Source organism: Micromonospora sp. NPDC127501, assembly GCF_040302185.1.
Classification (GTDB): domain Bacteria; phylum Actinomycetota; class Actinomycetes; order Mycobacteriales; family Micromonosporaceae; genus Micromonospora.
Window position 1 is genome coordinate 171,777 of sequence record NZ_JBEORJ010000006.1, and the last position, 113,312, is coordinate 285,088.

Here is a 113,312-nt window from a genome sequence, read left to right on the forward strand (position 1 = left end):
CCACATCACGATCCGCCCCGACTCGGGGAGCGGCGAATGAGCAGCGAGCCGCTGCTGAGCGTGCGCGGTGTACACCGGCGCTTCCGCACCGGGCCGACAGTCGTACACGCCCTGAACGGGGTGTCGTTCGACGTGGCCGCCGGCTCGATGGTGGCGCTCGTCGGCCGGTCCGGCTCGGGCAAGACCACCCTGCTCAACGTCATCGGCGGTCTGGACCGCCCGGACGCCGGCACCGTGCACGTCGACGGCACCGACGTCACCGCGCTCGACGAGGACGGCCTGTCCCGGCTGCGGCGCGAGAAGGTGTCGTACGTCTTCCAGAGCTTCGGGTTGATCCCGGTGCTCTCGGCCGCGGAGAACGTCGCGGCCCCACTGCGGATGGCCCGCGTCGCCCCGACCGAGCGCGAGCGGCGGGTCGAGTTGCTGCTGGAGCTGATCGGCCTGGCCGACCACGCCCGGCAGCGGCCGGCCGAGCTGTCCGGCGGCCAGCAGCAACGGGTGGCGATCGCCCGCGCGCTGGCCGCCTCGCCCCAGCTTCTGCTCGCCGACGAGCCCACCGGGCAACTGGACGCCGAGACCGGCCTGTCGGTGATGGCCCTGCTGCGCGGGATAGTGGAATCCGAAGGCGTCACCGTACTGGTCTCGACGCACGACGCGGTGATGATGGCCCTGGCCGACCGGGTGATCCGCATCCACGACGGACACCTCGACGAACAGGCGGCCGAGCAGCCGTACGCGCCGGTGCCGGACGCCGGGTGACGCGACGATGAGGCTGGTCAGCCGGCGCGCCCGCGCGCAGTGGCCGTTGCTGGCAGCCCTGCTCGGGGTCGTCACGATCGGCGCGACAGTGCTGGGTACCTGCACCCTGCTGACCACCCGCACCGCCGAGCGGGCGCTGGAGGTCGCCATGGCCCGTGCCGCCCCCGCCGCCGTCGACGTGACCGTCTACACCGGCACCGTCGAGGGCCGGGACACCCCGTCCGTCGCCGCCGACACCCGCGCCGTGGTGGCCTCCACGCTCGCACCGTTCCCGGTGACGACGACCGCGCGGGCGTCGACGGTGCTGCGGGCCCTGCCGCCCACACTCGCCAAGGGCACCACCGTCGGCGCCCAGGCGTACCTGTCGGGGCTGGACGACCTGCCGACCCGAGGCGAGCTGGTCACCGGGCGCTGGCCACAGCACCCCGGCGACGCGGTGCTGCTGGAGTCCACCGCACAACTGCTCGGTCTCACCCCCGGTCACCGGGTACGCCTCGGCGCCGAGCTGGCCCACGCGCCCGTCCCGGCCATCGACGTGGTCGTCGTCGGTGTGGTACGCCCGCTGCCGGGACGCGGCTGGGACCGCGACCCGCTGGCCGCGGCCGGCTCCGCCACCGGCTACCGGGACGGCCGCTTCCAGCAGCCGGTCAACGCCTACGGTCCGTTCCTCGTCGACCTCGCCGACCTGGTCACCACCGGGGCCACCATCGACCGGCTGGAGGTCACCGCCCATCCGGACCTGTCCCGCAGCAACCGCCACGACCTGGAGACCGCGGCCGCGGCCGTCGACAGTGCCGACGGCCGGCTGGCGGGCCGCCTCGGCGATCGCGTCCGGCTCGCACGTGTCGCCTCCGAACTGCCGCTGACCCTGCGGGCCGCCGACGACCAACGACACGTCACCGCCGCCGTCGTGCTCGCCATCGCCGTCCTCGGCGGTGTCCTGGCCGCGACGGCACTCGTCCTCGCCGGCCGACTGACCACGGGCATACGCGCCGACGAGACCGCCCTGCGATCCGCCCTGGGCACCAGCCGTCGACAACTCGCCGCCACCGCCACACTCGAGGCCGGGCTCGTCGCCGCCGTCGCCGCCGCGCTCGCGATACCGGCCTCGTCGGCCCTGCACGCCGGCCTGACCCATCTGCCACCGCTGGACGGCGCCGGCCTGACCGTCCGGCCGGCCATCGCCGGTGCCCAGGTCCTCGCGGTCGCCGGCGGCGCGCTGGTGCTCGCCGCCGTACTCATCGTCCTGGCGATCCGACCCGTCCCGGCAGCCGGCGACCAGCGCACCCGCCGCGAACTGCTGGCCCGCTCCGGCGCCGACCTGATGCTCGCGGTATTCGCCGCCGCCGGATGGTGGCAGCTGTACGCGCAGCCCGCCGCCGCCAGCCCCCGCGCCGACGCGGTCCGAGTGCTCGCGCCGGCGCTGCTGCTCACCGCAGGCGTCGCCCTGGCGCTCCGGGTGGTCCTGCCCGCCCTTCGCGGCGCCGACCGGCTGGCGCACCGCGCCCGCGGGCTGGCGCTCCCGCTGGCGGTCTCCGAGGCCGCCCGCCGGCCACGAGCGGTCGCCGCCGGGCTGCTCGTCGGACTGGCCTGCGCGGCCGGAACCTTCGGTCTCGCCTTCGACGACACGTGGCACCAGTCGCAGCGCGACCAGGCCGCGCTCGCCGTCGGCACCGACCTGGCACTCACCCTCAGCACGGCGCCGGTGGCCGGAGACGGCGCGGTCGTCAGCGCGGCCACCTCGGGGGCCGTGAGTCCGGCCCTCGACCGAGGTACCGCCGTCGGTCAGTGGCTCGGCAGCGCCGGCGACGCGCCGCGCCTGGTCGCCGTCGACACCACCCGCGCCGACGCGCTGCTGCGCGGACGGCTGGACGACGACCGCGGATGGGCGGACGTGGGCGCCACGCTGGCACCACGCACCCGGGTCACCGGCCTCGCCATTCCGACCGGAGCCCCGCTCGTCCTGAGCGGGACCGCCGCCGGCGACACCCCGCTCGCCGTGACGCCCCGGTTGATGCTGCAGGACGCCACCGGCCTCCGCACGTCGTGCACCGGTCCGGCCGTACCGCTCGACGGCAGGGAGTTTCGGCTGCCCGCCTGCGCGACGGCCGACGGGCTGCGCCTCGTCGCGGTCGTCCTGCCGGTCACCGCCGACTCCGTCGGCGGACGCGTCGCCGTAGCCGTCACACTCACCGTGCCGCCAGCCGGGGCGGCGGAGAAGCCCACTGGCGGATCGGATTGGACCGCCACGTCCGCGCCGCCGGTCCCGAGCAGGTTGAGCGATCCGACCGTCAGGGTGTCCACCACCCCGACGGGAACCGCGCTGCGGATGGCCGCGACCGTCGACCTCGGCGGCGCCGAGGACGCCGCCCGGACCCTCGTCGCCACCGCGTTCCCGGACCCCGGCCCGGTGCCCGTGGCCGTCTCCGCCCGCTTTGCCGGCGAGGTCGGTGCCGAGAGCGGCAGTCAGCTCAGCGTCACGGTCGGCATCACGCCTGTCCCGGTCGTCGTCACCGAGGTCCTGCCGACCGTACCGTCCGCCCCCGGCGCCGTCGCCGTCCTGGCCGACCTGGACACGCTGTCCCGCGCACGTGCCGTCACCGGCGACCTGACGTTCCCGGTCGACGCCTGGTGGGTCGGCCACCCAGCCGGCCCCGGTGCCGTCGAGCGGACCACCGCCCTGCACCTGGGCACCGTCGCGACCCGCGAGGCGGAGACCGCCCGCCTCACCGGCGGCCCGCTGCACGCCGGGCTGCCGGCCGCGCTCCGCCTCCTCGTCCCGGCCGCGGCCCTGCTGCTGCTCGCCGGCGTCGTCCTGCACGTCACCTGTGATCTCCACGTCCGCGCCGTCGAGGTGACGCGGCTGCGCGGCCTCGGGATGTCCCGGCGCGACATCCGGGCCGTGCTGCTCGGCCAGCACGCCGGCGTTCTGCTGCCCCTGCTCGCGGCGGGCGCGGCCGTCGGCGCGCTCGCCACCCGCGTCGTCGCTCCGCTGCTCGTGCGCTCCGAGACCGGCGCCGCGCCCGTCCCGGCCACCCAGCCACACTGGCCGTGGCCGGCCGAGGCCGCACTGCTCGCCGTACTACTGGCCGGATGCATGCTGGCGGTCGCCGCTGTGGTCACCGTCCAGGTCCGCCGGGCCGACGCCGCGCACCTGCGGGTGGCCCCGTGAACCGGTGGCTGACCCGCCGGTGGCCGGCGCTGCACTGGCCCAGCATCCGCGGCCGTGGCCGTACCGACGCCGGAGCGCTGCTGCTCACCGCCGCCGTCATCGCGGCCGTCGCGCTGCTCGCCGGGGCCGCACCGGCGCTGCTCCGCGCCGCCGCCGACAACGCCGTCCAGGACACGGTCCGCCGCGCCGGCAACGACGCGAACGTTCTCGTACACGCCAACTGGGAACGCGACGACGGGCCGACCGGCGGGCGGGTCCGGATGCCCAGCCTCGCCGAGGACCTCGACAACTTCCGCGCCCGGGCGACATCGGCGCTCGGGCCCGACCTGGACGCCGCGCTGCTCCCGCCCGTCGCCGCCGTCAACGGCCCGATCCTCAGCATCACCGGCGGCAACGTGCCGCGTACCTTCCAGTTCACCTACCTGGCCGATGACCTCGGCGGCCCGGACGTGACCTGGGTCGCCGGCAGCCCGCCGGGCTCCGCCGTCTCCGACCAGTACGTCGAGACCCCCTACGACGGACCACCCTGGCCGGTGCAGGTCGGTCTCTCCGAGGCGGACGCCGCCGCACTCAACCTCGGCCCCGGCGATCGAATCCCGGTGCGGGACGGCGACGGTCGCGACAAGGACGTCCGGATCAGCGGGATCTACCGCCCCGCGGACAGCGCCGACCCAGCCTGGCGACTCGCCCCGGCGCTACTGCGCCCCGTGCCCGGCGCCGACGGCGTGGGGACCACCCGGTTCGCCGGGATCCTGTCGCGTGAGTCGTTACCGGACGCCCGGCTCGCCGTCGACGAGGACCAACTGCGGCGCACCGTCCACTTCGCACCCGTTCCCGACGCGCTCACCTGGGATGCCACAGCGGCGCTCGCCAGCCGGGTGGTCAAGCTCAAGGCGACCTCCGGCTCATCGAGCGACCGTGAGCAATCTTTGAAGTGGGAATCGCAGCTCGACACCGCCCTGCGTGACGCCCGTGCCCGGAACAGCGCCGCTTCCACACAGGCCGCCGTCCTGCTCGCCGGGGTACTGACCGCCACGGTGCTGGTCCTGCTGCTCGCCGCCGACCTGCTGGTCCGCCGCCGTACCCCGGTGCTGAGCGCCGCCCGGCGACGCGGGGCGGCGCTACCCGACCTCGGTGCGGAACTGATCATCGAGTCCACGGTGGTGTCCCTGTCGGCCGCCGCCGTCGGGCTCGCGCTCGCGCGCGCGGCCGCTCCGGGCGTCTCCTGGACCTGGGCCGTTCCCGTGGTCCTGGCCGGTGCCGTCGCCGGGCCGGCGTTCGGCACCCTCGCCGCCGCCCGCGCCAGCCGTGACCGGCGCCAACCCGCCAACCCGGCCGCTCGGCGCTGGATCCGGGCCACCGGCCAGTTGCGCCGCGCCGCCGTGGAGGCCGCTGTCCTGATCGCCGCGGTCGCCGCCTTCGTCACACTGCACCAGCGCGGGCTCCTGCCCGTCGCCTCCGACGGCGACACCGGTGAGCTGACCGGCGATCTCATCCTGCCGGTCAGCGCCCTCGCTCTGGGCGCGCTCGTCGGCGCGCTCGTCCTGCTCCGGCTCCTGCCCCTCGGGGCGCGGTTCGCGCTCCGACAGGCCCTGCGCTCGCGCCGCCCGCTGGCCGTGTTCGGTGCAGCCCAGGCGGCCACAACGGCCGGGCGCGCGCTGCCGCTGCTGGTTCTGGTCAGCACCACGGCGCTCGCGTCGTTCGCGCTCATCCTCGGCGCCACCGTCACCCGGGGTCTGACCGACGGCGCGTGGAGCACCGTCGGTGCCGACGCGCGTCTCGACGTCGGCGGCGACGCCGAGGCCGCCACGCCCGCACTCGCCGAGCGCATCGCCGCCGCACCCGGGGTGGAGCAGGTGGTCGTCGCGCAGGTGACCGACTCGGCACGCGTCTTCACCGACTCGACACTGCTCACCCCACGCCTGGTCATCGTGGACACCGCCGCGTTCCAGCGCCTGCTGGCCACCACCCCGCTGCCCGACGCGCCGGCGCTGACCCGACTCACCGCACCCGGTCCCGGCCCCGGGGAGGTCCCGGCGCTGGTCCGCTCGAGTGACGGCGATCTGCGGACCGGCACGCGGCTGCAGCTACCCCGGGACGACGCCCCGGCGATCCGTCTCGCCGCTGTCGGTACCGCTCCCCCCATCGGCGGCACCGACGACGTCGTCATCGTGGACGCCGCGGCCCTCGCCCACGCCGGGCTGCCCGCCGTCCCGAATACCGTCTGGGTGACCGGCCCAGGTGCGGGGCGGGCCGTGTCGAACACCGGAGTCGCCTCCGACGTCGTGCTGCGTGCGGACGTCCTGCGGGCGCAGCGGGTGGCGCCCCTGACGGCAGGGCTGGTACGGCTGGCGTGGACGGCCGCCGCGGTGCTGCTGGCGCTGGGACTGCTCGGCCTCACGCTCGCCGCCGCCGCCGGTGCGTCGGAGCGGTGGCAGACCCTGACCCGGCTGCGGACCCTCGGCCTGCGGCCACGCGACGCCCGCTGGGTGGCCGCCGGAGAGCTGCTGCCGCCGGTCGTGGTCACGGCGGTGTGCGGCCCGCTACTCGGGGCCCTGCTGGCGCGCCTGACGCTCGGCCCGCTCGACCTGCGGCTGCTCACCGGCCAGGCCGCCGACCCGGTGGCGGTCGTGCCCTGGTGGCTGCTGGGCCTGGTGAGCGTGGCGCTGCTGGCGACGGCCGCCACTGTCGTACCTGTCGAGTCGGCGCTGCGGAGACGTGACCGGCTGAGCGAGGTACTCCGCGCGGGCGAGTGACCGATGGTCTCCCCGTGCCGGAGGCAGAAACGACGAGACCCGTTACCGGATATCCGGTAACGGGTCAGCTGATCCCGCTGGTATAGATGGTGGGCGATACTGGGTTTGAACCAGTGACCTCTTCCGTGTCAAGGAAGCGCGCTCCCACTGCGCCAATCGCCCGTGGCGGCCCCGTGGGGCGCATCGCGAGCGGACGACGGGATTCGAACCCGCGACCCTCACCTTGGCAAGGTGATGCGCTACCAGCTGCGCTACGTCCGCACGTCCCCGGCAAGCGCCGGCGACAGGTGAACTCTACCCGATGCCAAGATCGCTTGGCACGGCACCCTGGCCCGTCGCGGTTGCGCTGGTCCCGGCCGGGGTACTGAAGCTCTCGACAGCGCACCACACCCCCTTAAGGAGGCTGTCGTGGGTATCGGCACCAGCATCTTCCTGATCGCGCTCGGCGCGATCCTCACCTTCGCACTGGACGCGAGCGTCGGCGGCATCAACCTCGACGTGGTCGGCTGGATCCTGATGGGCGCCGGCGTGCTCGGCCTGATCATGACCACGCTGATCTGGGGTCGCCGCCGCCAGGTCGTCACCACCACCGAGCAGCCGGTGGAGTACCGCCAGGTCGAGGAGCGGCGGGACATCGCGCCGCCGCTGTGACCGACCAGCTCCATCGCTGGCGCAGCCGCCAGCTCACCGTGGTTCCGGACCGGCCGGCCGCCTCATCGAAGGCGGCCGGCCAGTCCGCAAACACGATCGGTGGCAGCGCAGGAGGGACACGCGCGGCGTGTCGAGTGACGGAACTGCCAGCGTTCAAGAACGCGGGACACGCTAGCCCAGGCAGGCGAGCGCGACCTCGGCGTAACGCGTCAGCGCCGCCCGGTCCGGGTTGATGGCACCCATCACCCGCAGGCCCTGAAGGCTGGTGACCAGAAAGCCGGCCAGGTCGGTGGCGCTGCGGTCGGTGGTGATCTGACCGCGCAACTGCGCCTCGGCGAGCAGGTCGTAGAGCGCCAACTCCAGGGACTGGGTGGTCGAGCGAAGCCGCTCGGCGACCCGCACATCCTGGTGCGCCCGTTCCATCGACGCCCCGACGATGAGGCAGGAGAGGTGGCGGCCGTCGCCGGTGATGTCGTCCACCGCGCCGATGAACACCTCACGGATGACCGCCCGCGCGTCGTTGCCCGAGCGCAGCAGATCGACCATCGGTGTGGCGTAGCGCTGCCGGTACAGGTCGAGCACCGCCAGGTAGAGGCCGTCCTTGCTGCCGAACGCCGCGTAGATCGAGCCGCTGCCCAGGCCTGTCGCCTCGGAGAGGTCCCGCATGGAGGTGCCCTCGTAGCCCTTGCTCCGGAACACGTCCATGGCAGCGTCGACCGCGGCGTCGAGGTCGAACTCACGGGTGCGGGCCATGGCTGAACGCTACCCGCTATCTGGAACGATCGACAAAGTACCGCCGGTCACAGCCGCCGATCCGAGCCGTTTCCGCTGGCCGAGAGGTGTGCAGACCCCGCGTTACGATCCAGATCATGGAGTCTCTCGACACGGTGCTGGCCGCGCACCGGGCGTACCTGCTCGGTTGGAACATCGGTGTCGCCGGAGGGCCGGACCTCCCGACCTACCGCAGTGACGTGCCGCACGCACCCCTCAACGGCGTGCTGCGAGTGCTCGGGCGCACACCGCAGGACGCGCTCACCGAGGCCCGGAAGCGCCTGCACGGCGTACCCCGCATCTGGTGGGTCGGCCCGGACAGCGACGCCGGCACGGCGGACGGCCTGGCCTCCCTCGGCGCGGCGCAGGTCGCCCGCATGCCGATCATGACGGTGGGGATCGGGGCGGTTGCCGAGGTGCCGACTCCGGCCGGCGTGCAGATCGCCGAGACCACCGACCTCGCCATGTTTGTCCCGGCCTATGCCCGGGTGTCCGGGATACCGGCGGACGGTGTGGCGGCGACGATCGAAAGGGAGAAGGCGTTCACCGGCGACGGCACCGTGCTCCGGTTGGCCGGCCGCCTCGATGACGGCCGGATCGTCGCGACTGCCGTCGCCTGGATCAGCCACGGTCTGGTCACCCTCTACTTCGTCGGCACCCAGCCGGAGCAGCGCCGCAGGGGCATCGGCGCGGCCATGACCAGGGCCGCCATCGAGCTGGCTGGCGAGCGGGGTGCCCGCACCGCCGCCCTCACCTCGTCGGCAGTCGGCGAGTCGGTCTACCGCGGCCTCGGCTTCCGGCCGGTGGGCGAGTTCCGCCTGTTGACCTTCTGAAGGCGAGCGCCCGAGCTGGCGAGCCCGAGTGGATCACGGGCTGGCCGCCCACCGGAAACCATTGACTACGGGGTTCAGACAGCGTTGTCTTTTACTGGCGCCTGGGGAGGTACGACAGTGATCGACGATGTGTCCCTCGTGTTCTGCGTGACCGCCGACGTGTCGGTGCGCGAGCGGATGGTGCGGCGCCTGGACGGACTGGGCACCCTGGTGATCTGCACCGACCTCGCGGAGTTGCAGGCGATGATCGGCGGGCCGGTCATCAGCGGGCCGGAGCGGCTCCCCACCCCCACGGCGTCCGCCCACGCTCCAGCCGCCGGCGTGGCCGGGCAGATCAAGTTCGGTGACCTCACCATCGACCCGCTCGACCATCGGGTGACGTGGCGCGGAGAACCGCTGGCCCTGACCCGGCTCGAGCGCAACCTGCTCACCCAACTCGCCACCGCACCGGTCGGAGTCTGGACGTACCAGAGGCTCTTCGAATCGGTCTGGGGCTGCGCGTTCCTCGGCGACACGTCGATCCTGCACTCGGCCGTGAAGCGGTTACGTCGCAAACTGCACGCCGTCGACGATGCCCTGCGCGTGCACACCGTGCGGGGTATCGGCTACCGGCTCAGCGTCGACTGACGACGTGGCGCCACAAGCGAAACGGCTCGTCACCGGGTCTTCCGGTAACGAGCCGTTCTCCTCTGGTGGGCGATACTGGGTTTGAACCAGTGACCTCTTCCGTGTCAAGGAAGCGCGCTCCCACTGCGCCAATCGCCCGTGCTTGTTGCCGAGGTGGGGACGGGATTTGAACCCGCGTACACGGCTTTGCAGGCCGTTGCCTCGCCTCTCGGCCACCCCACCGAGGTTGCCCCCGTCATGCGTGGCGGCAGCTCCGAGCGGACGACGGGATTCGAACCCGCGACCCTCACCTTGGCAAGGTGATGCGCTACCAGCTGCGCTACGTCCGCACGCCCCCGGACGTTCCCGGGTGACGGATGAGAACTTTAGCCGAGTGGGTGTTTGACTGCCAACTCGGGGTCGCCTCGGCGCGTCCCGGGTGGCCGGGGCTGGAGCGGAGTCACCGTCGGCGGGCTTCCTAGGGGGCTGGCCTGGTGCCCGAATCCAGCACGGACCGTCACACTCCGACATTCCTCGGCAATGATCGTCATCATCGCGTCGTATGCCCGATCATCGACGTCTCCGGGACTCGACACGGGGCGGCGGACCTCGGTGAACACTCCCCCTTGGAACGACCGACGACACCCGAAAGAAGTGTCCGGCTTCCGACTGTCACCGCGTCGATCGGCGCGCGGTGGTAACTGTTCGTGTTCAGTCGGATGGGCTACGGTAACGGTCGTGACGAGACGTGCGGCCGAGATCCGCCTGGATGCCCTGCTGCGCACCGCCTGCGACGTGATCGTGGAGCGCGGTCTGGCCAACACCCGGACGGCGGACGTGGCGAATGCCGCGGGCGTGAGTCAGGCGTTGGTCTTCTACCACTTTGCCACCAAGGAACGGCTGCTCGCGCAGGCCTTCGCGTACGCGGTCGAGCAGGATCTGGCCCGGCTCGACGCGGTGACCCGCTCGTCGGCCGCACCGCTGACCAAGCTCCGCCGGATCCTCAAGCTCTACACGCCGGCCGGGCGGGCGACCTCCTGGTCGATGTGGATCGACGGCTGGTCCGAGTCGCTGCGTACCCCCGAGTTGGAGAAGGTCTCCCGGCGGCTCGACCTGCGCTGGCGGCAGGACCTGGCCGCGGTGATCACCGCCGGGGTGGCCGACGGCACCTTCCAGTGCGCCGACCCCGACGGGGCCGCCTGGCGGATCAGCGCGGTGATGGACGGCCTCGCCGTCCAACTCGCCGTGCACGACCGGGTGATCTCCCGCCGCCAGTTCGGCGAGTGGGTCCGACTGGTCACCTCCCGAGAGCTCGGCCTGGACCCGGCCGACCTGGACTGAGCTGGGAAGCCAGCACCGATCCCCCGCACCGGGCCGGGCAAAACGCGCTCGGTCCGCCCCGTCGACCGGAACAATCGGCAGCATGGACCTCCTGGAGGCGTACCGCCGGAGCCTGGCCGAATTCATCGACCGGGTGGATCAGATCGAGCCCGGCCAGTGGTCCGACCCGACGCCCTGCTCGGACTGGGACGTCCGCACGCTCGTCAACCACGTGGTGACCGAGGACCGGTGGAGCGTTCCGCTGCTCGCCGGCCGGACCATCGACGAGGTCGGCGACCGGCTCGACGGTGACCAACTCGGCGCCGACCCGATCGCGGCGGCTCGGGAGGCCGCCGCGCAGGCCGAGGTCGCCGCCACCCACCCCGGCACCATCGATCGCACAGTGCACCTCTCCGGCGGCGACACCCCGGCCAGGGAGTACCTCCGGCAACTCCTCGCCGAGCACCTCGTGCACGGCTGGGACGTGGCCGTGGCGATCGGCGCGCAGCCACGGCTCGACCCGGACGCGGTGCACGCCGCCGCCCAGTGGTTCGCCGGCCAGATCGACACCTACCGGCGCAACAACCTGGTCCACACCGGCGTCCAGGTGCCCAACGACGCCGACGAGCAGGACCACCTGCTGGCCGCGTTCGGCCGCGACCCCGACTGGGCGCCGAGCGACTGAGCAAATCTCGATCTGTTCGTGCGACAGCGGCTCGGGACCTTGCCGTGACCTCGGGAGACTGATATCCACAGATGCGCATGCGTTACCGCGCATCTGTGGTCGGCGACTGGCCGACCATCTCGCTCCCACGAGGAGGTCCCGTGCCACAACCGGAGTGGTCACCCCCGATGAGCCGGCGTCGACGCCGGCTCATCGCCATCCTGGCGACGACGGCGACGGTCGCCGCGCTGCTCCCCACCGGCGTGAGCACCGCGGCCCCCACCGGCGGCGCGGCGTCCGCCGAGCGCCGGTCCGGGCCGTTCGCCGAGGGACACACGCCCGCCGACGCCGACAACCGCACCGGTACGGCGGCACCCGACGCCCGCCAACGCGGGCTGGCCCGCGCCGTCGACCCCGATGTCCGGTGGAACCGACTCGGCACCCCGCAGGCGCTCGGCCCCGGCCGCACCCCGCTGGCCAGCGGGCTGCCCACCGACCCGGAGGCCGCCGCCCGCGCCTACCTGGCCGCCAACCACGACCTGTTCGGCATGGACGCCGCCACGGTGGCCAGCATGGAACGGGTGCTGGTCCGACCAATCGGCAGCGGCACCGTGGTCACCCTCCGGCAACGCTTCGGCGACCTGCCCGCCGGGCCGGACGGCCTCGTCACCCTCGCGGTCGCCGACGGCGCGGTGCTCTCGGTCAGCTCCTCGCTGGCCCGCAACACCGGCACGCCGGCGCCGGCCACCCGCACGGCCGAGCAGGCGTACGCCGCCGCGCTCGCCGACGCCAAGCTGACCGCCGACGCGGTGGCCAGCCACACCATCCGGTCGGTGGCCGTTCCCACCCCGCTGGACGGGCCACGGGCCGCCTACGAGGTGACCATGATCGGCGCGGACACCGAGCACCCGGCCGCGTTCACCAGCTACGTGGACGGCGGCACCGGGCAGGTGCTGGTCCGCGAGGACCTCGTCGACTTCGACTCCGACAACCCGAGCTGGGCGGTCTTCCCGGCCACCCCGCCCCGCGACCTCGGCCCCGGGCAGGACCCCCGGGTGCGCTGGTGCGGCGACCCGGCCCCCGGCTGCCAGGCCGCCTTCCGGGACCCGGCCACCGGTCAACCCTGGGACGTCGACGCGGCCACCGGCACGCCGACCTTCACCTCGCGCGGCAACTCGGCCAACACGGTGTTGTCCTGGGGTGCGAACACGCCGGTCGTGCCGGCCCCCACCAGCCCGGAACGCCGCTACGAGTACCCCTTCACCGACCAGTGGCACCAGGCTCGGTGCAACCCGGCGGTGTTCACCTCCGCACAGCGCAACGACGCGGACGCGTCGATCGCCAACCTCTTCGCCATGCACAACCGGATGCACGACTGGTCGTACCAGCTGGGCTTCACCGAGTCGGCGTGGAACCTCCAGGCGGTCAACCTCACCCCGTCCGGGCTGGGCGGTGACGCCGAGCAGGGCCGCGCCCAGCAGGGCGCGCTGAGCGGCAACCGGAACAACGCCAACCAGGGCACCCCGCGCGACGGGCTGCCGCCGACCACCAACATGTACCTCTGGCAGCCACAGGCCGGCGGGCCCTACCCGCCGTGCGTGGACGGCGACTACGACATGACGGTGATCGGTCACGAGTACACCCACGCGATCACCAACCGGATGATCGCCGGCCCGGACAGCGGGATCAGCGGCCACCAGGGCGGGTCGATGGGTGAGTCCTGGGGCGACCTGCTCGCCGCCGAGTACCTCTTCCAGCACGGGCTGCGCGCGCCCGGCGAGACGCCGTTCATCACCGGCGGCTACGTCACGGGCAACCTGGTCAGTGGCATCCGCAACTACGACCTGAGCCGCAGCCCGCTCAACTACTCCGACATCGGCTACAACACCGCCGGCCCGGCCGTGCACGCCGACGGGGAGATCTGGGGTGCCACCAACTTCCGAGTCCGCTCCGCCCTGGTGAAGCGGTACGGCCTCGGCACCCCGCAACGGCAGCTCGACTGCGCGCTGGGCAAGGTCGCGGCAGATCAGTGCCCGGGCAACCGGCGCTGGTCACAGCTGGTCTTCGACTCGTTCCTGCTCCAGGCCGCCAGCCAGGTCAGCATGCTCGACATGCGCGACAACATGCTCACCGCCGACCTGCTCCGCTTCGGCGGCGCGAACCAGGACCTGATCTGGGCCGAGTTCGCGCGCTCCGGGATGGGCCGGGACGCCGCCACCAACGGTGCCGGCGACACCGACCCGACGCCGAGTTTCGCCTCACCGCGCGGTGGCAACGCGACGCTCACCCTGCGTCCGCGCGGGGACAGCGCCGAAGCGCCGATCCGGGTGTACGTGGGGGCGTACGAGGCGCGGGCCGTGCCGGTGGCCGACACCGACCCGGCGACGCCGATCCCGGACACCGTGGAGATGGTGGCCGGCACGTACGACCTGCTCGCCGTGGCCCCCGGGTTCGGGCACCAGCGGCTCAGCGTGGTCGCCAAGGCCGGTCAGGACGGGTACATCGATCTGCGGATGAGCCGCAACCTCGCCTCCACGGCGTCCGGCGCCACCGTCACCGGCGACGGGGTCAACCTGGACCGGGTCGTCGACGACACCGAGGCGACGAACTGGGCCTCCCTGGACGGGGTCGCCGGCCGGCAGCTCACCGTGGCGCTGCCGGGCGACGCCCCGCAGACGGTCAAGCGGGTGAACGTCAGCGCGATGCTGCGCCCGGCGATCACCGGCGACGCCGACACCGGCGCCCAGAACGCGCTCACCGCCCTGCGCTCGTTCGCGGTGTCCGCCTGCGACGCGACGACCACCGACTGCGCGGATCCGACGCGTTGGCAGCGCATCTACACCAGTGCGGGGGACGCGTTCCCCGGCGGGGCGTACCGGGCGTACAGCCGCGACATCAACCTCCGGACGTTCGCGGTACCCACCACCCTCGCCACCCACCTGCGCCTCGAGGTGCTGGCGAGCCAGTGCACCGGTGGCCCGCACTACGCGGGCGAGCAGGACGACGACCCGGCCACCACGACGGACTGCGCGACCGCCAGCCCGGCCCGCAGCCAGGTCAGGATCGCCGAGTTCCAGGCGTTCTCGAAGTGACACAGTGGGGCCGGCGGATGTCCGCCGGCCCCACTGTCCTCGATCAGCACTCTGCACCAGGGATCGGCGACGCCGGACCGTTCCCAGCGCGGGCCTCGATCAGCGGTGCGCTCGGCGCCAGGGGTCGGCGACCGCCGGGCGCTCCCAGCGCCGGTCCACCGGGGGACCCTCGCCCCCGTCGACGTCCCCGGCCGCGGCCCGGGTCAGGTGCCGCAGCCTCAGCAGCAGCCCCACCCCGAGGAAGAGCAGCAGCCCGCCGAGCAGGAAGGCGACCTGCACCACGCCGAACGCGCCGGACTGCGAGACCGGGCGGTTGGCCGCCGGTGGCACGGCCTCGGCCGGGTACTCCGCGCCCGGCTCCTCCGTCGCCGTACTCTCGCCCTCGGCCGGCGCGCTCGCGGATTCGGTGGGCTCCGGCGGGGTCGCCGTCGGCTTCGGTGTACTGGTCGGAGCGCCGCCCACCCCCACCACCGAGCGGGTGGCGGTCTGCCGGGCCAGCAGGCGCAGGTTGGCGTCGTACGCCTCGGCTGCGAGGGTGACCCGCCCCTGGGTGACGTCCTCGGCGAAGGCCACCCGGTAGCGCGCCGTGACCGTGCGGCCCGGGCAGAGCGTGCCCGGGTCGAGCTGCCGGTCGGTCAACCGGGCCACGTCACCTTCGGTACGGATCTCCAGCGGAAAGTCGCCGGTCTCCTCCACCCGGTCCATCTTCACCTGGTCGAGCCGGAGGCCCCCCTGCACGCTGAGCACCATCGACCAGCGCACCTTCGCGCACCTGGCGCGCCGATCCGTCTGGGAGACCACCGCGGAGATCGTCCGCACCTGCTCGCCGGCCGTGAACCGTCCCGGCAGGCCGCTCATCTCGGTGGTGAAGGCCGCCTGTGCCGGGGCGGCCACCGCCAGCTCCACCCCGCTCAGACAGGCCAGCACCACCCCTGCCCTCAGCGCATACCGCCACACCGTCACCACCGCCGTCCTCCGTTCGGTTGCCTCCACCCCGCAACGCTAGAAGCGGGGCACCGCGCCGACCAGACGGGTGTGTTCGCACCGGACGGCAAGGACGGGGTGGCTTTTCACCGACCGTGGTGAACCGGTCACCGCTCCCCCGCGACACGCCGGGAGCCGGGCCGCTGGGAGAATCACGCCGTGTCCGAGCTCTCCAGCACGTTCGTCCGGCTGCACGCCCGGCTGGCCCCGGTCCCCTTCGTTCCCGAGGTGCGGCTGCACCAGGCGGACGAGCCGATCGGCCTGTGGGAGCTGACCGAGGGCGAGTTCTCCAGCGACCGGCCGCCGCCGTTCTGGGCGTTCGCCTGGGCCGGCGGGCAGGCCCTCGCCCGCCACGTCACCGACCACCCGGAGCTGGTCGCCGGCCGGCGGGTGCTCGACCTCGCCTCCGGCTCCGGTCTGGTGGCCATCGCCGCCGCCCGCGCCGGCGCGGCGTCCGTGCGGGCCGTCGAGGTGGACGAGCTGGCGGTGGCGGCGGTCGCCCTCAACGCCGAGGCCAACGGGGTACGCGTCGACGCCGAGTTCGGCGACATCCTCGACGGTGACGCCGGGGACGCCGAGGTGGTGCTCGCCGGAGACGTCTTCTACAGCGAGGCGATGGCCCGCCGGGTGCTGCGGTTCCTGCTGCGCGCCGCCCGGGCCGGCGCGCCGGCGCTGGTCGGTGACCCTGGCCGGGCGTTCCTGCCCCGGGACCGCTTCGACGAGGTGGCCGGGTACGACGTGCCGGTGCCGGAGGCGCTGGAGAGCGTGCGGGTGAAGCGCACCACCGTCTGGCGGCTGCGGGCCGGGCTGCCGGGAGCCTCCAGCTAGCGTGTCCGGGTGCTGTTCCGCAGCTGGGCGCAGGTGGCCGACCCCGCATGGCCGGACGTGGCCCGGGTGCCGGACCACGTCGGCGGCACCCACCTGGTCGTGACCCGGCACGCGCTGGTCCGCCAGGTCCTCGCCGACCCGGTCACCTACCGGCCGGACAACGCGCTGGACGCGGTGACACCGATGCCGGTGACCGCGCTGCGGGTGCTCGCCGGGCACCGGTTCCGGCTGCCGCCGACCCTGGCGAACAACTCGGGCGTCAGCCATCCGCAGATCCGGGCGATCGTCGCGGAGGCGTTGCACCCCGCCCGGGTGGCCGCGCAGCGGCAGTGGCTCACCGCGCTGGTCCGGGACCGGGTCGCCCGGATCGACGCCGCGCTCGACGCCGGTGCGCCGGTCGACCTGTACGCGGACCTCGCCGCCGACCTGCCGCTGCTGGTGCTGGCCCGGCTGGTCGAGTTGCCGGACGCGCCGGTCGGCGCGGTCAAGGAGTTCGCCCGCGCCGCGTTGGAGCTGTTCTGGGCACCACTGGACGCCGACCGGCAGGTGGCGCTCGCCGCCGAGGTGGGCCGGTTCCACCGGGTCCTGCGTGACTTCGCGGCCGTCGGTGGCGGTCTGGCCGCCGAGCTGCGCGCGGCCGGGCACCCGCCGGACGTGGTGGTCGGCGCGCTCTTCTTCCTGTTGGTCGCCGGGCAGGAGACCACCTCGCAGTTCCTCACCCTGCTACTGCACCGGCTGGCCAACGAGCCCTCGGTCCGGGCCGGCCTGCGCACCGGCGAGGTCGCGGTGGCCGACGTGGTGGAGGAGGGATTGCGGCTGGAACCACCGATCGTCACCTGGCGGCGGGTGGCGACCACGGAGAGCACGCTGGGCGGCACGCAGGTCCCGGCGGGCAGCAGCCTCGTGCTGTGGCTGGGCCGCGCCGGTCGGGACCCGGCAATCGTGGAGTCGCCCGACGAGTTCCGTCCGGGCCAGCGTGGATCCCGCCGACACCTGGCGTTCGGGGCGGGCGCGCACCGCTGTGTCGGGGACGTGCTGGCCCGGATGGAGGCGGCCGTCGTGGTGGCCGAGGCCGCGCCTCTGCTGGACGGGGTGACAGTGCTCCGCCCGCCCTGGTGCCCGGACAATCTCACCTTCCGGATGCCGGACGCGTTCGTGGTCCGCCGCTCCCCCGGGGTCACCGAAACCTGACATCCGCTCGGTATGTTTCCGGGCGTGTCAGCCATCCCCACCCGCCGGATCCCTGCCGTCGTAACGCTTCTGGCCCTGCTGGCGTTGACTGCCTGCACAGTCGGTCCCGGCCACCCGGCGCACGCTCGGCAGATCACCGCGGCCCAGCCGACTCCGTCCGCACCGGCGCCGACCGTCTCGGCCTCGCCGTCGGTGACCGCGAAGCCCGCGTTCAAGAGCCTGGCCTGGTACGTGTCCCAGGTGCCGACGTTTCCCGAGGCGCCGCTGCCGCAACCGGTGGCGTTGCCCGCGACCGGTTCGGCGGCGTTCTGGCACCGCCTGCCGACCGACCAGAAGGTCGCCTTCATCACCATCGACGACGGTGGGTTGGCCCGCCCGCCGGGAGTGATCGACTTCATCTGGGAGGCGCGCATCCCGGTGACGATGTTCCTCAACTCGCCAGCGGCGGAGGAGCACACCGACTACTTCCGGCAGATCGAGGCGGTGGGCGGCGTCGTGGAGAACCACACCATCACACACAACTCGCTGGCCGGCCGGTCGTACGACTACCAGAAGCAGGAGATCTGCGGTGCCGCCGACAAGTTGGAGGGGCTGTTCGGCAAGCGGCCCACACTGTTCCGGCCACCGTTCGGTGAGCATGACAGCACCACACTGAAGGCCGCGCACGACTGCGGCGCGAAGGCGGTCTTCCACTGGACCGAGACCGTCCACGAGGGAAAGGTGCGCTACCAGACCCCGGAGAAGGTGGTCCAACCCGGCGACGTGCTGCTGATGCACTTCCGACCGGCGCTGATGGACGACCTGCTCGCGGCGTTGAAGGCGATCCACCGGGCCGGGCTCACGCCGGCGCTGCTGGAGCAGTACGTACGGTGATCAGCCCGCCACCGTCCTGACGAAAGTCAGGGGTGGGTGGTGCCGTTCGGGCGCGGCGGAGCGGCAGGCCGCTCGCCTAGCGTCAGCGCATGATCACATTACGTGGGTTGACGAAACGGTTCGGGTCGACCGTCGCGGTCGACGCGCTGACCGTCGACATCGCGCCCGGCCGGGTCACCGGTTTCCTCGGGCCGAACGGCGCCGGCAAGTCCACCACCATGCGGATGATCCTCGGGCTGGACCGTCCCACCGCCGGGCAGGCCCTGGTGGGCGGGCGCGCGTACCGGGAATTGCGCCGGCCGCTGCACGAGGTGGGCGCGCTGCTCGACGCCCGGGCCATCCACCCGGCCCGGTCCGGCCGGGCGCACCTGCGGGCCATGGCGCACAGCAACGGCATCCCGACCCGCCGGGTCGACGAGGTGTTGGACACCGTCGGGCTGGACGGACGGGCCGCCGCCAAGCCGGGGCGGACGCTCTCGCTCGGCATGGGCCAACGGCTCGGCATCGCCGGCGCGCTGCTCGGCGACCCGCCGGTGCTGATGTTCGACGAGCCGGTGAACGGGCTCGACCCGGACGGGGTGCGCTGGGTGCGGCAGCTGATGCGCTCACTGGCCGACGAGGGGCGCACGATCTTCGTTTCCAGCCACCTCATGAGCGAGATGCAGCTCACCGCCGACCAGCTCGTGGTGATCGGCCGGGGGCGACTGCTCGCCGACGAGCCGATCGGCGAGGTGATCGCCCGCAGCACCGTCGCGGTCCGGGTCCGCAGCCCGCACCCGGACGGGCTGGCCGCGCTGGCCGCGCGCCTCACCGCCGCCGGGGCGAGCGTCGAGGCGGCCGACCGGAACGAGCTGACCGTCACCGGCGCCACCGCCGACCAGGTCGGCGACCTGGCCCACGAACTGGGGGTACGACTGCACGAGCTGAGCGCGCACGCCGCGTCGCTGGAGCAGGCGTTCATGGAGCTGACCGCCGACAGCGTCGAGTACGCGGGTGGTCCGACCGGAGGTGGGGCGCGATGAGCACCAGCACCAGCACCCGTCACGGCGCCGTGGCCGCCGAGTGGACCAAGCTCTCCTCGGTACGGAGCACCTGGTGGACGGCGCTGGCCGGGCTGCTGGTGATGGCCGCGAGCGCCGGCCAGCTGGCCATCTACGCGGCGAACGACAACACCAACGACGACCCGACCGACGACCGGGGGATGGTCACCGTCGGCAGCGTGCTGATCGATTCGGTCGAGTTGACCCAGTACGTGGTGCTGGCGCTGGGCCTGCTCGCGATCACCGCCGAGTTCACCAGTGGCACCATCCGCACGACGTTGCAGTGCACCCCGTCCCGTGGTCGCGTACTGCTGGCCAAGGCCGCGGTCGCCGGGGCGGTCACCTTCGCGCTCGGGCTGCTGCTCGGCGGCATGGGTGCCCTGGTCGCCCGGCCGGTGCTCGGCGAGTGGGGCAGCGCCCCGGCCGCCGACACGATCGGCGACATCGTGGCGGTGGCGACCTACCTGGCGCTGATCGGTGTGCTCGCCCTGGGACTCGGGGCCGCGTTGCGCAGTGCGGTGCTCACGCTCACCGTCCTCCTCGCCACCCTGATGATCGTGCCGCTGTCGCTCCAGGAGCCGGACATCGACGTGCTGAACCGGATCGCCGACGTGTTCCCGGGCGTGGCCGGCGGGCACTTCCTGGCCGGCGACACCGAGCCGTACCCGCCCCTGGTCGGACTGCTCCTGCTCGCCGGGTGGGCCGCCGCCGCGCTGCTGCTGGGCCGGGCCGCGCTGCGCCGCCGCGACGCGTAAGGGATGTCGGCTGAGTGGGGGCTCCCCGGCCCCCGCTCAGCCGTCGACCAACCCCGCCTCGTACGCCAGGATCGCCGCCTGTACCCGGTTGCGTACGTCCAGCCGGGTGAAGATGCTGGTCAGGTAACTCTTCACGGTGCCCTCCACGAGGTGCAGCCGGCGGGCGATCTCGGCGTTGGAGAGGCCCGCCCCGACCAGGGCCAGCACCTCCCGTTCCCGCTCGGTCAGCTCCGCCGCACGCTCGCGGGCGGCGGGTCGACGGGCCAGCCGGTCTGCCCCCAGCTCGATCACCCGGCGGGCCACCCTCGGCGACAGGTACGCCCCACCGTCGGCGACGGCGTGCACACCGGCGATCAGCTCACGCGGGTCGCCGGCCTTGAGGAGGAACCCGCTGGCACCGTGCCCGAGCGCCCGTGCCACGTGGTCGTCCTCGCCGAAGGTGGTCAGCATGATGGTCGCGGTGTCCGGCACGATCCGGCGGATCTCGGCCGCGGCGGCCAACCCGTCCAGCCGCGGCATCCGGATGTCCAGCAGCGCGACCCGGGGTCGGTGGGCCCGGACCAGCTCCACCGCCGCGTGCCCGTCGCCGGCCTCGGCGACCACCTCGATGCCGGGATCGCTGGCGAGGATGGCCCGGACACCGGCCCGGATCATCGCCTCGTCGTCGGCCAGTACCACCCGGATCGGCGGTGCCCCCGTCGTGTCGGTGTCCACTACGCGATCCACTCCTTGCTGACCAGCCGGCCGTCGGTGAAGCAGAGTCGCCAGGTCGGCGCGGCGAGGGGGAAGTTGCCGTCGGTGTAGTACTCGCAGCCGGCCTGGTCGACCGGTGTCGGGCGTTCCAACTGCCGCCGGGGCAGCCCGACCAGCTCGGACCGGGCCGCGCCGACGCGCATCTGGTCGAAGGTGGCCCGGTCCAGCACCGTCCCGGCGGTCGCCACCGGGTAGTAGACGAACGAGAGCACCAGGGCGAAACCAATCGGGGCGACGAGCGCCACCAGCAGGCTGCGTCGAACCCGCCGCCGGGCGTCGTGCAGCCGCCGCTCGGCGTCCACCGGCCGCTCCGCCGGACCGGGCCGCTCGTCGGACCAGGACGTCGCCCCGGCCTCGGCCGCCGACCCGATCGCCTCCGGCGTCGCCGCAGTGGCCGGCAACACCGCCCGTACCGCGAACCCGCCGTCGGCCCGGTGGCCGGCGTCGAGCGTCCCGCCGGCGAGGCGGACCCGCTCGGCGAGGGCGAGCAGCCCACTGCCCTGCGACGGCGGGGCGGGCAGCGGCCCGGCCGGCGGTGCGTCGTTGACGACTGTCACCTCGACCCGGTCACCGTCGCGGGTGAGGCGCACGTCGACCGCGGCACCCGGCGCGTACCGGGCCGCGTTGGTCAGCGCCTCGCGCACGATCCGGTGCGCCGCGTGCCCGGTCATCGCCGGTAGGTCCGCGACCACCGGGGCGGTGTCCAGCCGTACCGCCATCCCGGCCTCCCGGGCACCGTCGACCAGGTCGGCCACGGTCTCCCCGCTCGGACGCAGCGACGCGCCAGCCTCCTCGCGGAGCACCCCGATGATCTCGTGCAGTCGCTCGGTGGCGGCGGAGACGCTGGCCCGCAACTCCCCCGCCGCGGCCCGGTGCCGGTCGTCCAGGTCGGCGGCGACCTCCAGGGCGGCGGCGCGCAACGCGATCAGGCTGAGGTCGTGACCGAGCGAGTCGTGCATCTCCCCGGCGATCCGGGCCCGCTCACGCAGCCGGATCCGCTCGGCGGCACCCCGCTGCTCGCGGGTCAGCGCGTCGACGTGCCGGCGGCCGGCGTCGGTCAACTCCTGCTGCTGGCGGCGGTACCGGCCGACCAACCAGGGAAACACGGCGGCGAAGAGCAGCACCGAGGCGAGCAGGAACCAGGTGGCCGCGCCGGCGCCGAGCAGCCCCAGGTTGAGCGCCGTGCCACCGGCCGTGATCAGCACGAAGACCATGATCGCTGGACCCACTGTGGCGCTGCGCCGCCCGGCGAGATAACTGAAGACCGGAATCGCGAACACGAAGTTGCCGTCGACCAACGACCCGAGCACGGCCAGCACCAGGGCGACCAACGGCTGACGTCGACTCGCCACCACCGCCACACTGAGCACCAGCAGCTTGCCGACCAGCAGCGGCAGCGTGTACCGCGTATAGGGCGGGCTGACCTCGGCGTAGCCGACCGGGGCGACCACCACCGCCCAGAGCAGCACGTCCAGCAGCAGGCGACGCCGCCGGTGCAGCCAACCCGGCGGCGCGAAGTCGAGGATCCGCACGGCGGTCAGGCTACCCACGCCCGACCTGCGCGGACACCGACGAAAGTCAGGTGTTCAGCCGCTCTCCTCGGCCCAGACCCGCCAGTCGTCGAGCACGCCGTGCAGGGCCGGGGTGAGCCAACCCGGCGCGGACCGCCGGAACACGCCCGGGTCCATCGCGCCAGCGCCGTCGGGCAGCGCGCCGAGCAGGTTCGGCACCAGGTCGGTGAGGTTCGTCCAGTGCACCAGCTCCGGCCGGGCCGGCCAGGCACCGATCACCACGCCGGCCGGCACCGCCCTACGGTCCAGCGCCTCCAGGGTCAACGCGGTGTGGTTGAGCGTGCCCAACCCGGCGCGCGCGACCACCACCGCGGGCGCGCCGAGCGACACCGCCAGGTCGGCCATCGTCCACGGCTCCCCCGACGGCCGCAGCCCCATCGGAACCAGCAAACCACCCGCGCCCTCGATCAGCACGAGGTCGTGCTTGTCGGCCTCCGCACGGACGGCGTCCACCGCCGTGTACAACTCCAGCGGCGGCAGGTCCGCTACCCGCGCGGCGGCCAACGGGGCGAGCGGATCCGGGTAGCTGGCCAGGGTTCGACCGGTCAGCGGCGCGGCCAGCCGGTTCACCGCGTCCACATCGCCGGGCTCACCGCCGGCCGTACCGGTCTGACCGGGTTTGACCACCGCCACCCGCAGCCCGGCGGCCTGCGCGGCCGCCGCGATCGCCGCGGTCACCACCGTCTTGCCGACCTCGGTGTCCGTCCCGGTAACCAGCACCGACCCCGCCCACCCGGTCATGGGGCACAGTCCACGATGACGTCCAACGCCCGCTCGAACGCCGCCCGGGGCACCCCCGCGCTGACCGTGAGGCGCAGGCGGGAGCGGCTGTCCGGGGTGGATGGCGGCCGGAAACAGCCCACCGCGACGCCCCGGTCCCGGCAGTCCGCGGCCCACGCGGTCGCCGCCTCCGGCCCCGGGGCGGTCACCGAGATCACCGCCGCGTCCGGGGCGGAGACGGTCAGCCCGGCCGCCCGCAGTCGACCGACCGCCAGTCCCACCCGGTCGGAGAGCTCGGAGCGCCGGTCGTCGCCGGCCTGGGCGAGCCGTAATGCGGCGTGCACACCGGCGGCGACCGCCGGCGGCAGTGCCGTGTCGAAGATGAACGTGCGCCCGGTCTCGACCAGATGCCGGACGAACTCGGCCGGGCCGGCGACAACGCCACCCGCGCCACCGAGCGCCTTGGACAGGGTGGCGGTCACCACCACGTCCGGCTCGCCGGCCAGCCCGGTGGCCGCCACCGCGCCCGCGCCGGCCGGGCCGGTCAGGCCCAGCGCGTGCGCGTCGTCGACCAGCAGCAGCGCGCCGTGACGGCGGGCCACGGCGTGCAGCCGAGCCAGCGGGGCGAGATCACCGTCCACCGAGAAGACCGACTCCGTCACCACCACCGCCGGGCGGCCGGGAGCGGCCGCCAGCGCGGCGGCTACCGCGTCGACGTCGGCGTGCGGGGTGACCACCGTCTCCGCGCCGGAGATGCGGCAGCCGTCGATCAGCGACGCGTGGTTGTGCGCGTCGGAGACGAGCAGCGTCCGAGGTTGGACGAGCGCCCGCAGCGCGCCGAGGTTGGCCAGGTAGCCGGAGGAGAAGACCAGGGCGCCGTCGGTGCCCAGCCAGCGGGCCAGGTCCTCTTCCAGCACCCGGTGCGCGGCGGTGGAGCCCCGGACCAGTCGCGACCCGGTCGCCCCCAGCCCGTACGCCGACAGGGCCGCCGTGGCCGCGGCGACGACGTCCGGATGGGTGGCCAGGCCGAGGTAGTCGTTGCCGGCCAGATCGGTCATCTGATCGTCGGCCGGACGCGGATGCAGTCGCCTGGTGAGCCCGGCCTTCGCCCGCAGCTCCGCGCGGCGGTCGAGCGCCGCCAGCCAGTCCGCCACCGTCACCCTCCCCCGCTGTGCGTGCCGGTCAGCCCGACACCCGCCGGGCGAAATTACCACCCGCCGCCACCGGCCCGACGATTCCACTCGGTGCGAGCTGTCCACGAGCTGCCAGGGCATTCCGGCTGATCGGGAGGCCCAAGGCCTGTGCGAGAGCCCCCGGCCGGCCCGCGACGGGCCCAGACAACGACCGGCCGCGTTGGATGTTCGTCGGGATACAACGCCGGTATCCGGACGAACATCCGCCTCGCCGGACCGCCACCCGGACTCCGTCTCGGCTCGACCGGGGGCTCTCGCACAGGCCTAGTAGGGTACGAGCCATGCCAGAGATCCTCGACCAGGCCCGGACCCAGGTCCTGGGTGACGGTGTCGGCCTCGATCAGGCCGGCGTCCTCGCCGTGCTGAACCTGCCCGACGAGCACCTGCCCGCCGCCCTCCAGCTCGCTCACGACGTGCGGATGCGCTGGTGCGGCCCGGAGGTCGAGGTCGAGGGCATCGTCTCGCTCAAGACCGGCGGTTGCCCGGAAGACTGCCACTTCTGCTCGCAGTCGGGCCTGTTCACCTCGCCGGTGCGCTCGGTCTGGCTGGACATCCCGTCGTTGGTCGAGGCTGCGAAGCAGACCGCCGCGACCGGGGCCACCGAGTTCTGCATCGTCGCGGCGGTCCGCGGTCCGGACGCCCGGCTGATGAAGCAGATGCGTGAGGGCGTCGCCGCCATCAAGGCGGAGGTCGACATCCAGGTCGCCGCGTCGCTGGGCATGCTCAGCAAGGAGCAGGTCGACGACCTGGTCGACATGGGCGTGCACCGTTACAACCACAATCTGGAGACCTGCCGGTCGTACTTCCCCAACGTGGTCACCACGCACTCGTGGGAGGAGCGCTGGGAGACGCTGCGGATGGTGCGCGACTCCGGCATGGAGGTGTGCTGTGGTGGCATCCTCGGCCTCGGTGAGACCGTCGAGCAGCGGGCCGAGTTCGCCGCGCAGCTCGCCGAGCTGAACCCGCACGAGGTGCCGCTCAACTTCCTCAACCCGCGTCCCGGCACCCCGCTGGGTGACCGTCCGGTGGTGGAGGGCAAGGACGCGCTGCGGGCCATCGCCGCGTTCCGGCTGGCCATGCCGCGCACCATCCTGCGCTACGCCGGTGGTCGCGAGATCACCCTCGGCGACCTCGGCACCCGCGATGGTCTGCTCGGTGGCATCAACGCGGTGATCGTCGGCAACTACCTGACCACGCTGGGTCGACCGGCGACGGCCGACCTGGAGTTGCTGGACGAGTTGAAGATGCCGGTCAAGGCGCTCTCCGCCACGCTGTGACGACCATGACGACGACGGAGCTGTGGTGCGACCGGTGCGGTGAGTCGGCGACGGCCACCGCCCACCCGGGCTGCGCGTCGGCCCGCCAGTTGGAGCCGCCCCGGTTCTGCCCCCGCTGCCGTCGCCGGATGAAGGTGCAGGTGCTGCCGGTGGGCTGGTCGGCGGTCTGCGTCGAGCACGGCGAGATCCGGGGCTGAGCCGGTGCTGCGAGGGCGGGCGGTGACACTACGACCGGCGACGGTCGCGGACGTGCCGGCCCTCGCCGCGATCCGGGCCGACCCGGAGGTGCGCCGGTGGTGGCGGGGCGGCGACGACCTGGCCGACTCCGTGCGCGCCGACCTCGCCGACGGCGACCTGCACGTGTACGCGATCGAGCACGACGGTCGGGTCGTCGGCGCGATCCAGTGGTACGCCGAGGCGGACCCGGACTACCGGCACGCCAGCCTGGACGTCTTCCTCGACCCGGCGGAGCGCGGCGCCGGCCTCGGCGGTGACGCCATCCGCACCCTGGCCCGACACCTGATCGACGAGTACGGCCACCACCGCTTCACCATCGACCCGGCCGCGGCGAACAGCGCCGCCATCCGGGCGTACGCGAAGGTTGGTTTTCGCCCGGTGGGGGTGCTGCGCCGCTACGAGCGCGGCGCGGACGGCCGCTGGCACGACGGCCTGTTGATGGACCTGCTCGCCGACGACCTCGTGGAGTGACTCAGGCGTCGTCCCACAGCAGGTGACCGTCGGGCAGTCGGCGGGCGCCCTCGGCCGGCCGGTGCGGGCTGAGGCGGCCGTCCGGCATCAGGTGCGCCACGGGGACTCCGTTGCCCAGCGTCGCGACGTCGGCGATCAACCGCCGGTGGCAGCGCCACCACACGCTCTCGCTGCACATGATCGCGGTGGTCCGACGATCCGCCTCGGCGAGCACCTCGGCGAGCGCGTCGTCGAACTCGGCCGTCCGGGTGTGGGCGGCGTACGCCCGGAACGCCGCGACCGTCCACCAGGTGTCCGGCTCCGGCTCCCCGGCCGGCACGTGCCGTCGTCCGCCGAGCCGTGGCTCCCACCGGTAGTCGACGCCGCACTCGGGCAGCCACCGTTCGAGTTCCTCGCGGCGGACGTCCGGATTGGTGCGGCTGGCTGGGTATCGCCGCACGTCCACCACCTGGGCTATCCCGGCTCCGGTCAGCAACTCTCCCAGCCGGCCTCGATCGGCCGCGCCGTGTCCCACGGTCAGCAACTCCCGCACGACCGTGACATGCCCGGAATCCCGCCGACCTATCCCACCCGGGTCCGCTGGCGAGTGCCGGGCGTCGCAGATCTTGGACAGTTACCGTCCCGGCGGAACGGTAACTGTCCAAGATCTCGTCGCGGCCGGTCAGGCGATGGTGCAGGGGGTGTTGTTGACGGTGATGGCGGTCGGTTTCGGGTTGGCGCCGCTGTACGTGCCGTTGAAGCCGAAGCTCACCGACGCGCCCGCCGCGATCGTGCCGTTGTAGGACAGGTTCGTGGCGGTGACCGCCGCGCCACTCTGGCTGATCGCCGCCGACCAGCCCTGGCTGACGCTCTGCCCACCGGGGAAGCTGAACCGCAGGGTCCAACCGTTGATCGCGGTGGTGCCGGTGTTGGTGATCGACACGTTGGCGGTGAAGCCGCCGCCCCAGTCGGTGGTGGCGTACCCCACCGTGCAGGTGCCGCCGACCGGCGGGGCCGCGGTGGTCACCGCGACCGGTGTGGACGCCGCGGAGGTGTTGCCGGCCGCGTCCACTGCCACCACGTAGAACTGGTACGCCGTCGAGGCGGTCAGCCCGGTCACCGCCTGGGTGGTGCCGGTCGGCGAGCCGACCAGCGCGTCGGTGGCGCCGGCCTCGCGGTAGACCCGGTAACCGGTGACGCCCACGTTGTCGGTCGACGGGGTCCAGGCCAGGGTGAGCCCGGTGGCGGTGACGGCCGAGGCGACCGGCGTGCCGGGGGTGCTCGGCGCTGTGGTGTCGGCGGTGCCGGCCGGTGGCGTGGTCACGCTGAGCTTCGGCGAGGCGGCCGACTCGTTGCCCGCGCCGTCGCGCGCCACGATGGTGTACTCGAACGTCCGCTCCGGCAACAGCGTGGTGATGGTGATCGAGTTCTCGGTGACCCGTCGGGTCGCCACCACGTCGTTACCGACCATGAACTCGCGGACGTCGTACCCGGCGAGGCCGCTGCCGCCGCTGTCCGTGGACGGCGCCCAGGTCAGGGTGACCGTGCGGGGGCCGAGGTTGGACGCCACGGGAGTACCCGGGACGGTCGGCTTGGTGGTGTCCGGTACGACCGGGCCCGGCTCCTCGCCCCAGATCCGGGTGGCGCCGGAGTACAGCGGCACCTTCCGGTTGGGCCCGGCGGTGGCCTGGTACGACGGGTCGTTGGTCGGGTCCCAGGTGCCGCCCTCCGGCACGCCGATCTTGAACTGGACCTCCATCCGGTGCTGCGACTGACCCGCCGGGGCGATGGTGTGCCCGGTGCAGTCCACCTCGACGTACCAGATGTCGCCGCTGAACTGCTTGGCGGTGGTCGGGGACGGGCAGCCCTGGGTGTAGCCGGCGGTGACCTGCACCGGGCCGGTGCCGTCGGGCCGGAAGTAGTAGCGGAACCGGCCGTCGGTCAGCGCGCGGGCCGGGAACGCGGACTTGTTGTAGACCATCACCTTGAGCCCGGTGGCCCGAGGTTCGGCCTGCGTCACGGTGGTCTCCACGGTCAGCTCGTCGATGTCCGGCGTCTCGGCGACCGGGAAGTTCGCCAGCGGCGTGCCGCCGTACTCGGAGGTCAGCCGGACCAGCGCGGACGTGAAGCCGGCGTTGTAGTCGGTGGCCACCTCGTTCATCACGTAGTCCGAGCGGCTGTCGCTGTACGCGTCGTTGGCCGAGGACGGGCCGCCGACCAGCGCGCCGTAGAGGGTGTGCCGGGTCTCGACAGGCACGGTCTGGCTGTCCCACCAGGAGCCGTGTGCGGTGCGGTGGTGCGGGTTCTTCGGCGAGTTGGCGCCGAACCCGATGACGTAGCTGGAGTTACGGGGGTTGTCGCCGAGCGCGTAGTTGATCTGCCGGACGGCGAAGTCGTGGTAGCGCGCCTTGCGGGTGGTGTCGGTGGTCTTGTCGCTGTAGACCAGCGCGGCGAAGGAGGTGTTCGCGGCGTAGCGCAGCGCACCCCAGGAGTCGAGCACCGCCATCCCGCCCGGCGAGTACGGCACCCGCTGCCCGTTCACCCCGACGGTCCAGTAGTCCAGCCACCGGTTGGCGTCGTCGACGTACTTCTGCTTACCGGTCAGGTTGGCCAGCAGCACGTACGCGCCGAACTGCTTGTTGTCCCAGGCGATGGTCCACTTGTAGGAGCGGGTGGTGGACTGGTTCTCGGTGCCGAGCTTGTCGTACTCACTCTCGGCCTTGGCCAGGTAGCTGGCCTCGCCGGTGGCCCGGTGCAACCAGATCGCGGCCCAGACCAGCTCGTCCTGCCAGCCGCTCCACGAGCGGTAGAAGCTCGTGGCGTCGGTGATGCACTCGTGGTAGGCCTTCCGCACCGTGTCGGCGAAGGTGTAGAGCTGCCGGGCGTGGCCGAGCAGTTTGTCCGCGTAGGCGGCGTCGGTGGGCCGGAACACCATCGAGGACGCGGCCATCGCGGCCGCCGTCTCCCCTGCCAGGTCCGCGCCACCACAGCTCGCATCGATCTTGTACGCGGGCCGCGCCATCGGCATCACCTCGGCCGGACCCCACCACTTGTGGTCGTCGTCGCCCTTGCCGACCTGTCCGTAGAGGACGTTGGCCGACGGGTGCGCCTTGATGAAGTAGTCGTTGACGAAGCGCAGGTTGTTGAGCAGGTGCGGCAGTTGCCCGGAGGCGGTGTAGCCGCTGCGGTACTCGACAGCGCCCCAGGCGAGCATTGTGGCGCTGAACGCCATCGGGAAACCGAACTTGACGTGGTCGCCGGCGTCGTACCAGCCGCCGGTGAGGTCCACGCCGGCGCTGGCGCCGTCGGTGAGCGCGCTGTCTCCGCGCCAGGAGACCCGGTTCCAGTCGGGCAGTCGACCGGACTGCTGCGCCTCGTAGAAGAGCAGCGACTTCTGCAACGCCTCGGCGTAGTTGTAGGTCGCCGCCGGGGCGGCGGCGGCGGGACCGGACGGTGGCGCGGTCACCGCGAGGGACGCGCCGGTGAGCAGCGCGACGCCGAGGGCCAGCAGCCGCCGCGGCCAGGGCTGGTCGGCGGCCGGCGACCGGCCGGGCTGGCCGCTGAACGGCCGGGTCAGGTGGCGCATGGCGGACTCCTGTCGGAGGCGCCGCCAGCGGTCGCACCGACGCGGGACGGCGTACGGGCGGCACGGCCACCGGCGACAGCGGGGTGGCGGTGGCCATGGGTCATGGAAGCGCTCCCATGGATAACCGACAATGTAATGGGCGGGTCGCTGGTTGGGAAGCCTGCCGATGGGGGCCGATGCGCGCGGCGCCGCTCCCGTACTCGCGAGTAACCATTGCGGAGCATTTCACACCATCGATGCGTGTCGATTCTTGCTCGACGTTTACGCAGCTCAAGCGGAAAGCGTCCGAAGACACCACCGCACCGTTCGAGCGCTTCGGCGGCCAGCCAGACAAACGTACTGTTGCTGACCCACTACCAAGCGCGAGACAGTACCGCTCACCAGCGGTGCCGTAGACGCCGCCGCTCCCTGGTCAACCCTGAGGAGAAGCGATGGCACTACGACTCGCAGACGGCACCGCCTGGACCGACACCCTGGCCCGCGCGGTGGCCGCCACCCCGGAGGCGTTCGGCGCCGAGGTCGACGGCGTCACCACACTGCACAACCTGGTCGAGGGCGAATGGCGGGCGGTCGGCCAGCCCGCCCCGGTCCGCACGCCGGTGGACAACACCGTCCTCATCAACCTGCCCCGGGTCGACGCGACCACCGCGCGCGCCGCGGTCGCCCACGCCGCCGACGCGCACCGGACCTGGGCCCAGACCCCGCTGACCGACCGCAAGGCCCGGGTCGCCGAGGCCCTGGACTCGCTCACCGACCACCGCGACCTGCTCGCCCTGCTGCTGGTGTGGGAGATCGGCAAGCCCTGGCGGCTGGCCTGCGCCGACGTGGACCGGGCGCTCGACGGCGTCCGCTGGTACGCGGGCGAGATCGACCGGATGCTCGCCGACGGCCGCCAGCCGCTGCCCGGCCCGGTCAGCAACATCGCGTCGTGGAACTACCCGATGAGCGTGCTGGTGCACGCCGAGTTGGTGCAGCTCCTGGCCGGCAACGCGGTCATCGCCAAGACCCCGTCCCAGGGCGGCGCGGTGTGCCTGACCGTCGCGCACGCGCTGATGCGCCGGGCCGGGCTGCCCGCCACGCTCGTCTCCGGCAGCGGCGGGGAACTGTCCGAGGTGCTGGTCCGGGCACCCGAGATCGGCGCGGTGGCGTTCGTCGGCGGCCGCTCCAACGGCGGCAAGGTGGCCGCCGCGCTGCTCGACAGCGACAAGCGGCACTTCATCGAGCAGGAGGGTCTCAACGCCTGGGGCATCTGGAACTTCTCCCAGTGGAACCTGCTCGCCACGCACCTCAGGAAGGGCTTCGAGTACGGCAAGCAGCGCTGCACCGCGTACCCCCGGTTCGTGGTGCAGCGCGACCTGGTCGACGAGTTCCTCGACATGTACCTGCCGGTCGTCCGCTCGGTCCGCTTCGGTCACCCGCTCGCCGTCGGCGACGACTGGGCCGCCGGTGACTTGCTGCCCGAGCTGGACTTCGGGCCGCTGATCAGCGCCGCCAAGGCCGACGAGCTACGGCGCACCGTCGACGAGGCGGTCCGCGGCGGCGCGATCCCACTGCACCGGGGCAAGCTCACCGGCGCGCCGTTCCTTCCCGGGCAGGACACCTCGGCGTACGTGGCGCCGTCGGTGCTGCTCGCCCCGCCCGGACGATCCCGGCTGATGCACGCCGAGCCGTTCGGGCCGGTCGACACGATCGTCGTGGTGGACACCACCGATGAACTGCTGGCCGCGATGAACGCCTCCAACGGCGCGCTGGTGGCCTCGCTGGCCTGCGACGACACCGACGAGGCCGGCAAGCTCGCCGTGGACCTGCAGGCGTTCAAGGTGGGCATCAACAAACCGCGTTCACGCGGTGACCGGGACGAACCGTTCGGCGGCCGGGGCGCCTCCTGGAAGGGCGCGTTCGTCGGCGGCGACCTGCTGGTGCAGGCCGTCACCGTCGGCGGAGACAGCCGGCTCTACGGCAACTTCCCCGACTACAACAGCTACCCCGCCACCTGAGCACCGGAACCGGAGAGGCCCCCTTGTGGACGCTCGCGGCGCACAAGGGGCCCTCGTCGGCGCGTACCGTCGGGAGATGGCATTGATCGCGCAGCTTTCCCTGGGCGTGTCCGACGCCGAGCGGGCAGGAAGGTTCTGGGCCGCGGCCCTCGGCTACCGTCGCCGCGAGCCCCGATTCACCGGCGACGAGTGGATCGTTTTGGAGCCGCCGCCGGGGGTGTCGGGCGCGGCCCTCGCGATGGACCTCAGCGAGAGCCCCGTGCCGGAGTTCCCCCGGCTCCACCTGGATCTGGACGCCGGCGACCGACCCCTCGACGAGGAACTCGACCGACTGCTCGCCCTCGGCGCGCGGATCGTCGACTGGCGGCACTATCCCACCGATCCACACCCGACCGAACCGCCGTACGTGGTGCTCGCCGATCCGGAGGGCAACCGGTTCTGCGTCTCGGGCCGCCGCGAGCCGCCCAGGGCCTGAGCAGGGCCCTAGACGAACGCGCTCCTCCGGTCCGCCCTCGCGGCGGCAGCGAGCGGGACGGTGAGGGTGAGCAGCCCCCCGTCGCGCTCCGTCGCGGCGGGCCGGCCCAGCCGGTGCAGCGTACGCAGCATCGGGTCGTTGGTGGCCTGCACGTGCAGCACCAGCGCCGCGTAGCCGGACCGGTCGGCGTGCTGGGCCACCCGGCGCAGCAACGCCGAGCCGAGCCCGCGCCGCTGCCAGTCGTCCCGCACCAGCAGCGCCACCTCGGCCTCGTCGCCCTCGCCGAGCAGGTTCGCCATGGCGACCACCGACTCGGCCATACCGTCGGAGCCGGTGGTGCTGGCGATCAGCGTCAGCCCTCGGCTCGGCTCCAGCAGTCGACGCAGGCGGGCCGGCTGCGGCAGCGCCGCACCGCCCAGGTAGCGCCGCTGCCGACTACGCGGTGAGCACGCCTCGTGCAACTCCACCACACCGGGCAGATCGTGGGCGCTGGCCGGCCGGACGGCCACCTCCGCGCCGTCGGGCAGCACCACTGTGACCTGTTCGGCGGCCCGGCGCGCCACGGTGGCGGCCAGCTCGACCAGGGCCTGCGCCCGCGCGTACTCCGCCGGGGTGAAGTCGGGCGCGGCCCGGCGCAGCGCGAACGAACCGCCCGCCGGGTCGGCCAACAGCATGTCGGCCCCGGTGATCCCCCGTTCGCCGCCGACCGACGCTGGTCGCCAGCTCACGACGTCGGCAGCGAGCAGGGTCCGCAACGCCTCGCCCGTCGCGTCCGGGTCACGCACCAGCCGGTTGGCCAGCCCGAGCACCCGGGTGGGCTGGTCGGCCAGACCCCGCGCCTCGCTGCGCGCCACCCAGCAGTCCCGGCCCCGACCACGCTCGACGGCGGCGATCAGCTCCGCCTCGTCGAGCGCGTCCGGCGCGTCGACCAGGAAATCGTCCACCGCGCCCTGCTCGGTGGGCTGCACCTGCACGGTGAGGATGTTGACCCCACGCAGCGCGAGGCTCGCCGTGAGCACCGACAGGTAACCCGGTCGGTCGTCCACCGTCGCTCGGATCCGCCACAACGTCATGGTTGGCTCCCTTCCCCGGGTACCACCCTCGTCCCCCGCTGTTGCCGCCCGATTGCCCGGCGGTGACGGGTTGCGCTCGGGCCGATGTCCCCGCCCGGGTCCGCCGCTACTCGGGGCGGCCGCGGTAGCCGATGGGGCCCTCCCCGACCCGCTGGTAGGTGCCCAGGAACCCACCGTCGCCGAAGGCGACAGTGCCGTTGTTACCGCGCAGGTCCCGCCAGGCCAGCCTGGTGACCGGGCGGCCGGCCACGGCCACCGAGAGGAGCAGGTCACCCGAGCGGTGCCACCCGCCGGACCAGCCCTCCTGCGTGGAGAAGCGCCAGGCCTCCTTGGCGTCGGTGTCGCGCTGGGTCAGCCGGCCACGGAACTCCGTCGGCTTCCCGCCCGGCCGCCGCCGCCAGCCGTAGAAGGCGGCCTGCTGCTTCTCGAACGTGATCGCGTACTCGGCGCCGGACTCGTCGGCCCAAGCCACCTGATCGAGGACGGCCTGCTCGCCGCGGTCGATGAAGATGGTGATGTCGCCGGCGTCGCTGGCGTACCGCAGCACCGGCTCGGCGATCGCCCGCCGTTCGAGGGCCAGGCCCGCCTGGTCGTGTGCGTGCATCGGGTCGATCGTCACCCGGTACAGCCACAGCGTGCTGCGGGCGTCGACACCGCTCTCGATGCGCAGCGTGTTGCGGCCGGCCGTCAACTCCTCGGCCGGCACCGCGAAGACCAGCCGTTGCGGGAGCCCACCGCCGTTGGGGATCCGCAGGCGGTTGGCCAGCGGCCTGCCGTTGAGGCGAACGGTGAGCGGGGCGTACCCGGGCGCCCGGGAGAGCATCGACGCGAGCGCGCGGATGGCGACGCAGGCCTCGCTGACGACGGCCGGGTCGGGCACGTCGAACTCCAGCTCGACCGACCCGCCGGCGCCGATGGCCAGGTGGTCGCCGGCGGCCGAGGAACGGTCGACGCCGGTGATCGTGACGTTCCCGACGCGGGGCGGCTCGGTGCCGAAGTCGGCGTAGGTGGGGTCCATCTGGATCCCGGGCCGCCGCCCGCTCGCCGGCGCGGCAGCCGGCGGCCGCAGCAGCACCTCGTAGGCCCGGGCGGCACGCTCGGCGTTGCCGTATCCGATGTTGGCGGCGCCGAAGGCCGGCCGCACCTTGCCGATGTGCAGGGCGCCCGCCGCGACCGCCGCGCGGGCGACGTAGAGCGGTTCGCCGTCACCCTCGCGGCCCGCCGGCAGCGCGTCAGCGGGCACCGCGCCACCGGACGCGATGCCCCAGACGCCGTGGTCCATCAGCACCTCGTACTCGTCGACGCGGACCTCCGCGCCGGCCCAGGTGGTCTTGGCGGCGCCGAAGGCCGGGCGGACCTCGCCCGGGTGCACGCCGCCGCGCATCCGGACGCGGCACACCCACAGGGGCTCACCGTCCGCCTCGTACCCGTGCGGTACCGCGCCCGCCGGGATCGAGCCACCGCGGGCTGCCTCCCATCGATATCCACCGAAAACCGAGTCCATTCCGGAGAGACTAGATCAACAGGTTCGGACCTCACGGACCACCGAACCCGGCGGGTGGCGGCTCAGGGATTGACGGTGACCGGCGGTACGCCGACCAGGTCCAGCCGGTCACCGAGGATCACCGCGCAGGCGCGGACGAGCTGGTTGAGCCGATCCACCTCGGTGCTGTGGAACGCCGCGGCGCTGAGGGTCTCGCTGCGCTCACGGGCCACCACCAGCACCAGGCCCGCCCGGCCGAACGGCGTGATCGCGTGATGAGTGCCGTCGGGCGTGGTCGTCGACCGGCCGCGCAGCGGGGTCACCTCCGGCAACCGCGGGGGTACGGGGGCACGCCAGCTCGCGTACCCCACGGTCGCCCCGCCGCCCCCGCTCCGCGAGGCCCAGTCGACAGGCACCACGGCGGCCACGGCCCAGTCGGCGGCCAGCAGCCCCGGCACCGCGTCGACCAGGGTGGCAAGCCCGTCGGCGGGGTTGGCCGCGACCTGGGCCAACAGCTCCGCGTCCTGGCCGGTGGTGGTGGGCGCGCCGATCGCCCGCCACACACCGTCCACCCGCACGCCCGGTATCGCCGCGAGGCCAGCCAGCAGCCGTTCCACCCGCGCTGCGCCCGGCCAGACGACAGTGAAGTCGTCCACCGCGCGCCCGCCGAGCCGTTCGAGGACCACCACCTGGACGATGTCCGCCCCGGAGACGCCCAAGGTGCGGGCGACCTGACCGAGGGTGCCCGGACGGTCCGGCAGGGTGACCCGAACTCGCAGCAACATGTCTGTCCCTCCGCTCGGCGGGCCGGCGAAAAGAGCGGCCGGCAGGCTGATCCCCAGCCTGCTAGTTGACCATTTCGTCCCTGTTGCAGGGGCATGTCCCGAGCGGAAATTCTGACCTTGACAACGTGAGCGGGCTGCCATCAACTAGTCGGATGAGCGATCCGGCCGTCGACGCGTCACGGCCGGCGGCCGTCCCGGCCTCCCCGGCAGGGCTGGACCTGGACCGACTCGCCGACCATCTGGCGCAGCACCGACCCGAGCTGGCCACCGGGCCGCTACGGGCCCAGCTGATCGCGGGCGGCAAGTCCAACCTCACCTACCTGCTGCGTATCGGCGACCGCGAAGTGGTGCTGCGCCGCCCACCGCTGGGGCACGTGCTGGCGACCGCGCACGACATGGCGCGCGAGTTCCGGGTCATCTCGGCGCTGGCACCGACCGACGTGCCGGTCCCGGGCGCGCTGCTGCTCTGCACCGACCCGGAGTTGATCGGCGCACCGTTCTACCTCATGGAGCGGATGCCCGGCGAGGTGTTCCGCACCCGCGCGCAGACCGACCCGCTGGGCGACGAACGCCGCCGGGCCCTCGCCATGGCGATGATGGACACGCTCGCCGCGCTGCACAGCGTCGAGCCGTCCAGCGTCGGTTTGGCTGACTTCGGCCGCCCAGAGGGCTACCTCGCCCGGCAGGTCCGCCGCTGGGCCGGGCAGCTCGACCGCTCCCGCAGCCGGCCGCTGCCCGGCATCGACGAGCTGCGTGACCTGCTCGCGGCGACCGCCCCGGAGGGCGCGAACGCCGGCCGGATCGTGCACGGCGACTACCGGCTGGACAACCTCCTCGCCTCGGCCGACCCGGTCACCGTGCACGCGGTTCTCGACTGGGAGATGGCCACCCTCGGCGACCCCCTCGCCGACCTGGGGCTGCTGCTGACGTACTGGGACGTGCTGGGCGGCAGCGACACCGCCGCTGGCAACCCCGTCGCCGACGGGCTCGGCCCGCGCGCCGGCTTCCCCACCGGCAGCGAGCTGATCGACAGGTACGCCGGACGCAGCGATGTCGACGTCGGTCCGCTGCACTGGCACGTGGCGCTGGGCTGCTTCAAGCTCGCGGTGATCTGCGAGGGCATCCACTACCGCCACACGCTCGGGCAGACGCTCGGCGAGGGCTTCGACCGGATCGGCGAGATGGTGGCACCGCTGGTCGCGCACGGGCTGACCGCCGCCAGGGAGCGGTGATGGACTTCTCATACGACAGCCGGACCGAGGAGCTGCGCGACGAGCTGACCCGGTTCCTGACCGAGCACGTCTACCCGGCCGAGGCCGTGCACGCCGAGCAGGTGGCCGCCGGGGACCCGTGGTCGCGTACCCCGGTGTTGGGCGAACTGAAGGCGGAGGCCCGCAAGCGCGGCCTGTGGAACCTCTTCCTGCCCGACCCGCGCTACGGCGCCGGCCTGACCAACCTCCAGTACGCCCCCCTGGCCGAGCTGACCGGGCGCAGCCCGCACCTCGCGCCGGAGGCGGTCAACTGCGCGGCACCGGACACCGGCAACATGGAGCTGCTCGCCGAGTTCGGCTCGGAGGCGCAGCAGAAGCGGTGGCTGATGCCGCTGCTGGAGGGTGAGATCCGCTCGGCGTTCTGCATGACCGAGCCGGACGTCGCGTCCTCCGACGCCACCAACATCGCCACCCGGATCACCCGTGACGGCGACGAGTACGTGATCAACGGACGGAAGTGGTGGTCGTCCGGGGCCATGGACCCGCGCTGCGAGATCTTCATCGTGATGGGCAAGACCGACCCCACCGCCGACCGGCACCGCCAGCAGAGCATGGTGCTGGTTCCCCGGGACACCCCCGGGGTGACAGTGCGCCGGGGCATGACCGTCTTCGGCTACACCGACGGCTCCCACGGTGGGCACGCCGAGATCGACTTCACCGACGTCCGGGTGCCCGCGGAGAATCTGATCGGCGCCGAGGGCACCGGCTTCGCCATCGCCCAGGCCCGGCTGGGGCCCGGCCGGATCCACCACTGCATGCGATTAATCGGAATGGCTGAGCGGGCATTGGAGCTGCTCTGCAAGCGGGCGAACGAACGGATCGCGTTCGGCCGACCGCTGGCCGAGCAGGGCGTGGTCCGGGAGTGGATCGCCGAGTCCCGCGTCCGCATCGAGCAGGCCCGGCTGCTGGTGCTCAAGACGGCCTGGCTGATGGACACCGTGGGTAACAAGGGCGCGCACACCGAGATCCAGGCCATCAAGATCGGCACGCCGGCGATGGCGGAATGGGTGATCGACAAGGCCATCCAGGGCTACGGCGGCGCCGGTGTCAGCCAGGACACGCCACTGGCCGCCCTCTGGGCGCAAACCCGCACCCTGCGCCTCGCCGACGGCCCCGACGAGGTGCACCGCAACTCCCTGGCCAAGCGCGAACTTCGCCGCTGGGCCCCCACCCCCGCCTGACCACCGGGCAACAAACCTGCCCCACCCACCCACCTGCCCTGCGCCCCCGCACGCCCGGGCCCCGCACGCCCGCCCGCCCGCCCGCCAAGATCGCGCTCGATCCTGGATGTAGTGGTGTGCGGCCGCCGGGAGGCCACTAGATCCAGGATCGAGCACGATCTTGCCCGGTCAGCCTTCTGATCATGAGGTTGACGAGCCAGGATGCCGGAAATGTCCAGGCCAAATCCATGATCGACCGGGGCGTGCGCGGGCGCGCCGTGCGCGGGCGCGCCGTGCGCGGGCGCGCCGTGCGCGGGCGCGCCGTGCGCGGGCGCGCCGTGCGCGGGCGCGCCGTGCGCGGGCGCGCCGTGTACGGGCGCGCCGTGTACGGGCGCGCGGTGTGGGTTTCTGGGGGGTGGGTTAGGCGGAGGCTCGGTGGACCAGTTGGGTGTCCAGGAGGATGTGGGAGGCGGGTAGCTCCTCGCCACGGATCCGGGCCACCAGCAGGCGGGCCATCTGCCGACCCATCTCCTCCACCGGCTGGAAGACCGTGGTCAACGGCGGTTCGGCCTGTCGGGCGATGGTCGCGTCGTCGAAGCCGATCACCGCGACGTCCTCGGGTACGCGGCGGCCGGCCTCGCGCAGGGTACGCAGCGCACCGAACGCCATCAGGTCGGACGCGACGAAGACCGCGTCCAGGTCCGGGCAGACCTCCAGCAGCCGGCGCATTCCCGCCGCGCCGCTGCCCTCGCTGAAGTCGCCGTACGCGATCAGGTCGGGGTTGACGCTGGCGCCGGTGGCCTTGACCGCGTCGGTGTAGCCGGCCAACCGGGCCAGGCCGGCACCCATGTCCTGCGGACCGGCGATGGTGGCGACACGTCGCCGCCCCTGCCGCGCCAGGTACTCCACGGCCTGCCGGGCCCCGCCAACGTTGTCCACGTCGACGAACCAGGCCGGTTGGGCGCCGGGTTGCAGCATCCGGGCGGGCCGACCGCCGAGCACGGCGGGCAGGCCGCGTTCCTCCAACAGTGTCGGCAGCGGGTCGGAGTCGTGCAACGACAGCAGCAGTACGCCGTCGACGTGCTGGTTGGTGAGGTGGTGCTCGACCCGCTCCCGTTCCACCGGCGACTGCGCCATGGCCAGCCAGAGCTGCATCGGCGTCTCCAGCAGCCCGGAGCTGATCCCCCGCACGATGCTGGCGAAGAACGGCTCGGTGAAGACCCGCTCGCCGGATTCGGAGACCACCAGCGCGACGGAGTCGGTCCGCTGGGTGACGAGCGCACGGGCGGCCCGGTTCGGCACGTACCCCAGTTCTGCGATGGCCTGTTGGACGGCGGCCCGGGCCTCCGGGCTGACCTGGGGCGAGCCGTTGACGACGCGGGAGACCGTGCCCCGACCGACGCCGGCACGCGCCGCGACCGCGTCGAGGGTCGGGCGCCCGAGCGAGCGGGTGCGCTGCGTTGTCATCGTCTGCTCCTCCGACGGCGGGCGGACCCGGCGCCACCTGCGAGAGGTGGACGCCGGGGCCGTCCTGATGGCTGGCCCGAGCCTATTGTGCGGCCAGACCGTTGCGCCGGATCACCGAGGCGTACCACTTGGCGCTGGACTTGGGGGTGCGGACCTGGCTGTCGTAGTCGACGTGGATCATGCCGAACCGCTTGGTGTAACCCCAGGCCCATTCGAAATTATCCATCAGCGACCAGGCAAAGTATCCCCGCAGAGGCACTCCGGCGTCGATCGCCTCGTGGGCGGCGCGCAGGTGGGCGTCGAAGTAGGCCAGCCGATCGACGTCGTCGACCTGCCCGTCGACCACCGAGTCGACGAACGCGGAGCCGTTTTCGGTGACGTACAGGGGCAGGTCGGTGTAGCCGTTCACCCGGCGCAGCGTCTCCGTCAGGCCCGGGGCGTCGATCTCCCAGCCCATGTCGGTGACCGGGACGCCGCGGGTGACGAACCGGACGTCCTCGCTGCCCGGCCAGCACGAGGGGGCCGGGTCGGCCTCCACGCCCTCGACCGGCGCGGCGACCACGTGCCGGCTGTAGTAGTTGACCCCGACCAGGTCCAGCGGCGTGGAGATGGTCGCCAGGTCGCCGTCGCGCACGTGCTCGAAGTCGGTCACCGTGCTGAGGTCGGCCACCAGGTCCTCCGGGTACGACCCGCGCAGCAGCGGGTCCAGGAAGAACCGGTTGGCCAACCCGTCGATCCGCCGGGCGGCGTCCCGGTCGGCGGGACTGTCACTGGCCGGGTCGACCGGGTAGAGGTTGACGGTCACGCCCACCTCGGCGGCCGGCCGGGCGGCCCGCAGTGCCTGCACGGCCAGGCCGTGACCGAGCATCAGGTGGTGCCCGGCGCGCACCGCGTCCGCCCCGTTGGTGCGGCCGGGGGCGTGCACACCGGAGCCGTAGCCGAGGAACGCGGAGCACCACGGCTCGTTCAGCGTGGTCCAGTAGCGCACGCGGTCGCCGAGCGCGTCCGCCACAAGGGTGGTGTAGTCGGCGAAGCGGGCCGCGGTGTCCCGCGCCGGCCAGCCGCCGGCGTCTTCCAACGGTTGCGGCAGGTCCCAGTGGTAGAGCGTGAGCCACGGCTCGATGCCGTTGGCCAGCAGCTCGTCCACCAGTCGCCGGTAGAAGTCCAGGCCAGCCGGGTTGGCCGCGCCGGTGCCGGTGGGTTGCACGCGGGACCAGGAGACCGAGAAACGGTACGACTTCAGGCCCATCTCGGCCATCAACGCGACGTCGTCGCCGAGGCGGTGGTAGTGGTCGCACGCCACGTCCCCGGTGTGCCCGGCGACGACCCGCCCCTCGGTGTGGCTGAAGGTGTCCCAGATCGACGGGGCACGGCCGTCCACGGCCGCCGCTCCCTCGATCTGGTATGCCGCCGTCGCGGCCCCCCAGAGGAATCCGGGTGGAAAGGTCAGCCCGGGGCGCTCGTCGAGGACGTCGACGGCGGGTGGGCTGGCGGGGTTGCTCACGACTTGACGGCACCTTCCATGATCCCGCCGATGATCTGGCGGCCGAACACGAGAAAGACGATTACCAGGGGGATGGTGCCGATCGCCGTGGCGGCGAACACCTGGGAATAGTCGGTGTAGTAGGCGTACGAGAGGAAGGAGAGCGAGACCTGCAGGGTCGGGTTCTCCGGGGTGAGGATGGCGTACGGCCAGAGGAACGAGTTCCAGGTCTCCATGAAGGTCAGCAGACCGAGGACGCCGGCGGCAGGACGCAGCGCCGGCAGCACGATGCTCCAGTAGATCCGGAACGTGCTCGCTCCGTCGACGCGGCCGGCCTCGATCAGCTCGTCGGAGATCGCCTGGCTGGCGTACTGCCGCATCATGAACACGCCGAAGGCGGTGACCAGGAACGGCACGGTGACCGCGTAGAGGGTGTCGTACCACCCCAGGTCCTGCATCATGCCCCAGAGCGGGATGAGCCCCATCTGGGTCGGGATCATCATGGTGACGATGATCGCCAGCAGGAGGGCGTTGCTGCCGCGGAACTTCAGCTTGGCGAAGGCGAACCCGGCCAGCGAACCGGTGAGGACCACCGAGACGGTGACCACCGAGGAGACGATGATCGAGTTCATCATGCCGGTGAGGAAGTTGGCGGCGTCGTTGTCGAGCACCCGCCCGAAGTTGTCACCGAACGCGCCACCGGGGGTCAACGGCGGCGGTACGTCGTTGATGTTGTCCAGGCTGCGAGTGCCGATCACCAGCATGTAGTAGAACGGGTAGATCGACAGCAGCGCCGCCAGGACAAGCGCCAGGTAGGTCAGCGGGCTGGTGCGCCACAGGCGCTGGGAAGCCGAGATCATCGATCTCTCCTCACTTCGCCGAGCGGCGGACGAGTAGGAAGTTGAACAGCGACACCACGATGATGATCATGAAGATCGCCCAGGCGACCGCGGCTCCGTAGCCGGCGGTGTTCAGGTTCACGATGCCCATCTCGTACATGTACATGGCCAGCGTCTGGAACTCCCGCTGGTTGCCGCCGATGATGTTGCCGTTGCCGAAGAGCAGGGGCTCGGTGAAGAGCTGCATGCCGCCGATCGTGGACAGGATGACCACGAAGATGAAGGTGGGCTTGAGCATGGGCAGGGTGATCTGCCAGAACTGTCGCCACGGACTGGCACCGTCGATCTCCGCGGCCTCGTAGAGGTCCTTCGGGATCGCCTGCATGCCGGCGAGCAGGATCAGGGTGTTGTACCCGGTCCACCGCCAGTTGACCATGGAGGAGATGGCCGTCCAGGAACTCCACCGGTGCCCGTCCCAGTCGACCGGGTCGACACCGACGAAGCTGAGCAGCCAGTTGAACAGGCCGAACTCCCGCTGGAACAACATCCCGAAGACGATCGCGACTGCGGCCACCGACACCACGTTCGGCATGAAGATGGCCATCCGGAAGAAGGTCTTGGCGCGCAGGAGGCTCCGGTTGAGCAGGTTCGCCAGGAAGAGGGCGAGCAACAACTGCGGGATGGTCGACAGGGCGAAGATGCCGAACGTGTTGACCAGCGCGTTCCAGAAGTACTCGTCGGACACCAGCCGGGTGTAGTTGTCGAAGCCGATGAACGTGTGCTCGCCGATCATGTCCCAGTCGTGCAGCGACATCCAGGCGGTGCGCAGCATCGGGTACAGCCCGAATACGCCGAAGATCAGGAAGAACGGGGCGATGTAGAGGTACGGCGAGTACTTGACATCGAGGCGGTTGAGTAACCTCCCCCGTCGGCGTCGGCGATTGACGTCGGGAGAAGGCGGTGCTGCTGGCGACGGCCGTGCCGTCGTGGCCGACAGGCTCATGCGAATTTCCTTTTCCGGCGAGGCCCGGGGGCCCTCGCGCAGGGCGCTACGCGGAGGGGACCGGCCGGTGGCGTCCGGGAAGCCCCGAACGCCACCGGCAGGGAATCACTCAGAAGGCACCCTGAGTCTTTGCGTCCTTCGTGAACTGCTCCCAGGCCTTGGCCTTGTCGGCCTGCCCGTTCTCGAACGCCCGCAGGGCCGGCTCGAGCGCGTTCTCCTTCACCGCCTGGTGCTTCGGACCCAGGTGGATCGGCTGGATCTTGGCGACGCTCTCCCCGAAGATCTTGCCGGTCGGCGCGTTGCTGAAGTACTCGTTGGTGTAGCCGAGGAAGGCCTCGTTCTTCAGCGCCTCCAGGTTGGTGGGCAGCGGGCCCTTGAGCTTGAAGGCCTCCACCTGGCTCTTGGCGTTGGTCAGGTACTCGGCGAGCTTCGCCGCCTCCTTCGGGTACTTGCTCTGGGCCGGAACCGCGAGCCACGAGCCGCCCCAGTTACCGCCGCCACCCGGCACGGACGCGACATCCCACTTGCCCTTGTTGGCCGGGCCGGAGTTGTCCGACACGATGCCGAGCATCCAGGACGGGCAGAAGGTGGCCGCGAAGGTGCCCTGCTTGAAGCCACCGGACCACTCCGGCGACCAGGTGGACGCCTTGGCGGAGATGTCCGCCATCGAGGTGGCGGTGTCCCAGGCGTTCTTCACCGCGGGGCTGGTGTCCGCGATGATGTTGTCTTCCTTGTCGTAGAACAGGTCACCGTTGCCCTGGAAGAGCACACCGTTGGAGACGGCGGTGATCGAGTCGATGAACGCCTTGCCGCCGCTGCCCTGCTTGTACTTCAGACCGGCGTCGTGGAAGCCCTTCCAGTCCGGCCAGAGCGCCGACACCTGGTCGCGCTCGGTGGGCAGGCCGGCCGCCTGGAACAGGTCCTTGCGGTAGCAGACGGCGAGGCTGCCGACGTCGGTCGGCAGGCCGATCAGCCGGCCGTCCGGCGCCTTGCCCAGCTCCCACTTCCAGGGCAGGTATTCCTTGGAGTGGTCGGCAACCAGCGGGCTGAGGTCGGCCCAGTTGCGCGCGTTGGGCTTGAACTCGTTGAGGATGCCCTCTTCCAGGGCGGTGACGTCCGCCGCGCCCTTGCCGGTGGCCAGGTAGCGGACCAGCTTCGGCCGGTACTCACCGAGCTGCGCGGTCTTGCGCAGCTCGACCTTGATGCCGGTGTCCTTCTCGTACTGCTTGACGAGCTCGTCGTAGCCCATCTCGCCGAAGGTGTCGACGACCAGCTTGGCCGGCTTCTCGCCGGCCGCCGGCTTGTCGTCGTCGTTGCCGCAGGCCGCGAGACCGCCGATTGCGGTGATCGCGGCCAGGGCAGCGGCCGCCAGGCGGGTACGCCGCGTGGTGACACTCATGCGCTGACCCCTCTTTCCGGTGGTGAGGCTGGTGGTTGTGGTGGGGGGTGTCTCATCGCGCCAGGCCGGGGATGCGTGAGTGACCCATGCCACCTCCGGGAGCGCTCCCATGAGATTGCCGGCGGGTAACGGGAGTGTCAATAGGGCGTTGGGAGCGTTCCCAGATCGTTACCGCTGACCACTCCCACCCCGCCCGCCCCAACCACACCCCCCGCCCCACCGCTGGCGATCAAGAGGTTTCGGTCAGGGAACGGAGCCCTGCTGACGCGAACTTCTTGATCAACAACGCAGGAGGCCCGGGGGGGCGAGTCAGCAGAAGTGGCGGAGGAGGGTGGTTGCGCGGGTGGGGTCGAACCGGGACGGGTCGAAGGTCGGACCCGCCCAGTCGCGCAGCATCGCGTGGCGGGAACCGAGGGGATCGGCCGTGGCGCTCTGGTCGTCCAGGGCCTCCAGGAGCGCCTGGTAGCCCAACGGCCCGCCGACACCCTCCGGCGGGCAGGCCCGCTCGCCGGCCAGGCAGACCGGGTACCGCTCGTCGGGGTCGGCGGTCAACGCGTCCTCCACGACCAGGTCGTGCTCCCACCAGTCGCCGAAGTCGTACGTGTAGGAGAACCGGCTGCCCTTGCCGAGCACCGCGTCGAGCCGCACGTCCAGCTCGTCGTGCAACGCCAGCTCCCCGTCCGGGTCCGGCTCGCCGTACTGCGTCGCGTCGATCTCGAAGGAGTGCAGGTGGCAGTCCCGCCAACCCATCGCGTGCTGCACCACCCGGTGCAGCCGGTCCAGCGTGTAGCCGGCCGGCACGAGCACCCGACGCCACACCGACGGGCGGGTCCCGGCGAGGGACATCTTCAGCTGGAAGATCTGACGCGACATGCTGTCCTGTCCTCCCGCGGCTTAGGCTGCGAGCATGATCTGCCGAGCGTGCCGGGCCCGGCGACACGACGACTGCCCGGGCCGGAACTGGTGCGACTGCCAGCACCGTACCGCCGAACCCACCCCTCCGGTCACCGGTCCGGCCGGCGAATGACCGTCGGAATTCCGATCCGACGGCTCTGGCCCGAGCCGTCGACGCAGCCGCTCGACGACGCCGCGCTGACCGCCCTCTACGGCCGCGCCGACAAGCCCCGCCTGCGGATGAACTTCGTGGCCAGCCTGGACGGCGCGGTCACCGTGGACGGCTACTCCGCCGGGCTCTCCGGCGAGCCGGACAAGCGGGTGTTCGGCCTGCTGCGGATGGTCTGCGACGCCCTGGTCGTGGCCGCCGGCACACTCCGCCACGAGGAGTACCGGGCGGTCCGGCTCAACGAGCGCCGCCGCGCCTGGCGCCGTGCCAACGGGCTGGCCGAGTACCCGACGCTGGTGGTCGTCTCCGGTTCGCTCGACCTGGATCCGGCGCAGGCCGCCTTCGCCGACGCGCCGACCCGCCCGATCGTGCTCACCCACGCCGACGCCGATCCGCCGCCCGGGCTGACCGACGTCGCCGACGTGCTGCGCTGCGGCGCCGAGCGGGTCGACCTGGCGGCCGGTCTCGCCGAGCTGCACCGCCGCGGGCTCACCCAACTGCTCTGCGAGGGCGGCCCACACCTGTTCGGCGCGCTCACCGGCGCCGACCTGGTGGACGAGCTGTGCCTCACCGTCTCGCCGCTGCTGGCCGGGCCCGGCCCCGGCCGGATCACCGCCGGCGACACCGCACCACCCCGGCACCTGCCACTGCGCCACGTGCTCGCCGCCGAGGACGGCGTCCTCCTGCTCCGCCACGCCCGTCCGTAACCCGCCGTCGCCCGGTCGCACACCCACCGTCGTGAGTGTGACGGCGCATGGTGTCGTCCGACGCGTCGCGTGGCGACCTGTCGTACTCCTCGGGCAGGATGCAGGGCATGCGCGCCGACCGTGATGCCCGAGCGACCCGAGTCGCCCGATGACCGACGCCGACCTCGACAGCCCTGGCGAGGCGGTCGGGCGGGTGCTGGGCACCGCCGACGCCACCCCGTTGCAGTTCTGGACGGCCGTGGCGCCCGGCAGTTACCTCCAGCTCGACGACGTGGTGGTCACGCGACGGGAGCTGCCGGACCGGGAGCCGGTGACGATCGCCGGGGTGGTGACCCAGGTCCGTGCTCGGCACGAGGGCGCCCAGTTCGACTCCGACGTGTTCGCCATCGCCGACGGCACGCTGCCCGCGCAGGTGCAGGAGGCGGCCGAGGTCACCACCACCCGGGTCGATCCCGAGCTGTACGTGCCGCCGACCCCGGGTGCGGTGGTGCACCGGGCCGAGGGTGACGCCCGGGCCCGCGCGCTGCACTTCGACCGGATGGAGCGACGCATCCCGATGGGGATGGGTCGGGACGGTGTCCCGGTCTACCTCAACGCCGACTTCCTCGACGGCAGTCGGGGCGCGCACGTCTCCATCTCCGGCATCTCCGGGGTGGCCACCAAGACCAGCTTCGCCACCTTCCTGCTCTACTCGGTGTTCCGCTCCGGCGTGCTGGGCGGCGACGCGGTCAACGCCAAGGCGCTGATCTTCAACGTCAAGGGTGAGGACCTGCTCTTCCTGGACCACCCCAACACCCGCCTCGACGAGCCCACCCGCGCGGCGTACGCGAAGCTCGGGTTGAGCGCCGGCGCCTTCCCCGACGTGCGGGTGTACGCCCCACCCCGGGTCGGCGACTCGGCCGGCACGCCGGATGTGAGCAGCCGGCTCACCGGGGTGGATGCGTTCTACTGGACGCTGAGCGAGTTCTGCACCGACCGCCTGCTGCCGTACGTCTTCGCCGACGCCGACGACGAGCGCCAGCAGTACACGATGGTGGTCCACTCGGTGGCCGCGCACCTGGCCCGCTACGCCCAGCCGGCCGACGGCGGGGTGAGCATCGACGGGGTCCGCCTCGGCTCCTACGGCGACCTGGTCGACCACATCGTCGATCAGCTCAACGACGACGAGACCCGCTCCGACTGGGCGGGCAGCGCGGTGGGGCTGGGCACCGTCAACGCGTTCGCCCGGCGGTTGATCGGCAGCAAGAAGGACCTGGCCCGGCTGATCCGTGGCGACCTCGCCACCCGCCGCCCCCACTCGATCAACACGAGCGAGTCGGCCCAGGTCACCGTGGTCGACCTGCACAATCTTCCCGACCGCGCGCAGCGGTTCGTGGTCGGTGTGACGCTCAAGAGCGAGTTCGAGCGCAAGGAGAAGTCCGGCACCGCCAAGCCGCTGCTCTTCGTCGTCCTCGACGAGCTCAACAAGTACGCCCCCCGGGAGGGCTCCTCGCCGATCAAGGAGGTCCTGCTGGACATCGCCGAGCGGGGCCGCTCACTCGGGGTGATCCTGATCGGCGCGCAGCAGACGGCGAGCGAGGTGGAGCGGCGGATCGTCACCAACTCGGCGATCCGGGTGGTCGGCCGGCTCGACCCCGCCGAGGCGTCCCGCCCGGAGTACGGCTTCCTGCCGCCCGCGCAGCGCCAGCGGGCGTTGCTGGCCAAGCCGGGCACCATGTTCGTCAACCAGCCGGACATCCCGGTGCCGCTCTGCCTGGAGTTCCCGTTCCCGGCCTGGGCCACCCGGGTCTCCGAGGCGGGCCGGGCACCATCGGAGACGCTGCGCTCGATCACCCAGTCCGCCGACCCGTTCGCCGTGGTGGGCTCCGGCGGCGGCACCGACGACGACATCCCGTTCTAGCTAGGGGCCGGCACAGCCATGAAGATCCTGCACACCTCCGACTGGCACGTGGGAAAGGTGCTCAAGGGGCAGTCCCGGGCCGACGAGCACAAGGCCGTGCTGGCCGGGGTGATCGAGATCGCCCGTGCCGAACAGCCGGATCTGGTGATCGTCGCCGGTGACCTCTACGACACCGCGGCGCCCAGTTCGGAGGCGACCCGCCTGGTCACCAGGGCGTTGACGGCGCTACGGCGGACCGGCGCGGACGTGGTGGCGATCGGCGGCAACCACGACAACGGCCCGGCGCTGGACGCATTGCGCCCGTGGGCCGATGCCGCCGGCATCACGCTGCGCGGCGGGGTGCGGGAAAACCCGGACGAGCACGTCATCGACGGCACCACCGCCGGCGGCGAGCGGTGGCGGCTGGCCGCGTTGCCGTTCCTGTCCCAGCGGTACGCGGTGCGCGCGTTGGAGATGTACGAGCTGACCGCCGCGGAGACCAACCAGACGTACGCCGACCACCTGGGCCGGGTGCTGGGGCGACTGACCGAGGGTTTCACCGAACCGGACCGGGTGCACCTGGTCACCGCGCATCTGACGGTGACCGGCGCGGCCACCGGTGGTGGCGAGCGCGACGCGCACACCGTGCTGGGCTACGCCGTTCCGGCCACCGTCTTCCCGGCCACCGCGCACTACGTGGCGCTGGGTCACCTGCACCGGGCGCAGCGGGTCGCCGGCCCCTGCCCGGTGCGGTACAGCGGCAGTCCGCTCGCTGTGGACTTCGGTGAGCAGGAGAACATCCCCTCGGTGACGATCGTCGAGGTGACGGCCAGCACCGCGGCCCGGGTGCGGGAGGTGCCGGTGACGGCGGCGAGCGCGCTGCGCACGGTGCGGGGCACCCTGGCCCAGCTCGCCGAGATCGAGGCACCGGACGCGTGGCTGCGGGTGTACGTGCGGGAGCAACCCCGCGCCGGCCTGCGCGAGGAGGTCCAGGAGCTGCTCCCCCGTGCCCTGGAGATCCGGATCGACCCGGAACTGTTGGCCGCGCCGGGCAGTGGCGCGCGCATCGCCCAACGGTCGGGGCGTTCGCCCCGGGAGTTGTTCGCCGACTACCTGGACAGCCGGGGCCACGCCGACGAGGGTGTCCGGGAGCTCTTCGACGAGCTTTTCGAGGAGGTCGAGCACTGATGCGTCCGATGCGGTTGGACATGGCCGGGTTCACGGTCTTCCGGGACGAGACCACGGTCGACTTCACCGACGCCGACTTCTTCGCGCTGATCGGCCCGACCGGTTCGGGCAAGTCGACAGTGCTGGACGCGATCTGCTTCGCCCTCTACGGCATGGTGCCCCGCTGGGGTGGCGCCCGAGGGTTGGCGAACGCGCTCGCGCCGTCGGCGACCGAGGCGCGGGTGCGGTTGGTCTTCGAGTCCGGCGGCGCCCGGTACGTGGCGACCCGGGTGGTCCGCCGGGACGGCCGGGGCAACGTGAAGACCGCGAACGCCGGGTTGCAGTTGATGCCGGCCGGCTTCGACGTGACCAAACTGGACACCGGTCTGAGCCCGGACGACCTCGGCGAGGTGGTGGCCGGCACCCCCGCCGAGATGGAGCAGGCGGTGCTGGAGGCGGTGGGGCTGCCGTACGAGCAGTTCACCAGCTGTGTGGTGCTGCCACAGGGGCAGTTCGCCGACTTCCTGCACGCCAAGCCGGCGACTCGGCAACAGATCCTGGTCAACCTGCTGGGCCTCGGCGTCTACGAGGACGTGCAGAAGAAGGCGACGGCGCGCGCCGCGCAGGCGGAGGCCCGGCTGGAGGCGGTCGACCAGGTGCTCGCCGGGTTGACCGGCGTGGACGACGAGGCGTTGGCCGAGGCCGACGCCCGGGTGGAGCGGATGGCCGAGCTGGCGGCCGCGGTGGCCGAGGCGGTGCCGGAGCTGGCGGCGGCCCGGGTCACCGCACGGGAGGCCGCGGCGGCGCTGAGGGCGCTGGACGACGAGCTGACCGTTCTGACCGGGGTACGCGCGCCGGCCGGGGTGACCGCTGTCGCTCGCGCGGTCGCCGCGGCGCGGGCCGACGCCGAGGCGGCGGCGACCGGGGTGTCGCTGGCCGAGGAGCGGGAGGACAAGCTGCGCGGCGAGCTGGCCGCCGCCGGTGACGAGAGCGCGCTGCGCCTGCAACTGCGGGCGTACGACGATCGGGATCGGCTGTCCGGCGAGGCCGACACGGTCCGGGCGACGGTGCGCGCGGCGAATGACGAGCACGCCGCCGCGGTGGCGGCGCTGGCCGCCGCGCGGGTGGTCGCCGAGCGGGCCGACGCCGAGCTGGAGGCGGCCTTCCGGGCGCACGAGGAGGCGAAGGCCACCGACCTGGCGGTGAGCCTGCGGGTGCACCTGCATGCCGGTGCGGCGTGCCCGGTGTGCGAGCAGCCGGTGGCCGAGGTGCCGGCGGTGCCGGCCGATTCGGCGGTGGCCGCCGCGACGGCGGCGGGCAAGGCCGCGCGGGCCGCGACAAAGGCCGCGCAGGCGACCGTTCAGGAGCGGGACACGGCGGCGCGGGAGCTGGAGCGGCTGCTGGTGCAGGCGCGAGCCCGGCAGGAGCAGATGGAGGCCCGGCTGGCCGAGCTGGACGGGCAGCTCTCCGGCGCGGCCGAGCCGGCCGTGCTGCGGCGCGAGTTGGCCGAGCACGCCCGGCTGCGGCGGGCGCTGGAGGAGGCGGCGACCGCGGTCCGGGCCGGCCGCGAGACCGCTCGGCAGGCCCGGGCCGCTGTGGACGCCGCCGAGGAGCGGCTGCGGGCGGCGTGGCGGGCCTTCGACACCGCCCGTGACGGGTTGGCCCGGTTCGGCCCACCGGCGACCGACCGGGACGACGTGGCTGCCGCGTGGGCGGCGCTGACCGGGTGGGCGACCACCGAGGCGGACCGCCGCCGCGCCGAGCGGGCCGGTCGGGCCGCCGCCGTGGCGGAGGCCGAGTCGGTGGCCGACGGGGTGCAGCGGGCCATCGCGGGCATCTTCGCCGCCGCCGACGTGCCGGTCGGGGACGACCCGGTGCACGCGGCGACGGTGGCGGTGGAGCGGGCCGACGCCGACCGGCGGCGGCTGCACGAGCGTCGCGAGCAGGCCGGGACGTTGCGCGAGCAGCGGGCGGGGCACGAGCGGGAGGCGCAGGTGGCGCGCGCGCTCGCCGGGCACCTGCGGGCCAACAACTTCGAGCGGTGGTTGCTGGCCGAGGCGTTGGACCTGCTGGTCGACGGCGCGTCGGGGATCCTGCGCGAGTTGTCCTCCGGGCAGTACGAGCTGGTGCACGACAAGGGCGAGTTCGTGGTGGTCGACCACCACGACGCGGGGCTGCGTCGCGGCGTGCGCACCCTCTCCGGCGGTGAGACGTTCCAGGCGTCGCTGGCGCTGGCGTTGGCGCTGTCCGAGCAGTTGGCGGGGATGTCCACCACGGCGGCGAGCCTGGAGTCGATAGTCCTGGACGAGGGTTTCGGCACGCTCGACGCCGCCACCCTGGACACGGTGGCGGCGACCCTGGAGAACCTGGCGGCCCGGGGCGATCGGATGGTCGGCGTGGTCACCCACGTGCCGGCGTTGGCCGAGCGCATCCCGGTCCGCTTCGAGGTGCGCAAGGATGCCCGGTCCGCGCGCGTGGAGCGGACGGGCCGGTGAGCGCGAGGAGTGCGGCGCGGATGGGACGGGCCGGCCGGTGAGTGACGCCGCGTTCTTCGTGGATTCGTGGGATCCGGCGTACGGGGCGTCGTTCGAGGCGTCCGCCGCCGGGCCGGCCGCGCCGAGCAGCGCCCAGGTCGACGCGGACGTGGAGTTGCCCGCCGTGGACTGGCGGGCGATCGGGGTACGCCCCGGGGTGCGGGCACCCGACGTGGTGTTGCTGGTCGACGGGGTTCGCCGCATCGACGCGAGCATCTGGACGGCGGAGACCGACGGCCTGTCGTTCCCCGGGTTGGCCGCCTCGTACGCGGCCGGGGTGGTCCGGTGTGACCTGGGGCGGGGTGCGGCGCAGTTGGCGGGCACCCGGGTTGGTCGGGGCCTGTTCACCGCGAGCCCGTCGGCGCAGGATGTGGTGGCGGGTGCGATCCGTTACCCGGTGCACCGGGTCGGTGGCACCGGTGAGCTGGCGAAGTTGCCGGCCGCCGTGCAGGGTCCGCTGACCGCGTTGGAGGTGGCGGTGTCCGACGCCGCCCGGGTCGACGGTGACCTGTTGGTGGTGGACGGCCCGCTGCGCAGTCGTCGGCAGTTGCCGCGCACCCTGGGCTACATCAAGACGCAGCACAGTCAGTACCTGGATGCCCGGCTGACCGCGGTGGTGACGGGTATGGCCTCGGGTGAGCGCTCCCCGGTGTTCCGGCTCGGCACCGCCTGGGGTGGTTGGTCGTGGTATTTGCGGCTGCCGGTGGCGATCGGCGCGCCGTGGGCGGGCATCGTCCGGGTGGAGTGCTCAGCCGACCTGCCCGTCGAGGCGGCGATCGAGCTGGCCGACCTGTCGCTGGTGACCCTGCCGCGCTTCGCGTCCACCCCGTACAAGGATCCGCGGGCTCCGCAGAACCTGATCCCGATCGCCGGCCTGGAGCGCCGGCTGCGGGCCCTGCTCGGCGATTCCCGGCTGCTGCACCGTGCGTTGACCGCCGCGGCCCGCGCCGCCCGATGAGCGCGGATACTGGTTCCGGTGGGGCGTAAACGGGCGGGTGACCGGGTGGTCGAGCAGGTGGACACCGGGCTGGCGGAGCTGGTGCCGGCTCCGGACCGGGCCGGCTCGTGGACGCTGCTGCTGGACGGCGCGCCGCAGTCGCACGTCGACCTGACCGACCCCACCCACCTCGAGTTCGAGTACGTGCGGCGGTTGGCCGCCGCCGTGGATCTGATCGCACCGGCCGGTGAGCCGCTGCGGGTGCTGCATCTGGGTGGCGGCGCGCTGACCCTGCCCCGGTACGTCTCCGCCACTCGACCCCTGTCGACCCAGCGGGTGTCCGAGGTGGACGGTGCGCTGGTGGAGCTGGTCCGTCGGGCGTTGCCGTGGCCGTCCGACGCCCGGTTGCGGGTCCGGGTGGAGGACGCCCGGGCGGTGCTGGCGTCCACCCGGGAGGCCAGCTACGACGTGGTGGTCGCCGACGTGTTCGCCGGTGCGCGTACGCCGGCCCACCTCACGTCGGTGGAGTACGCCGCCGAGGTGGCCCGGGTGCTCCGCCCCGCTGGTTGGTACCTGGCGAACCTGGCCGACGGCCCGCCGCTGCGGCACGCCCGTGGGCAGGTCGCCACGGTCCGATCGGTGTTGCCGCAGGCCTGTCTGGTCGGGGACGCGGCGGTGCTGCGTGGGCGCCGGTACGGAAATCTGGTGCTGGTCGCCGGACGGTCCACGCCGCCGGTGCCGGAGCTGACCAGACGCGCCGCCGGCGACTGGTTCCCCGGCCGGGTGGTGGCCGGCGACGAGCTGGACCGCTTCGTCGGTGGTGCACAGGTGGTGCGGGACGCCGACGCCACCGGCTCCGATCCGCCACCGCCGGGGCTGTTCTCGGTACGGCGCTGACCGTCCACTCGACAGCGGTGGGGAAGTTTTTTCGTCGTTTGTTGATCCGCTGGGGCTGGCGCTGCGTACCACCGGGCGGCCCACCTCGTGGGCCGGCGTTGGTCACGGACATCCCGGAGGTCTGCATGCACGCGGTGGCGGCCGGTTGGCATGGCGACGCGGTACGCGCTGACTGGTTGTCGGCGCGACCCTCGTCACGGTCGACCTCGTCTGCCCGAGGGGTCGACGCGCGGGCGACGCCTCGCCAGAATGGTCCGGTGACGCCGCGACCGGCGCCCGGGCGCCATCAGGCGACGACAACCGAGGCCAGCCACTCCGACCAGTTGATCCGTCAGCTCTATGCCGAGCACGCCGGCCCGTTGCTGATGTTCGTCATGCGTCTCACCGGGGGGGACCGGCAGCGCGCGGAGGACATCGTCCAGGAGACGCTGCTGCGGGCCTGGCGCAACGCGCACCGCCTGGGCACCCAGGGGCAGGGTTCGCTGCGGCCGTGGTTGGTGACGGTGGCCCGCCGCATCGCCATCGACGAACACCGCAGCCAGGAGGCCCGGCCGCCGGAGACGTACGACCGGGACCTCACCGCGTTCGCCGAGGCGGACAGCACCGACCGGGTGCTGCGCACGATGACGGTGGCGGACGCGCTGCGTACGCTCAGTCAGTCGCACCGGGAGATCCTGATCTCGACGTACTTCCGGGGGCGGACGGTGCCGGAGGCCGCCGAGGAGTTGGGCCTGCCCCTCGGCACCGCCAAGTCGAGGGTCTACTACGCGCTGCGCGCGCTGCGCACGGCTCTGCAGGAGCGGGGGGTGACAGAATGAGCCGGCCGGACCACATGGACGTCGCGGCGTACGCGCTCGGTGTGCTCGACGAGCAGGACACTGAGCGGTTCGAGGAGCATCTCGCCACCTGCTGGGCGTGCGCGGCCGAGTTGGAGACGATGGTGCCGGTGGTCGGGCTGCTCTCCGACATCGACGGCGAGACGATGATGGCGCTGGAGCAGACGGCGACCGACCCGGCCCTGCTGGACCGGACGCTCAGCGCGGTCCGGGCCGACCGGCGGCGTACCCGGTTTCGTCAGATGCTCGCGACGGCCGCCGCGGTGGTGGTCTTCGGCGGTCTGACCGGGTATGGCTTCGTCAGCGTGACCGGCAACGAGCAGCCGCCGGGGGTGCTCGCCGAGTCGACGCCGAGCGCGCCCAACGACCCGCCGACGAGCGCGCCGACGGGCCCACCGACCGGCCCGGGTGTGGGCGGCACCGAGGTGGAGGGCGACCAGGTCGAGGCGACCGACCCGACCACCGGTGTGCAGACCACCATGTTCCTGGTGACCAAGGATTACGGCACCCGGATCAATTTCAGCCTGCGCAAGCTGCCCGGCCCACGCATCTGCCGACTGGTGGTGGTGCGCAAGAACGCCACCACCGAGGTCATCTCGACCTGGTCGGTGCCGGATGGCGGCTATGGCACGAACACCCGACCGCAGGGTCTCGAACTGAGCGCGTCCACGTCGGCTCTGCCGAAGGACATCAAGCAGCTCCAGGTGCAGTCGGTGGATGCCAACGGAGTGGCGAGTCCGCTGGTCACCGTACCCATGTAGGCGCGCCTACCGCCTCGGCGCCGGTCATTGTCACAATGACCGGCGCCGATCTGTCGTTACGCGAAGGGTCCCTCGCGGGGGCGTACGCATGGCGGGCGGAAACGGTTCAATCGGTTTACGTGAAATTGACCACTGTTACTACTTCAACCTTGACAGCCCGCCCGCCGTACCTATGGGTGAACTGTCAAGAATGAGGAGGGCACGTGGCACAGATGAAGCGGACCGTCATCGTCGCGAGCGCGATGGTCGCACTAACGGCCTGCGCTCCCGCGGGTTACGACGGGGCGAACTCGAGCGCGGCCGAGCCGGTCGCCGTCGCCGCGGCCGAGCCCACCGCGACGGTTGAACCTGAGGCCTCGGCTTCCCCGGAGGCGCCCGCCGCCGACGCCCCGCCCGCGGACGTCGACCTGACCGAGAAGTTGGTCGGTAAGAGTGTCGCCCGGATGGGCAAGGTGGTCACCGACCAGGACGGCTGGATCCTGTACCGCTTCGACAAGGACACCGCCGACCCGCCGTCGTCGAACTGCGTCGACAAGTGCGCTGAGGTGTGGCCCCCGGCACTGACCGACGGCAACCCGGAGCTCACCGGCGTCTCGGACGACAAGGTCGGCAGCGTGACCCGGCAGGACGGCACCCGTCAGCTCACCGTCGGCGGCTGGCCGGTCTACCGCTACATCGGTGACAAGAAGCCCGGCCAGTGGAAGGGCCAGGCTGTCGGTGGCACCTGGTTCGTGGTCCAGCCGGACGGCAAGAAGAACCTGAGCTGCCTGCCCAAGGGCACGCCGAAGGCGGTCGCACCGCCGGCGGACAGCGGCTCGAACGACGCCGGCGGCTCGGGCTACTCGTACTGAGCCTGGTCGCCCACGAGGGCACGGTGGTCGGTCGTCGCCGGGGAGGGCGCGGCCGGCCACCGTCGTGTCCGGGGTGGGTTCCCCGGCCGGACCGGTACGGCGGTCGTCAACCCCCACCATGACCTGGCAGAGTAGCGGGGTGACCGAGACCGGACCCGCCGCGACCAGGGTGCTGCACCCACCGGTCGGCTACCGGCTGACCGCCTCGGTCCGCGCGCTCACCTTCAGCCCGTACGATCCGTGCGCCCGGGTGGCCGCTGGCACCTTCTGGTGGGCCACCCGCACCCCGGACGGTCCGGCGACGCTCGCGCTGCGACCGGCTGGCGGCGAGTTGCTCGCCGAGGGGTACGGGCCCGGCGCCGAGCACGTCCTCGCCCGCGCCGACGCGATCGCCGGGCTGCGCGACGACCTGACCGGCTTCACCGAACTGGCCGCGGCACACCCGCTGGTCGCCCGGCTGGCCCGGGAGCACCGGGGGCTTCGGATGCCCGCCACCGGGGAGGTCTTCCCCCGACTGCTGCGCGCGGTCTTCGAGCAGAAGGTCACCGGCAAGGAGGCCTACCGGGCGTACGCGGCGATGGTGCGGCACTTCCGGGAGCCGGCTCCCGGCCCGTTGCAGCCGCTGCTCCTGCCGCCCGGGGCAGCCACCGTGGCCGCGGCCCCGTACTGGGTGTTCCACCCCTTCGGGGTGGAGCAGCGCCGAGCCGACACGCTCCGTCGCGCCGCCGCGCTCGCCGACCGCCTGGAGCGCAGCACCGACGCCACCGACGCCACCCGCCGGCTGACCGCGATCCCCGGCATCGGGCCGTGGACGGCCGCCGAGGTGGTCCGGATCGCGTACGGCGACCCGGACGCGGTCAGCGTCGGCGACTACCACATCCCGAACACGGTGGCCTGGGCGCTCGCGGGCGAACCGAGGGGCGACGACGCACGGATGATGGCCCTGCTGGAGCCGTTCAGAGGTCACCGGGGCCGGGTGTGTCTGCTGCTGGAGGCGGCCGGCATCCGGGCACCGAAGTACGGCCCGCGCGCGCCGATCCGCTCGTTCGCCCGGTTCTGAGTCTCCCCGGCGTCACGGCGGTCAGCGACCGACGCAGAGCCGACGCAGGGTGTGGCCGAGCCACCAGGCGTACGCGTGCTGCACGGCCCGTGCCGCCGGGCCTGCGAGCCGGGTGAACCAGCGGTCCGGAAGGCTGAACGCGCGAACCTCGAACCAGACCGCGCCGGTGTCGTCGCGGACGACTTCGAACGCCTCCTCACCCCGCTCCGGGTGCCCGGGCAGGGTTCCGTAGCCGAAACCGGCGAGCGTGGGCGAGTCCACGCTCCAGACCACCTGGCACGGCCCCCAGAGGCGGGCCGGGCCGACGCCGAGGCCGGCGGTCACCAGCACACCGTCGGTGGCCCGCGGCGCGTTGGTGCGCATCCGGACGCCGGCGGCGCGGTGCAGCCGCCAGCTCAGCACCGCGTCGGCGGCGGTCTCGAAGCAGCCGCCGGGCAACGCATACCGGTGGCGCAGGTGGTGGTACCCGCCGGGCAGCGGCCCGTGCCGCGTCGACCCCACCTCCGGGTACGTCAGCTCGGCCACCGTTGCTCCCTCGACCTCGACCGGACACGGGTCAGGGTACGACCGGTGCGGTCGGGCCGCCCGTCGATGGCGACGGCGGCTGTGGTGTGCTGCCCCGGTGAACGCCGAGGCGAGCATCGTCCCGGCCGGTGTCGTGGACGCCGGCGAGATCCTCACCGTGCAGCGGGCCGCGTACCTGAGCGAGGCGCAGCACTACTCCGATCCGTTCCTGCCTCCGCTGACCGAGACGGTGGACGAGGTCGCGGCGGTGCTGGCCGGCCCGAGCATCGTGCTCGCCGCCCGGTTGGGCCACCGGCTGGTCGGTTCGGTGCGGGCCCACCTGGACGGGGACACCGCGCACGTCGGCCGCCTCTCGGTCGCCCCGGACCAGCAGGGGCGGGGTGTCGGCGCGCAACTGCTCACCGCCATCGAGCGGGCCTGCGCCGGCCGGGCGGCCCGGTTCACCCTGTTCACCGGCGCGGACAGCGCGCGCAACCTGCGGCTGTACCAGCGGCACGGCTACCGGATCGTGGCGCACCGCCCGGACCCGAACGGCATCTCGTTGGCAGTGCTGGAGAAGCCGGCCGTCAGCCCCGCTCGCAGCGACGCCTGAGCCCGTCGGCCTCCATCCGCACGTAGCGGCGCAGCAGCCCGCCGTACAGCCAGCCGATCAGGCCGGCCAGCGGCCCGGACTGGTTGATGACCAGTTCGACGCGGGTACGCCCGTCGGGCAGCGGCAGCAGCCGGTGCTCGCCCGTGGTCCGCACACCCGGCGCGTCGGAGACCCAGACGAACTCCCGCCGCTCGGTCAGTTCGGTGACCCGCCAGACCGCCGGCCGCAGCTTCGGTTGGGTCAGTCGTGCGGTCGCGCCGACGGTCAGCGGCCCCGGCTCCCCCCGCTCGGCCCGGGTCACCGAGTCCGTCCACTCGGGCCAGCGGGGCACGTCGACCAGCACCGCCCAGACCTGCTCGGCATCCGCGGCGATCTCGGTGTCGGCCTCGAACCGCATGGTGTCCCCTCCCCGGCGGCGCCGTTCGGCACCGCCACGGATCCAGACGAGGCCACCGGGAGCATTGTGACACCGAGGCTCGATCCCGTCCGTCCCTCCGCAGTGGAGGCAGACCGGGCCTGGCACCCGGTGGTTCCCGGCCGCACACACCGCACGCCGCCGCGCGCGGGTCAGGCGGCCTCGTGCAGGTCGGCCAGGGTGAGAGGAGTACGCCGACGCAACAGCTCCTCCAGCTCGGGCACCGAGCCGACCTCGCCGAGCACGTTCCGGCCGCCGCCGAACCGCTCCGGGTAGCGGCGGGTCAGCCGGAAGCGGTAGCGGCCCCGGATCAGCTCGACGCTCACCCGCCACCGCCCGCAGCAGTCACAGACCCACTCGGACACCTCGCGAAAGTAGCTCTGAACTGGGGTTATTCGATTCGCCCGGTGGGGACGAGCGGCGCGTAGGCGGACACGCCACCCCGCCATCCACGGTGATCTGCCTCACGACTGTCGGCACCGTCTGATTGACTGGTCCGCGTGGACCTGCCGATCAACCCGCCGGTCGAGCCGATGCTGGCCAAGAGCGTTCCCAAGCTGCCCACCACGCCAGGGGTGACCTACGAGCCCAAGTGGGACGGGTTCCGGTGCATCGTGTTCCGCGACGGCGACGAGGTCGAGTTGGCCAGCCGGGGCGGCAAGTCGATGACCCGCTACTTCCCCGAGGTGGTCGAGCAGGCCCGCCGACAGCTGCCGGAGCGGTGCGCGGTCGACGGGGAGTTGATCGTGATTCGGCGCGACGGGCCGAGCGGCCAGCCCCGGCTGGATTTCGAGCTGCTGGCTCAGCGGGTCCACCCGGCCGCGTCCCGGGTGAAGATGCTGGCCGAGACCACCCCGGCCGACTTCGTCGCGTTCGACCTGCTGGCGATCGGTGACGAGGCCCTGCTCGACCAGCCCTACCCGCGCCGCCGGGAGCGGCTGGTCGAAGCGCTGGCCGGGGTGCGCCCACCGGTGCACGTCACCCAGGTCACCACCGATCCGGACACCGCGCGGCGCTGGTTCGACGTCTTCGAGGGCGCCGGGCTGGATGGTTTGATCGTCAAGCCGGCCGACCTGCCGTACGAGCCGGGCAAGCGACTGATGTTCAAGGTCAAGCATGCCCGCACCGCGGACGCGGTGGTGGCCGGCTTCCGCTGGCACAAGTCCGGCCCGGTGGTGGGCTCGCTGCTGCTCGGTCTGTACGACGACGCCGGCGTCCTGCACCACGTGGGTGTGAGCGCGTCGTTCAGCATGGCCCGCCGCGCCGAGTTGCTCGACGAGCTGGCGCCCTATCGGGACACCGGCGGCGAGCACCCGTGGGTGCACGGCGACCACGAGCGTGGCCAACGCATCCCGGGTGGGGTCAGCCGGTGGACCGGCACGAAGAACCTGGAGTGGGAGCCGGTGCGCCCGGAGCTGGTGGTCGAGGTGGGCTACGACGCCATGGAGGGCGAACGGTTCCGGCACACCGCGCAGTTCGTCCGGTGGCGCCCGGACCGCGACCCCCGGTCCTGCCGCTACGACCAGCTGGACCGGCCGATCCGCTTCGACGTGGACCAGGTGCTGCGCGGCGACCCGACGGCCACCGTGGACCGAGCCGCCACCGGCTCGGCGTAGCCTGGCCGTCGACCCGATTCCGGAGGACCACGTGACCCGCACCGCCGACCAGCCTCGGATGGCGACCAGCCGCCGGGTCCGTCGCACTCTGGCCGCCTTCGGCGTCGCCGCGCTGCTCACCGCCGGTTGCACGCTGCCGGCGTTCGCGCCGCGCACCGAGGTGGAGGGCGCGGCCGCCCCGACCGGCAGCGCACCGAACTGGCGGCCCTGCCCGGAGGTGCCCGACGAGTTGGTCGGGCGGAGCGCACCGAACATGCGCTACGAGTGCACCCGGATCGCGGTGCCCCGTGACTGGGGCACCGGCGGCGGGGCGAGCGCCGGCCCGGGCGCCGGGCAGACCTTCGAGATCGCCCTGCTGCGCGCCCGGTCCACCAAGCAGCGCGACCGGGTGGGCTCCTTGGTGATCAACCCGGGCGGCCCGGGGGGTTCCGGTGTCGACACCGCCGTCTACCTCTCGTTCGGCCCCCAGTTCGGCGGTCTGCCCGCCTCCATCACCGAGCGCTTCGACATCGTCGGCTTCGACCCGCGCGGGGTCTCCCGGTCCAGCCCGGTGAAGTGCATCTCCGACGCCGACCTGGACGCCAGCTTCGGTTTCGACCCGGATCCGGCGAGCCAGTCGGCATTCGACGGCTTCGTCGGGCTGAGCCAGCGGATCGGGCGCGGTTGCGGCGACCGCTACGGCGACCAGTTGCCGCTGTACGGCACCGAGCAGGCCGCCCGCGACATGGACGCGGTACGCGCCGCAGTGGGCGACGACAAGCTCACCTACCTGGGCTACTCGTACGGCACCCTGCTCGGTGCCACGTACGCCCAGCTCTACCCGCAGCGGGTACGGGCGCTGGTGCTCGACGGCGCGGTCGACCCGCAGCAGCGGCTGGTCGAGGGCTCGGAGAGCCAGGCCCGTGGCTTCGAGCGGGCCTTCACCAACTTCACCCGCTGGTGCGCGGCGAACGCCGGCCGCTGCCCGATCGCTCCGGACGCCCGCGCCGCGGTCACCTCGGCCATCGACAAGGCCAAGGTCTCCCCGGTACGCGGCGCCGACGGGCGGGAGGCCACCGCCGGCTGGGTGTTCTACGCCGTCATCTCCTCGCTCTACACCGAATCCGGCTGGCAGGAGCTGGCCCAGGCGATCGACAAACTCGCCGAGGGCGACCCGAAGGACGTGTTCCGGCTCGCCGACGCGTACGCCGGCCGGGAGGACGACGGGCACTACTCGAACCTGTTCGACGCCAACCTGGCCATCAACTGCGCCGACGAGACGGAGAAGCCGAGCCGGGCGCAGATCCGGCAGTTGCAGTCCGAGTGGCGCGGGAAATATCCGCTGTTCGGGCCGGCGTTGGCGGTCGGCATGCTGAGCTGCGTCGAGTGGCCGGGCGGGCGTGACCCGTACCCGACCGGGAAGGCGAACGGCGCACCGCCGATCGTGGTGGTCGGCACCACCGGCGACCCGGCGACGCCGTACGAGCAGACCCCACGGCTCGCATCGATGCTGGGCGTCGGTCGGGTGCTGACCTGGGAGGGCGAGGGGCACACCGCCTATCCGCAGACGTCCTGCATCACCGACGCGGTCGACGCCTACCTGATCGACCTGACCGTTCCCAGGGAGGGGCTTCGCTGCCCGGCCCGGTGACGGGTCGGGTCGGCGGCAGCGGGGGCAGATCGATCCCCTGCCGGGTGGCCAACTCCTCCAGCAGCGCCCGCATCCGGCGCACGTCGGCTTTGAGCTGCTCCTGCTCCTCATGCTCGAAGGCGTCGTCGTCGACGATCAGCCGGCTCGCGAAGTGCGCGGTGATCAGCGGGATGACCAGCAGCACCATGGTCGAGATGAGCAGCGCGGCCAGTGTGCGGCCCGCCCAGGTGGTCGGCGAGATGTCGCCGTATCCGACGGTGGAGGCGGTCACCACCGCCCACCAGACGGCGTCGGCCGGGCTGCGCTGCTCGACCTCCCCGTAGATGACCCCGGCCACCACGATCATCAGCAGGTACGAGGTGATCAGCGTGCGGGGCGAGTTCGCGAACCACACCAACGCCCGGTATATCCAGCGGAACGGCAGCAGCACTAGCTCCATGTCGCCCCATGCTGCCCGTTGCCCGCAACCGGCACAGACCCATTCGCCGGTTTCGCTGTGCCAGGATCACCGCCATGAGCGACGTGACCTACCGGGAGGCGGTCCGGGCTGACCTGCCCGCCGTCATCGCCCTGCTCGCCGATGACGTCCTGGGCAAGGCCCGCGACTTCACCGAGGTCGACGAGGCGTACGAGAGGGCGTTCGCGGCCATCGACGCGGACCCGCGCAACCAGCTCATCGTGGCCGAGCAGGCCGGCGAACTGGTCGGCTGCCTGCAGATCACCTACATCCCCGGCCTGGGCCGGCACGGCAGCGAGCGCTCGCTGATCGAGTCGGTCCGGGTCCGCTCCGACCGGCGTGGCCAGGGGCTGGGCCGGGACCTGATGACCTGGGCGGTCGACCAGGCCCGGCAGCGTGGCTGCGCGCTGGTGCAGCTCACCACCGACAAGACCCGCGAGGACGCGCACCGCTTCTACCTGGGCCTCGGCTTCGTGGCCAGCCACGAGGGCATGAAACTCGCGCTCTGACCCGGCGTCGCGTTCACCCGGCGGGGCAGTGGGAGTCGCACCGACCGGGTTACGTTCGCTGCCATGAGCAGGCCGACGATGCCCGGCGCCGCACCGTCGCGCCCGTCATGGCGCCGGACCGGCTCGGCGCTGTTGGCGGTCGGCGTCCTCCTGGTCGTCGTCGCGTTCTGGCTGCCCGCCTGGCGCAGCGTCTACCTGGACCGGACGGAAACCACAGCGGGTTCGAGAGTGCTCGGCTGGGCGCTACCGTTCGCGGTGACCGCCGCCGTGTTCGCGGTGCTGTCGCTCGCCAACACCGGCCCGGCCCGCTGGGTCTGGCGGCAGGCCAGCCTGGGAATGCTCATCTCCAACGTGCTCGCCTGCGGCAGTCTCACCGGGGCGTACTGGTATTTCGAGGCCGAGGACCCCTACGCCGACCACGAGTTGATCTCGACCGGGCCGGGCGCCGGTCTTCTCCTCGCCCTGCTGGGCTACCTGCTGATCCCGCTCGCCGGGGCCCTTCCTGACGGCCAGAAGCGCACCGACCGGCCCCGAAACGACCGGCCCACGCACGACCGGCCCGACCAGACGCGGTAGGGAACTTCCTCGCCCCACCGCCGTACGAGGGCTGTGGAGCTGATGTCGTAGACGAGTCACCGTCCGGCGATTCGTTGACGACATCAGCTCCACAGCGAGCGCGGACCACCATCCGCTGCCCAGCCCACCCGCCGCCCACCCGCCGCACGCGGGAGGCGTGGGACAGCGTCGGGCGGCAGGTCGATGGCGGTCAGCCGTCGACCAGGCGGCCGTCGCGCAGGACGAGCACCCGGTCGGCGAGGTCGATCAGGGCCGGGTCGTGCGTGGCCACCAGGGCCGTCATGCCGCGGGCGTGCACCACCGCACGCAGCAGGTCCATGATGGACCGGCCGGTCTCCGAGTCGAGCTGACCGGTCGGCTCGTCGGCGATGAGCAGGTCCGGCTCGTTGGCCAACGCCCGGGCCACCGCGACCCGCTGCTGCTGGCCACCGGAGAGTTCGTACGGGCGCTGCGCGGCGTGCCCGCCCAGGCCGACCAGTTCCAGCAGCACAGCGACGCGCTCCTCCCGCTGCGCGGCCGGCACCTGCGCCAGCCGCAACGGCACGCCCACGTTCTCGGCGGCGGAGAGGATCGGCACCAGCCCGAAGGTCTGGAACACGAACCCGACGGTGCCCCGGCGCAGCCGCAGCAGCTCCGCCTCCCCGGCCGAGGTGACCTCGTGCCCGGCCACCACCACCTGACCGCTGTCCGGCCGGTCCAGCCCGCCGATCAGGTTCAGCAGCGTGGTCTTGCCGGCCCCGGACCGACCTCGGATGGCGACCAACTCGCCCCGGTCGGCGGTGAACGACACGTCCCGCACCGCGTGCACGGCGTGCTCACCCCGGCCGAAGGTCCGGCTGACCCCGCTGACCCGGACCACCTCGTCGGGGCCCGCCGGGGACGCACCGCCGAAACCGGCCGCCCCGGTCACCACTACGTTCTGCCGGCTCATGCCCGCGCCCCCCGCTCGTCCGAGGCCCGGTCGCCGGGCCGTACCTGCACATGGTCCGGCTCCAGGTCGAGCCGGACCCGCTCCTTCAGCGAGAGCGCGTCGACGAACGCGGCCGGCAGCTGCATCCGACCGTTGCGGTCCAGCACCGCGTACTCCTCGCTGACGAGCTCGGTGTTGCCGTCCGCGTCGGTCCGCGCGGTCCGGCGTACCTCGGAGGCGGTCCGGCCGTCGCGGATCGCGACGGTCCGGCGGACCTGCGTGGCCACGGCGTGGTCGTGGGTGACGACCACGATGGTCACGCCCAGTTCCGCGTTGATGGTGCGCAACGCCGCGAAGACCTCCGCGCCGGTCGCCTCGTCCAGCTCACCGGTCGGCTCGTCGGCGAAGAGCACCTCCGGGTCGTTGGCCACCGCCACCGCCACCGCGACCCGCTGCTGTTCGCCACCGCTGAGCTGCCCGGGGCGCCGATCGGCGCAGTAGCCCACACCGACCAGGTCGAGCAGTTCCCGGGCCCGCTCCCGGCGGGCCTTGCCGCTTCGTTTGCCGGCCAGCTGCATCGGCAGCTCGACGTTCTCCAGCGCGTTGAGGTACGGCAACAGGTTGCGGCCGGTCTGCTGCCAGACGAACCCGACCAGCTGCCGGCGGTAGCTCAGCCGTCGCTTCGCGGAGAGCGAGAGCAGGTCGTAGTCGGCCACCCGGGCGATACCGGCGGTCGGAGTGTCCAGGCCGGAGAGGATGTTGAGCAGGGTCGACTTGCCCGAACCGGAGGCACCGACGATCGCCACCAGCTCGCCCCGGTCGATGACCAGGTCGAGCCCCTGCAGGGCGACCACCTCCACCCCCTCGGTCTTGAAGATGCGCACCAGGCCGTCGCAGACGATGTGCCCGCGGAGGCGGTCCTGCCCGCCGGCCCGCTCGGCCGCGCGTTGCGCTGCCCGCTGTTGCAGGGCGGCCAGGTCCGGCACCAGTGGAGTCTGGGCGGTAGCGGTCATCTCAGCTCTCCTCTCCGAGCCGAAGCACCTCTCCGAGGCGCAACCGGCGGTTGTTCAGGGCCTCGACGGCGACCGCGAAGCCGAGGGCGACCGCCCCGAGCGCGAGCACCGCGGCGACCAGGCTGGGCTCGAAAGCCACCCGGACCGGCACACCACTGGTGAACGCGGACAGGCCGAGCACCGGGTTGAGCAACAGGGGCAGCACCGCGCCGACCAACGCACCGGTCAGCACCGAGACCGCCACCAGCGGGGTCAGCTCGACCAGCAGCAGCCCTCGCCACTGCCGGCGGGACAGGCCGAGGGTGCGCAGCCGGGACAGCACCTGGCCCCGGGCGCGCGCGCCGGCCAGCACGGTGAACGCGATGGCCAACAGCCCGAGCACTGTGCCGCCGGCGGCGCCGGCCACGAACCCGAAGGCCAGCACCCCGTTCGCCCCGCCCTCGCCAAGGCCCCGGCGGACGTCCGCCCGGGTGTCGACGGTGACCCCGATCATCCGTTCCCGACCGGTGACCGCGCCGTCCCGCTGGTAGCGCTCCTGCCCCTCGTCGCCGGCGACGCGCAGCGCCTCGGCGTCCAGCGAGTCGCCGGCGATCAGCAGGCTGGTCGGCACCGGGATGGTGGTACGCGTCGGCAGGGCCTGCCAGGGCAGGATCACGAACCGGCTGGCGTTCGCCGCCAGCATCGGGAACCCGTCCTGGGTGCCGGCCACCCGGAACTCGTACCGCTGGCCCTGCACCGAGATGAAGGCGGAGTCGTCCAACCCGGCCTTGGCCAGGTCGGCGGCGACCGACGGTGAGACGATCGCCGGCAGCGGACCCGGGCCGGGCGCGGCGGTACGCAGCGCGGTCGGAACCGACAGGTCCACCTGGGAGTCGCGGGCCACCCTGTCCAACCCCGAGCCGTCGATGAGCAGTACGTCCGTCTGCCCGATGAAGGCGTCGGTGCCGACCTCGTCGGACGCCAACCGCTCATCGTCCTCGTACAGCACCCGGGTGACGGCCCGGACCCCCGGCAGGCGGCCCAGCTCGTCGATGGTGTCGGGTGCGAAGCGCTCTCCACGGATCACCGCGTCGGCGGGCACGATCTGCGCGGCGGCCCGTTCCCGGCTCGCGTCGACACCGGCGGCCACGACCGCGCAGAACGCCGCGGTGCCGATCGCCAGCACCACCACGACCAGCGGCGCGGCGACCGCCGCGCGGCCGGCGCGGGCCGTGCCGAGGAACGCCACGCTGCCCCGGGTCCGCGCGGCCAGCCGGCTGACCAGCAACAACGGCCAGGGGTACGCGCGCAGCGCCAGCACCGCCGCCGCGACCGCGAGGAGCACCGGCACCGACACCAGCAGCGGGTCCACCTCGCCGAGGGTCAGGCCGCGCCGTCGCAACAGCACCGCCGCGAGCCCGGCCAGGAGCAGCAGGGAGACCTCGACGGTGAGCCGACGGGCCGACGGGCGCACCCGGATCAGATCCCGGCGCCCCGCTCCGCCGGCCGGTACGGCCAGAGTCGCCAACGGCAGCGCCAGCGTGACCAGCACGGTCACCGCGATGAGGTACGGCGTGGTCGGGTCCGGGGCACCGGGGAACAGGGTGCCCAGCCACCAGCCCAGCACGGCGGCGACCGGCACCACCAGCACCGACTCGGCGAGGCTACGCCGGGCGCCGGCGGTGGCCCCGCCGCCGCGGGCGCGCAGCAGCGCGAACTCCGAGCGACGCCGTCTGGTGGCGAGACTGGCCGCGAGCACGATGAGCCCCGCCAGGGTGGCCAGCACACCGGCCGCGATCACCGCGAGCAGGGTCCGTACGGCATCGATCTGGGCAGCGAACGCGCGCAACGGAACGTCGACGCCCTGGGTCAACGTGAGCCCCGTTGGCTGGTTGCGCTGCATCACCTGGAGGCCGTCGATCAGCTCGTCCAGCTTCTGTGCGTCGATCCGGTCGACGCCCAGTCGGTACCGCCACTTGGACTGGATCGGCCAGCCCGCCACGGCCCGCTTGTTGAAGACCGACTGTGCGACGACGCCGAACATGGTGAACGGCATGCCGTCCCCGGGCGGTTCGATGATCCGCAGTAGCTGTGGCAGCCCGTCCCAGATGCCATTCGCGCGGTCGACGGGGCGGAACAGCCCGGCCACCACCACCGGGGCAGCGTCGTGAAGATTGCCCTTGTCGTCGGTGTTGCCGATGCGCAGTTGGCTGCCGGCACGCAGGTTGAGCTTGCGGGCCACGTCGACGTCGAGCGCCACCTCGATCGGCCGGTCGGGCACGTACGTCTCGCTCGGCCACGCGCCCTCGACGAGGGTGCTCGCGCCCTGGATGTCGGGCATGGCCCGTAGCCCCAGGTCGACCAGCAGGTTGCGGGCCGCCAGGTCCGGCCCGACCACGCGGGTCGCCGCGGTCTCGACGCTGTACCACCGCTCGGTCACCGCCGAGCGCACCGGCGGCGGCATCTCCGCGGCCAGGGCGTCGAACCGCTCCGCGGCGTTGCCCATCGCCGTCCGCTGTGACGTCGCGGGCTCCAGCGCCGTGGTGTACGAGAGATCCCGGCGCGCGGCCAGCTCGCTGTTGAGTTGCGCGCGCAGCCCCTGTTCGGCGAGCCGGTTGACCAGCCGGGGCACTCCGCTGATCAGCAGCGTGACCACCAGGGTCAGCACCGCCAGCAGCAGGAACTGCCCCCCGTACGCCCGGACCCGCCGGACGGCCGCCCCGACGCTCATCGTTCTCCCCCGATTCGCAGCTGCACCGCCGCCACCCGCTGACGGATGCCGGTGGCGATGAACGCGCTGAAGGCGAGCGCCGCCAGCAGCAGACCGACAGCGGTCAGGCCGATCGGCACCCAGGGCAGCACGAACGCCGCCGGGGGTGTCGGCCGGCCGGCGGCCGGGGTGAGGATGACCAGTGGGGCCATCGTCGCGCCGACCGCGGTACCGAGTAACAGCCCGACGCCCACGCCGATGCCGGCGAGGAACGTCTGTTCGGCGAGCAGCGCCCGGGCCATCAGCCGGGGCGTGGCGCCGAGGGTGTGCAGGACCGCGAACTCGCCGAGCCGACGCCGGGCGGTGGCCCACACGTCCACCATCAGACCGACGAGGGCGAGTAGCACCGCGCCGAGCGCGGCGGCGAGCATGCCGGTCCGCGAGCCGCGCCAGTACGGATCGTCGGCGGCCGTCTCGATGGCCGCCTCCCGGTTGAGCACCGTGACGCCCGGGAGCGCCCTGACCGCTTGGGCGGCGGCGTTCGCGTCGGCGGCGCCGACCCACCATTCCGGTACGGGTCGCACCGCGCCGCTGCTGCGGATCATCGCGTCGACCGCGGCCGGCAGGTCCAGCAGCACGCCGGCAGCGGTGGTGGTCGTCGGCACGGCGCTCAACTCGCCGACCAGGTGCACCGGCAGCGTCGCCCCGGACAGGGTCAGGTCGACGGTGTCGCCGACGCGCAGGCTCAGCGCGTTGATGACCCCGGGGGTCATCAACACCGGTACGGGTTTGTTGTCTCCGCCCGCCACGACAGCGAACCGGGTGGGCGGCTGGTACGCGAACTGCCCGCCGGGGATCACCTCCACGGCGTGCACCGCGGCGAACCCGGCCCCGGTGGTCCGCACCGGCGTGGACGTCACGCCAGGGGCCGTCAGCACCCAGCCGCCGCTCAGCTCGGCGGGTCGGGTCGTGCCGTCGGCGTCGACCACCGCCAGCCCGTCCACCTGGAGTCGGTAGGCGTTGCCGGCCGCCAGCCCGCCGTCGGCTTCGAACCCGGCCAGCCGCAGCCGCGCCCCGCCCACGTCGGGAAGTTGTACGGAGAACCGGGTGGCCCGGCCGTCACCGTCGGCGCTGGCCGCCGGCAGCCGCAGGGCGAGCCCGTCGGAGCTGGTGACCAGCAGCGTCACCTCGATCTTCAGCGACCGGGCGGCGCTGCTCACCGGGGTACGGACCGTGCCGGTGATGGCCCGCGCCCCGGCGGGCAGTTCGACACCGGCGGGGGCCCCGCGCTCATCGATCATGCGCTGGTACTGCTCCGCCGCCGATCCGTCGCCGAGGCGGTCGGCGAGCCGCACGACGCCCGGGGCGCTGGCCGGGTCGACACCGATCACTGTCGTCGGCAGGTTCTCCCGCCCGACCCGGATCTCGTCCCGCCACGCCGGCAGCACCCGGTTCACGCTCGGCAGCGCGGCGAGTTCGCCGGCCCGGGTCGGTGGGGCGCCACCGGTCCGTTCGGTCACCCGGAGGTCGGCGCCGACCGTGTGGCCGGCCTGCTCGACCTGGGACCGCTCGCCGGTGCTGATCAGCGACCACGCCAGGGTGCTGCCGCCGACGGCGAGGGCGAGCAGCAGCACCGGGCCGGCGTGGGGACGCCGGCCGGCCTGCCACATGCCGAACATGGTGGCGGTCCAGGGGCGTCGGTCGACGAACCGCTCCGCGAACCGGGTGAGCGGCGGGAGCACCCGCAACGCCAGCACGGCACCGGCCAGCACGCCGAGCGTCGGGGCGGCGACCAGCAGCGGGTCGAGCCCGAGCTGGCCACCCGAACCGGCCAGCGGGGAGGCGTACCGGCGAAGCTGCACCCAGGCGAGCACGGCGAGCGCCACGAGCACCAGGTCGACGCTGGCGCGTTGGACGCTCGCGGCCCGGTTCGGCCGGGATCGGGCCGCCATGTCGGCGACGTACGTCCCGGCCCCACGCAGCGTCGGAAGGACCATGGCGACCAGGCAGCCGGCCGCGGTGGCCGCTGCCGCCGCCCAGACCAGTGTGGTGTTGCCGCCGGCGGTGGACAGGTCACCCGAGCCGCCGGGTCGGATGTACCGCAGCGCCTCACCGGCGATCACCGGACCGAGCACGGCCGCCGGGGCGACCACAAGGGTCGCCTCACGGGCGGCCAGGCCGGCCAACTGCCGTCGGGCGGCGCCGCGGGCGCGCAGCAGCGCGGTCTGTGGGCGACGGTCCTCGTGCAGCAGCGCGGCGACCAGCACCAGCGCGTACCCGGCGAGCACCAGGATGAGCAGCAGCGGGGTGGCCAGCGACGAGCGACCCACCAGGTCGGCGCGGCCGATCCGGTCCAGCAACTGCGGCATCTTGGTGACCGTCTGCCCGGAGCTGCCCAGTTGGGCGGCCTCGGGCACGGCCGAGACGGCCTCGGTGAGGGCTTTCCGGACGGCGGGCAGGTCGGCGGTGTCGACGGCGCCGAGGTCCGGTTGGGCCAGCCAGGACGCCGACACCGAGCCCGGGAAGGTGGCCGCGAAGTCGGCCGGGTCGAGCGTGAACGGCCCGTAGGAGGTGCCGGAGCCGGCACTGCCCGCTCCCACGCCGGGGGCCAGCAGCCAGTACGCGTCCGACGGGTCGCTGGGCCGCCAGGTGCCGGCGAGCACCAGCTCCCCGCGGCGTTCGGTGGCCCGGTCACGCACCGGTACGCGTTCGCCGACGGTCAGGCCGAGTGCGCCGGCGACCCGCTCGGGCAGGCTCACCTGGACGGGATTCGCTCCGGGGCTGGGCCAGGCCCCGCTGGTCAGCTCCGCGTGGCTGGCGAGGTCGGCGAGCGTGGCCAGGTTCGCGAAGACCGGTTCGTCGGCCGTACGCGGGATCTGCCCGAGGTCGCCGGTCAGTTCCCGGCCGGTGCCGTAACGGGCGACGGTGACACTGACCGGGACGCCGCCGAGCCCGGTGGCGAACTCGGCTCGGACCGCCTTGTCCCGGGTGGCGAACTCGGCCGCGTCCCGCCCACCCGAGCCACTGACCAGAAGGCCGCGCTCCTCGGCGGGCGAGGCGGCGACCAGGGCCCGCTGCCCGGCGTCCACCGCCCGACGGTTGTAGTCGGACAGCCCGGTGACCAACGCGACGGCGACGAGGGCAGCGATCACCGCTGCGACCAGCAACCCTCGCGCCTCGCGGGCCCGCCTCCACACCAGCTTCATCCGACGCCTCCCCTGGCCCTGGCGGGCCGACGACCAACAAGACAGGCCATCTACCGGGAAAGGTTCGCGCCCGTTACATGATCGTTATTGCGGGAGGGCTCGGCTCGGGCCGGCCAGCACGCCGGGGCGGCTAGCTGCCGCCTCGAAGGTTGCGGATGCCGAACACCAATGCGCCGAGCACCAGCAGGACGCCCAGGAGTTGGAGGCCCGGCGAGTCGTCGGCCTCCCCGTGCACGATTCCGGCGACGCCGAGGGCGATCACGAGAACGGCGGCGACGGTCAGGACGTACTTCATGGGGTTTCCTCCTCGACCCACTCCAACAGGTCTCCGGGTTGGCAGTCGAGGACGCGGCACATCGCTTCGAGGGTGCTGAAGCGGACAGCCTTGGCGCGGCCGTTCTTCAGCACCGCCACGTTGGCCGGGGTGAGCCCGACGCGCTCGGCGAACTCGCCGACGCTCATCTTGCGCTTGGCCAACTCCACGTCGATGCGGACGACGATGGGCATCAGATCACCGCTTCCATGTCGGTCCGCAGGGTGGTGGCCTGCCGCAACAGTGCCCGCATCACCACCATGAGGAGCCCCAGCACCGTGACACCCATCGTCAGCAGGAACAGCAGGATCGGACCGCCCGGGTCGTCCGCGTTGAAGCCGACGTAGAGGAAGACACCCACGAGGACCAGCCACCCCGCGCCAATGGCCCACACGATGAGGTCGACCCACTTCAGGGAGGCCTCGGTGAAGATGCGGTCGTTCTTGACCATGTTGAGCAACTGCCACGTGGACACGATCACCACCTGGACGCACAGCACCCAGAACACCGTCACGGCGGTCAACGGCCACCGGAGGTAGGCGTGCTCCGGCGACTCCTGTGCCATGTGGGCGAACTGCCCCGGCAGTGAGAACGTCTGGAACCCGATCAGGACCACGAACAGGACCCCGAGTACGACTCTGAGAGCGGCTACCGCTCGATGCTCCGTAACCATGCATCGAGTTTCACTCGTTACCTATCGAAAGTCAATCGGTAGCCGGGACGTCGACTCCCGCTCACGACGACGTCGGCCCGGTCGCCGGCCTCGCCTTCTGGGGATAGAACGTCTCGTGGCGGGCCAGCATGGCGACGAATTCGCCGATCTTGCGCTCGCGGGTCTCCGCCCGCTTGACGGCATTGAGGCGATGGATGAGAGCGAACCGGTTGGCCTTGGTGAGCACGTCGAGCATGGCCTGGGCGGCGGGCTCGGCGGCGATGGCGGCGAGCAGGTCGGCCGGCACCTCCGCCTCCGACGGCGGGGCGTAGGCGGCCGCCCACCGTCCGTCCGCCTTCGCGGCGTCCACCGCGGCGCGGCCCGCCGGCAGCATCCGCCCCTGCTCCTCCAGCCGGGCGACGTTCGCGACGTTGCGTTGGGACCACGAACTGCGGGACCGACGCGGGGTGAACCGGATCCAGGAGGACTCCTCGTCGCGCTTACGCGCCTGCCCGTCGATCCAGCCCACGCAGAGGGCCTCGTCGACCGCCTGCTGCCAGGTCAGCGTCGTGACCGTGCCACCCTTCTTGGTCAGCGCGAGCCAGACACCAGGCGACGAGGCGTGGTTCGCCGACAGCCAGGCGCGTAACGCGTCGGCGTCCGCGACGATCAACTCAGCAAGCTCGGTGCTCGTCATGCTGGCAAGCTATCCGCCGGGTCCGACAGCCGGTGACCTCTGTAGGAGGCGATCAGCGCGACCGCCGGCTGCGCATTCCGGCGATTACGACCGCTGGCGAAAAGGTGCGGGCGCGGGTCGCCCACGCCAGCGAGGAGGCGGAACGGAACGCGATGGCCGGCTTCCGTCAGGTCGAGGTCGACACGTTCCGCCGAGTGCTGTTCGCGATCATCGGCACGGCGGTCGACCCGGGCTCATGCCTGTGATGCTCGGCGACCACGCACAGCTCAGTTGACGGCGCTCAGGCGCTCTCGTCGTCCGGGCTGCGCTTGGCGCGGCTCGGCTGCACCCGCTTGGGTTCGCCGGGCATCTTCGGGTGGTCCGGCGGGTACGGCAGGTCGCCCTGGCCGGCGGCGGCGTCGCGCTCGGCCCACTCCAGCAGCGGGGTGATGTCCCACGGTGCGTCGTCGATGCCGGCGTGCGGATCACCTCGCTCGGCGAGCCGGGCCGGCACGGTGCGCAGGTCGAAGTCGTCCGGGTCGACGTCGGGTAGCTCGTCCCAACTGACCGGGGTGGAGACGGTGGCCCGCGCGTTGGCCCGCAGCGAGTACGCGCAGGCGATTGTCCGGTCGCGCGCCATCTGGTTGAAGTCGACGAAGACCCGGGTGCCGCGCTCCTCCTTCCACCAGGCGGTGGTGACCAGGTCGGGGTTGCGGCGCTCCACCTCCCGGGCGAGCGCGATGGTGGCCCGGCGCACCTCGGTGAACGTCCAGCGGGGTTGGATGCGCAGGTAGACGTGCACGCCCCGGCCGCCGGAGGTCTTCGGCCAGCCGGTCGCGCCCAGCTCGTCGAGGAGCGCGCGGACCTCGCCGGCGGCCCGCGCCGCGTCGGCGAAGTCGGTGCCGGGCTGCGGGTCCAGGTCGATGCGCAGCTCGTCGGGGCGGTCGACGTCGGCGGCCCGCACGGGCCACGGGTGGAAGACGATCGTGCCCATCTGCGCCGCCCAGGCCACGTGCGCCAGATCGGCCGGGCAGAGCTCCGCCGCGTTCCGACCGCTCGGGAAGGTGATCTGCGCGGTCGTCACCCACGGCGGCACCCCACGGGTGGGCACCCGCTTCTGGAAGAACGCCTCGCCTTCGACGCCCTCGGGGAAGCGTTGCAGGGTGGTCGGTCGGTCCCGCAGGGCCCGCATGATCCCGTCGCCGACCGCGAGGTAGTAGTGGAAGACGTCCGCCTTGGTGAACCCCCGCTGCGGGAAGATCACCCGATCCGGACTGCTCAGCCGGACGGTGTGCCCGGCCACCTCGACCTCGGCGGCCGCAGCCTTGGTGCCACCCATCCCGCGACCCTATGCCACGCCCCCGACGTTCGACGTACCGTTGAGGGGTGAGTCTTGACGACAACGAGCTGCCCCGTACCGACGAAGAGTGGCGGGTCCGACTGACCCCCGAGGAGTTCCACGTCCTGCGGGAGGCCGGCACCGAACGCCCGTGGACGGGCGAGTACGTGGACACGAAGACCCAGGGGGTCTACCACTGTCGCGCCTGCGGGCTGGAGCTGTTCTCCAGCGACACGAAGTTCGACTCGCACTGCGGCTGGCCGAGCTTCGACGACGCCATCCCGGGCCGGGTCAAGGAGATCGAGGACCGCAGCCTCGGCATGGCCCGTACGGAGATCCGCTGCGCCCGCTGCGACAGTCACCTCGGGCACGTCTTCCACGGCGAGGGCTTCACCCCGAAGGACACCCGGCACTGCGTCAACTCGGTCTCCATCAAGCTGGAACCCCGCTGACCCGGGGACTCGGGGCGTAACCGCGTGACCGCGCTCAGGGCGTACCCGTACCCCTGAGCAGCTCGACCTCGGCGGTCCGGGACTGCTCGATCCGCCGGGCCAGGTCGCGGACCCGCTCGTTGCGGCCGACGCCGACGTGGGATCGGGCCAGGTCGGCGGCCGATCGCTGGTGGTCGGCGAGCACGTCGCGCAGCACTCGGTCGACGTCGGCGTCCGGCGCGGTCCGCAGCCGGTCGAGCGCGGCGTCGTCCCCGTGCCCGTCGTGGTGGTGTGCGGCCGCGCTGGCACCCGGCCCGGTCGTGGGCAACCAGCCGCGCATGGCGGCCAGTTCGTCGGCCTCGGTCGCCTCGACGGCGGCGGCCAGGGTGCGCAGCGCGTCGTCGCGCACCCGGTCCCGGGCCAGCCGGACGATCTGCAGGGTGCGTTCGCTGTGCCCGACCATGGTGCTCAGGAACACCACGTCGATCCCGCTCATCGCGTCCGCCTCGATCGCGGACCCGGCACCCGCGTCCCCGGCCGCCGCCGAGCCGACCGGGGACGCGGGGGCCGGCTGCGGCAGGGCCGACGGGCGCGACGTGGGCGGTCCGGCGCAGGCTCCGGTGAGCAGCAGAGCGGCAACGAGGGACGCCAGCGGGGTACGGCGGGGCATGCCGGTTGCTCCGTTCACGCGAGGGCGGCGACACGGGTGCGACCAGGGGTCGCACCCGTGTGCGGTCAGACCTGGAGCCAGAGGGCCGGTACGTTCGGCGGCTCCCAGCCCGGGATCGCGGTGTGCGCCTGCCGGCAGCGGTACGTCGCTCCGCCGTAGGTGACCTGGTCGCCGACCTGGTACGCCCGACCCGTCGTCCAACTGCCGCCCGGCGCGGGCGGAGTGGTCGGCGTGGTGGTCGGGGTGGGCCGTGGGGTGGGTGAGGTGGTGGGCGTGGGCGTCGGGTTCGACCCTCCGCCGCCGATCTGCACGTCGATGCAGGAGTAGAAGGCGTTCGCGGTGTCGGAGATGTTCCACACCGCGAGGATCTTCTGTCGGCCGGAGAAGCCGCCGAGATTGACGTTGTGCGACACCGTGGCGCCCGGCTGCTGGCCGTTGCCGTTGACCACGCCGACCCGGGTGTTGCCGATCCAGTACTCCCAGTTGCTGGTGGCGTGCCGGGCGGTGTTCACCCAGGTGAAGGTCAGCGAGCTGCCCACCGAGGTGGCCGGCCAGCCCCGACTGTCGTCGTTGAGGACGGCGAACTGGGCGATTCCGGCGTTGCAGCTGCGCAGGCCCTTGGGTCCTTCGACGCTCTGCGGCTCGTACTTGATCTGCCCGCAGTCGGGCACCCGGCCCTGCGCGCAGAGCGCCTGCCGGCTCGGTGGGGCGGAGACGTAGCCGTGCGCCTGCGCGGGGGCGGCGACGGTGAGGGTGGCGGCGACGGCGCCCGCCGCCACCAGCGGGACGGTGATTCTTCGACGCATGGGGGCAGCTCCTTCTCCAGGTGCGGTGAGGTGCCCTCAAGGTAATTTAAACATTGTTAACAGTAAAGACTCTCATCGATAAATCCATCGATGACGGCAGTTTTCTTCTGCTCAGAGCCGGAGCAGGCTGCCCCGGTCGTCGACCTGGTCGGCCGACTCGTCGTCCAACCAGACGCCACCGGTGCCGAGGTAGCGGAACCGGTACTCCCCCGGCGGCAGCTTCACCGTCACCGTCCTGGTGCCGTCGCGTCGGGCCACCAACTCGTGTCGACCCGGCTGCCAGCCGTTGAAGGAGCCGACGACGCTCACCGGGCCGGGCGGGACATCGCGGGGCAGGCAGAAGGTGACCCGGGTCTGGTTGCCGAAGAGCTTGTTGCGCTTGATCACGGTGATCCTCCGGGGTTGCGGCGGTTCACCCGGCATAACGGGCAACACGCCGACGCCGACACGCCGCCGACGTGGCCAGGCGTCGACGTTCCGCCCCCACGTCCGGACCACCTGGGAGATTCTGTAGGCACTTGTCCACTTAACGGAGGTTTTCGGTGGCAACCTGCGAGGTCTGCGGCAACGACTACTGGATGGCGTTCGAGGTGCACACGGTCAGCGGTGACGTGCACACCTTCGACTCGTTCGAGTGCGCGATCCAGCGCATGGCACCGATCTGCGAGCACTGCCAGGTCAAGATCGTCGGGCATGGCGTCGAGGTCAACGGCCGTTTCTTCTGCTGCGCACACTGCGCCCGCGCCGTGGAGGGCGCGGTGGGCGCCGAGATCCGCGACGCCGTCGGCGCCCGCCCGGCCTGACCACGCCCGCCGGGCCACGGGCCAACCGGAACACCACGCTGGGGTACGGTCGTCGCCATGCGGCCGTTCCTGGGCGTCCTGCCCCCGCCGCGCTCCTGAGCGGAGCGCCGCGCCTCTCGCCGAGCGGGTGACCTGACCCCGCTCGGCCACCCTGTCGTACGCGCTCCGTCGACGTCGTCCCCGTCAACGGCTCACCCTTCGGAGCGCTTCCGTGTCCACGACCCGTACCGCCCTGCCGGCCGCCTCGGCCGCCAGCCACGCCGCCCGCAGCGGCCTGATCCAGATCACCGTCACCGGGGTGCTGTGGGGCACCACCGGTGTGGCGGTGCAACTCCTGCGCGAGAGCACCGGGCTCAGCCCGGTGAGCATCGGCTTCCACCGCCTCGCCATCGCCGCGCTCGTGCTGCTGGCGTGCACCGCCGGCCGGCTCCGCACGGTCGTGGCCACCGTGCGCGCCGCCCCCGTACCGCTGCTGCTCACCGGCGTCGGCCTCGGCCTCTACCAGGCGCTCTACTTCGCCGCCGTGGCCTGGGCCGGAGTCAGCGTGGCCACCATCGTCAGCCTGGGCCTGGCACCGGTGCTCGCCGCGGCCTGGGAGTCGGCGCACGCCCGCCGGCTCCCCGGCCCGCTGCGACTCGGCACGCTGGTCGCGGCGGTGGCCGGCCTCGTCCTGATCACCGCCGCCACCGAGCACCCCGATGCGGCGGCGCCCGCCCCGCTGCTCGGCCTGCTCGCGGCAGCCGGCTCCGGCCTCGGGTACGCGGTCACCACCCTGATCAGCCGTCGGGTGTCGCAACGCACCGCGCCGATGACGCTGACCACCATCTCCACCACGGTCGGCGCGCTGACCCTGGCACCGTTCGCCCTGGTCTCCGGAGTGAGCGTGCCGGTACGTCTGGACACCCTGGCGCTGCTGCTGCACCTCGGCGTGGTCACCACGGCGGTCGCGTACGCGTTGTTCTACGCCGGCCTGCGCACCACCCCGGGCAGCGTCGCGGCCGTGCTGACCCTGCTCGAACCGCTCACCGCCGCGGCGCTGGCGGTGGCGCTGCTGCACGAACCACTCCCCCTGCCGGTGATCGTCGGCGGTGTCCTGCTGCTCACCGCCGTGGCCGCCACCTACCTCGCACCCGACCGGGCGGACCTCAGGTGAACCCGCCCGACCTACCATCGGTGGATGCCCCAGCAGACCACCGAACTACGGACGGCCTCCTTCGCCGACCTGAACGCCCGCACCCTCCACGACCTGCTCAAACTGCGCATCGACGTGTTCGTGGTGGAGCAGAACTGCCCGTACCCGGAGCTGGACGGGCGGGACGTCGAGCCGGGCACCCGGCACGTCTGGCTCACCGACGGCGGCGCGCCGCTGGCGTACCTGCGGATCCTGGCCGACCCGGACGGTGTCGCCCGGATCGGTCGGGTCGTGGTCGCCCCGGCGGCGCGCGGCGGCGGACACGCCGGCCGGCTGATGACGGCGGCGCTGGAGGTGGTGGGCAACCGACAGTGCGTGCTGGACGCCCAGTCGCACCTGGTCGCGTTCTACACTCGGCACGGCTTCGCGGTCAGCGGCCCCGAGTACGTCGAGGACGGCATCCCGCACACGCCGATGCGACGCGATGCCATTGACGGTTGACGATCGAGCTGGCATGGTGCCGGGTAGAGCCATCGCGGGAGCCAGCGATCAGGCACGGGAGTGGGCAACTCCCGGCGATCCGGGTGTCGACGTCCGACCTCATCCCCCCGGGGGCTCCATGTCTTTCACCCGATCAGGACGCGTGCTCTGGGTGTTCGCCATCGTGGCGACCACCACGCTTCTGTTGACGACCGCACTGACCACCCTGCTGCCCAAGCCCGCTTCGGCGCATGGTTCGGTCGTCGACCCGGCCTCGCGTAACTACAGCTGCTGGCAACGCTGGGGCGGCGACTTCCAGAACCCCCGGATGGCCACCGAGGACCCGATGTGCTGGCAGGCCTGGCAGGCCGACCCGGCCGCCATGTGGAACTGGAACGGCCTGTTCCGGGAGGGAGTGGCGGGCAACCACCAGGCCGCTGTCCCCGACGGCCAGCTGTGCAGCGGCGGACGCACCCAGAGTCCTCGCTACAACGCGCTGGACACCGTCGGCGCCTGGAAGACCACAGCGGTGTCGAACAACTTCCGGCTCCGCTTCTTCGACCAGGCCAGCCACGGCGCCGACTACATCCGGGTGTACGTGACGAAGCAGGGCTTCAACTCCGCCACCCAACCGCTCGGCTGGGGCAACCTGGAGTTGGCCGGCCAGATCGGCAACACCCCGGCCTCCCAGTGGGACCCGGACACCGGTGGTGTCTCGATCCAGATCCCGGTCAGCGCGCCGGGACGCACGGGACGGCACATCGTCTACACCGTCTGGCAGGCCAGCCACCTGGACCAGTCGTACTACCTGTGCAGCGACGTCGACTTCGGCGGCGGGTCGACCACCCCGCCGCCCACCACGCCCCCGCCGACGACCCCGCCGCCCACCACCCCGCCGCCGACCACGCCGCCGCCGACCACCCCGCCGCCAGCCGGTGCCTGCACGGCGACGTACCAGGTGACCGGTCAGTGGTCCGGTGGCTTCCAGGCCGAGGTGAAGGTGACCGCCGGCGGTTCACCGACCCGGGGCTGGTCGGTGAGCTGGAACTACAACAACGGCCAGCAGGTCACCTCGTCGTGGAACGCGACGGTCGGCACCAACGGCACGCTGGTCACCGCACGTAACGCGAACCACAACGGCACCCTTGCCGCCGGAGCGAGCACCACGTTCGGTTTCCTCGGCTCGTGGAACGGCAGCAACCCGGTTCCGCTGGTCTCCTGTACGACGACCAGTTGATCCCGTCCGGCGCCGCACCCGGGCGGGGGTGCGGCGCCGGCCGGTGGGAAATGCGGTGGTGCCCGGCAGTCCGTCCGGGCACCATCCCCGCATGATCGAGATAAGGGTGCTCACCCCCGACGACTGGCCCACCTGGCGTGAACTGCGGCTGGCTGCCCTCGCCGAGGCGCCGGGGGCGTTCGGCTCCCGGCTCGCCGACTGGCAGGGCGACGGCGACCGCGAGCAACGCTGGCGCGACCGGCTGAGCATCCCCGGCTCACACAACCTGGTGGCCGCCCTGGACGGGCACCCGGTCGGAATGTCGAGCGGCGTACCCACCCCGGACCCACTGGTAATGGACCTGATCTCGATGTGGGTACACCCCGACGCTCGCGGCCGTAAGGTCGGCGCCCTCCTGGTGGAGACCGTGGCGCGCTGGGCCCGCGAGAGCGGCGCCGACCGGCTCCGGCTCACCGTCATGCCGGACAACGCACCGGCGAAGGCCCTCTACCGCCGCGCTGGCTTCGCAATGACCGACGAGTTTGGCGACCTGCTACCCGACGGCGTACGCCGTGAACAGGTCATGCTCCGCCCCCTCCAACCACCCCACCTCACCCCGTCACCCTGAGCAAGACGCCACATCACCCCCGGAACCGCCCTCGTCGTCCGGAGTCGCCCTCGTCGCCGCCGAGCCCTTCGTCGATCAAGGAGTTGTGGTGGTCGACAAAACGCCCAGGTATTCCCAAACCGGGCACCACAACTCCATGATCGGCAAGTTCCAGGCAGCCAGAGCGCCGATCTTGCACTTTCGGTTGCCGCTTGGCGGCTTATGCCCCTTTCGCCAGAGCAGAAAGTGCAAGATCGCGGGGCCGAGGGTGGGGGCGTCAGACCAGGCAGTTGACGATCTCGGCTACCGAACGGCGGCGGCCGGTGTAGAACGGGACCTCTTCGCGGACGTGCCGGCGGGCGCTGGAGGCGCGCAGGTCCCGCATCAGGTCGACGATCCGGTGCAGTTCGTCGGCCTCGAAGGCGAGCATCCACTCGTAGTCGCCGAGTGCGAACGAGGCGACCGTGTTGGCCCGCACGTCCGGGTAGCCGCGGGCCATCTTGCCGTGCTCGGCCAGCATCTCGCGCCGCTCCGCGTCGGGCAGCAGGTACCACTCGTAGGAGCGGATGAACGGGTACACACAGATGTACGGGCGAGCCTCCTCACCGGCCAGGAACGCCGGGATGTGGCTCTTGTTGAACTCCGCCGGCCGGTGCAGCGCCATCTGCGACCACACCGGGGTCAGCGCCCGACCCAGCGTGGTGCGGCGGAACCGCAGGTAAGCGTCCTGGAGCGCGTCACTGGACGCGGAGTGCCACCAGATCATCACGTCCGCGTCGGCGCGCAGCCCGGAGACGTCGTACACGCCCCGGATCACGACGTCCTTGCCGGCCAGCTCGTCGAAGAGGGACACCACCTCGCCGGTGACGTTGTCCCGCAGCGACGGCAGCGGGGAGCTGGCCCGGAACACCGACCACATGGTGTAGCGGATGCTGTCGTTCAGCTCCCGCAACCGGGCCGCGTTGGTCTGCTCGGTCATCTCGCCGATCCTCCCAGTGCTGTGATGATCTCTTCGGCCGCCGTCTCGCCGGAGCGGACGCAGACCGGGATGCCGACGCCGTCGTAGCCGGCGCCGGCGAGGACCACTGTGGGGTGCGCGGCCCGCAGCGCCGTCCGCGCGGCGCCGAGCCGGTCGGCGTGCCCCGGCGCGTACTGCGGCAGCGCACCGCCCCACCGCTGCACGTGCCCGTCGACCGGGGCGGGCAGCGGGGTGCCGAGCACCGCCGACAACTCCCGGTGCACGGTGGCCGCCAGGTCCGCGTCAGGGCGCTGAAGGTGCGCCTCCTCGCCGTACCGGCCCACCGAGGCGCGCACCACTGCCAACCCGTCCGGCCGGCGCAGGTGCCCCCACTTGGTGGTGAAGAAGGTCGCCGCCTTGATCAGCAGGCCCTCGGTGCTCGGCACCAGGAAGCCGGACAGCTCGGGCAGTCGCGGCTGCGGCAACGCCATGGTGACCAGCGCGACGCTCGCGTAGTCCAGTGCGCCGACGCCCGCCGCCACCGCCGGCGCGGGGCCGGCGAGCAGCCGCGCCGCCGGACGCGCCGGCACCGCCAGCACCACGGCGTCCACGTCCACCAGCTCGGGGTCACGGGTCGGGCCGACGGTGAGCCGCCAACCGGTGCCGGTCGCTGTCAACTCGCGCACGGCGGCGTCCCGCCGCACGGTCGCGCCGCTGGCCGTCACCGCCGCCTCGATCAGGGTGCTCAGCCCACCGGCGAGGGTGCCGAAGACCGGGGCGCCGGGCGCACGCGGCGCGGCGGCCTGCGCGGCCCGGACCGCGCCGACCAGGGTGTGCTCCACCCGGGCCGTGCGGGCCAGCGCCGGCATCGTCGTGACCAGGGAAAGATCGTCGGCGCGGCCGGCGTACACCCCGCCCAGCATCGGGTCGACCAGCCGCTCGACCACTTCGTCTCCGAGGCGGGACCGGACCAGCGCGCCCACCGAGACGTCCGCGTCCGGCCCGACCAGCGGCCGACCGCCGTCGGTGTCGGCGTCCGCGGCCGGGCGGGCGACCGTGGCCACCCGATCCAGATCCCCGGGTACGCCCACCAGGGTGCCGCCCGGGATGGGGCGCAGCCCCCCGTCGATGACCAGCGCGGCCTGCCCCACAGTAGGGTGCACGATCTTCTCGGCCAATCCGAGCCGGCGGGCCAACGCCACCGCCGCGCTCTCGGCGCCGGTCGGGTCACGCATCAGGAACGACTCCGCACCGAACTCCACCGGCTGACCAGCCAGCTTCCCGGTGCGCAGCTTTCCGCCCAGCACGCCGGACTGCTCGTACACCGTGATCTCGGTGCCGGCGGGCGCGCGGTCGCGCAGGCGGACCGCGGCGGCCAGACCGGCGATCCCGCCGCCCACCACCGCCACCCGCCAGGGCTGCCGCATTCCCGGTCAGCCCTGGTCGGCTCGGCGGCTGGACAGCTCGTGGACCAGCGCGACCACCCGGGTCAGCACCTCCGGGTCGGTCTCCGGCAGCACCCCGTGGCCGAGGTTGAACACGTGCCCGGGGGCCGCCCGGCCCTGCTCCAGGATGCGGCGCACCTCGGCCTCGACGACGGGCCACGGCGCGAGCAGCACGCACGGGTCCAGGTTGCCCTGCACCGCCTTGTCCGCGCCGATCCGGCCGGTGGCCACGTCCAGCGGCGTACGCCAGTCGACGCCGACCACGTCGGCCCCGGCCTCGCCCATCGCGCCGAGCAGCTCGCCGGTGCCCACCCCGAAGTGGATCCGGGGCACGCCGGAGTTGACCAGCCCGCTCAGCACGGTGGTCGAGTGCGGCAACACGAAACGGCGGTAGTCGGCCTCGGAGAGCGCGCCGGCCCACGAGTCGAACAGCTGCACGGCGGAGACGCCGGCCTCGATCTGCACCCGCAGGAAGGCCAACGTCACCTCGGCCAGCCGGGCACAGAGCGCGTGCCACAGCTCGGGGTCGCCGTACATCAGGGCCTTGGTCTTCGCGTGGGTGCGCGACGGCCCGCCCTCGACCAGGTAGCTGGCCAGCGTGAACGGCGCGCCGGCGAAACCGATCAGCGGGGTGTCGCCCAGCTCGACCACCAACTGCCGGACGGCCTCGTCCACGTACGAGACGTCGTCGCGGGTGATCCGGCGGATCCGTTCCACGTCGGCGGCGGTGCGGATCGGCTCGGCCACCACCGGGCCGGTGCCCGGCACGATGTCCAGGTCGATCCCGGCCGCGGCGACGGGCACCACGATGTCGCTGAACAGGATCGCCGCGTCCACGCCGTGTCGGCGCACCGGCTGGAGGGTGATCTCGGTGACCAGCTCAGGACGCCGGCAGGACTCCAGCATCGGCACGCTCGCCCGGATCTCCCGGTACTCCGGGAGGGAGCGGCCGGCCTGGCGCATGAACCAGACCGGGGTGTGCGGGACGGGCCGACGTCGGCAGGCCCGGATGAAGGGCGAGTCGGCCGGTCCGCCGGGGCGGGAATCTCCGTCTCGGGCGACAGTGCCCGTGGTGTCCGTGGTCATCGCCGCAATCGTGCCACGCCCGCCACCGGAAACCGGGTGGGGGTGAGAGGAAGGGCACCGTTCCTTACCTCGGAGTCGAAGCGAGGGCCCCTCGGTGAGCGTCGGCGCGCCGTCGAAGCGGGGGGCGGGCGTCGGCATAGGCTGCCGACATGGCCCCCCCGATCGCGCTCCCGGAGACGTTCGCCCGAGCGGTCGCCGGGCTGCGGTCGGCCGCCCCGCGGCCGGAGATCACCCTGGAGGAGGTCGGCGCGCCCCAGCGGCTGGCCCCGTACGCGTTCGCGCTCGCCGCGACCGTGCTGCGCGACGACGACGAGGTGGCGACCGGCCGGCTCATCCTGCTGCACAACCCGGTCGGGCACGAGGCGTGGCAGGGCACCCTGCGGCTGGTCACCTATGTCACCGCCGAGTTGGAGGTCGATCTGGCCGCCGACCCGCTGCTGCCCGGGGTCGGCTGGACGTGGCTGACCGACGCGTTGGACGCCCAGGACGCCGGCCACCGGGCGATCGGCGGAACGGTGACGCAGACCATGTCGACCCGGTTCGGCGACCTCGCCGGGCCGCCGACCATCGGTGACATCGAGATCCGGGCGTCCTGGACGCCGATCGACGACGACCTGACCCCACACCTGCTCGGCTGGTGCGCGTTGCTCGCCTCCACCGCCGGCCTCCCCCCACCCGGCGTCACCGCTCTCTCCGATCGCCGCCCGGCCGGCGCAGCCTGACGTTCGGCCCTCGGGAGGACACTTTGCGGACACCTGATCGACACACGCCGGACCGGCTGCACCCGCCGGATCTCCGCGCGCACTAGGGTTGGCAGGTGACCGACGAACCACCCCTGCGCCGTCGGCCCACCGAAGAACTTCCGGGAAATGCCCCCCAGCACCCGCCGTCGGCCCAGCCGCAGCCGGCGGGCGAGGGGGCCGACCCGGCCGACGGTGGGCCCGTTCCGCTGATCGCCCCGCGTGACGGCACCCCCGATCCGGTGGCCGCCCCGGCCGAGCTTGCCGAGGTCGTGGCCCGCTTCGCGGCGGGCACCGGCCCGGTCGCCCTGGACGCCGAACGGGCTTCCGGCTACCGCTACAGCCAGCGCGCGTACCTGGTGCAACTGCGCCGGGCCGGTGCGGGTACGGCGCTCATCGACCCGCTGCCCCTGCCCGACCTCAGCGCGCTGGACGCGGTGATCGGTGAGGCCGAGTGGGTCCTCCACGCGGCCAGCCAGGATCTGCCCTGCCTGGCCGAGGTGGGGTTGCGTCCACGCCGACTGTTCGACACCGAGCTGGCGGCTCGGCTGGCCGGCTTCGAACGCGTCGGGCTTGCCGCGCTCACCGAGCAGCTACTCGGGTTCACCCTGGAGAAGCACCACTCGGCGGCCGACTGGTCGAGCCGGCCGCTGCCCGAGTCGTGGTTGACGTACGCCGCCCTCGACGTGGAGCTGCTCACCGACCTGCGCGACGCGCTGGACGCCGAGTTGACCCGGCAGGGCAAGTCGGCCTGGGCCGCGGAGGAGTTCGCCGCGCTGGTCCGCACCGGGGCACGCCCGCCCCGGGTCCGGGCGGAGCCGTGGCGGCGCACCTCGGGCATCCACCGGCTGCGGGGGGCGCGGGCCCAGGCCCGGGTCCGCTCGATGTGGTACGCCCGGGACCAGATCGCTGCCCGGCGGGACGCCGCTCCCGGTCGGGTGTTGCCCGACTCGGCGATCATCGCCGCGGCCGAGCTGGACCCGAAGGACGAGAAGACCCTGCTGACCCTGCCCGGCTTCGGTGGCCGGTCGGTCCGTCGGCTGGCCCGCACCTGGCTCGCCGCGCTCGACGACGCCCGGCAGCTGCCGGAGGATTCCCTGCCGGTCTCGCCGGCAGTGGAGGGCCCGCCCCCGCCGCACCGATGGGCCGAGCGCGACCCGGTGGCGGCCGGTCGGCTGGCCCGCTGCCGGGAGGTCGTGATCCGCATCGCCGGCGAGCACAACCTTCCGCCGGAAAATCTGATCACTCCGGATTCGGTCCGCCGGCTGGCCTGGACCCCGCCGGAGGAGATCACCGAGGCGTCGGTCGCGGAGACCCTGCGCGGCCTCAACGCCCGCGAGTGGCAGATCGGCCTCCTCACCCCCGACCTGACCGAAGCCCTGACCCCACCAACCCCAACCCCCTAACCCACCCACCCACACCCCCACCCCACCCCCTGAGCCCCGGTGATCATGAGGTTGACGGGCCCTTAGAAGATCCACAGCCCCGCCAACCTCATGATCGTCGGAAGCTGGGCGGGCGGAGGGTCGCGGGGGTTTGGGGGTGGGGTGGGTTTTGGGTGTGGGGTGGGCCACAGGTGGGGGTGGGGACGGGGTTGGTTACTGGCGAGTAGCATTCGAGGGAAACGTGCCCGTGTCGGCGACCCTTGTTCGGTCCGGCGTGCCGCCCGGCGTGAAGGCCGAATCACGGTCGAATAGGAGGCTCAAGTGCCCCGTGAAGTTCGCGACGTCGTCTTCGTCGACGGCGTCCGTACCCCGTTCGGCAAGGCGGGTGGCATGTACGCCAACACCCGCGCCGACGACCTGGTGATCCGCTGCATCCGGGAACTGCTGCGTCGCAACCCGCAGCTGCCCCCGGAGCGGGTCGAGGAGGTCGCCATCGCGGCCACCACCCAGATCGGCGACCAGGGCCTCACCATCGGCCGCACCGCCGCCCTGCTGGCCGGGCTGCCCAAGACCGTTCCCGGCTTCGCCATCGACCGCATGTGCGCGGGGGCCATGACCGCGGTCACCACAGTGGCCAGCGGCATCGCCATGGGCGCGTACGACATCGCCATCGCCGGTGGCGTCGAGCACATGGGCCGCCACCCGATGGGTGAGGGCGTCGACCCCAACCCGCGCATCATCGCGGAGAAGCTGGTCGACCCGTCCGCTCTGGTGATGGGCTCCACCGCGGAGAACCTGCACGACCTGGTCCCGCACATCACCAAGGCCCGCACCGACGCGTTTGCGCTCGCCTCGCAGCAGAAGACCGCCAAGGCGTACGCCAACGGCAAGCTCCAGGACGACCTGGTGCCGATGTCGATCCGCGACGCGGAGGGCGGTTGGGGTCTGGCAACTGTGGACGAGGCCCCGCGGGACACCTCGCTGGAGAAGCTGGCCACCCTGAAGACCCCGTTCCGCCCGCACGGCAAGGTCACCGCGGGCAACGCGGCCGGCCTGAACGACGGAGCCACCGCGAGTCTGCTGGCCGACGAGGCCACCGCCCGCGAGCTGGGCCTGCCGGTCGCCATGCGGCTGGTCTCGTTCGGCTTCGTCGGAGTCGAACCCGAGGTGATGGGCGTCGGCCCGATCCCGTCGACGGAGAAGGCGCTGCGCCTGGCCGGGCTCAGCATCGACGACATCGGCCTGTTCGAGCTGAACGAGGCGTTCGCCGTGCAGGTGCTCGCGTTCCTCGACCACTTCGGCATCGCCGACGACGACGCGCGGGTCAACCCGTGGGGCGGTGCGATCGCCATCGGTCACCCGCTGGCCTCGTCCGGCGTGCGGCTGATGACGCAGCTGGCCCGCCAGTTCGCCGAGCACCCCGAGGTCCGGTACGGCCTCACGGCGATGTGCATCGGCATCGGCATGGGCGGCACTGTCATCTGGGAGAACCCGCACTGGGAGGGTGGCAACAAGTGAAGGCACCGAACGAGGTCGTCACCCGGGCGCTGCTGCGCCAGGTGAACGTGCCGGGACTGGACCGGCCCGCCGCCCTGATCACGCTGGACAACGGCTTCGACCACACCAAGCCGAACACCTTCGGCCCGGGTGGGCTGGCCAGCCTGGACGAGGCGATCACCGCCGCGCTCGCCGCCGACCCGGCGTTCATCGCGGTCACCGGCAAGCCGTACATCTTCTGTGTGGGCGCGGACATCGTCGGCCTCCCGCAGCTCGCCGACCGCGCGCAGGCGCTGGAGATCGGCCGGCTCGGCCACCGGGTCTTCGCCCGGCTCAAGGACAGCACCGTCCCCACCTTCGCGTTCGTCAACGGCGCGGCGATGGGCGGTGGCCTGGAGCTGGCGCTGCACTGCCACTACCGGACGCTCTCCGGCGGCGCGGCGGCCCTCGCGCTGCCCGAGGTCTCCCTCGGTCTGGTGCCCGGCTGGGGCGGCACCCAGTTGCTGCCGAACCTGATCGGCATCCCCGCCGCGACCCAGGTGATCATCCAGAACCCGCTGATGCAGAACAAGATGCTCAAGCCCAAGCAGGCGGCCGAGCTGGGCATCGCGGACATCCTGTTGGAGCCGGCGGACTTCCTGGAGCGGTCCCTGGAGTGGGCTGCCGGCGTGGTCCGGGGTCAGGTCACCGTGACCCGGCCCGAGGTCGACAAGGACATGTGGGCGGGCGTGCTCTACTTCGCCCGGGAGACGCTGAACCAGCGGCTGCACGGCGCGGTCCCTGCCGCGTACAAGGCGCTCGACCTGCTGGAGACGGCGAAGGACGGCGACTTCGCCGCCGGCACCGCCGCCGAGGACGAGGCCCTCGCGGACCTGGTCTTCTCCGAGGAGCTGCGCAGCGGCCTGTACGCGTTCGACCTGGTGCAGCGGCGGGCCAAGCGCCCGGCCGGCGCACCGGACAAGGGCCTGGCTCGCACGATCACCAAGGTCGGCATCGTCGGCGCGGGTCTGATGGCCAGCCAGCTGACGCTGCTGTTCGCCCGCCGACTCCAGGTGCCGGTGGTGATGACCGACCTCGACCAGTCCCGGGTGGACAAGGGCGTCGGCTACGTGCACACCCAGATCGAGAAGGCCGTCACCAAGGGCCGGATGGACAAGGGCACCGCCGCCAAGCTGTACGGCCTGGTCAGCGGCACTGTCGACAAGAGCGCCTTCGCCGACGCGGACTTCGTCATCGAGGCGGTCTTCGAGGACCTGGGCGTCAAGAAGCAGGTCTGGGCCGAGTTGGAGAAGATCGTCTCCCCGGAGGCGGTGCTCGCCACCAACACCAGCTCGCTGTCGATCACCGAGATGGCCGCCGAGTTGGAGCACCCGGAGCGGGTGGTCGGCTTCCACTTCTTCAACCCGGTGGCGGTGCTGCCGCTGCTGGAGATCGTCCGGGGCGAGCGCACCGACGACGTCACCCTGGCCACCGCGTTCGCCGTGGGCAAGCAGCTCAAGAAGTCCAGCGTGCTGGTCAAGGACGCTCCGGCGTTCGTGGTGAACCGGCTGCTCACCCGCTTCCTGGGCACCGTCTTCGCCGCGGTCGACGCGGGCACCCCGCTGGACGTGGCGAACAGCGCACTGGACCCGCTGGGCCTGCCGATGCGTCCGCTCGCCCTGCTCCAGTTGGTCGGGCCGGCCGTCGCGTACCACGTGGGCGGCACCCTGCACGCCGCGTACCCGGACCGGTTCGGGGTCAGCGAGAACCTCAAGCGGATCGCCGACTCGGGCCAGCCGCTCGTGGTCGACGACCAGATCAACGAGGAGGTCGCCAAGCTGCTCGTGGTCGGTGACCAGCCGCTGACCGCCGAGCAGGTACGCCAGAACGCCCTCGACGCGCTCGCGCAGGAAATCCGGCTGATGCTGGACGAGGGTGTGGTCGCCGAGGCGCAGGACATCGACCTGTGCATGATCCTGGGCGCCGGTTGGCCGTTCCACCTGGGCGGCGTCACGCCGTACCTGGACCGCACCGGCACCTCCGAGCGGATCACCGGCCAGCGGTTCCTGCCGCCCGGTGTGGCGAGCCTGCCGGCCTGAGAGATCCCTGTACCACCGTCGCGGTGGTCGGACCGTCCCTGCTGGACGGACCGGCCACCGCGACCGTTTGTGATCACTCGGTCGCCGGCTGCGGGTCTCCGCGGGACGACGGCGGGCGCCGCGCCGGGTTAGGATCACGCGTTTTGCACCCCCATCTTGGAGCTGACTGATGTCCCAGCCGCCGGCCAATCCCTACGGCTCGCCGCAGAATTTCCCCGACCCGTCGCAGCAGCCGGGCCAGCAGCCTGGCGGCTGGCCGCCGCCGCAGCAGCAGGGACACCCACAGCAGCCCGGTGGTTTCCCGCCCGCGCAGCCTGGTTTCCCGCCCGCGCAGCCGGGTCAGCCGTACGGCGACCCGAACCTGGCCGGCGGCCCTCCCCCGGCGAAGAAGTCGAACGTCGGCAAGATCGTGCTGATCGTGTTGGCCGTGGTGCTGGTGCTCTGCGTCGGCGGCGCGGCGATCACCTGGCTCGTCGTCAAGGACGACGTTGGCGCCGTGGTGGACGCCAGCAAGACCCGGGTGGTCGCGCCGGCAACCCTCGCCGGCCGGCCGAAGCTCACCAACCCGGAGCTCCAGACGGCCGCTGAGCAGGCGGTCAGCGGGATGAAGACGGCGGCGGGGAACGAGACGAGCACGGTCGCCGCCTTCTACGGTGACCCGACCAAGCAGGACCTCGTCATGATCACTGGCGTGTCCGGGCTGCTGTCGGACCCGAAGAAGGAGCTCGACGCCTATGTGGACGGCCTGTCCAAGCAGCTGACGGTGGGCGCGATGACGGCCGTCGACGCCGGCCCGCTGGGCGGTGAGGCGCGCTGCGGTGACGGCAAGGCCGACACCGTGCCGCTGGGCATCTGCGTCTGGGCCGACCGGGGCAGCCTGGGCATGGTGGTGATGTACTTCAAGTCCGCCGACCAGGCGAAGGCCGAGTTCACCGCGATCCGGGGCCAGGTCGAGCAACAGTCCTGATCCGTACGAGACCGGGGCCCCGGCCACCCCTCGGGTGGCCGGGGCCCCGCGCCGTACGTCGGCGGTCAGGCCGGTTTGGAAACCGCTGCCGCAGCCCGCGCCGCTGCCGCGGCCGCCCGTTCGGCGGCGTTGCCGAGCACGCAGAACTCGTTGCCCTCCGGGTCGGCGAGCACCACCCAGCCACCACCGGTCGGGCCGACCTGGTCGGCGACGAGCGTCGCGCCGATACCGAGCAGTCGCTCGACCTCCTCGGCCCGGGTCCGGTCGGCGGGTTGCAGGTCCAGGTGCAGCCGGTTCTTCACCGTCTTGCCCTCGGGTACCGCGATGAACAGCACCTCCGGGCCACCCGGCGGCAGGAGCATCGCCTCCGGGTCGCCAGGGAAGTCGTCGGGCTGCCGTGGGCAGTCGAAGACCTGCGACCAGAAGCCGGCGAGGGCGTACGTGTCGTGACAGTCGATGCTGATGTTGTGGATCGTCGAACTCATGCTTGGTCCTCCACAGTGGTGTCGACCCGCTCCCCTGCGCTGCGGAGCACGCAGAACTCGTTCCCCTCCGGGTCGGCGAGAACCGCCCAGCCCGTCCCGTCGGCGCACCGCCGGTCGGTGACCATGGTGGCCCCGAGGCCGAGCACCCGCTCGACTTCCTCGTCGCGGGTCCGGTCGACCGGTTCCAGGCAGGTGTGGACCCGGTTCTTGGTCACCTTGTCCTCGGGCACGGCTTGGAAGAACATGTTCGGCGTGGCACCGTCCGGCGGCAGCAGGGCAGCTTCCGGGTCACCCGGAACGTCCTCCGGGAGCCGGGCGTAGCCGAGCACCGCCGACCAGAAGCCGGCCAGGGTGTACGTGTCGTGGCAGTCGAAACTGATGTTGCGGATCCGTGGATACACGGATGGTCCCTCCATCTTCGGATGGGGACGCTCCGCCGCCGGGGGTCAGCCTGCGAGGACCCGGGGTGCGGAGCCTTGACTGATGGACATCGACGCACCCCCCTTTCGCTCTCCGAGCTGACCCGGCGATCTTGCCACCGGCGGAGCGGGGCGCGCAACCCCGATCAGCCGGCGGCGGACACCGTTCCGGGCACGGCCGGGGCGTCCGACGACGGCAGGGTGACCGTCACCTCCAGGCCACCGCCGGGCTGCGCGACCACCCGTACGGTGCCGCCGTGCGCGGTGCAGACCGCCCGGACGATGGACAGCCCCAGGCCGGAGCCACGGGCTCCGGTGCGTTCGCGGCCACCACGACGGAACGGCTCGAACAGCCCCGGTACGTCGGCCTGGTCCACCTCGAAACCGGTGTTCCCCACCACCAGCCAGGACCGGTCACCGTCGGTGCCGGTACGCACCCAGAGCCGACCGTGCAGGTGGTTGTAGCGGACCGCGTTCTCGATCAGGTTCCCGGCCAGCCGGTCGAGCAGCCCCGGGTCACCGACGACCGGCGCGGACTCCAGGGACGTCTGCACCCGCAGGCCGATCCGTTCCACCTCGCGGCGCATCGCCGACAGGGCGTTGGCGGTGCCTGCGGCGAGGTCACACTCGGTACGCCGGCCCAGCTGCCGCCCGGCCTGCGCCTCGCTACGCGCCAGCACGAGCAGCGCGTCAACCAGGCCGTTGGCCCGCTCGGAGGCGTCGCGGACCACCGTCGCCATCCGGCGGTACTCGGCGGTGTCGGCGTCGTCGTCGCTGAGCGTCACGTCGATCTCCGTCCGCATCACGGCGAGCGGGGTACGCAGCTCGTGCGAGGCGTTCGCCACGAAACGCTTCTGGGCCTCGAAGGCGGACGCGATCCGGTCCAGCATGGCGTCGAACGTCTTGGCCAACTCGGCCACCTCGTCGTCGGCGCCCGAGTAACCGATCCGCTGGTCCAGGGTCGCCTCACCGAGCCGCTGGGCGGTCGCCGTGACCTGGTGCAGTGGGCGCAGTGCCCGACCGGCCACCGCGTACGCACCGGCCACCCCGACCACGCTGATCGCCAGCAGCGCGACCAGGCCCTTGGCCAGCAGCTCCCCGGAGGCGGCGTCGACCAACTGCCGCTGCCACTCGGCGGCGTCCATCTGCCGGCCGTCGGAGAGCAGCACGATCGTGCCGGGCACCAACTCGTCAGTGGGACGCAACGCGTCGCGGACCAGCAGCCAGGCCAGCAACACCAGGATCGCTCCGGCCCCGATCAGCAGCACCCCGTTGAGCAGTGTCAGCCGCAGCCGCAGAGTGGGTCGCAACCGGCGGCTCATGCGCCTACCTCGGCGGTGCGGTAGCCCGCCCCGACCACCGTCTCGATCATCGGCGGGTCACCGAGCTTCTTGCGCAGCGTCATCACGGTGACCCGGACGATGGTGGTGAACGGGTCGGTGTTCGCGTCCCAGACCCGTTCCAGCAGCTCCTCACTGGAGACCACCGCGCCACGCGCCTTGAGCAGCTCGCAGAGCACCCCGAACTCCTTGTTGGTGAGGTCCACCGGCACTCCGGCGCGGGTGGCCACCCGGCGGGCCGGGTCGAGCACCAGGTCGGCCAGTTCGAGCACCGGAGGTGCGGCGGGGGTGGCCCGCCGGCCCAGGGCCTGCACCCGGGCGACCAGTTCGTCGAAGGCGAACGGTTTGGGCAGGTAGTCGTCCGCGCCGAGCTGCAAGCCCTCCACCCGGTCGGCGACAGTGCCGCTGGCGGTGAGCATCAGCACCCGGGTCAACGCGCCGGAGGCCGCCAGGTCGGCGCAGATCTGGTCACCGTGCACACCCGGCAGGTCGCGGTCGAGCACCACCACGTCGTACCGGGTGACGAACGCCGCCTCGTGGCCGGCGTCGCCGTCGTACGCCACGTCGACCGCCATCCCCCGCTTGCGCAACCCGCGTGCGATCGCGTCGGCGAGATTGCGCTCGTCCTCGACCACCAGTACCCGCATCCCGGCCTCCTCGCTGCTGACCACCGACAACCTAGTGCCGGCCGGCAACCATCGTCCCTCGCCGTCCGCGCCGGCCGGCGTTGCGGGCGACCGAGGCGTACGCGATGCTGGCCGGCGGCACCGAACGACGGACGGACTGGCATGACCACTGCGGCACCACCCACCCGACGGGACATCGCCTACCGGGCTTTCCACCTGCCGACGGACACGACCAGCGGCAGCGGCGACGGCCTGCTCGCCGGCGGTCGAGGGCTCGTCCTCGACGGCGTCGCCGAACGGGGCACCTGGACGTCGCCGCCGGTACCTGTCGGCTTCGCCGTCGCCGAGGTGGTGCCGTCCTGGACGGCCGACACCCCGGACGGCTGCTGGATCGAGGTCGACCTGCGCGGTTGGCACGACGACGCGCCCAGCACCGACTGGTACCGACTGGCCCGCTGGGCCGCCGGCGACCACACGGTACGGCGCACCTCGCTGCCGGGACAGCGCGACAGTGCCGCCCGGGTCGACACCGACACCCTGATCGTGACCGGAGCGACGGTCACCGGTTGGCAGACGCGGGTGACCTTGTGCCGGCCCGCCGGCAGCCCGACCGGCCCGGTGCTGCGCAGCATCGGCGCGGTCGCGACCGGCCCCACGACGGTTGACCAGGGGTACGCGGGGGAACCCGTGCCGTCCGCTGCCTGGGGCCGGGTGCTGGACGTGCCCCGCTACTCGCAGCGGCTGCACGCCGGCCAGTACCCGCAGTGGGGTGGTGGCGGAGACTCCTGGTGCAGCCCCACCTGCACCTCGATGGTGCTCGCCTACTGGGGCGCCGAGCCGACGCCGGACCGCTACGCCTGGGTGGAGCCGTCCGGCCCGCGTCCGGTGGTGGTGCACGCCGCCCGGCACTGCTACGACCACGCGTACGCCGGGGCCGGCAACTGGCCGTTCAACACCGCGTACGCCGGTCTGCACGGGGTGGACGCGTTCGTCACCCGGCTGCGGTCGCTGGTCGAGGCGGAGGCGTTCGTCGCCGCCGGCATCCCCCTGATCGTCTCCGCCGCGTTCCGGGCCGACGAGGTGCCGGGGCTCGGCTACGACACCGCGGGGCACCTGATGGTGCTGGTCGGCTTCACCGACGACGGCGACCCCGTGCTCAACGACCCGTACGCCCCCGACGACGACGCGGTCCGTCGCACCGTGCCCCGACAGGGGTTCGAGGCGGTCTGGCAACGCGGCAGCGGCGGGGTGGCGTACGTGCTGCGACCCGCGTCGGTACCACTGCCCCCGGCGCCCACCCAGGCGAACTGGTGATCAGTCGCTGAGTTTCCAGAGCTGGTACGAGCCGGTCGTGGTGGCGACGCACACCAGGTAGCCGGTGATCGCCTGACACCCCCCGGTGACATCGGGCAGCACGTCCACGACGTGCACCTTTCCGGCGGCGATGTCCAGCTCGCCGACGAGCACCCCTCCGTCGGGATGCCGGCGTATGCCGACCAGCCGGCCGCCGACACCGAGTTGGTACAGCTCCCACCGGCCCAGGTCGGCCAGCTGCCGGCCGGTCAGCGCATCGAGCACGACGTACTGCTCCGACGGACCGACGCCGCTGAGGTTGGCCATCAGCCGACCGCCGCTTGGCCAGGCCCACCCCCACTGGCTGCTGCGCCAGCGCACCTCGCCGGTTGCCGGGTCGAGCGCCTGCAGTTCGTTGTTGCCGGTGCGCAGGCAGAGGACGGGGCCACAGTCCAGCGCGAAGTCGACGTGCACCCTGGCGCGGGTCCAGCGGGGCTCGAGCTGGTCCAGCGCGTACGCGGTGACCGTGCCCGAACCTCTGTCGATGGCCAGCAGCAGGTCCTTGGTCAGGTCCAATCCGATCGGGCCGCCGTCGGGTGGGCGCAGGTCGGCGCGGGCCAGCACCGCGCCCGTGATCGCGTCGCGTACCTCGACCGGCCCGTCCAACTGGTTGAGCACCACCCGGTCCACCCCGAGCCCGGTGTCCCGCACCCTCATGTCGGGGCTCAGGCCGGAGAGCTGCCAGCGCACGGTGCCGCAGCACGGATCCACCGCGCGCAGACTGGACGGTACGGTCTCGCCGCCGCTGCGCAGCAGCACGTTGCCGTCGGTCAGCTTGGAGACGGTGCCCGGCTGCTGCCACCGGTACGCCCCGGTGGCCCGCTCCAGTGCGACGGTGAGAGTGTCCCGACCCTCCGGGCCGATCTCGTACCCGGTGGCCAGCAGCATCCCGGCCAGCGGAATCATCCCCCAGTACCGGGCCTCAGCCGGCAGCGGCGCCTGCCAGACCGGCTCGGCGTCGGGCAGCCGATACGCGGCCAGCCGCGCCTGCCGCGTTTCGGTGCTGGCCGGCTCCATGACCAGGAGCAGGTCACCATCGATCATGACGTCGGACCCGGGCCGGCCCGGCAGCGTCACCGGGGCCGGCCGGGGCGGTACGACGACGGCGGAGGCGGCGAGCGTGACCAGCGCGAGCACCACGACCAGCGCGCAGCGCAGCGGACGACCGTGAGCGCGAGGTGGGCGGGGCATCGACTCCGGGCCCGGATCGTCCCGCAGCTCGCCGAGGTCGATCACCGAGTCGGTCACCGCGTCAACCTCCACAGAGCTGTCGTGCCGTCGAGGCGCTGGCAGAGCAGGACCGGCAGGGAAGCCTGGCAACTGCCGGCGATGCCCGGCAGCACGTCGACGATGCGCGTTCGGCCGGCCACCAGGTCCAGTTCGGCGACGACCATCCGACCGTCGTCACCCCGCCGCACACCGACCAGCGGATCGTCCGGCCGCAGCACCGGCATCAGACTCCACGCGCCCAGTTCGGTGCGTATCTGCCCGGTGGCCGCGTCCCGCACCGCGTACCCCTGGCCGGGCCTGGCCATCAGTAGCCGACCGTACCGGACGTCGGCCAGGACGTCCTGGCCCGGTTCCGACCACCGCACCGAGCCGGTGGACGGGTCGAGCACCTGGAGGCCGCCGGTCTGCGGTACCGCGCAGAGCAGGCCACCGCATTCGAGCACATGCGACACCAGCGTCACCTCCGCCGTCCACCGTGGCTCCAACTCGGCCAGACCGAAGCTCACCAGCCGGGTGCTGCCCGGCGGGACGAGCAGCAGCAGATCGTCGACGATCTGCACCCGCTGGTACGCCGACCGGTCACCGGGCAGCGTGTCGATGCTGCGCAACAGCTGGCCGGTACCGGCGTCGTGCACCTGCACCTCGCCGGTCGGTTGCAGGAGCACGAACCGGTCGACCTGCCCCTCGGGAGTGAGGTGGTAGGTGGGGCTGGCGGCCGGCGGGATCGGCACCGACCAACGCACCAGGCCGGTGTCGGGCTCAACCCCGCTCATCGCGCCCGACCCGTCCTCCCGGCCATTGGTCACCAGCAGGCCACCGCCGGGCGTCGGCTGGGGAGCACCGGGATGCTGCCAGCGTTGCCGACCCGTCGCGGCGTCGAAGGCGGTGGTCTGGAACCGCCTGTTCGGGGCACCGGCCACCAGGGTCAACACCAGCCCCCGTTCGACCCGGACGTCGAGGTAGTTACCGGTGCGGGCCAGCGGCGCCTGCCACCGCCGCCGCACCCCAGCGCCGGTCGGTGCCGGCTGGGCGTACGCGGTCAGGTACCGGTCCCCGTCGGGTGCCGGCGGATCGACGACGAAGACACCGTCCCCGGCCAGGTACGCGGTGGCCGTCCGCGACGCCGGCACCACGCTCACCGTTCGCTGCGGTGACGGCGCGGCGCCGGCCAGCACCACCAGGCTGAGAAACAGCACAGTCGCGCTGCGCAGCGGGCGACCAACGGCGCGCGGGCGGCGAACCGGAGGCGCCGACACGGGCTCGTCGCGCATCTCGCCCAGCTCGATGATCGACAACGACCGTTCCTCCGTCACCAGGTAAGGCTGGCCGACGGGTCACCATCCGGCAAACGGACAGTCAGCGCACCGGCCCGGCAAAAGCGACGGAACCCCGCCTGTACGATGGCGCGTCGTGGCTGTGCCGGTGGTAGACCCTTCGCTGAATCCCGTGACCGACGCCGACCCGGCCGAGGTCGAGTCGACACGGCGGCCTCGACGCCGTCCGGCCCGAGCCGACCTGTTGGCCCTCGGAGCCTATGTGCTGCTGGGCGTCTTCGTCTGCCTCAACTACTGGGGTGACGTCAACGGCCGGGTCTCCTCGCACCTGCCCACCGATCACAGTTGGTTCGAGTGGCTGTTCGCGCACGGCGAGTACTCGGTGCGGCACCTGGAGAACCCGCTGTTCACGGCCCGTCAGAACGCCCCGGACGGGGTGAACATGATGGCCAACACCTCGCTGCTCGGGGTGACCCTGCCGCTGGCCCCGCTGACCATGCTGCTCGGCCCCCAGGTGATGTACGCGCTCTACCTGGGCGCGGCGCTGGCGGCCACCGCCGGCACCGGGTACTGGATGCTCTCCCGCCACCTGGTGCGCTCCCGGGCGGCGGCGTTCGTCGGCGGCGCGTTCCTCGGCTTCGCGCCGGGAATCATCCACCACGCCAACGGCCAACCGAACTTCGTTTCCAACTTCCTGCTCCCGCTGATCGTGGTGCGGGTGCTGACCCTGGGCGAGCCGGGCCGGTGGCGCCGCAACGGGCTCGTGCTCGGTGCGCTGGTGGCGTACCAGATCTTCATCAACGAGGAGATGCTGCTGCTCACCGCGCTGGCCTGCCTGGTCATCGTGCTGGCGTACGCAGTGCAGCGGCCGCGGGCCACCCGGGCCACCGCCGGCACGTTCCTGGCCGGGCTCGGGGTCGCCGGCGGGCTGGCCCTGGTGCTCACCGCCTACCCGATCTGGTTCCAGTTCAACGGCCCGCAGTCCTACCGGGGCCTGCAGGGCGGCGTGTTCCACAACTGGGGCGAGGACCTGGTCGCCTTCGTCACCTTCGCCCGCGACACCTGGGCCGGCGACCCGGCCGTGGAGAAGACGATCGGTCTGACCGAGCAGAACACCTGGTTCGGTTGGCCGCTGGTGCTGCTCTCGGTGGTGGCTCTGGTGCTGCTCGTACGCCGCTCGCTGGCCGCCCGGATCGCCGCGGTGCTCATCGTGGTGTTCAGCGTGGCCGCGATCGGGCCGTGGGTGCGCTTCAACGGTGTGGAGACCGGTGTGCGCGGCCCGTGGTCGTACGTGTCGGACGACCTGCCGCTGGTCGAGATGATGATGCCGACGCGGTTGACGCTGGTGGTCGCCGCCGCGGTGGGCGTACTGCTCGCGTTGACCTGGGACGCCGCGCACCGCCAGGGGCGCCCGGTGGCCGACCGGCCGCGGGTGCCGGCCCAGCGCGCCGCCGAAGGGGCACCGGCTGTGTCCCCCGAGCCCGCCGAGCCGGTCGCGTCGCGCCGTCGGTGGCTGCGCCCGCTCGGGTACGCGGCGGTCGCCCTCGCCGTGCTGCCGCTCTTTCCCCGCCCGCTGCCCGCCCAGCAGATCGACCCACCGCCGCACTTCATCACCGCGGGCGGCTGGCGGCCGTACGTGCCGGCGGGTCGGACCCTGGTGCCGGTGCCGATCCCGAGCAACGTGCACGGTCTGCCGACGCTGCGGTGGAGTGCGCTGACCGGGCAGGAGTTCCCCGTTCCGGGCGGCTACTTCATCGGCCCGAACGAGCTGGGTGAGGGGGTCTTCGGTGCGCCGAACCGACCGACCAGCTCCCTCATCTACTCCACCATGGACAGCGGCACCGTGCCGGAGCTGACCGAGGAGAACCGCCGCCAAACCGTCGAGGACCTGCGGTTCTGGCGGGCGTCGGTGGTGGTGCTCGGGGCGCACCCCCGCGAAGCGGTGCTCCGTGAGCTGGTCACCGCTCTGCTGGGGCCACCGCAGCGGGTCGACGACGTCTGGGTGTGGGACGTGCGCGCCCTGGTGGGTTAGTCGAGGACCGCGCCACCGGTCGGCTCAGCCGACGTGGTCCCGGACGTCCCACAACCATCCGCCGTCGACCGGTCGGCCCGGGCCGAGCAGATCGTCGACGGTCCGGCGGACCGGATCACCGTGCTCCAGGTGCCCGAGTACGACCACCGCGGCACGCCAGTGCCGCAGGTCCTCGACGGCCTGGCGGCGGTCGGCGTCGCTGAGCACCGGCACCGCGCCGGTCTCGGCCACCTGCCGCAGCAGCACCGACGTGGGCCGGTCCGGCGCACCCCAGCGGGCCGCCGGGTCGTCCGGGCCGCTGGGGCCGATGAAGTAACCGCCCGGCGCGGCGAACGCCAGACCGGTACGGGCGGACCAGAGCATCACCGGGCTGCGCCCGGCACCGGTGACCGGGGGCACCGCGACCACCGTCCGACCGGGCGGCACCAGCGGACGCCAGCCACCGGCGGCGAGAAACGCCGGCACCGGCGCGACCGGCACCACGCGGAGCGGCGTCGGAATCAGGGGCAGCAACGCGGCGGCGACCGCGCCGGCCCACAACAGCCGCACCGGTAGGCCCGGCACCACGTTCGGCCCGCGCGCGGCCCGGACCCGGTCCAGGGACAGGGCCACCAGCACACCCAGCACCGGTACGCAGACCAGCGCGAACCGGGCCGGCACCGCGAGATCGAGCAACGGCAGCCCGCCGACCAGCCGGTACGGCCCCGGAATGCCGGTGGCCTCACCGTCCACCCGCAGCTCGTCGCCGAGCGAGAGCAGGGCGAAGACCACGCCGCAGGCGGCCAGTGCCCGGACCAGCGGTCGTCGCCACTGCCAGATCACGATCACCACGGCGAGCACCAGCAGGCCCGGGCCGAAGAACGAGTTCTCCTCGGTCGGATTCGGCGAGAGCAACCCGGGCAGCCAGTCGTCACCCAGCACTGTCTGCCGGGCCGACGCGGTGAACGAGGCGACGTCCAGTTGGAAGCCCTGCGTGGCGAACGCCATCCCGGAGTAGTGCTGCGGGCCGTGGAACTGGAACCACAGCGGGTACGCCAACGGCACCGCCGCCACGCCGGCCGCCACCGCGAGTCGACCGAAGAGGGCCGGCGCCAGCCGCCGTGCGGCCACCCGGTCGGCGAGCGCGTAACCCAGCGCGAAGACGCCGGCCGCGAGCACCAGGAAGACCAGCACCTCCTCGCCGATGAAGACCTGCCAGACGAGCAGCAGCCCCAGGCCGAGGCCGGGCCGCCACACGCCGTGTCGCGTCGTCTCCGAGGCCGGCCGGAACACCAGGGCGAGGATCGCGGGCACCAGGAACTGCGCGGCGATGTGCAGGTGGGCGCCGGCCTGAGCGATCATGCCCGGGGCGAAGCCACAGATCAGCCCACCCACCGCGGCCGGGGCCCGGGTGCCGACCAGCCGGCGGCGCAGCAGCACGTACCAGGCGACAGCGGTTCCGACGAGGCAGCAGACGACCGCCACGCAGAACGCCACCTGCGAGCCGAAGAGCAGTGTGACCGGGGTGAGCGGGACACCCAGGCCGAGCACCGAGGTGTTCGCCATCAGGTTGACCCCGTCGGGCGCGTTCAACCCGGTGCTGAAGAGCGGGTTCTCCCCCTCGACCACGGCATGCGCCGCGTGGGCCAGCATCCACTCGAAGAGGATCTGGTCACCCGCCTGGTGGAACAGCCGCCACGGGTGACCCCACTGTCCACCGGTCACCAGCACGGCGAGGCCCAGATAGCCGGCCACCACCAGCGCGTCGCGCAGCCAGGCCGAGCGGGACGCGCCGACCGTCGCCGGGGGCGAGATGTTCGGGGACGTCGTCCCGGTGGTCATCAGACCGAACGGTCGGTGAGCGTCCGGACGTCCCAGACCCAGACATCCAACTCCTGGCGGCCCGGGCCGACCAACTCCTCGACCGTACGTCGCAGTGGCTCGGCGTTCTGCTGCCGCACCGGCAGCACCAGGATCGCCGCCCGCCAGTGCCGCAGCTCGTCGGTGAAGCGCCGACGCTGCCGGTCGTCCAGCTTGGGCGTACGGCCGGTGGTCGCCACCTCCTCCAGCATCTGCCCCACCCCACTGGGCCGACCGCCGAACCGGCCCGCGTCACCGGTGTTGCCGTTGCGGGGCGCGAGGAAGTAACCGCCGGGGATCTTGAAGTCGAGGTTGGTGGCAGCCGCCCAGCGCATGCCGTGCGTGTTGCCCATGCTGGGCACCGGGATCGGCACCAGCGTCTGGTCCGGCCCGACGTACGCCCGCCACCGGTCCGCCGTGATGAAGTCCGGCACCGGAGGCCGGGAGACCATCCGCAGCGGCATCGGAGCGATCGGCAGCAGCGCGAAGGCCAGGCCCGCGGCGGTCAGCACCCGGACGGTACGGCGGTCGGCCGGTCGTAGCGCCCAGGCCCGCTCGACGGCGAGCGCCAGCAGCAGACCGATCACCACGCTGGTGATGAGCCCGAACCGGGTCGGCACCACCGCGTCCAGCAGCGGCAGGTGGACCAACCACTGCCACGGCCCGGTGATCAGCTCGCGGTCCCACCAGGAGACCCGCTCGCCGAGGGAGAGCACGGCGAAGAACACGCCGGTCACCGCGAGCGCCCGAACGATCAACTCCCGGCGCAGCCAGACCACGATGCCGATGGCCAGCATCGACAGGCTCCAACCGAAGAAGGCGTTCTCCTCGGAGTAGTTCGGCGCCAGGTTGATGTTGGCTCGCTGGTTGCCGCCGAGGGTGGGCGAGCCGGGGGCGAAGAAGGCGGCGATGTCGTTGCCGTAGTCCTTCACCGCGTCGCTGAGCCCGTGGTAGGCCATCGGCCCGGCGAACTGCACGTAGAGCGGGTACGCCAGCAGCGCCCCGGCCAGCAGCGCGCAGGTCACCACGCCGACGCCCAGGGGCCGCCACGCCGCCCGCCACCGGGCCGGCTCCTGGGCCAGCACCGCCAGCAGGAAGACACCGCAGGCCAGCGCCGTGAAGAGCAGGATCTCCTCGTTGATGAACGCCTGCGCGGTGACCAGCAGGGCGAGCAGGGCCCCGTCCCGAACCGGTTTTCCGGATCGGGTGAGCACCAGCACCCGCCACACGATGAACGGCAGCAGGAACTGGCTGATGATGTTCGGGTGCCAACTGGCGTGCGAGAGCATCGCGGGCGAGAACCCGCAGAACCAGCCACCGACCGCCGCCGCGAGCGGGGTACGCACCAGGTGGCGGGAGAGCATCAGGTACCAGGCCATGGCGGTGCCGGCGAGGCCGAGCGTGACCAGCACCACGAAGGAGACCGCCGGCCCGAAGAGCAGCGTCACCGGGACCATCGGGATGCCCAGCGCCAGCACGGCCGTGTTGGCCATCAGGTTGACGCCGTCGGGGTAGTTGAACTGCTCGGTGTAGAACGGGTACTCGCCGTGCAGCACCACGCGTACCGAGTGGGCCAGGAAGAACTGCACCTGGGCCGGGTCACCGGTGTAGAGCGAGGCCACCCGGCCGGACGGGTCCAGCCAGATCCGGCTGGTCACCCAGAGTGCGGCGAGCAGGAACAGCCCGCCCACCGCCAGGTGCTGCCGGCGCCGAGTCCACCGACGCCACCGCGCCCGCGTCGGCACCGCGCTCTCGGCCGGCGTTCCGGTCTCGGCCGGCGTTCCGGTCTCGGCCGGCGTTCCGGTCTCGGCCGGCGTCTCGGGGTCGGCCGGCGCTCCGGGCTTGGCCGGCGCTTCAGGCTCGGCCGGCGCTGTGGTGGGGGCTGCCAACGCGGGCGGGCCGGCGAAGAGGCCGGCCGGTGTGCGGTAGCTCACCAGCTCGGCGGAGTCGGCTGCCGCCTCCGGGTGCGGCGCGGGCAGGGCGCGGGACTCGGCAGGCGTCACAGTCGGCGGAGTCTACCGGAGCAACCAAAACGCCCTAAACCCCCGGTGGCGTCCATTGTGGTGGGTCGGATGCCGGCCAGCTGAGGCGCCGCATCGGACATCTCGTACTATGGCGCTTTCCGACAGCGACGGCGAGGCGATCGGGGGCGGGCCAGGTGACTCCAGGCCGTCGGTACGGCAGGGCGCTTCCCGTCCTGCTGAGCGCGCTGCTGGCCGGCACGGCCTGCGGTCCGGTAGCCGAACGGAAGCCGCAGGACCTCCGGGTCGGGTACGACAGCCTGGACGGCACCCTCGCCGTGTGGCCGCCCCGCGGCGACCTCTCCGGGGACGCCGCGGCGACGGCGGCGGTCACTGCCGCGGTCCGGGGCTGGCGGTCGCCGGCCGACGACCGCGCGCACCTGCCCTCGTCCGGCATCCTCTTCTCCGGCCGGGTCGACGGCGCCCCGGTGGCGCTGGTGGCCGCCGACGTGCCCGGCGAAAGCGCGTCCTGGCTGCTGCAACTGACCCGCGAGGGCGACCGGTACGCGGTGACCCGCGCCACCGAGTACACCGACCCGGGTTACCTCGTCTACTCCGACGTGCTGCCGGTGCAGACGGCCGGTGGCCGGCGCTACCTGGTCTCGGCCCGGGTACAGCGCCTCCTCGGGCCACAGGACCGGACGTTGACCATCGCTGACGGTCTCAGCGCACCGGTCGACGTGCCGTCCTGCACGGCCGTCGGCGTGACCGCGACCCTGCGAACCACGGAGTCGCTCCCCCGTGGGCGGGCCGCCGACCGGCTGCTCGACCTGGGCACCGGCACCGTCGACCCGCGCTACCCGTTGGTCCGCGACGAGTCCGGCACGGGCCGGCGGGCGCTCACCGGACTGGACACCTGCGTGCTGTCCGGCGATCGCGGCCCCTTCGGCAGCATCCCGCGCCGGATCGGGGACCGGGACGCCCCACGCTCGGTGCCGACGTCCTGGCCGATGGCGAAGCTCACCGTGCGCTCACTCGGCGAAGTGGCCCTCGGCGGCGGCGAGCCGGCCGAGTTGCAGCAGCTCAGCTGGGACACCGACGCCGGCGCGATGACGGCGGTGATCTATCGACCGGCCGACGGGAGCGCGCCCGTCGTCTCACCCGCCGACCGGGCCACCCCGTTGCAGGCGTACCAACTGCCGGTGCCCGGTCAGCCGCTGGTGGTGCTGAGTTGGCGGGCCACCCGGGACAGTTCCCTGTCCGTTCCGCCGGGCACTCCCCTGCTGGTCGAGCGCCCCGGCCTGGTGGTCATCCCCACCCCGTCCCGCTCCCAGACCTACAGCCTCGCCAACACCGACAAAACCCACTACCGCTCCATCTCCCCCCGCTAACCCCACCCCCCACCCACCCCACCCACCCCACCCGCGGCCCGCCCACCCCGCCCCCGCGATCTTGCACTTTCTGTGCCGACAAATCGGCACTCAAGGCGCATCACGGCAACCGAAAGTGCAAGATCGGCGGGGACGAGGCGGGACGAGGGCGAGGCGGGGCGGGGCGACGGGATTGGGGATGGATACACGACGGCGGGCGTCCCGAGGGACGCCCGCCGTCGTTCGTTTTCGTCAGTTCTGTGCGGCCGCGTCGCTGGGGGTGAGGCGGTCCGGGGTGGCATCCAGGCCGGAGATCCAACCAGTGACGTTGCGGGCCACGTCCTGAGCGGTCAGACCCAGGTCGGCGAGGATCTGCGCGCGGGTGCCGTGCGGGTGCCAGTCGGCCGGAACGCCCAGGTCCTTGAGCGGCACCCGGACGTCGGCGTCACGCATCGCCTGGGCGAGCGCGTCGCCCACCCCGCCGACCCGGACGCCGTCCTCGACGCTGACCACGAGCCGGTGGCGGGCGGCCAGGTCGACCAGCTCCGCCGGGACCGGACGCACCCAGCGGGGGTCGACGACGGTGACCCCGTAGCCCTGCTCGGCGACCCGGGCGGCCACCTCCATGCCCAACTGGCCGAAGGAGCCGACGGCGACGAGCAACACGTCGGTACGGGCGGACTCGGCCAGCACGTCGACCGGGCCGACCCGGCACAGCGCCGGTAGGTCCGCGGCGACCGCACCGGTCGGGAACCGCACCACGGTCGGGCCGTTGTCGACGGCCATCGCCTCGCGCAGTTCCTCGCGCAGGGTGGCGGCGTCGCGGGGAGCGGCGATCCGCAGCCCCGGCACCACCCCGAAGACCGACATGTCCCAGATGCCGTAGTGGCTGGGCCCGTCCGGGCCGGTGATGCCCGCCCGGTCCAGCACGAAGGTCACCGGCAGCTTGTGCATCGCCACGTCCAGCAGGACCTGGTCGAAGGCGCGGTTGAGGAAGGTGGCGTAGACCGCGACCACCGGGTGCAGACCACCGAGCGCCAACCCGGCCGCGGAGGTGGCCGCGTGCTGCTCGGCGATGCCCACGTCGTACACCCGCTCGGGGTACTTGCGGGCGAGCTTGGCGATGCCGGTCGGCTCGGCCATGGCGGCGGTGATGCCCACCACGTCCGGCCGCTCGTCGGCGATGGCCAGCAACTCGTCGGCGAAGACGTGCGTCCACTTCACCGACGGGGCGGCCAGCAGGGCGCCGGTCTCCACGTCGAAGGCGCTGCCGGGGCCGTGCAGGCAGTCCGCCTCGTCCTCCTCGGCGGGACGGTAGCCGTAGCCCTTGCGGGTGACGGCGTGCACGATGACCGGGCCGCCGAAGTTCTTGGCCGCGCGCAGCGCCGCCTCGACCGCGCCCACGTCGTGCCCGTCCACCGGGCCCACGTACTTGATGCCCAGGTCCTCGAACATGGCCTGCGGAGCGACCGCGTCCTTGATGCCCTTCTTGACCGCGTGCAGCACCTCGTACATTGGCTTGCCGACCAGCGGCGTGGAGCCGAGGGCGTCCTTGACGGTGTCGAGGACCTTCTCGTAGCCGGGGTTGAGCCGCAGCGAGGAGAGGTGGTCGGCCAGCCCGCCGATGGTCGGCGAGTAGGACCGGCCGTTGTCGTTGACCACGATCACGAGGGAGTTACCGGCGGTGGCGATGTTGTTCAGCGCCTCCCAGCACATGCCGCCGGTCAGCGCGCCGTCACCGACCACGGCCACGACGCTGCGCGCCTCGCCCCGCAGGGCGTACGCCTTGGCGAGGCCATCGGCGTAGGACAGCGCGGTGGAAGCGTGCGAGTTCTCGATGAGGTCGTGCTCGCTCTCCGCCTGGCTGGGGTAGCCGGAGAGGCCACCGCGCTGGCGGAGCTTGTCGAAGCCGGCCTGCCGCCCGGTAAGGATCTTGTGTACGTACGCCTGGTGGCCGGTGTCGAACAGGAGCCGGTCCCGGGGGGAGTCGAAGACGCGATGCATGGCGAGCGTCAGCTCGACCACACCGAGGTTGGGCCCGACGTGCCCGCCGGTACGGGAGACCTTGGTGATCAGGAAGTCCCGGATCTCGGCGGCGAGGACGTCCAGTTCCTCGCCGGACATCCGCTTGACGTCCTGCGGACCGCGAACCGTCCCCAGCAGCCGGCCGTGGTTGGCCGTGTCCTCTTCAACACTCATGACCGGAGAGTCTATCGGCCCCCCGGTACTCCGCAGCCCGGCCCGAGCCCCACGCACCCCGGCCGGGCGGGGAGTGGGCCGCTGAGCACCCGGTCAGGCGCCGACACAGCCGACGCGGGGCGTTCTACCGCACGTCCGGCGGAAGCAGCAGCCCGACCTGCTCGACGTGCTGCGTCATCGGGAAGAGGTCGAAACCCCGTAGCGCCGCCAGCCGCCAACCGAGGTCGGCGAAGGTCCGCACGTCCCGGGCGAAGGCGGCCGGATCACAGGCCACGTACGCGACCGCCCGCGGGCCGGCGGCGGCCAGCGCGCGGACCACCTGGGCACCGGCCCCGGAGCGCGGCGGGTCGAGCACCACCACGTCGACCGGGCCGGTGATCCGTCGGCGGGCCAGCGCGGTCTCCACCCGGGCCGACACCACCTCGACGCCGGGCAGGTCGGCGAGGTTCTCCCGGGCGGCGGCGACACCCTGCGCCGCCGCTTCGACCAGTGTCACCCGGCCGGTCGCGCCGACCCGTGCGGCCAGCCCGGCGGCGAACAGCCCAGCGCCGCCGTAGAGGTCCCAGGCGACCTCGCCCGGCTGCGGGTCCAGCAACTCCAGCACGGCCGTGGAGAGGGCGTCTGCGGCGGCCGGGTGCACCTGCCAGAACGCGGACGCGGGCAGCGTCCAGTCCCGTCCGGCGGCGACCTCGCGGACCTCGGTCGGGCCGCTGACCGGGGCGGGTACCCCGTCGCGGATCTCCGTGACGGTCACGTCTCCGCCGGTGCTGGCGACGGTCTCCACCGCCTCGGCGGCCGGCCAGCGCGCACCGGTGGGGGTGAGCACCGGCAGCTGCTGGATGGCCGGGTGGGCGATCCGGCAGCGGTCGATCGGCACCACCTCGTGCGAGCGGTGCTTGAGCAGGCCGGCCCGGTCGGCGGCGTCGACCGCGTAACGGACCCGGGAGCGCCAGCCGAGCAGCCCACCGGGCAACGCCTCGACACCGACGCCGAGCCGGTCCAGCTCGACGTCGGTCAGCCCACCGAGGCGGACCAGCTGCTCGCGGACCACGGCGGTCTTCCAGGCCAGTTGCGCGGCCGGTGCGACGTGCTGGAGGTCGCAGCCCCCGCAGGCACCCGGCTTCGCGTACGGGCAGGGCGGCTCGACCCGGTCCGGTGAGGGCTCCAGCACGGTCACCGCGTCGGCCCGGACGAACCCCCGGTGCACCTCGGTGACCTCGGCGATGACCCGTTCACCGGGCAGCGCGTGCCGGACGAAGACCACCTGCCCGTCCACCCGGGCGACACAGTGCCCGCCGGGGGCGACGGCGTCGACGGTCAGCTCGACCCGGTCCGTCTCGGCCAGGACCCGCTCGGACGCCGATGAGGCCGACGCCGACGGCGGCGGCGGTGTCGCGGTCCGCGGACCGCCCGGCTCAGTCACGACTGTTCCCCATCGTTCCGCTGTTCTCAGGTCCGCCCTCGCCGGGCGGCGTGGCGGCCACCGGCGGCGTGGCGACCAGTGGTGGCACGGCGCTTCGTGGCCCCCGCGCCGGTGTCCGGGACAGCGTGGCGTCCAGCCGGTCCAGGTTCTTGCTCGCTGTCGACGCGAGCTGCCACGGCACGCTGACCACCATCACACCCGGTTCGAAGAGCAGCCGGCCCTTGAGGCGCAGGGCGCTCTGGTTGTGCAGCAGGTTCTCCCACCAACGGCCGACCACGTACTCCGGGATGAACACGGTGACCACGTCCCGGGGCGACTTGCGGCGGGTGGAGGCGACGAAGTCCAGGATCGGGCGGGTGATCTCCCGGTACGGCGAGTCGATCACGGTGAGCGGGATCGCCATCTCCCGTCGCTCCCAGTCGGCCTGCAGGTCCCGGGTGTCCTTCTCGTCCACGTTGACGGTCACCGCGGTGAGGGTGTCCGGCCGGGTGGCGCGGGCGTAGGCGATGGCCCGCAGCGTCGGCTGGTGCAGCTTGCTGACCAGCACGATCGCGTGGTTGCGGGCGGGCAGCACCGCCCGACCCTCGTCCGGCGGGGTCAGCTCGACGGCGATCCGGTCGTAGTGCCGGCGGATCGCCAGCATCAGCACGTAGATCACCGCCATCGCGGCGATCGCGATCCAGGCGCCGAGCAGGAACTTGGTGATCAGGACGATCACCAGCACCGCGCCGGTCAGGCCCGCGCCGAAGGTGTTGATGGCCCGCGAGCGGTGCATCCGGCGGCGCGCCTCTGGGTCCCGCTCGGTGCGCAGGTGCCGGTTCCAGTGCCGGATCATGCCGGCCTGGGAGACGGTGAACGAGACGAAGACCCCGACGATGTAGAGCTGGATGAGTCGGGTCACCTCGGCCTGGAAGCCGACGATCAGCACGATCGCGAAGAGGGCCAGGAAGACGATGCCGTTGGAGAACGCCAGCCGGTCGCCCCGGGTGTGGAACTGGCGGGGCAGGTAGCGGTCCTGGGCGAGGATCGAGCCGAGCACCGGGAAGCCGTTGAACGCGGTGTTCGCGGCCAGGAAGAGGATCAGGGCGGTCATTCCGGCCACCACGTAGAGCAGGATCGACCCGGAACCGAAGACCGTCTCCCCGAGCTGGGTGGTGACCGTCTTCTGCACGTACCCCTCGGGGCCGGACACGATCTGGAGGCCCGGATCCTCCACGAACTGCAGGTGGGTCAGCCGGGACAGCCAGATGATCCCGACCAGCATGCTCACCGAGATGCCGCCGAGCAGCAGCAGGGTGGTGGCGGCGTTGCGGCTCTTCGGCGCCTTGAACGCCGGCACCCCGTTGGAGATCGCCTCGACACCGGTGAGCGCGGCGGCGCCCGAGCTGAACGTCCGCAGCAGCAGGAAGATGAGCGCGAAACCGGTCACGCTGTGCTCGGCCTGGATCACCAGGTCGGCGCTCGGCGCGCGCAGCTCGTCACCCATCACGAAGACCCGGAACAGCCCGGTGAGCAGCATCCCGCCCATCACGATCACGAAGCCGTAGGTGGGGATGGCGAACGCCGTGCCCGATTCGCGCAGCCCACGCAGGTTGACCGCGCTCAGCAGGATCACCGCGCTCACCGCGATCAGGACCTTGTGGGTGGCCACGAACGGGACCACCGAGCCCAGGTTGGCCACCCCGGAGGAGACCGACACCGCCACCGTGAGCACGTAGTCGACCAGCAACGCGCTGGCCACCCCGACGCCGAACTTCGGCCCCAGGTTGACAGTGGCCACCTCGTAGTCGCCGCCACCGGACGGGTAGGCGTGCACGTTCTGCCGGTAGCTCGCCACCACGGTGAGCATCACCACGACCACGGCCAGCGCGATCCATGGCGAGAAGACGTACGCCGAGGCACCGGCGATGGAGAGGGTCAGCAGGATCTCGTCGGGCGCGTACGCGACGCTGGACAGCGCGTCGGAGGCGAACACGGGCAGCGCGATGCGCTTCGGCAGGAGGGTGTGCTGGAGCCGGTCGGACCGGAACGGTCGACCGAGAAGAAGCCGCTTCAGCAGCGAGGTGGGACTGGCCACGAACGCCAAGAGTACGACCACCACCGCGGGGGCGCGGGGGTGGGCGATCACCGCTGCTCGCGACGGCGGGGTACGGTCGGTCCCCGCTCGCGACCGGGACGTGGCAGGCTCGCACTCGAAGGCCACCGGCAGCGGGAGTGGTACGCACCTTGGGAGGGACAGCGTGCACGTCGTGATCATGGGATGTGGTCGGGTCGGGTCGACCCTCGCCCACAGCCTGGAGTCCCGAGGACACTCGGTGGCGGTGATCGACCAGGACGCCGACGCCTTCCGCCGGCTCGGCCCCGACTTCGCCGGGATCACGGTGACCGGGGCCGGTTTCGACGGCGAGGTGCTCCGGCAGGCCGGCATCGAGCGCGCGGACGCCTTCGCGGCGGTGTCCAGCGGCGACAACTCCAACATCATCTCGGCCCGGCTGGCCCGCGAGACGTTCGGCGTGTCCCGGGTCGCCGCCCGCATCTACGACCAGCGCCGGGCGCAGGTCTACGAGCGGCTGGGCATCCCCACCGTGGCGACCGTGCGGTGGACGGCGGACCGGATGCTGCGACACCTGGTGCCGGAGGGCAACGTGGAGATCTTCCGCGACCCGACGAGCACGGTGTCGATCGTCGAGGTGCCCGTACACAAGGACTGGATCGGCCGACCGGTGCGGACGCTGGAGGACGCGACCGGGGCCCGGGTGGCCTACCTGATCCGCTTCGGCATCGGCACGCTGCCCACCGGCTCCACCGTCATGCAGGAGGGCGACCAGGTGTTCATGCTGGTCAGCGATGACATCGTGGCGACCGTCACGTCGGTGGCGGCGACGCCGCCGGAAGGAGGGCACTGAGCCATGCGGGTCGCCATCGCGGGCGCGGGCAACGTGGGCCGCTCGATCGCCCAGGAGTTGATCGACAACGGCCACCAGGTGATGCTGATCGAGCGCCAACCCAAGATGCTGCGCCCGGACCGGGTGCCGGCCGCCGAGTGGGTGCTGGCCGACGCGTGCGAGCTGAGCAGCCTGGAGGAGGCCGACGTCGCCGGCTGCGACGTGGTGGTCGCGGCGACCGGCGACGACAAGACCAACCTGGTGCTGTCGCTGCTGGCCAAGACCGAGTTCGCGGTGCCCCGGGTGGTCGCCCGGGTCAACCGGGCCGAGAACGAGTGGTTGTTCACCGAGCAGTGGGGCGTGGACGTCGCGGTGAGCAAGCCGCGGGTGATGGCAGCGCTCGTCGAGGAGGCGGTCACCGTCGGCGACCTGGTCCGGCTGATGACCTTCCGACAGGGCGAGGCGAACCTCGTGGAGATCACCCTGCCGCCGACCGCGCCCTACGTCGGCCAGCCGATCCACGCCGTGCCGCTGCCCCGGGACTCCGCCCTGGTGGCGATCCTGCGCGGCAAGCGGGTCCTGGTGCCCAGCCCGGACGACCCGATCGAGGCCGGCGACGAGCTGATCTTCGTCTGCACCGCCGAGGTGGAGGACGAGGTCCGCGCGGTGATCCTCGGGCCGGACAGCGTCGAACGGACCCGCAGCTCACGCTGACCCGACGGCGCGCTGAGCGATCCGGGTGGCCCGGCCTCGCTCAGGCGCTGGGCAGCGGGGCCGGCGGCGACTCCCGGGTGACCCGGCGCACCGTCCAGACCGTGATCAGCAACAGCAGCGCGTACGGCGGGTAGCCCAGCGCCAGCCGGGCCACGCCCAGGGCGGTGTCCTGGTGGGCCAGGTAGAGCCCGGCCTGCACGCCCACCTTGGCCAGCCAGACCACGCCCCAGAGCACGGTCAGCTGGGTGAAGGTGCGCACCAGCTTCGGGTCGGACCGCCACTCCGAACGGCCCTTGGCCACCAACACCGACCAGATCCAGCCCACCAGCGGCTGCCGGATCGCGGCCGAGATCAGCAGGGCGACGCCGTAGCCGATGCCGTAGAGGATGCCGGGAAGGTAGAAGTCACGCTCGTCGCCGGTGCGCCACGCGATGGCCGCGCCGACGCCGACGCCGAAGAGCCCGTTGACGGCGTGCCGGATCGGCCGACGCTGGGCCAGCCGCAGCCCGGCGATCAGCACTGCCACCGCGATCGACGCGATCACCGCCGGCCGCAGCTCACCGATGATGTTGGCGACGACGAACACCACGACCGGGATGCTCGACTCGACCAGCCCGCGCCAGCCGCCGAGCTGGTCGGCCATCTGCTCGGCGATCGTCGGCAGCGGCTCCTCGTCCTGAGGGTCGGTATCCGGCTGTGCCGCCCGGTCCTGTCCCGTCGTCATCGCCGGCCTTCCGTCCGCAGTGCCGTCACTTGGGCGAGTCCAGCTCGTAGTAGGGGTTGTAGATGACCTTGCGGTCGTCCCGCACGGCCACCCGGCCACGGGCGGTCAGATGCCGGCCCGGCTCGATCCCGGCGATGTGCCGTCGACCCAGCCAGACCAGGGTCACCACGTCACTGCCGTCGTACAGGTCGGCCTCAAGGGTGGGCAGATTGGTGCGCGGCGTGTAGACCACCGTGCGCAGCCGACCGGCGACCGAGACCAGCTGACCCCGGGAGCACTGCTGGGCGGGGATTCCGCCGCACTCGGCGCTCTCCCGGCGCAGCTCCTGCGCGTCGATCTCGGCCTCGCTGGCGGTGAACCTCTGCAGGATGCGCCGCAGCGACACCCGGCCCTCGTCGGTCATCATGACCTCCGCGTCACCCTCTCCACGCTCGCCGTCCCCGGCTGGCCCCGGCGGCGCCGGAACCGTGCCGCCAGCGTACGCCGACGGGGCTGGTTCCGGCGGGCCGGTGCGCGCGGGTCAGACCTGCCGCGTCGCGGCGGCGGCGTCGCCCGCCTCGGCCTCGGCCTGGTCGGCGATCTCCCGGGGCAGCCGCAGCGGCAGCGGCTCGCGGACCGGCTTCGCCTCCTGCCCACGGTCGACCACCAGGCCGTCCAGGCACTCGACGAGCGGCCCGGCCATGGCCGGGTCGGTGGCCACCGGACCCTGGAACACGCCCCGGACCATCCAGCGCGGCCCGTCGATTCCGACGAACCGCAGGTTCGTCGGGCCGTCCGGGGTGTTCACCTGGGCGTGCAGCTCCGGGCCGT

The 113,312-nt window shown here is 72.6% G+C and carries 104 protein-coding genes and 5 tRNA genes (2 of these 109 cut by a window edge); 54 read left to right on the top strand and 55 right to left on the bottom strand.

Annotated features, from left to right (window positions below; genetic code table 11):
• The 4 genes in view from ABTW72_RS15950 to ABTW72_RS15965 are tightly spaced (at most 7 nt apart) and all read left to right on the top strand, a layout consistent with a single transcriptional unit that may run on beyond the window.
• Positions 1-40 carry the end of an ABC transporter ATP-binding protein gene (locus ABTW72_RS15950; protein WP_350859347.1) on the top strand. The gene continues 893 nt to the left of window position 1, outside the view, so the window shows 40 of its 933 coding nt (coding positions 894-933); its start codon lies beyond the left edge, outside the window; it ends in the stop codon at positions 38-40.
• The gene (locus ABTW72_RS15955) at positions 37-759 is read left to right on the top strand and encodes an ABC transporter ATP-binding protein (RefSeq protein WP_350859350.1); all 723 of its coding nucleotides are present in this window, start codon (positions 37-39) and stop codon (positions 757-759) included. The genes ABTW72_RS15950 and ABTW72_RS15955 overlap by 4 nt, the downstream gene beginning before the upstream one ends.
• A gap of 7 nt (positions 760-766) precedes the next feature.
• Entirely contained in the window at positions 767-3,931 is a 3,165-nt protein-coding gene (locus ABTW72_RS15960) for an FtsX-like permease family protein (RefSeq protein WP_350859352.1), read from the top strand.
• Complete coding sequence (locus ABTW72_RS15965) at positions 3,928-6,687, top strand: FtsX-like permease family protein (RefSeq protein WP_350859355.1); 2,760 nt, start codon at positions 3,928-3,930, stop codon at positions 6,685-6,687. The genes ABTW72_RS15960 and ABTW72_RS15965 overlap by 4 nt, the downstream gene beginning before the upstream one ends.
• Positions 6,688-6,774: 87 nt before the next feature.
• On the opposite strand, the gene ABTW72_RS15970 is transcribed toward ABTW72_RS15965, so the two are convergent.
• Positions 6,775-6,849 (bottom strand) — tRNA-Val (locus ABTW72_RS15970).
• A gap of 26 nt (positions 6,850-6,875) precedes the next feature.
• A tRNA-Gly gene (locus ABTW72_RS15975) sits at positions 6,876-6,948 on the bottom strand.
• Between the two features lie 147 nt (positions 6,949-7,095).
• On the opposite strand from ABTW72_RS15975, the gene ABTW72_RS15980 reads away from it, so the two are divergent.
• Positions 7,096-7,338, top strand: coding sequence for a DUF6458 family protein (locus tag ABTW72_RS15980; protein ID WP_091400768.1), 243 nt, complete (start codon positions 7,096-7,098; stop codon positions 7,336-7,338).
• 171 nt (positions 7,339-7,509) lie between these two features.
• Here ABTW72_RS15980 and ABTW72_RS15985 read toward each other — a convergent pair whose 3' ends face one another.
• Positions 7,510-8,091, bottom strand: a complete 582-nt coding sequence (locus ABTW72_RS15985; protein ID WP_350859358.1) for a TetR/AcrR family transcriptional regulator — start codon at positions 8,089-8,091, stop codon at positions 7,510-7,512.
• Positions 8,092-8,207: 116 nt separating this feature from the next.
• On the opposite strand from ABTW72_RS15985, the gene ABTW72_RS15990 reads away from it, so the two are divergent.
• Both ABTW72_RS15990 and ABTW72_RS15995 read left to right on the top strand, forming a co-directional pair.
• Positions 8,208-8,942 (top strand): GNAT family N-acetyltransferase, encoded by a 735-nt coding sequence (locus tag ABTW72_RS15990; RefSeq protein ID WP_350859361.1) that lies wholly within the window; start codon positions 8,208-8,210, stop codon positions 8,940-8,942.
• A 177-nt stretch (positions 8,943-9,119) separates the two neighbouring features.
• On the top strand, positions 9,120-9,569 hold the full coding sequence (locus ABTW72_RS15995) for a winged helix-turn-helix domain-containing protein (protein WP_502892216.1): 450 nt from the start codon (positions 9,120-9,122) through the stop codon (positions 9,567-9,569).
• A gap of 63 nt (positions 9,570-9,632) precedes the next feature.
• Here the strand turns inward: ABTW72_RS15995 and ABTW72_RS16000 are convergent.
• The 3 genes from ABTW72_RS16000 to ABTW72_RS16010 all read right to left on the bottom strand — a co-directional run bounded on the left by ABTW72_RS16000 (position 9,633) and on the right by ABTW72_RS16010 (position 9,898).
• Positions 9,633-9,707 (bottom strand) — tRNA-Val (locus tag ABTW72_RS16000).
• Between the two features lie 13 nt (positions 9,708-9,720).
• Positions 9,721-9,791: transfer RNA gene (locus ABTW72_RS16005), tRNA-Cys, on the bottom strand.
• Between the two features lie 34 nt (positions 9,792-9,825).
• Positions 9,826-9,898, bottom strand: a tRNA-Gly gene (locus ABTW72_RS16010).
• Between the two features lie 388 nt (positions 9,899-10,286).
• On the opposite strand from ABTW72_RS16010, the gene ABTW72_RS16015 reads away from it, so the two are divergent.
• The 3 genes from ABTW72_RS16015 to ABTW72_RS16025 all read left to right on the top strand — a co-directional run bounded on the left by ABTW72_RS16015 (position 10,287) and on the right by ABTW72_RS16025 (position 14,624).
• Positions 10,287-10,889: a TetR/AcrR family transcriptional regulator gene (locus ABTW72_RS16015; protein ID WP_091400759.1), complete on the top strand. Its 603-nt coding sequence runs from the start codon at positions 10,287-10,289 to the stop codon at positions 10,887-10,889.
• A gap of 82 nt (positions 10,890-10,971) precedes the next feature.
• Positions 10,972-11,553: a TIGR03086 family metal-binding protein gene (locus tag ABTW72_RS16020; protein WP_350859364.1), complete on the top strand. Its 582-nt coding sequence runs from the start codon at positions 10,972-10,974 to the stop codon at positions 11,551-11,553.
• Positions 11,554-11,693: 140 nt separating this feature from the next.
• A complete protein-coding gene (locus tag ABTW72_RS16025; protein ID WP_350859367.1) occupies positions 11,694-14,624 on the top strand; it encodes a M36 family metallopeptidase in 2,931 nt (976 codons plus the stop codon).
• A 99-nt stretch (positions 14,625-14,723) separates the two neighbouring features.
• On the opposite strand, the gene ABTW72_RS16030 is transcribed toward ABTW72_RS16025, so the two are convergent.
• Positions 14,724-15,617: a hypothetical protein gene (locus ABTW72_RS16030; RefSeq protein ID WP_350859370.1), complete on the bottom strand. Its 894-nt coding sequence runs from the start codon at positions 15,615-15,617 to the stop codon at positions 14,724-14,726.
• Between the two features lie 150 nt (positions 15,618-15,767).
• Between ABTW72_RS16030 and ABTW72_RS16035 the strand changes: the two genes are divergently transcribed.
• The 5 genes from ABTW72_RS16035 (at position 15,768) to ABTW72_RS16055 (ending at position 20,295) form a co-directional block, all read left to right on the top strand.
• The gene (locus tag ABTW72_RS16035; RefSeq protein ID WP_350859373.1) at positions 15,768-16,436 is read left to right on the top strand and encodes a class I SAM-dependent methyltransferase; all 669 of its coding nucleotides are present in this window, start codon (positions 15,768-15,770) and stop codon (positions 16,434-16,436) included.
• Positions 16,437-16,445: 9 nt separating this feature from the next.
• Positions 16,446-17,627, top strand: coding sequence for a cytochrome P450 (locus ABTW72_RS16040; protein ID WP_350859376.1), 1,182 nt, complete (start codon positions 16,446-16,448; stop codon positions 17,625-17,627).
• Positions 17,628-17,651: 24 nt separating this feature from the next.
• Entirely contained in the window at positions 17,652-18,500 is an 849-nt protein-coding gene (locus tag ABTW72_RS16045; protein WP_350859379.1) for a polysaccharide deacetylase family protein, read from the top strand.
• An 89-nt stretch (positions 18,501-18,589) separates the two neighbouring features.
• A complete protein-coding gene (locus ABTW72_RS16050) occupies positions 18,590-19,522 on the top strand; it encodes an ABC transporter ATP-binding protein (RefSeq protein ID WP_091400745.1) in 933 nt (310 codons plus the stop codon).
• Positions 19,519-20,295 carry an ABC transporter permease subunit gene (locus ABTW72_RS16055; protein WP_350859382.1) on the top strand — a complete coding sequence of 259 codons (777 nt, stop codon included), beginning with the start codon at positions 19,519-19,521 and terminating at the stop codon, positions 20,293-20,295. The genes ABTW72_RS16050 and ABTW72_RS16055 overlap by 4 nt, the downstream gene beginning before the upstream one ends.
• Before the next feature lie 36 nt (positions 20,296-20,331).
• Here ABTW72_RS16055 and ABTW72_RS16060 read toward each other — a convergent pair whose 3' ends face one another.
• The 4 genes from ABTW72_RS16060 to ABTW72_RS16075 are packed head-to-tail and all read right to left on the bottom strand — an operon-like array spanning position 20,332 to position 24,493.
• Positions 20,332-21,009, bottom strand: coding sequence for a response regulator transcription factor (locus ABTW72_RS16060; protein ID WP_350859384.1), 678 nt, complete (start codon positions 21,007-21,009; stop codon positions 20,332-20,334).
• Complete coding sequence (locus ABTW72_RS16065; protein ID WP_350859387.1) at positions 21,009-22,580, bottom strand: sensor histidine kinase; 1,572 nt, start codon at positions 22,578-22,580, stop codon at positions 21,009-21,011. The genes ABTW72_RS16060 and ABTW72_RS16065 overlap by 1 nt, the downstream gene beginning before the upstream one ends.
• 54 nt (positions 22,581-22,634) lie before the next feature.
• Positions 22,635-23,360 (bottom strand): dethiobiotin synthase, encoded by a 726-nt coding sequence (gene bioD / locus ABTW72_RS16070; RefSeq protein WP_238671926.1) that lies wholly within the window; start codon positions 23,358-23,360, stop codon positions 22,635-22,637.
• A complete protein-coding gene (locus ABTW72_RS16075; RefSeq protein ID WP_350859390.1) occupies positions 23,357-24,493 on the bottom strand; it encodes an 8-amino-7-oxononanoate synthase in 1,137 nt (378 codons plus the stop codon). Before ABTW72_RS16075 ends, bioD begins: the two co-directional genes overlap by 4 nt.
• A 320-nt stretch (positions 24,494-24,813) precedes the next feature.
• On the opposite strand from ABTW72_RS16075, the gene bioB reads away from it, so the two are divergent.
• The 3 genes from bioB to ABTW72_RS16090 are packed head-to-tail and all read left to right on the top strand — an operon-like array spanning position 24,814 to position 26,517.
• Positions 24,814-25,809: a biotin synthase BioB gene (gene bioB, locus ABTW72_RS16080; RefSeq protein ID WP_112585025.1), complete on the top strand. Its 996-nt coding sequence runs from the start codon at positions 24,814-24,816 to the stop codon at positions 25,807-25,809.
• A 5-nt stretch (positions 25,810-25,814) separates the two neighbouring features.
• A complete protein-coding gene (gene bsaP / locus ABTW72_RS16085) occupies positions 25,815-26,006 on the top strand; it encodes a biotin synthase auxiliary protein BsaP (protein WP_112675545.1) in 192 nt (63 codons plus the stop codon).
• A 4-nt stretch (positions 26,007-26,010) separates the two neighbouring features.
• Complete coding sequence (locus tag ABTW72_RS16090; RefSeq protein ID WP_350859393.1) at positions 26,011-26,517, top strand: GNAT family N-acetyltransferase; 507 nt, start codon at positions 26,011-26,013, stop codon at positions 26,515-26,517.
• 1 nt (position 26,518) lies between these two features.
• On the opposite strand, the gene ABTW72_RS16095 is transcribed toward ABTW72_RS16090, so the two are convergent.
• Positions 26,519-27,049 (bottom strand): DUF488 domain-containing protein, encoded by a 531-nt coding sequence (locus ABTW72_RS16095; protein WP_350859395.1) that lies wholly within the window; start codon positions 27,047-27,049, stop codon positions 26,519-26,521.
• 129 nt (positions 27,050-27,178) lie between these two features.
• Positions 27,179-30,082 carry a glycoside hydrolase family 9 protein gene (locus tag ABTW72_RS16100; RefSeq protein ID WP_350859398.1) on the bottom strand — a complete coding sequence of 968 codons (2,904 nt, stop codon included), beginning with the start codon at positions 30,080-30,082 and terminating at the stop codon, positions 27,179-27,181.
• A 431-nt stretch (positions 30,083-30,513) separates the two neighbouring features.
• Here ABTW72_RS16100 and ABTW72_RS16105 point away from each other — a divergent pair, with 431 nt between their 5' ends.
• Positions 30,514-32,079: an aldehyde dehydrogenase family protein gene (locus tag ABTW72_RS16105; protein ID WP_350859401.1), complete on the top strand. Its 1,566-nt coding sequence runs from the start codon at positions 30,514-30,516 to the stop codon at positions 32,077-32,079.
• A gap of 76 nt (positions 32,080-32,155) precedes the next feature.
• Positions 32,156-32,554, top strand: coding sequence for a VOC family protein (locus ABTW72_RS16110; protein WP_350859404.1), 399 nt, complete (start codon positions 32,156-32,158; stop codon positions 32,552-32,554).
• 8 nt (positions 32,555-32,562) lie between these two features.
• On the opposite strand, the gene ABTW72_RS16115 is transcribed toward ABTW72_RS16110, so the two are convergent.
• The 3 genes from ABTW72_RS16115 to ABTW72_RS16125 form a co-directional block, all read right to left on the bottom strand.
• Positions 32,563-33,627, bottom strand: coding sequence for a GNAT family N-acetyltransferase (locus ABTW72_RS16115; protein WP_350859407.1), 1,065 nt, complete (start codon positions 33,625-33,627; stop codon positions 32,563-32,565).
• A 106-nt stretch (positions 33,628-33,733) separates the two neighbouring features.
• Positions 33,734-35,131 (bottom strand): DM9 repeat-containing protein, encoded by a 1,398-nt coding sequence (locus tag ABTW72_RS16120; protein ID WP_350859410.1) that lies wholly within the window; start codon positions 35,129-35,131, stop codon positions 33,734-33,736.
• 62 nt (positions 35,132-35,193) lie between these two features.
• Positions 35,194-35,895: an ACT domain-containing protein gene (locus ABTW72_RS16125; protein WP_350859413.1), complete on the bottom strand. Its 702-nt coding sequence runs from the start codon at positions 35,893-35,895 to the stop codon at positions 35,194-35,196.
• Positions 35,896-36,047: 152 nt separating this feature from the next.
• On the opposite strand from ABTW72_RS16125, the gene ABTW72_RS16130 reads away from it, so the two are divergent.
• Positions 36,048-37,127, top strand: a complete 1,080-nt coding sequence (locus ABTW72_RS16130; RefSeq protein ID WP_350859416.1) for a phosphotransferase family protein — start codon at positions 36,048-36,050, stop codon at positions 37,125-37,127.
• On the top strand, positions 37,127-38,347 hold the full coding sequence (locus ABTW72_RS16135; RefSeq protein ID WP_350859419.1) for an acyl-CoA dehydrogenase family protein: 1,221 nt from the start codon (positions 37,127-37,129) through the stop codon (positions 38,345-38,347). Before ABTW72_RS16130 ends, ABTW72_RS16135 begins: the two co-directional genes overlap by 1 nt.
• Before the next feature lie 399 nt (positions 38,348-38,746).
• On the opposite strand, the gene ABTW72_RS16140 is transcribed toward ABTW72_RS16135, so the two are convergent.
• The 6 genes from ABTW72_RS16140 to ABTW72_RS16165 all read right to left on the bottom strand — a co-directional run bounded on the left by ABTW72_RS16140 (position 38,747) and on the right by ABTW72_RS16165 (position 45,390).
• The gene (locus ABTW72_RS16140; protein ID WP_350859422.1) at positions 38,747-39,793 is read right to left on the bottom strand and encodes a LacI family DNA-binding transcriptional regulator; all 1,047 of its coding nucleotides are present in this window, start codon (positions 39,791-39,793) and stop codon (positions 38,747-38,749) included.
• 82 nt (positions 39,794-39,875) lie between these two features.
• Positions 39,876-41,297, bottom strand: a complete 1,422-nt coding sequence (locus tag ABTW72_RS16145) for a GH1 family beta-glucosidase (protein ID WP_350859425.1) — start codon at positions 41,295-41,297, stop codon at positions 39,876-39,878.
• Positions 41,294-42,136 carry a carbohydrate ABC transporter permease gene (locus tag ABTW72_RS16150; RefSeq protein WP_124853396.1) on the bottom strand — a complete coding sequence of 281 codons (843 nt, stop codon included), beginning with the start codon at positions 42,134-42,136 and terminating at the stop codon, positions 41,294-41,296. The genes ABTW72_RS16145 and ABTW72_RS16150 overlap by 4 nt, the downstream gene beginning before the upstream one ends.
• 10 nt (positions 42,137-42,146) lie before the next feature.
• On the bottom strand, positions 42,147-43,118 hold the full coding sequence (locus tag ABTW72_RS16155) for a carbohydrate ABC transporter permease (RefSeq protein ID WP_350859428.1): 972 nt from the start codon (positions 43,116-43,118) through the stop codon (positions 42,147-42,149).
• A 109-nt stretch (positions 43,119-43,227) separates the two neighbouring features.
• On the bottom strand, positions 43,228-44,517 hold the full coding sequence (locus tag ABTW72_RS16160) for an ABC transporter substrate-binding protein (RefSeq protein WP_350859431.1): 1,290 nt from the start codon (positions 44,515-44,517) through the stop codon (positions 43,228-43,230).
• 309 nt (positions 44,518-44,826) lie between these two features.
• The gene (locus ABTW72_RS16165; RefSeq protein WP_350859434.1) at positions 44,827-45,390 is read right to left on the bottom strand and encodes a plasmid pRiA4b ORF-3 family protein; all 564 of its coding nucleotides are present in this window, start codon (positions 45,388-45,390) and stop codon (positions 44,827-44,829) included.
• 150 nt (positions 45,391-45,540) lie between these two features.
• Between ABTW72_RS16165 and ABTW72_RS16170 the strand changes: the two genes are divergently transcribed.
• From ABTW72_RS16170 to ABTW72_RS16215, 10 genes are all read left to right on the top strand, one after another.
• Positions 45,541-46,287 carry a pyrimidine reductase family protein gene (locus ABTW72_RS16170; protein WP_350859437.1) on the top strand — a complete coding sequence of 249 codons (747 nt, stop codon included), beginning with the start codon at positions 45,541-45,543 and terminating at the stop codon, positions 46,285-46,287.
• Between the two features lie 148 nt (positions 46,288-46,435).
• Positions 46,436-48,187 (top strand): ATP-binding protein, encoded by a 1,752-nt coding sequence (locus tag ABTW72_RS16175; protein ID WP_238678861.1) that lies wholly within the window; start codon positions 46,436-46,438, stop codon positions 48,185-48,187.
• A gap of 18 nt (positions 48,188-48,205) precedes the next feature.
• On the top strand, positions 48,206-49,354 hold the full coding sequence (locus tag ABTW72_RS16180) for an exonuclease SbcCD subunit D (RefSeq protein WP_350859440.1): 1,149 nt from the start codon (positions 48,206-48,208) through the stop codon (positions 49,352-49,354).
• Entirely contained in the window at positions 49,354-51,828 is a 2,475-nt protein-coding gene (locus ABTW72_RS16185) for an AAA family ATPase (RefSeq protein WP_350859443.1), read from the top strand. Before ABTW72_RS16180 ends, ABTW72_RS16185 begins: the two co-directional genes overlap by 1 nt.
• Positions 51,791-52,825, top strand: a complete 1,035-nt coding sequence (locus tag ABTW72_RS16190; RefSeq protein ID WP_350859446.1) for a hypothetical protein — start codon at positions 51,791-51,793, stop codon at positions 52,823-52,825. Before ABTW72_RS16185 ends, ABTW72_RS16190 begins: the two co-directional genes overlap by 38 nt.
• A gap of 18 nt (positions 52,826-52,843) precedes the next feature.
• Positions 52,844-53,701, top strand: coding sequence for a spermidine synthase (locus tag ABTW72_RS16195; protein WP_350859449.1), 858 nt, complete (start codon positions 52,844-52,846; stop codon positions 53,699-53,701).
• Between the two features lie 125 nt (positions 53,702-53,826).
• The gene (locus tag ABTW72_RS16200; protein WP_091400696.1) at positions 53,827-54,519 is read left to right on the top strand and encodes a sigma-70 family RNA polymerase sigma factor; all 693 of its coding nucleotides are present in this window, start codon (positions 53,827-53,829) and stop codon (positions 54,517-54,519) included.
• Entirely contained in the window at positions 54,516-55,298 is a 783-nt protein-coding gene (locus ABTW72_RS16205; protein ID WP_350859452.1) for an anti-sigma factor family protein, read from the top strand. The genes ABTW72_RS16200 and ABTW72_RS16205 overlap by 4 nt, the downstream gene beginning before the upstream one ends.
• 203 nt (positions 55,299-55,501) lie before the next feature.
• Positions 55,502-56,149: a hypothetical protein gene (locus ABTW72_RS16210; RefSeq protein ID WP_124858797.1), complete on the top strand. Its 648-nt coding sequence runs from the start codon at positions 55,502-55,504 to the stop codon at positions 56,147-56,149.
• Between the two features lie 118 nt (positions 56,150-56,267).
• Entirely contained in the window at positions 56,268-57,209 is a 942-nt protein-coding gene (locus tag ABTW72_RS16215) for a DNA-3-methyladenine glycosylase family protein (RefSeq protein WP_350859455.1), read from the top strand.
• A gap of 21 nt (positions 57,210-57,230) precedes the next feature.
• Here ABTW72_RS16215 and ABTW72_RS16220 read toward each other — a convergent pair whose 3' ends face one another.
• A complete protein-coding gene (locus tag ABTW72_RS16220) occupies positions 57,231-57,734 on the bottom strand; it encodes a DUF1990 domain-containing protein (protein WP_350859458.1) in 504 nt (167 codons plus the stop codon).
• A 97-nt stretch (positions 57,735-57,831) separates the two neighbouring features.
• Here ABTW72_RS16220 and ABTW72_RS16225 point away from each other — a divergent pair, with 97 nt between their 5' ends.
• Positions 57,832-58,326 carry a GNAT family N-acetyltransferase gene (locus ABTW72_RS16225; RefSeq protein WP_350859461.1) on the top strand — a complete coding sequence of 165 codons (495 nt, stop codon included), beginning with the start codon at positions 57,832-57,834 and terminating at the stop codon, positions 58,324-58,326.
• On the opposite strand, the gene ABTW72_RS16230 is transcribed toward ABTW72_RS16225, so the two are convergent.
• Positions 58,301-58,723: an SRPBCC family protein gene (locus ABTW72_RS16230; protein WP_350859464.1), complete on the bottom strand. Its 423-nt coding sequence runs from the start codon at positions 58,721-58,723 to the stop codon at positions 58,301-58,303. The two genes, ABTW72_RS16225 and ABTW72_RS16230, sit on opposite strands and share 26 nt — an antisense overlap.
• A 170-nt stretch (positions 58,724-58,893) precedes the next feature.
• On the bottom strand, positions 58,894-59,106 hold the full coding sequence (locus ABTW72_RS16235; protein WP_030336201.1) for a hypothetical protein: 213 nt from the start codon (positions 59,104-59,106) through the stop codon (positions 58,894-58,896).
• Between the two features lie 135 nt (positions 59,107-59,241).
• On the opposite strand from ABTW72_RS16235, the gene ABTW72_RS16240 reads away from it, so the two are divergent.
• The gene (locus tag ABTW72_RS16240) at positions 59,242-60,357 is read left to right on the top strand and encodes an ATP-dependent DNA ligase (protein ID WP_112584960.1); all 1,116 of its coding nucleotides are present in this window, start codon (positions 59,242-59,244) and stop codon (positions 60,355-60,357) included.
• A gap of 58 nt (positions 60,358-60,415) precedes the next feature.
• Complete coding sequence (locus ABTW72_RS16245) at positions 60,416-61,987, top strand: alpha/beta hydrolase (RefSeq protein WP_350859960.1); 1,572 nt, start codon at positions 60,416-60,418, stop codon at positions 61,985-61,987.
• Here the strand turns inward: ABTW72_RS16245 and ABTW72_RS16250 are convergent.
• Positions 61,914-62,426: an ion channel gene (locus ABTW72_RS16250; RefSeq protein ID WP_350859468.1), complete on the bottom strand. Its 513-nt coding sequence runs from the start codon at positions 62,424-62,426 to the stop codon at positions 61,914-61,916. The genes ABTW72_RS16245 and ABTW72_RS16250 overlap by 74 nt on opposite strands.
• A gap of 74 nt (positions 62,427-62,500) precedes the next feature.
• Here ABTW72_RS16250 and ABTW72_RS16255 point away from each other — a divergent pair, with 74 nt between their 5' ends.
• Together ABTW72_RS16255 and ABTW72_RS16260 are read left to right on the top strand one after the other, a co-directional pair.
• Positions 62,501-62,953, top strand: coding sequence for a GNAT family N-acetyltransferase (locus tag ABTW72_RS16255; RefSeq protein ID WP_350859471.1), 453 nt, complete (start codon positions 62,501-62,503; stop codon positions 62,951-62,953).
• A gap of 63 nt (positions 62,954-63,016) precedes the next feature.
• A complete protein-coding gene (locus tag ABTW72_RS16260) occupies positions 63,017-63,529 on the top strand; it encodes a hypothetical protein (protein ID WP_350859474.1) in 513 nt (170 codons plus the stop codon).
• 190 nt (positions 63,530-63,719) lie between these two features.
• Here the strand turns inward: ABTW72_RS16260 and ABTW72_RS16265 are convergent, their stop codons facing one another.
• The 8 genes from ABTW72_RS16265 to ABTW72_RS16300 all read right to left on the bottom strand — a co-directional run bounded on the left by ABTW72_RS16265 (position 63,720) and on the right by ABTW72_RS16300 (position 73,009).
• Positions 63,720-64,460 (bottom strand): ABC transporter ATP-binding protein, encoded by a 741-nt coding sequence (locus tag ABTW72_RS16265; protein WP_350859477.1) that lies wholly within the window; start codon positions 64,458-64,460, stop codon positions 63,720-63,722.
• Entirely contained in the window at positions 64,457-65,452 is a 996-nt protein-coding gene (locus tag ABTW72_RS16270) for an ABC transporter ATP-binding protein (protein ID WP_350859480.1), read from the bottom strand. The genes ABTW72_RS16265 and ABTW72_RS16270 overlap by 4 nt, the downstream gene beginning before the upstream one ends.
• Before the next feature lies 1 nt (position 65,453).
• On the bottom strand, positions 65,454-68,162 hold the full coding sequence (locus ABTW72_RS16275; RefSeq protein ID WP_350859483.1) for an FtsX-like permease family protein: 2,709 nt from the start codon (positions 68,160-68,162) through the stop codon (positions 65,454-65,456).
• Positions 68,159-71,347 (bottom strand): FtsX-like permease family protein, encoded by a 3,189-nt coding sequence (locus ABTW72_RS16280; RefSeq protein ID WP_350859486.1) that lies wholly within the window; start codon positions 71,345-71,347, stop codon positions 68,159-68,161. Before ABTW72_RS16280 ends, ABTW72_RS16275 begins: the two co-directional genes overlap by 4 nt.
• 130 nt (positions 71,348-71,477) lie before the next feature.
• A complete protein-coding gene (locus tag ABTW72_RS16285) occupies positions 71,478-71,642 on the bottom strand; it encodes a hypothetical protein (protein ID WP_350859489.1) in 165 nt (54 codons plus the stop codon).
• Positions 71,639-71,854 (bottom strand): helix-turn-helix domain-containing protein, encoded by a 216-nt coding sequence (locus ABTW72_RS16290; protein ID WP_030336216.1) that lies wholly within the window; start codon positions 71,852-71,854, stop codon positions 71,639-71,641. The genes ABTW72_RS16285 and ABTW72_RS16290 overlap by 4 nt, the downstream gene beginning before the upstream one ends.
• A complete protein-coding gene (locus ABTW72_RS16295) occupies positions 71,854-72,333 on the bottom strand; it encodes a DUF2975 domain-containing protein (RefSeq protein WP_112584946.1) in 480 nt (159 codons plus the stop codon). The genes ABTW72_RS16290 and ABTW72_RS16295 overlap by 1 nt, the downstream gene beginning before the upstream one ends.
• Before the next feature lie 61 nt (positions 72,334-72,394).
• Positions 72,395-73,009, bottom strand: a complete 615-nt coding sequence (locus ABTW72_RS16300) for a YdeI/OmpD-associated family protein (protein ID WP_350859493.1) — start codon at positions 73,007-73,009, stop codon at positions 72,395-72,397.
• A 32-nt stretch (positions 73,010-73,041) separates the two neighbouring features.
• On the opposite strand from ABTW72_RS16300, the gene ABTW72_RS16305 reads away from it, so the two are divergent.
• On the top strand, positions 73,042-73,254 hold the full coding sequence (locus ABTW72_RS16305; RefSeq protein ID WP_350859496.1) for a winged helix DNA-binding protein: 213 nt from the start codon (positions 73,042-73,044) through the stop codon (positions 73,252-73,254).
• A gap of 35 nt (positions 73,255-73,289) precedes the next feature.
• On the opposite strand, the gene ligD is transcribed toward ABTW72_RS16305, so the two are convergent.
• Positions 73,290-74,327 carry a non-homologous end-joining DNA ligase gene (gene ligD / locus ABTW72_RS16310; RefSeq protein ID WP_350859499.1) on the bottom strand — a complete coding sequence of 346 codons (1,038 nt, stop codon included), beginning with the start codon at positions 74,325-74,327 and terminating at the stop codon, positions 73,290-73,292.
• A gap of 47 nt (positions 74,328-74,374) precedes the next feature.
• Between ligD and msrB the strand changes: the two genes are divergently transcribed.
• Positions 74,375-74,779, top strand: a complete 405-nt coding sequence (gene msrB / locus ABTW72_RS16315) for a peptide-methionine (R)-S-oxide reductase MsrB (RefSeq protein ID WP_030336225.1) — start codon at positions 74,375-74,377, stop codon at positions 74,777-74,779.
• A gap of 34 nt (positions 74,780-74,813) precedes the next feature.
• Here the strand turns inward: msrB and ABTW72_RS16320 are convergent, their stop codons facing one another.
• The 3 genes from ABTW72_RS16320 to ABTW72_RS16330 all read right to left on the bottom strand — a co-directional run bounded on the left by ABTW72_RS16320 (position 74,814) and on the right by ABTW72_RS16330 (position 76,621).
• Positions 74,814-75,428, bottom strand: coding sequence for a DUF305 domain-containing protein (locus ABTW72_RS16320; RefSeq protein WP_350859503.1), 615 nt, complete (start codon positions 75,426-75,428; stop codon positions 74,814-74,816).
• Positions 75,429-75,493: 65 nt separating this feature from the next.
• On the bottom strand, positions 75,494-76,234 hold the full coding sequence (locus ABTW72_RS16325) for a lytic polysaccharide monooxygenase (protein WP_091400672.1): 741 nt from the start codon (positions 76,232-76,234) through the stop codon (positions 75,494-75,496).
• Between the two features lie 111 nt (positions 76,235-76,345).
• Positions 76,346-76,621: an isoamylase early set domain-containing protein gene (locus tag ABTW72_RS16330; RefSeq protein WP_112737007.1), complete on the bottom strand. Its 276-nt coding sequence runs from the start codon at positions 76,619-76,621 to the stop codon at positions 76,346-76,348.
• 155 nt (positions 76,622-76,776) lie between these two features.
• Between ABTW72_RS16330 and ABTW72_RS16335 the strand changes: the two genes are divergently transcribed.
• The 5 genes from ABTW72_RS16335 to ABTW72_RS16355 all read left to right on the top strand — a co-directional run bounded on the left by ABTW72_RS16335 (position 76,777) and on the right by ABTW72_RS16355 (position 80,493).
• A complete protein-coding gene (locus tag ABTW72_RS16335) occupies positions 76,777-77,037 on the top strand; it encodes a metallothionein (RefSeq protein WP_091400670.1) in 261 nt (86 codons plus the stop codon).
• A gap of 211 nt (positions 77,038-77,248) precedes the next feature.
• Positions 77,249-78,190 carry a DMT family transporter gene (locus tag ABTW72_RS16340; RefSeq protein ID WP_350859507.1) on the top strand — a complete coding sequence of 314 codons (942 nt, stop codon included), beginning with the start codon at positions 77,249-77,251 and terminating at the stop codon, positions 78,188-78,190.
• 24 nt (positions 78,191-78,214) lie between these two features.
• The gene (locus ABTW72_RS16345) at positions 78,215-78,670 is read left to right on the top strand and encodes a GNAT family N-acetyltransferase (RefSeq protein WP_350859509.1); all 456 of its coding nucleotides are present in this window, start codon (positions 78,215-78,217) and stop codon (positions 78,668-78,670) included.
• 118 nt (positions 78,671-78,788) lie between these two features.
• Complete coding sequence (locus ABTW72_RS16350; RefSeq protein ID WP_350859511.1) at positions 78,789-79,886, top strand: lytic polysaccharide monooxygenase auxiliary activity family 9 protein; 1,098 nt, start codon at positions 78,789-78,791, stop codon at positions 79,884-79,886.
• Between the two features lie 91 nt (positions 79,887-79,977).
• A complete protein-coding gene (locus ABTW72_RS16355) occupies positions 79,978-80,493 on the top strand; it encodes a GNAT family N-acetyltransferase (protein WP_350859513.1) in 516 nt (171 codons plus the stop codon).
• Between the two features lie 256 nt (positions 80,494-80,749).
• Here ABTW72_RS16355 and hemQ read toward each other — a convergent pair whose 3' ends face one another.
• The 3 genes from hemQ to hemE are packed head-to-tail and all read right to left on the bottom strand — an operon-like array spanning position 80,750 to position 83,961.
• Positions 80,750-81,451: a hydrogen peroxide-dependent heme synthase gene (hemQ, locus tag ABTW72_RS16360; RefSeq protein WP_091400658.1), complete on the bottom strand. Its 702-nt coding sequence runs from the start codon at positions 81,449-81,451 to the stop codon at positions 80,750-80,752.
• Positions 81,448-82,857 (bottom strand): protoporphyrinogen oxidase, encoded by a 1,410-nt coding sequence (gene hemG, locus ABTW72_RS16365; RefSeq protein WP_350859516.1) that lies wholly within the window; start codon positions 82,855-82,857, stop codon positions 81,448-81,450. The genes hemQ and hemG overlap by 4 nt, the downstream gene beginning before the upstream one ends.
• Positions 82,858-82,863: 6 nt before the next feature.
• A complete protein-coding gene (gene hemE, locus ABTW72_RS16370) occupies positions 82,864-83,961 on the bottom strand; it encodes a uroporphyrinogen decarboxylase (protein WP_350859518.1) in 1,098 nt (365 codons plus the stop codon).
• A 149-nt stretch (positions 83,962-84,110) separates the two neighbouring features.
• Between hemE and ABTW72_RS16375 the strand changes: the two genes are divergently transcribed.
• The 5 genes from ABTW72_RS16375 (at position 84,111) to ABTW72_RS16395 (ending at position 90,628) form a co-directional block, all read left to right on the top strand.
• A complete protein-coding gene (locus tag ABTW72_RS16375) occupies positions 84,111-84,683 on the top strand; it encodes a DUF3000 domain-containing protein (RefSeq protein ID WP_091400652.1) in 573 nt (190 codons plus the stop codon).
• A gap of 95 nt (positions 84,684-84,778) precedes the next feature.
• The gene (locus tag ABTW72_RS16380) at positions 84,779-86,107 is read left to right on the top strand and encodes a ribonuclease D (protein ID WP_350859521.1); all 1,329 of its coding nucleotides are present in this window, start codon (positions 84,779-84,781) and stop codon (positions 86,105-86,107) included.
• Between the two features lie 300 nt (positions 86,108-86,407).
• Complete coding sequence (locus tag ABTW72_RS16385) at positions 86,408-87,604, top strand: thiolase family protein (protein WP_091400648.1); 1,197 nt, start codon at positions 86,408-86,410, stop codon at positions 87,602-87,604.
• Positions 87,601-89,661, top strand: coding sequence for a 3-hydroxyacyl-CoA dehydrogenase NAD-binding domain-containing protein (locus tag ABTW72_RS16390; protein WP_350859524.1), 2,061 nt, complete (start codon positions 87,601-87,603; stop codon positions 89,659-89,661). The genes ABTW72_RS16385 and ABTW72_RS16390 overlap by 4 nt, the downstream gene beginning before the upstream one ends.
• Positions 89,662-89,830: 169 nt before the next feature.
• On the top strand, positions 89,831-90,628 hold the full coding sequence (locus ABTW72_RS16395) for a hypothetical protein (protein ID WP_350859527.1): 798 nt from the start codon (positions 89,831-89,833) through the stop codon (positions 90,626-90,628).
• A gap of 65 nt (positions 90,629-90,693) precedes the next feature.
• Here the strand turns inward: ABTW72_RS16395 and ABTW72_RS16400 are convergent, their stop codons facing one another.
• The 4 genes from ABTW72_RS16400 to ABTW72_RS16415 all read right to left on the bottom strand — a co-directional run bounded on the left by ABTW72_RS16400 (position 90,694) and on the right by ABTW72_RS16415 (position 93,519).
• Positions 90,694-91,113 (bottom strand): VOC family protein, encoded by a 420-nt coding sequence (locus ABTW72_RS16400; protein WP_350859528.1) that lies wholly within the window; start codon positions 91,111-91,113, stop codon positions 90,694-90,696.
• The gene (locus tag ABTW72_RS16405; RefSeq protein WP_350859531.1) at positions 91,110-91,514 is read right to left on the bottom strand and encodes a VOC family protein; all 405 of its coding nucleotides are present in this window, start codon (positions 91,512-91,514) and stop codon (positions 91,110-91,112) included. The genes ABTW72_RS16400 and ABTW72_RS16405 overlap by 4 nt, the downstream gene beginning before the upstream one ends.
• A gap of 164 nt (positions 91,515-91,678) precedes the next feature.
• Complete coding sequence (locus ABTW72_RS16410; protein ID WP_350859534.1) at positions 91,679-92,854, bottom strand: sensor histidine kinase; 1,176 nt, start codon at positions 92,852-92,854, stop codon at positions 91,679-91,681.
• Positions 92,851-93,519, bottom strand: coding sequence for a response regulator transcription factor (locus ABTW72_RS16415; RefSeq protein ID WP_091402081.1), 669 nt, complete (start codon positions 93,517-93,519; stop codon positions 92,851-92,853). The genes ABTW72_RS16410 and ABTW72_RS16415 overlap by 4 nt, the downstream gene beginning before the upstream one ends.
• 141 nt (positions 93,520-93,660) lie before the next feature.
• Here ABTW72_RS16415 and ABTW72_RS16420 point away from each other — a divergent pair, with 141 nt between their 5' ends.
• Positions 93,661-94,812 carry a C39 family peptidase gene (locus tag ABTW72_RS16420; RefSeq protein WP_350859537.1) on the top strand — a complete coding sequence of 384 codons (1,152 nt, stop codon included), beginning with the start codon at positions 93,661-93,663 and terminating at the stop codon, positions 94,810-94,812.
• Here ABTW72_RS16420 and ABTW72_RS16425 read toward each other — a convergent pair whose 3' ends face one another.
• Both ABTW72_RS16425 and ABTW72_RS16430 read right to left on the bottom strand, forming a co-directional pair.
• Positions 94,813-96,099: an outer membrane protein assembly factor BamB family protein gene (locus ABTW72_RS16425; RefSeq protein WP_350859540.1), complete on the bottom strand. Its 1,287-nt coding sequence runs from the start codon at positions 96,097-96,099 to the stop codon at positions 94,813-94,815.
• The gene (locus tag ABTW72_RS16430) at positions 96,096-97,394 is read right to left on the bottom strand and encodes an outer membrane protein assembly factor BamB family protein (RefSeq protein ID WP_350859542.1); all 1,299 of its coding nucleotides are present in this window, start codon (positions 97,392-97,394) and stop codon (positions 96,096-96,098) included. Before ABTW72_RS16430 ends, ABTW72_RS16425 begins: the two co-directional genes overlap by 4 nt.
• 133 nt (positions 97,395-97,527) lie before the next feature.
• Here ABTW72_RS16430 and ABTW72_RS16435 point away from each other — a divergent pair, with 133 nt between their 5' ends.
• Positions 97,528-99,387: a DUF6311 domain-containing protein gene (locus ABTW72_RS16435; RefSeq protein WP_350859545.1), complete on the top strand. Its 1,860-nt coding sequence runs from the start codon at positions 97,528-97,530 to the stop codon at positions 99,385-99,387.
• A 24-nt stretch (positions 99,388-99,411) separates the two neighbouring features.
• On the opposite strand, the gene ABTW72_RS16440 is transcribed toward ABTW72_RS16435, so the two are convergent.
• Positions 99,412-101,208 carry a DUF6311 domain-containing protein gene (locus tag ABTW72_RS16440; protein ID WP_350859547.1) on the bottom strand — a complete coding sequence of 599 codons (1,797 nt, stop codon included), beginning with the start codon at positions 101,206-101,208 and terminating at the stop codon, positions 99,412-99,414.
• A complete protein-coding gene (locus tag ABTW72_RS16445; RefSeq protein WP_258400417.1) occupies positions 101,208-102,971 on the bottom strand; it encodes a DUF6311 domain-containing protein in 1,764 nt (587 codons plus the stop codon). Before ABTW72_RS16445 ends, ABTW72_RS16440 begins: the two co-directional genes overlap by 1 nt.
• Positions 102,972-103,384: 413 nt before the next feature.
• Here ABTW72_RS16445 and ABTW72_RS16450 point away from each other — a divergent pair, with 413 nt between their 5' ends.
• Entirely contained in the window at positions 103,385-104,578 is a 1,194-nt protein-coding gene (locus ABTW72_RS16450; RefSeq protein WP_112622227.1) for a hypothetical protein, read from the top strand.
• Between the two features lie 231 nt (positions 104,579-104,809).
• Here ABTW72_RS16450 and dxs read toward each other — a convergent pair whose 3' ends face one another.
• The 3 genes from dxs to ABTW72_RS16465 form a co-directional block, all read right to left on the bottom strand.
• Positions 104,810-106,756 (bottom strand): 1-deoxy-D-xylulose-5-phosphate synthase, encoded by a 1,947-nt coding sequence (dxs, locus tag ABTW72_RS16455; protein WP_350859549.1) that lies wholly within the window; start codon positions 106,754-106,756, stop codon positions 104,810-104,812.
• Between the two features lie 124 nt (positions 106,757-106,880).
• Positions 106,881-108,101, bottom strand: coding sequence for a class I SAM-dependent RNA methyltransferase (locus ABTW72_RS16460; RefSeq protein WP_350859963.1), 1,221 nt, complete (start codon positions 108,099-108,101; stop codon positions 106,881-106,883).
• A 70-nt stretch (positions 108,102-108,171) separates the two neighbouring features.
• Complete coding sequence (locus tag ABTW72_RS16465; protein ID WP_350859552.1) at positions 108,172-110,256, bottom strand: APC family permease; 2,085 nt, start codon at positions 110,254-110,256, stop codon at positions 108,172-108,174.
• A 163-nt stretch (positions 110,257-110,419) separates the two neighbouring features.
• On the opposite strand from ABTW72_RS16465, the gene ABTW72_RS16470 reads away from it, so the two are divergent.
• A complete protein-coding gene (locus tag ABTW72_RS16470) occupies positions 110,420-111,085 on the top strand; it encodes a potassium channel family protein (RefSeq protein WP_112586756.1) in 666 nt (221 codons plus the stop codon).
• Positions 111,086-111,088: 3 nt separating this feature from the next.
• Positions 111,089-111,778, top strand: coding sequence for a potassium channel family protein (locus ABTW72_RS16475; protein ID WP_124860027.1), 690 nt, complete (start codon positions 111,089-111,091; stop codon positions 111,776-111,778).
• A 40-nt stretch (positions 111,779-111,818) separates the two neighbouring features.
• Here the strand turns inward: ABTW72_RS16475 and ABTW72_RS16480 are convergent, their stop codons facing one another.
• The 3 genes from ABTW72_RS16480 to ABTW72_RS16490 all read right to left on the bottom strand — a co-directional run.
• The gene (locus ABTW72_RS16480) at positions 111,819-112,502 is read right to left on the bottom strand and encodes a DUF3159 domain-containing protein (RefSeq protein WP_350859556.1); all 684 of its coding nucleotides are present in this window, start codon (positions 112,500-112,502) and stop codon (positions 111,819-111,821) included.
• Positions 112,503-112,527: 25 nt separating this feature from the next.
• A complete protein-coding gene (locus ABTW72_RS16485; RefSeq protein ID WP_112606044.1) occupies positions 112,528-112,908 on the bottom strand; it encodes an OB-fold nucleic acid binding domain-containing protein in 381 nt (126 codons plus the stop codon).
• A 114-nt stretch (positions 112,909-113,022) separates the two neighbouring features.
• A protein-coding gene (locus ABTW72_RS16490; protein WP_350859559.1) for a DUF3710 domain-containing protein crosses the window boundary here: on the bottom strand, positions 113,023-113,312 show its final stretch. 373 nt of this gene lie beyond the right edge of the window; 290 of the gene's 663 nt are visible here — the last part of the coding sequence; the start codon falls outside the window, past its right edge; it ends in the stop codon at positions 113,023-113,025.

What these genes read in the sequence shown, in the direction of transcription:
- ABTW72_RS16215 (WP_350859455.1), top strand. Translation starts at nt 56,268, where the DNA reads ATGACCTGGCAGAGTAGCGGGGTGACCGAGACCGGACCCGCCGCGACC.
- ABTW72_RS15960 (WP_350859352.1), top strand. Translation starts at nt 767, where the DNA reads ATGAGGCTGGTCAGCCGGCGCGCCCGCGCGCAGTGGCCGTTGCTGGCA.
- bioB (WP_112585025.1), top strand. Translation starts at nt 24,814, where the DNA reads ATGCCAGAGATCCTCGACCAGGCCCGGACCCAGGTCCTGGGTGACGGT.
- ABTW72_RS16420 (WP_350859537.1), top strand. Translation starts at nt 93,661, where the DNA reads ATGACCACTGCGGCACCACCCACCCGACGGGACATCGCCTACCGGGCT.
- bioD (WP_238671926.1), bottom strand. Translation starts at nt 23,360, where the DNA reads ATGACCGGGTGGGCGGGGTCGGTGCTGGTTACCGGGACGGACACCGAG.
- ABTW72_RS16270 (WP_350859480.1), bottom strand. Translation starts at nt 65,452, where the DNA reads ATGACCGCTACCGCCCAGACTCCACTGGTGCCGGACCTGGCCGCCCTG.
- ABTW72_RS16320 (WP_350859503.1), bottom strand. Translation starts at nt 75,428, where the DNA reads ATGCCCCGCCGTACCCCGCTGGCGTCCCTCGTTGCCGCTCTGCTGCTC.
- dxs (WP_350859549.1), bottom strand. Translation starts at nt 106,756, where the DNA reads ATGAGTGTTGAAGAGGACACGGCCAACCACGGCCGGCTGCTGGGGACG.
- ABTW72_RS16295 (WP_112584946.1), bottom strand. Translation starts at nt 72,333, where the DNA reads ATGGTTACGGAGCATCGAGCGGTAGCCGCTCTCAGAGTCGTACTCGGG.
- ABTW72_RS16280 (WP_350859486.1), bottom strand. Translation starts at nt 71,347, where the DNA reads ATGAAGCTGGTGTGGAGGCGGGCCCGCGAGGCGCGAGGGTTGCTGGTC.
- ABTW72_RS16395 (WP_350859527.1), top strand. Translation starts at nt 89,831, where the DNA reads ATGTCCCAGCCGCCGGCCAATCCCTACGGCTCGCCGCAGAATTTCCCC.
- ABTW72_RS15985 (WP_350859358.1), bottom strand. Translation starts at nt 8,091, where the DNA reads ATGGCCCGCACCCGTGAGTTCGACCTCGACGCCGCGGTCGACGCTGCC.
- ABTW72_RS16155 (WP_350859428.1), bottom strand. Translation starts at nt 43,118, where the DNA reads ATGAGCCTGTCGGCCACGACGGCACGGCCGTCGCCAGCAGCACCGCCT.
- ABTW72_RS16180 (WP_350859440.1), top strand. Translation starts at nt 48,206, where the DNA reads ATGAAGATCCTGCACACCTCCGACTGGCACGTGGGAAAGGTGCTCAAG.
- hemQ (WP_091400658.1), bottom strand. Translation starts at nt 81,451, where the DNA reads ATGACCGAGCAGACCAACGCGGCCCGGTTGCGGGAGCTGAACGACAGC.
- ABTW72_RS16345 (WP_350859509.1), top strand. Translation starts at nt 78,215, where the DNA reads ATGCCCCAGCAGACCACCGAACTACGGACGGCCTCCTTCGCCGACCTG.
- ABTW72_RS16115 (WP_350859407.1), bottom strand. Translation starts at nt 33,627, where the DNA reads ATGACGTTGTGGCGGATCCGAGCGACGGTGGACGACCGACCGGGTTAC.
- ABTW72_RS16480 (WP_350859556.1), bottom strand. Translation starts at nt 112,502, where the DNA reads ATGACGACGGGACAGGACCGGGCGGCACAGCCGGATACCGACCCTCAG.
- ABTW72_RS15955 (WP_350859350.1), top strand. Translation starts at nt 37, where the DNA reads ATGAGCAGCGAGCCGCTGCTGAGCGTGCGCGGTGTACACCGGCGCTTC.
- ABTW72_RS16205 (WP_350859452.1), top strand. Translation starts at nt 54,516, where the DNA reads ATGAGCCGGCCGGACCACATGGACGTCGCGGCGTACGCGCTCGGTGTG.
- ABTW72_RS16135 (WP_350859419.1), top strand. Translation starts at nt 37,127, where the DNA reads ATGGACTTCTCATACGACAGCCGGACCGAGGAGCTGCGCGACGAGCTG.
- ABTW72_RS16245 (WP_350859960.1), top strand. Translation starts at nt 60,416, where the DNA reads ATGGCGACCAGCCGCCGGGTCCGTCGCACTCTGGCCGCCTTCGGCGTC.
- ABTW72_RS16110 (WP_350859404.1), top strand. Translation starts at nt 32,156, where the DNA reads ATGGCATTGATCGCGCAGCTTTCCCTGGGCGTGTCCGACGCCGAGCGG.
- ABTW72_RS16285 (WP_350859489.1), bottom strand. Translation starts at nt 71,642, where the DNA reads ATGAAGTACGTCCTGACCGTCGCCGCCGTTCTCGTGATCGCCCTCGGC.
- ABTW72_RS16275 (WP_350859483.1), bottom strand. Translation starts at nt 68,162, where the DNA reads ATGAGCGTCGGGGCGGCCGTCCGGCGGGTCCGGGCGTACGGGGGGCAG.
- ABTW72_RS16140 (WP_350859422.1), bottom strand. Translation starts at nt 39,793, where the DNA reads ATGACAACGCAGCGCACCCGCTCGCTCGGGCGCCCGACCCTCGACGCG.
- ABTW72_RS16230 (WP_350859464.1), bottom strand. Translation starts at nt 58,723, where the DNA reads ATGCGGTTCGAGGCCGACACCGAGATCGCCGCGGATGCCGAGCAGGTC.
- ABTW72_RS16475 (WP_124860027.1), top strand. Translation starts at nt 111,089, where the DNA reads ATGCGGGTCGCCATCGCGGGCGCGGGCAACGTGGGCCGCTCGATCGCC.
- ABTW72_RS16255 (WP_350859471.1), top strand. Translation starts at nt 62,501, where the DNA reads ATGAGCGACGTGACCTACCGGGAGGCGGTCCGGGCTGACCTGCCCGCC.
- ABTW72_RS16400 (WP_350859528.1), bottom strand. Translation starts at nt 91,113, where the DNA reads ATGAGTTCGACGATCCACAACATCAGCATCGACTGTCACGACACGTAC.
- ligD (WP_350859499.1), bottom strand. Translation starts at nt 74,327, where the DNA reads ATGGGTGGCACCAAGGCTGCGGCCGCCGAGGTCGAGGTGGCCGGGCAC.
- ABTW72_RS16160 (WP_350859431.1), bottom strand. Translation starts at nt 44,517, where the DNA reads ATGAGTGTCACCACGCGGCGTACCCGCCTGGCGGCCGCTGCCCTGGCC.
- ABTW72_RS16485 (WP_112606044.1), bottom strand. Translation starts at nt 112,908, where the DNA reads ATGATGACCGACGAGGGCCGGGTGTCGCTGCGGCGCATCCTGCAGAGG.
- ABTW72_RS16260 (WP_350859474.1), top strand. Translation starts at nt 63,017, where the DNA reads ATGAGCAGGCCGACGATGCCCGGCGCCGCACCGTCGCGCCCGTCATGG.
- ABTW72_RS16410 (WP_350859534.1), bottom strand. Translation starts at nt 92,854, where the DNA reads ATGAGCCGCCGGTTGCGACCCACTCTGCGGCTGCGGCTGACACTGCTC.
- hemE (WP_350859518.1), bottom strand. Translation starts at nt 83,961, where the DNA reads ATGACCACGGACACCACGGGCACTGTCGCCCGAGACGGAGATTCCCGC.
- ABTW72_RS16300 (WP_350859493.1), bottom strand. Translation starts at nt 73,009, where the DNA reads ATGACGAGCACCGAGCTTGCTGAGTTGATCGTCGCGGACGCCGACGCG.
- ABTW72_RS16175 (WP_238678861.1), top strand. Translation starts at nt 46,436, where the DNA reads ATGACCGACGCCGACCTCGACAGCCCTGGCGAGGCGGTCGGGCGGGTG.
- ABTW72_RS16265 (WP_350859477.1), bottom strand. Translation starts at nt 64,460, where the DNA reads ATGAGCCGGCAGAACGTAGTGGTGACCGGGGCGGCCGGTTTCGGCGGT.
- ABTW72_RS16190 (WP_350859446.1), top strand. Translation starts at nt 51,791, where the DNA reads ATGCCCGGTCCGCGCGCGTGGAGCGGACGGGCCGGTGAGCGCGAGGAG.
- ABTW72_RS16355 (WP_350859513.1), top strand. Translation starts at nt 79,978, where the DNA reads ATGATCGAGATAAGGGTGCTCACCCCCGACGACTGGCCCACCTGGCGT.
- ABTW72_RS16290 (WP_030336216.1), bottom strand. Translation starts at nt 71,854, where the DNA reads ATGCCCATCGTCGTCCGCATCGACGTGGAGTTGGCCAAGCGCAAGATG.
- ABTW72_RS15995 (WP_502892216.1), top strand. Translation starts at nt 9,120, where the DNA reads ATGGTGCGGCGCCTGGACGGACTGGGCACCCTGGTGATCTGCACCGAC.
- ABTW72_RS16120 (WP_350859410.1), bottom strand. Translation starts at nt 35,131, where the DNA reads ATGGACTCGGTTTTCGGTGGATATCGATGGGAGGCAGCCCGCGGTGGC.
- ABTW72_RS16165 (WP_350859434.1), bottom strand. Translation starts at nt 45,390, where the DNA reads ATGTCGCGTCAGATCTTCCAGCTGAAGATGTCCCTCGCCGGGACCCGC.
- ABTW72_RS16250 (WP_350859468.1), bottom strand. Translation starts at nt 62,426, where the DNA reads ATGGAGCTAGTGCTGCTGCCGTTCCGCTGGATATACCGGGCGTTGGTG.
- ABTW72_RS16020 (WP_350859364.1), top strand. Translation starts at nt 10,972, where the DNA reads ATGGACCTCCTGGAGGCGTACCGCCGGAGCCTGGCCGAATTCATCGAC.
- ABTW72_RS16125 (WP_350859413.1), bottom strand. Translation starts at nt 35,895, where the DNA reads ATGTTGCTGCGAGTTCGGGTCACCCTGCCGGACCGTCCGGGCACCCTC.
- ABTW72_RS16350 (WP_350859511.1), top strand. Translation starts at nt 78,789, where the DNA reads ATGTCTTTCACCCGATCAGGACGCGTGCTCTGGGTGTTCGCCATCGTG.
- ABTW72_RS16050 (WP_091400745.1), top strand. Translation starts at nt 18,590, where the DNA reads ATGATCACATTACGTGGGTTGACGAAACGGTTCGGGTCGACCGTCGCG.
- ABTW72_RS16105 (WP_350859401.1), top strand. Translation starts at nt 30,514, where the DNA reads ATGGCACTACGACTCGCAGACGGCACCGCCTGGACCGACACCCTGGCC.
- ABTW72_RS15990 (WP_350859361.1), top strand. Translation starts at nt 8,208, where the DNA reads ATGGAGTCTCTCGACACGGTGCTGGCCGCGCACCGGGCGTACCTGCTC.
- ABTW72_RS16170 (WP_350859437.1), top strand. Translation starts at nt 45,541, where the DNA reads ATGACCGTCGGAATTCCGATCCGACGGCTCTGGCCCGAGCCGTCGACG.
- ABTW72_RS16055 (WP_350859382.1), top strand. Translation starts at nt 19,519, where the DNA reads ATGAGCACCAGCACCAGCACCCGTCACGGCGCCGTGGCCGCCGAGTGG.
- ABTW72_RS16130 (WP_350859416.1), top strand. Translation starts at nt 36,048, where the DNA reads ATGAGCGATCCGGCCGTCGACGCGTCACGGCCGGCGGCCGTCCCGGCC.
- hemG (WP_350859516.1), bottom strand. Translation starts at nt 82,857, where the DNA reads ATGCGGCAGCCCTGGCGGGTGGCGGTGGTGGGCGGCGGGATCGCCGGT.
- ABTW72_RS16200 (WP_091400696.1), top strand. Translation starts at nt 53,827, where the DNA reads ATGCACGCGGTGGCGGCCGGTTGGCATGGCGACGCGGTACGCGCTGAC.
- ABTW72_RS16185 (WP_350859443.1), top strand. Translation starts at nt 49,354, where the DNA reads ATGCGTCCGATGCGGTTGGACATGGCCGGGTTCACGGTCTTCCGGGAC.
- ABTW72_RS16440 (WP_350859547.1), bottom strand. Translation starts at nt 101,208, where the DNA reads ATGACCACCGGGACGACGTCCCCGAACATCTCGCCCCCGGCGACGGTC.
- ABTW72_RS16100 (WP_350859398.1), bottom strand. Translation starts at nt 30,082, where the DNA reads ATGCGCCACCTGACCCGGCCGTTCAGCGGCCAGCCCGGCCGGTCGCCG.
- ABTW72_RS16325 (WP_091400672.1), bottom strand. Translation starts at nt 76,234, where the DNA reads ATGCGTCGAAGAATCACCGTCCCGCTGGTGGCGGCGGGCGCCGTCGCC.
- bsaP (WP_112675545.1), top strand. Translation starts at nt 25,815, where the DNA reads ATGACGACGACGGAGCTGTGGTGCGACCGGTGCGGTGAGTCGGCGACG.
- ABTW72_RS16375 (WP_091400652.1), top strand. Translation starts at nt 84,111, where the DNA reads ATGGCCCCCCCGATCGCGCTCCCGGAGACGTTCGCCCGAGCGGTCGCC.
- ABTW72_RS16415 (WP_091402081.1), bottom strand. Translation starts at nt 93,519, where the DNA reads ATGCGGGTACTGGTGGTCGAGGACGAGCGCAATCTCGCCGACGCGATC.
- ABTW72_RS16150 (WP_124853396.1), bottom strand. Translation starts at nt 42,136, where the DNA reads ATGATCTCGGCTTCCCAGCGCCTGTGGCGCACCAGCCCGCTGACCTAC.